This window comes from Vibrio anguillarum, from assembly GCF_001989995.2.
GTDB lineage: Bacteria > Pseudomonadota > Gammaproteobacteria > Enterobacterales > Vibrionaceae > Vibrio > Vibrio anguillarum.
Genome location: NZ_JAHGUP010000054.1, coordinates 1 through 115343, shown reverse-complemented (window position 1 = coordinate 115343; position 115343 = coordinate 1). Strand labels below are relative to the sequence as shown.

Here is a 115343-nt window from a genome sequence, read left to right as displayed (position 1 = left end):
ATCAACAGTTTACCATTGTACAAAGTGCACCATTCTTTCTTGAATTCTTAAACACACAGAGTAATAAAGGCGTCGGTGTCAAAGCGATTGCCGAGCACTTGGGGATCGAGGCTAAACACATTATTTGTATGGGAGATGCTGAAAATGATCATCACATGCTGCAATACGCAGGACTTGGAATTGCAATGGCCAATGCGATGGAACAAACTAAGCAGCTAGCCGACTATATTACACTCAGTAATGACAACGATGGTGTAGCAGTTGCTATAGAAAAATTTGTACTCGGTGAGTCTCACGAATAGGCATTAAAGACGCCTCAGTCGAGGCGTCTTTAATCGGGATGTTGACTAAACAACCAGGTTAAGCACGGCATTTTCGCATGAACCATGCAAAGATGAGCATGAGTATTGGCAAGCGGAGCGTCTCAACCATTAAAGAGAAAATACTGCTGTATGAAACGAGCGTGGCACCAAATAACACCACTTGATTGAGTGCTAATAACAAAATGATCAGCAGCCACATTCGTTGAAGAGTGATGTGTAGTGGTTCAGTGCTCTTTGTCATAACTAAAGCCGATGCCGTCAGCAAAATGGCTAACCAAGCGGTGAAACTAGGCAAGGGCCAGATCATAGCCAGCAGTGCAACCGTGATCGTTAAACCCCACCATACCCCACGCGAACCCAGCAGTGTCCTGACGTCGGTATAAGATTGTTCATCTAAACGAACAATATGCCACGCGACCAGAGCGCCCAACAATCCACCTATCACCATATCGCTGATGAAGGCTTCCCCAATATAGAATTTGGCCAACATTAATAGCCCCATCAACACGATAAAACCCACAAACATTCGGTTGAAATCGAGATGATCAAAAGCTCGCAATAGTGATATCCCTACACCAAACCAAACTGCAATCGGTAAACTTGGAAAACCGTACCCGTAACTTTGGCAAAGTTCCAACAATGGTATATAGGCATGAGGTCTTGGTAATGCAAATCCTTGCTGAGCCACCAATGACAATAATGAACTCACGGTAACCACAAAAAATATCTTATAAACAGACTCTTTACCCAGATAACAGGCAATCACTGGAAATAAAACTATCAGCAATAAAGGATCCGTCAATTTGGTGATCCATACTGCGATTTGATAAATCGACGAACTCAGCGTATACGGCCATTCCGCGACCGTATTCTGCAATTTCATCATCCAGCCTAATTCGATTTGGTGAAACCGAGGCGCAGCAGAAACCAGATTCTCTACATAAATCACGGGTTGGCTATCCGCTTCTTGATACATGGTTTTGATCCGATCCCATTGCTCAGGGTAACGATACTGACTTGCATCAATACGATACGGATCGATCAGCATTGCGCTAGCAACCTCGACACCATAATGAGGAGCAAACCAAATAGGCAACTCATGTCCATTACGGCTATTTTTTGACTCAAAAGCAATCACATCGGAATCACTGCGACAGCTGTAAACGACAGCCGTATCCGTATACCCCAACGTGCGCCCTACCGTTACAACAAGGCCCGTTTCTTCCCATGTTTCTCTTTGCGCGGCCAATTCTGGAGATTCACCGGGAGATATCGTCCCTCCTGGCAATGAAATCTGCTTGGTGATCACCTCGTTAACGAGCACGATCTTATGATCGGCTTTAACTAGGCATAGAGCACCACGAATATTATCTGGTAGCGTTACGGGTTGTTGAGCTACACCAACACTTGACCAGAACAACGACAGCAAACAGACACTCAACAATGAAAACTGTTTTAACACATTAAAAATCCATGATTATTATTATCGAATTACTTGCTATCGATTGACTTTCTTAACCAATGTATATGCGATGAAAAACCAGAACGTTGATAAAAAGATTGCGCTCCTTGGTTAAAATCCCACACTTCGACAAATACTTGGGTAATACCGTACTCTTTTAATGTCTGTTCCATTTTTTGAAACAGCTGCTGTGCGATATGCTGCTGACGATATTGTGGCTCAACGTAAAGCTCATCAATACTGCCCATTGGTACCGCTTTGCTCACGCTTGAAATTAACTCGCAAAAGTGACCCGATATAAATCCCACAATTTGACTGTCTATTTTGGCAACGTAAACCAAACATTCCGGATCATCTAAATAACGAGCAATACTTTTTTCTTGTTCAATCTCTTCTGCTGTTTTGAAATGCTCAGGGCAAGCAAGGTGATGCTCATGATGAAGGTCATACATCAACTGATTCAGTTGCGGTAAATCACGATCACAAGCAGGAGTTATGATAACTAACGACATATTTCGCGCTCTGAATGAATAAAGCTTTGGCCGTGATTCTATAAGATAGTGATTAAAAAATATATCTTCATGCGTAGCGTTTTGGGTCGATTGAGCGCTAATCTCGTCTTAGAACTAAGACAGATGAACTAAGAGAAACAAATAAAATGCGGATTGCAAATTGGCAATAAAAACGCCTCATTCATCTGAGGCGCCTCGATTAATCGTCAACTATAGGGTAGCCGCTAGTGATGGAGCGCTTTTTCTAACTCACTCAAGCTCATTGGGTCATCAATTGTTGAAGGGACAGCATACTCTTCGCCATCGGCAATTTTTCGAATGACTCGACGCAGAATTTTACCAGAGCGCGTTTTGGGTAAACGATCAACAATTAACGCATGCTTAAAGCACGCTACCGCACCAATTTCACTGCGCACTTTGTTAACAAGTTCTTGTTCCAAGTCGCGCTCATCCACCTTAACGCCATCTTTAAGCACCACCAACCCTAGCGGCAACTGCCCTTTAAGCTCGTCATACACTCCAACTACAGCACATTCGGCAACCGCAGGATGAGCACCGACGATTTCTTCCATCTCCCCCGTAGATAAACGATGGCCAGCAACGTTAATAACATCATCAATTCGCCCCATGATGAAGAGATAACCCTCTTCATCCAAATAACCACCATCACCAGAAACATAGTAACCGTCAAATTGAGCAAGGTAACCGGACTCAAATCGTTCGTGATCACGCCATACCGTCGCTAAACAACTTGGTGGTAAGGGGCGTTTCAACGCCACAAACCCTTGTTGATTGGCGGGCATCACTTGACCTAGCTCATTGAGAATCTCAACCTGATAGCCGGGAATCGGTTTCGTTGCTGACCCCGCTTTAATTGGCATCGATTCAAGCCCTATCGGATTTCCAGCAATCGCCCAACCGGTTTCGGTTTGCCACCAATGGTCAACTACTGGCTTTTGAGTGTGCTGTTCTACCCATTCAAGTGTCGGCGGGTCAAGACGCTCTCCGGCCATAAAAATAGTGGTTAAAGTGGATAAATCATAATGTTTGAGTAGATCGCCATTGGGATCTTCTTTTTTGATGGCGCGAAAGGCGGTAGGCGCAGAAAAAAGTACGTCCACCTTATACTCTTGGCACACTCGCCAAAATGCAGCCGGATCGGGTGTGCGCACCGGTTTACCTTCATACAAAATAGTGGTGCAACCGTGAATCAACGGCGCATAAACAATGTAAGAGTGACCGACCACCCACCCTACATCGGACGCAGCCCAAAAAACACCTTGTTGAGGCATATTGTAGATGGCTGACATGGAGTACTTCATCGCGACTGCATGACCACCGTTGTCGCGCACCACCCCTTTGGGTTTGCCTGTCGTACCTGATGTGTAAAGAATATAAAGCGGATCGGTCGCCAAAACCGGCACACAATCATGTGGCGGCGCTTCTTTAACGGCTCGATTCCACTCTAGATCTCGCTCATTATTTAAGTCAGCCACATGCTCCGAGCGTTGTAACACCACCACTTTTTCCGGCTTCCATTTGCTGTCTAAAATGGCACGGTCAACTAAGGGTTTGTAGGGTAAAATCTTATTGATTTCGATACCGCAAGATGCCGTCATGATCACTTTCGGTTCAGCATCTTCAATACGCACCGCTAATTCATTGGGTGCAAAACCGCCAAAAACGACAGAGTGAATCGCGCCAAGCCGTGCACAAGCGAGCATCGCCATCACTGCTTCCGGGATCATTGGCATATAAATGATCACCCGATCGCCTTTAGCAACACCTTGCATTGCCAGCATTCCCGCTACTTTCGCTACCTGATCTCGTAATTGTGTATAGCTATATTGACGCTTTCTTCCGGTCACTGGGGAATCATAAATCAGCGCGGTTTGCTCACCTCGCCCCTGTTCACAATGGAAATCTAGCGCCAACCAACAGGTATTGAGTACACCATCGGTAAACCAGCGTTCAATGCCATGCTCATCTTTTTGTAAGATAGTTTGGGGAAACTCAAACCACTCAATCTGCCGAGCTTGAGCCTGCCAAAATGATTCAGGTTCAGATTGAGCCCATTGATATTCCTTTAAATATGCCGACATAACATTTCCCTTAACATGATTTGAGGCTTAACGATGGACTCGCACCCAACCTTCCATTAACACCCGCGCGCTGCGGCTCATACTGGCTTTCTCTATTCCCCAATGACCCTCTCGTAAAACGGCTTTAGCGCCCACTTTCAGCGTACCGGATGGATGACCAAAAGTGACCGATTCTTTTGCTCCACCGCCCGCCAACATATTCACTAACGTTCCAGGGACACTGGCCGCTGAAGCGATGGCCACCGCGGCCGTTCCCATCATCGCATGATGCAGTTTTCCCATAGACAGTGCGCGCACCACAATATCGACATCGTTCGCCGATACCGCTTTACCACTGGATGACAAATAGGATTGCGCTTTTGCTACAAACGCTACTTTAGGCGTATGTTGGCGCAGTTGGGCTTGTTCAATATGCTCAATCAAACCCATTTTCACAGCGCCATAAGCGCGAATCGATTCAAACATCGCCAAGGCATGATCATCATTGTTGATCGCCTCTTGCAGTTCAGTACCTTGATAACCGATGTCGTGTGCATCGATAAAAATCGCCGGAATGCCCGCATTAATGAGCGTTGCATTCAAGGTTCCCATGCCGGGGATTTGCAGTTGGTCGAGCACATTTCCGGTTGGGAACATCACACCGCTATCATCGGCAGGATCGAGAAAATCAACCGCAATTTCGGCGGCGGGAAAAGTCACCCCATCAAGTTCGAAATCGCCATACTCTTGCACTTCACCCTGCTCAATTGGCACATGAATAAGAATGGTTTTGCCAATGTTGGCTTGCCAAACGCGAACCGTCACTACACCGTTATTAGGGATCCGTTCTGGGTCGATAAAACCGCTGTAAATCGCAAATGGCCCTACCGCCGCAGAAAGGTTACCGCAGTTGCCGCTCCAGTCTACAAACGCTTTGTCTATCGAAACTTGGCCGAATAAGTAATCCACATCGTGATCGGCTTGCTCACTTTTGGAGAGAATCACGGCTTTGCTGGTGCTAGAACTTGCGCCGCCCATGCCATCAATTTGTTTGCCATAAGGATCGGGGCTACCAATGACACGCAACAGCAGTTGATCTCGCGCCTCTCCCGCTTGCTGAGCCTCTTTGGGTAAATCTTCAAGCCGAAAAAACACGCCCTTACTGGTGCCGCCGCGCATATACATCGCCGGAATTTTTAATGAGTTACTCACCTGATACTCCTTTATCCTTAGCGTCATTGAGCCAGAAAATCTTGCGCAAAACGCTGCAATACGCCACCAGCCTGATACACACTGACTTCATCAGCCGTGTCTAAACGACAAGTCACCGTAACCTTCTGCTGTTCGCCCTTATTTGCGCCTTGCGTACGAGTGATCACCAAGCTTAAGTCGACGCCTGGCTTAATATCTCCCACCACATCATAAAGCTCAGTACCATCGAGTTGCAGTGTGTGGCGGTCTGTTCCCGTTTTAAATTGCAGTGGCAGAACACCCATCCCGACTAAATTCGTGCGATGGATCCGTTCAAACCCCTCGGCAACAATGGCTTCAACTCCCGCCAAACGTACACCTTTCGCCGCCCAATCACGTGACGAACCTTGCCCATAATCGGCCCCAGCAATAATGATCAATGGCTGCTTACGATCCATATAAGTCTCTATCACTTCCCACATGCGGGTAACCAAGCCTTCAGGTTCAATACGCGCTAACGAACCTTGCTTTACTTTACCCTCCTCTTGCACCATCTCATTGAACAGTTTGGGGTTAGCAAAAGTGGCGCGTTGCGCGGTCAGATGGTCACCACGATGCGTGGCATAGGAGTTAAAATCTTGCTCCGGAACGCCCATTTTGAGCAAATATTCCCCAGCGGCACTGGTCGCTAAAATTGCGTTCGATGGCGATAAATGATCCGTAGTGATGTTGTCACCTAAAATAGCCAAAGGTCGCATGGCTGACAACCGACGTTCACCCGCTAACGCACCTTCCCAATAAGGCGGACGACGGATATAAGTGCTCATGGGGCGCCAATCATAAAGTGGCTTTTGTTTGGCCATGTGCTCATCTAATTTAAACATCTGAATGTAGATTTGTTTGAACTGTTCGGGCTTAACATGGCGCGCCACCACATCATCGATCTCTTCATCGGTTGGCCATAAGTCATTGAGGTAAATCGGCTTGCCTTGCGAATCTATTCCCAACGCGTCTTTTTCAATATCAAAACGAATCGTACCCGCAAGTGCATACGCCACCACCAATGGCGGAGAGGCAAGAAAAGCCTGCTTCGCATAGGGATGGATGCGGCCATCAAAGTTTCGGTTACCTGATAGCACAGCCGTCGTATAGAGATCGCGTTCAATGATTTGCTGCTCAATCCTAGGATCAAGCGCGCCACTCATGCCATTACAGGTAATGCATGCATAAGCGACGATGCCAAAACCGAGCTGTTCTAGCTCAGGCAGCAGACCGGCTTCCTCTAAATAAAGTTTGGCTACTTTTGAGCCCGGTGCAAAAGAGGTTTTGACCCAAGGTTTGCGAACCAAACCCAATTGATTGGCCTTTTTCGCCAGCAACGCGGCGGCCACGACATTGCGCGGATTACTGGTATTGGTGCACGAAGTAATGGCGGCGATGATCACTGCGCCATCAGGTAATTCGCCTTCTTTGGTTTGCCACGCCCCCGCAATACCGCGCTCGGTCAGTTCGCTTGTCGGCAAACGGCGATGAGGATTCGAAGGCCCGGCTAAATTACGCTGTACACTTGAGAGATCAAACTCCAGCACCCGTTCGTATTGCGCTTCAATCAAATCATCGGCCCATAAGCCGGTTTGCTTAGCGTACTGTTCAACCAAGGCTACTTGCTGTGCGTCTCGACCCGTGAGTTTGAGATAGTTGATGGTTTGCTCATCAATATAGAACATGCCTGCGGTTGCACCATATTCAGGTGTCATATTGGAAAGCGTTGCGCGATCGCCAATCGTCAATGCGCGAGCGCCTTCTCCGAAAAACTCCAGATAACAAGACACCACGCGCTGATTTCGCAAGAACTCCGTAATGGCAAGCACAATGTCGGTCGCGGTGATCCCCGCTTGGCGTTGACCGGTTAGTTTAACGCCGACAATATCGGGCAGACGCATCATCGAAGGCCGACCTAACATCACTGTTTCGGCTTCTAACCCACCGACGCCAATCGCCAGCACGCCTAATGAATCGACATGAGGAGTATGGCTGTCAGTACCGACACAAGTATCTGGAAATGCTAAGCCGTTTTTCACTTGGATGACGGGCGACATTTTTTCTAAGTTAATCTGGTGCATGATGCCATTACCCGCCGGAATAACGCTGACATTTTCAAAGGCGGTTTTGCACCATTCGATGAAGTGAAAGCGATCTTCATTGCGGCGATCTTCAATCGCACGGTTTTTTTCAAACGCGTCAGCTTCGAAGCCAGCATGTTCAACCGCGAGTGAGTGATCGACAATCAGTTGCGTTTCCACCACAGGGTTTACTTTGGATGGATCACCGCCTTGCTGAGCGATCGCGTCTCTTAACCCCGCCAAGTCCACTAAAGCGGTTTGTCCTAAAATGTCGTGGCACACCACACGCGCCGGATACCACGGGAAGTCGAGATCGCGCTTACGCTCAATCAGCTGTTTCAGCGAATCAACCAATGTGTGCGGCTCACAGCGGCGGACTAAGTTTTCCGCCAGTATTCGTGAGGTATAAGGCAGCCGATCATACGCTCCGGCTTGGATATCATTGACCGCTTGTCGTGCATCAAAATACTCCAGCGCGGTCGCTGGTAATACTTTTTTGTATTGGCTGTTGATCGTTTGATGACTCATCAATTCCACCCATAAAACTGTCTATTCGAAACATTGTCTATTCAAAACATCGTCTAGCGAGCTAGGTTTTACCTGCCATCAAACCATACACCAAAGGAGCATGGCTTGATTTCATCCCATTAACGCTGCTCTATTGGTATCCACTCTTGATGTTCAGGACCGTCATAATCGGCACTTGGGCGAATAATTCGGTTATTAGCGCGCTGCTCAAACACATGAGCGGCCCAGCCGGTTAATCGACTCATCACAAAAATAGGGGTAAATAATGGCGTAGGAATACCCATAAAATGGTAGGCCGAAGCGTGGAAGAAATCCGCATTACAAAATAGGCCTTTCTCACGTTTCATCACCGCTTCAACACGTTCTGATACCGCGTACAAATGCGTATCACCCACCGCTTCAGATAACGCTTTTGACCAACGTTTGATCAATGCGTTACGCGGGTCACTTTCACGATAAATAGCATGACCAAAGCCCATAATTTTGTCTTTATTAGCCAACATTTGCAGAATATTGGCCTCAGCTTCGTCCGGTGTTTGCCAGCGTTCGATCATCGCCATCGCCGCTTCATTGGCTCCACCATGCAACGGGCCACGCAGTGTGCCAATCGCCCCGGTTACGCAAGAGTGAATATCTGACAGCGTAGAAGCACAAACGCGCGCGGAAAACGTTGATGCATTAAACTCATGCTCTGCGTACAGAATCAATGAGCAATGCATCACCTGCTTATGCAGCTCGCTCGGTGCTTTTCCTGTCAGCATTTTTAAGAAGTAGCCACCAATGCATGCTTCGCTTTGATCTTCAGTCTCAATCCGGATGCCTTGGTGGCTGAAACGATACCAATAACAGATAATAGCGGGGAAAAGTGCCAACATCCGTTCGGTCGCACTCAACTGCTCAGCAAAACTGTGCTCAGTTTCAAGGTTGCCTAAAACTGAACAGCCAGTGCGCATTACGTCCATTGGATGTGTACTGGCTGGCAGCAGCTCTAGCGCGGCTTTTAACGGCTGCGGTAAACCTCGTAATCCCATTAAGCGGGTTTTGTACTGGTCAAGTTCACTTTGATTAGGTAAATGGCCAATCAATAACAGATGAGCGACCTCTTCAAACTGTGCATGGTTGGCAAGATCGGTGATGTCATAACCTCGATAAGTTAGACCCGTCCCAGTTTTTCCGACAGTACATAAAGCGGTGACTCCCGCGCTTTGACCGCGCAGACCTGCGCCGCCCAGTGGTGCGTTTGACATGTTGAACTCCTTTTCCTTTGTTTTTATTATTCCTTTGATGAAAAAAGCTCGTCGAGCTTATCTTCGTAATCGTGGTAATTGAGATAGTCATACAGCTCGCTACGGGTTTGCATGCTATCGAGCAAAGCTTGTTGGTTGCCCTGCTCTAATAAATGGCGATAGACATTCTCAGCCGCTTTATTCATCGCACGAAACGCACTCAATGGGTAAAGCACCATATCCACTTTCACTTGAGCAAGTTCTGCACATGGGTAGAGCGGCGTCTGACCAAACTCAGTAATGTTGGCTAAAATCGGCACTGATTTACCACAAGCTGCGCTTAGCGCGGTGGAGAAACGATCGTACTGCTCAAGAGTGGTCATCGCTTCGGGGAAAATCATATCGGCTCCGGCCTGCACGCAAGCAATGGCACGTTCAATGGCGCTATCAATTCCTTCCACCGCTAACGCATCGGTACGCGCCATGATCACAAACTCTGGGTTCACTCGTGCATCTACCGCGGCTTTTACGCGGTCAACCATCTCTTGCTGGCTGACGATCGCTTTATTAGGGCGATGCCCGCAGCGTTTCTGCGCAACTTGATCTTCCATATGCACGGCAGCAGCGCCCGCTTTCTCCATCGCTTTGATAGTGCGAGCAATGCTAAATGCGCCGCCAAAACCGGTATCAATATCCACCAACAAAGGCAAATCACACGCATTGGTGATGCGCTCAACATCCACCAGCACATCATTTAATGTGGTGATACCTAAATCGGGCAAACCATACGAAGCGTTAGCGATGCCACCACCCGACAGATAAATGGCTTGGTGGCCTAAACGTTTGGCCATCATTGCGCAATAGGGATTGATCGTGCCGACAATCTGCAGTGGATCATTTTGTTGAACAGCGAGTCTAAATTTCGCCCCCTGACTTAAGCTCATGAGATTCTCCTAATCAGTCGCTTGGTTATCGCCCTTATTCAAGGCCGCTCTATGCGTGGTTCTTGGTTTGCTTCATTGCAGGCATGATTATTTTCTGCCCACCGCCCTGTGGCTTACTCTTTTACTATCTGCTGTTCAATCAAGATTCGACTGCCCGAAATATGGCGTCGCATCAACATCTCAGCCAGTTCTTCATCGCCGTTTTTGATCGCTTGTAGAATGTATTTGTGCTCATCCAACGCCTCCTTCGGGCGTGAATGTGAGCGTGGCGATTGATAACGATACATGCGCAGTAAGTGATAGAGCTCATCACACAATAAAGTCACTAATTTATGATTACGGCTGGCTTTGATGATGCGGTAATGAAAGTCAAAATCACCGTGTTGATGAAAATAGGAAGCCCCTTCGACTTGCTCAATATGATTCGAATGTGTCGACAATAATGCCTCTAGCCCTTGTAATTCAGAGGGCGAAATGTTGCGCGCCGCTAACCTTGCCGCCATACCCTCTAACGCTTCGCGTACTGCATAAAGCTCCACCAACTTACCGGGTGACAACTCAATAACTCGCGCGCCCACATGTGAAACACGTTCGATCAACCCCAAGCCTTCCACACGCATTATCGCTTCACGCAGTGGCCCACGGCTGACTTGAAAACGTTTGGCGAGTTCGGGTTCTGAAATCTTGCTGCCCGGTGCTATACGCCCCTCAACAATCGCCTCAATCAGATACTCCGTAAGGTTTTCCGATTTGGTGTTCTCTTTTTCTCGTTCAACAGCGTGTGATTTTGTATCAGTACTGTTTAGTGTTAGTGCACTATTCATCTTGTTATCGCTCACAGGTTGGATTCATGCTGAGACGCAAAGCACTCACACACTCATATGTGTTAACAATCATTAAAACTTATTGTTAAAATAGACCATAAAACCATCGATAATCAATAAAATTGTCGACACATTAGACTAATGTATAAGAAACTTAATGATTAAATTTGAACCAGAAGAAGATAAAACTCTGTGAGCTTGAAAAGAGAAAAGTGTCGATTTCGCAGATAGAATAAGCAGTGCAACCCATTACCGATGACCGGCCGTCACTTATGAATCTTTACAAGAGAATCACGCACTCTCCTTTTGGTTACGCTCTCGCCTGCTCGTTGCTCTTATCTGGATGCATTGCCTACAACAGTAAACCGAAAAATCCGCGCAGCTACCCACTACTGAGTGAGGCGATCTATTCTGAAGATGATCTTTCATTAGCAGACAACCCAAATATTATTCGCACGGCAATAGAGCAGAATCAATCGGTTACGATCAATGACCTCAACGCGCTAACAAGCCAGTTACCTATTGTTTTTCCTGAATTAAATTTACACCTTGCGCAAGAACACTCATTTGATGCTCGCTTATTTCAAAGCGCAGCACAGCAACTTGTTGCTCAATTTGCTTGTGAATTGTACAGCAGCCAGCAAATGCCCGATTCGGTTCAAATGTGTGCAAACGATGGCCGTGTAACACCGAACAACTTAGGTTATTTGCCTTTCCAGCAAGGCAAGTATTCGGGTGAGCGCTTAACGGTTCATCGACATTCTCAACCGCAAGGTTCTCAATCGCAAAGTGTAGCGGTTGATCTCTATCTTAAAAGCACATCGGAGCGACCACTGAGTTCAATATGGGGCTCGACGCATACTTTAGGGCGGTTCCATGGTTCGCACTTTTCATCGGACAGTGTGGTACTCACCGTCTACTTCGAAGGGCATGTGTTAGATGAGCGCCATCAATGGCAAGCCCAATATCCCGAACCTTTGATCTTTTTCTTACTGCTGCCCAGTATCACGACCTTACTTCAACAAGGTAATGACGCCTCAGCTGCGCAATTTGCAATGAATAACACCCGATTACTGCTAGTAGATAGTGAGACAAGACGCTAGCGAAGACTCGTTACACAACGCAGCAAAATAACGCCGTGAACTTTATGAACAAAAACGTTTTTATGCCCTATATTGTTTTTATCTACGCATTAGAGACAAACCTGTAACAGGTTATTAACTTAACGTATCTGCATTAGATCATTGATGCAGTCATGATAACAACGATAAGCACCCTATCTCCGCCTGTAGCATTCAGTCACAAACGCTCCAAGGTAAAGATGAAGATGCGCCCTACATAAGGAACGTGAATATGTTTAAGCAGTTCAAACCAACCCTCACTGCATCCATTCTGGCTGCAACCTTTTCTATTAGCAGCTTCGCCGCTGATATTGAGAAACTTCACATTTTAGTACCCGGTGGCGCGGGTGGTGGTTGGGACATGACGGCTCGTGGTACAGGTGATGTACTGATGAAAACCGACATTGTCGGCAATGTGTCTTACCAAAACTTATCCGGTGGTGGTGGTGGTAAAGCGATTGCACACCTAATTGAAACCGCAGACCGCCAAGAAGATACCTTGATGGTCAACTCTACACCGATTGTTGTTCGTTCTTTATCCGGTGTTTTTCCACAATCCTTCCGCGATTTAACACCGATTGCCGCCACCGTTTCTGATTATGGCGCTATCGTTGCTGCGGGCGATTCAAAATACAAAACGTGGGAAGATGCGGTTGCCGATTTCAAAGACAACCCGCGTAAAGTGAAAGTCGCTGGCGGTTCTGCTCGTGGCAGTATGGATCACTTAGTCGCCGCAGCCGCTTTCAAAGGGCAAGGGTTGGATCCAAAAGAAGTTCGCTACATCGCCTATGACGCGGGTGGCAAAGCCATGGCGGCACTACTTTCTGGTGAAACACAACTGCTTTCAACAGGCTTAGGTGAAGTGCTTGAAATGTCCAAGTCTGGCCAAGTGAAAATTTTGGCGATCACCGCCCCTAAACGTTTGGAATCTGCCCCGAATATTCCAACATTAACTGACTATGGCAACCCAACAGTCTTTGCTAACTGGCGCGGCTTCTTCGCAGCCCCTGGGATCAGCCAAGAGAAGATTGATCAGTGGAACGCAGCATTAGCGAAAATGTACACCACCGATGAATGGAAAATCGTCCGCGACCGTAATGGTTGGATCGATAACTATCAAGCGGATAAAGAGTTTTACGCCTTCTTAGAAGCCCAAGAGAAAGAGATGGGTGATCTGATGCGTGAGCTCGGTTTCCTGAAGTAAGGTCGCTAAGGGGACAGTTCCTTGCCTTGTCCCCGCTAGCAACACTTTTGCCGTGTGCAGTTATGCTCAATACTCCTTTGTTTATCAGGCAAATATGAATAGGAAAACCTCCATACACCTATCCCTTTGCCCTTAGTTAATCAATTCATTAACTCGCTGCTACACGGCTCTTTTCTCCCCTATTTTTACCATGGAGTTGGATATGTCGGATCTGCCAACCAAATTTTTCAGCAAAGAATATTTACTGTGCCGCGATCGCGTTGGCGCGTTGATCTTCCTTGTTCTTAGCCTTTGCTACGGCTATCAAACGACTCAAATACCGATGTTTCCCGGTGATGAATATGAACCGTTTAACGCCCAAACCTTGCCGACTCTGCTGACTTACGCTGGAATTGGCCTCTCTTTGTTGATGCTGGTGTTAGGGCAGCCCGATAAACAAAGCGGCGCGGTATTGCACTTCAACTGGAAATTGTTGATTGGTTTTTTAGTGTTGATGGCGCTGTACGGACTTGGTCTAACCTATTTAGGCTTCGTACTGGCCACCAGTTTATTTCTACTCGCTGGCTTTTATATTTTGGGTGAAAGACGCAAATCAGTGTTATTTGGTGCTTCTTTTCCCTTTGTCATCGCGTTTTATCTGCTGCTTACTCAAGGTTTGGACATCTACCTTGAGCCCGGCGTTATTTTCACACTCTGGTAGGAACTGATTATGTTAGATGGAATTTTACAAGGGCTTTCTACCGCCATGATGCCAATGAACATCTTCATGGTGATTGTGGGCTGTTTCGTTGGTACTTTTATCGGCATGTTGCCCGGGCTTGGCCCGATTTCGGCCATCGCGTTGATGATCCCGATCACCTATGGCCTTGAACCATCTTCAGGTTTGATTTTAATGGCCGGCGTTTATTACGGCGCTATTTTTGGCGGCTCCACTTCCTCCATTTTGATTAATGCTCCCGGATGCTCGGCAACCGTGGTCACCGCGTTTGATGGCTACCCCATGGCGCAAAAAGGCCAAGCTGGTAAAGCGTTAGCCATCGCCGCTTACGCCTCTTTTACCGGCGGAACCTTGTCAGCGATTATGCTCTTGGTCGCAGCGCCTGCACTGGCCAGCGTGTCACTGAGTTTTCAATCCTCTGACTATTTTGCGTTGATGCTACTCGGTCTATCGGCGGTCGCCGCCTTTGCTGGAAAAGGGCAAGTCCTTAAAGCATGGATGATGGTTGTTCTTGGCTTGATGCTCTCTACCGTTGGTATTGATAAAGGCGTAGGTGTGGAACGTTTTACCTTTGGCTTAACTGATTTAATGGACGGTTTTAGCTTCCTCTTGCTGGCGATGGCGACATTCGCTTTAGGCGAGACATTAATGGGTATTTTAAAACCAGAAAACGACACGCGTACAGATGAACAGAATAAAATCAGCAACTTGGGCAGTATGAAAATCACCAAGGCAGAATTTAAAGAAGCGGCTCCCGTTTCAATTCGTGCTTCCATTTTAGGTTTTTTCACTGGCGTGTTGCCCGGCGCTGGCGCAACCATCGCCGCATTTTTGAGTTATGGTATGGAGCGCAGCTTAGCGCCCAAAGATAAAAAAGAAGAGTTCGGTAAAGGGTCTTTGCGTGGGCTTGTTGCACCAGAGTCTGCCAATAACGCCGCCTCTAGCGGATCTTTTGTTCCGCTGTTGACACTCGGCATTCCCGGCTCTGGCACCACAGCGATCATGCTTGGAGCCCTGCTCTCTTACGGCATTCAACCTGGCCCTCGTTTATTTGTTGATCATCCTGATGTCTTTTGGTCTGTTATCATCTCAATGTATCTCGGTAATATTGTACTGATCATCCTTAACTTACCGCTTATTCCTTATATTTCAAGGCTATTGGCGGTACCAAGAACCGTATTGCTGCCGATGATTTTGTTCTTCTCAATCACCGGTGTTTATTTGGTTTCGTTTAACACAATGGATGTTTACGTGATGCTGCTTGTCGCGATGGGAGCGATTGCTCTACGGTTAGCCAACTTCCCACTGGCACCACTGCTGCTTGGCTTTATTTTGGGTGGATTAATGGAAGAGAACCTTCGCCGCGCGTTGATGATCAGCGATGGGGAGTTAAGCTTCTTGTGGGAACGTCCGATCACTTTCGTGTTTACCGTGCTTGCAGTCGTAATGTTGACTAGCCCACTTGTGGTGATGCTGGCGAACAAACTTCGCTCTTCACCGACCAAAGCAGTTGAATAACAAGAGATTGTATCAATAGATACTCATCCAACCATACAAAGACCTAGCGAAAATGCTGGGTCTTTGCTTTACTATGCACTTCAAATTTTTTCAATGTCAGCGATTGTCATGTCGTTCATCGTACCTATCTAGGAGTCTCCATGACGGATAGACACTCTTTAATCATCGTTGAAGATGATCTAAAACTCAGAGAAATGTTAACAGAATACTTTGAAAGTCAAGATATTAGCGTCATTGCCCTTGCTGAAGGTGCCAAAGCGAGCGCGGTCATTTTAGAGCAACAACCAGATATCGTGTTACTGGATTTAATGCTACCCGGTGAAGATGGGCTGACAATTTGTAGACAGATCCGTCCTATGTACAACGGTAAGATATTGATGCTGACCGCCAGTGATGACGATTTTGATCACGTTGCAGCACTGGAAATTGGTGCCGATGATTTTGTGACAAAGCCGATTAAACCACGCGTCTTGCTTGCAAGAATGCGTATGCTACTGCGCAGAGTCGACAACGAGCCAATTCAAACCGCGAAAAACGTGCTTGAATTTGGGGCCTTGTCTCTCAATCAATCTCGACATCTGTGTGAAATGAATGGTGAGGCCGTAGCGATGACCGACAGCGAATTCGACTTGCTGTGGCTACTGGCATCAACACCAGATCAAGTCCTATCACGGGATGTATTAACCAAAGCGTTACGCGGGATTGAATACGATGGGCTTGATAGAACCGTCGATAACAAGATTGTCATTTTGCGTAAAAAACTCGGTGATGATTCTTCCACACCGAAACGCATTATTACGGTCCGAGGGAAAGGATACCTTTTTGTACCAGACACGTGGTAATGACCACGTATTTTAGAAGAAACCTGTATGCGTCGTATCTACGTTGAATCTTTTGTTGGTTTATTGCTCTTTTTTTTAGCGACACTCATTACCATTGAACTGGTCGTTTACCAGCTTGGTACTGACTACGATTATGTACTTGAAGATTATCAAGCTGAAGCATTTCATGACTTGGTCACTCGTATTTATCAGCATGAAGGTGAAGACAGCACCTTAAATGTACTAAAAGAATATGCCGATAAAACACGACAACTGATAGAGACGCATACTGAAAAGACCTTACCCTCAGATGTGCGAGCGTTTTTCTTTACCACCCCCAATGCCTACACCTACTACGATAATGACCGTTTTTTATGGCTGCGCCTGACGTCCACCTCACCAATTTACAGCTTTAAACCCGATGAAGAATCACCACTGAGGCAAGCCATTTTCTTCGCAGATAATCTCTCACTTTTGCTGCTTGTCGTCGGCTTTGCGCTGTACTGTGTGTTGCTGATCTGGTTCATCAGTCGGCGAGTGCGTGAATTGGAAAAAGTGACCTTAGCCTTTGCCGCTGGTGATCTGACCGCTCGCGCCTCCATCAAAAGCGGCGATAAAGTCGGCTCTTTAAACAAAAGCTTTAACTACATGGCAAGCAAAATTTCCGCCTTGGTGCTCAGCAATAAAGCGCTGAGTAATGCCGTGGCTCATGAGTTACGCACCCCTATCTTTCGGATCCAATGGCAAGCAGAAATGTTGGCCGATGAATCTCTGACACCAAAACAAGCGGTGAAAGTCGCCAGTATCATCGAAGATACCGAAGAGATGGAAACGATGGTCGATGAACTTCTTTACTACGCGAAAGTTGAAAGGCCAGAAAACGAACTCAATATGCAGACAATTCAGCTCAATTACTGGCTCGAACCGATACTAGGTAAATGGCGTAGCAACAGCGTAGTCGAGATCCAGTTGCTGCCATTAGCACAAGTCGCCACTTTACAAGTCGATCCATACCTTCTCAAAAGAGCTCTGGATAATTTATTGGGTAATGCTCAGAAATACGCCAAAAGCAAAATAGCCGTTGAAACCTCCGTGATCAACGCAGGTCAAGCAGTGCAAATTGATATCCATGATGATGGAGAAGGGATTGACCCGCAGCACTGGCCATTCATTTTTGATGCTTTTTACAGCGCGGATCTCTCACGTGGAGAGCGACAATCAGGCTTCGGGTTAGGCTTGGCCATCGTCAAACAGATCGTTTTACGCCACAACGGCCAAGTATCGGTGGCTAAAAGTGTGTTCGGAGGCGCTTGCTTTACTCTTGTACTACCCGTGGTGGGCGTTTAATATCGGGCCACTTAAGAGAATCAGTGAACTGACGTCATTGATTCTCTTTTTTAACATGAGGGTGCGGGGCGAAGGCTATTTTACGTCTACACGTAATTCACTCATGCCCATTGTCATAGTTATTCATTATTAGGTTGTTCATTTTATGAAACCAGGTCGTACGGGTATAAAGCGTCTGTTTTATGCCACAGGTTATTCAATACAAGGGCTGAAAGCCGCGTGGCTAAACGAAGCCGCTATTCGACAAGAAACTGTCACTTCAATTTTGTTGATTACCATTACTTTCTTTTTGCCTGTCACTAAAATTGAGCAAATCATGATGATTGGTTGCTTAGTCTTAGTTGTGATTGTGGAGTTGATGAATTCCGCTGTGGAAGCCGTGGTTGACCGCGTCGGTAGCGAATGGCACGAACTCAGTGGCCGCGCCAAAGACATCGGTTCAGCTGCCGTACTGATCGCGTTGATATTTTCAGCATTCACATGGATGTTTATTCTGTGGCCTTATTACTTTTAGCGTATCATTTTGGTGCGCGTTAATGGCTCATTGTTTTATAACGGCCAACCAGTTGTAAAAAAGCCAGCAGAATCATAAAACAAACGACTGCTGGCTATGTCGATTTAGGAATGGTTTGGATAATCTGTATATCCCTTAGTACCTCCACCAAATAAGCAACTTGGATCAAATGCCGATAATGTACGGTTCATTTTCAAACGCTCGACTAAGTCTGGATTCGCAATAAAGGGACGCCCAAATGCGACTAAGTCGGCGTAGCCATTTTCCAAGATTTGGTTTGCTCGCTCAACGTCATATCGGCCTGCAACAATAATGGTATTGGTGAACAGCTCACGTAAATGTTGGCGAAAATCTTCAGGGATTTGTGGAGCATCATCCCAATCAGCTTCTGACAAATGCAGATACGCAATACCGAGTTTCTGTAATTGCTCCGCCGCTTGTAAAATCGTTGGGACGATATCTGGGCAGTTCATATCTTTAAATGTGATGTAAGGCGCCAAGCGAACTCCAACTTTGTCAGCACCAACCTTATCAATGATTGCACTCACAACTTCCATAAGAAAACGTAAGCGGTTTTCTCTACTGCCACCATATTGATCAGTGCGATGATTCGAATTGGTTCGCAAAAACTGATCGATCAAATAGCCATTACCACCATGAATTTCGACGCCATCAAAGCCAGCCGCAATCGCATTGTGTGCAGCATTAGCAAAATCGCGTACCACTTGGTTAATCTCTTGCAATGTCATTGCTCTTGGTTCAACGCATTCCATCATCTCACCGGCACTCCCAGGCTGTGCAATCCAGACTTTGGTATCGACTGGAGCAATAGCTGAAGGAGCCATCGGCTTTTGACCTTGTTGAAAAACAGGATGCGATACTCGCCCTACATGCCATAGCTGATTCATTATTTTTCCTCCGCGGTCATGCACGGCTTGAGTGACCTGCTGCCAACCCACAATTTGTTCTGGCGTGTATATGCCAGGAGTAAATGAGTATCCTTGGCTATCGTCTGATATTTGTGTTGCTTCAGTAATAATCAGACCAGCACTCGCTCGCTGAGCATAATATTGCGCCATGATGTCGTTGGGAACATTACCCGGTTGACTTGTCCGAGCACGCGTCATCGGGGCCATTACCAGCCGGTTATTCAAAGAAAGTGGACCGATTTGTATCGGGGAAAATAAGCTACTCATCATTCAATCGCTCTGTATTGGGTTGTTATCCATAGGCTATAACAAAAGAATCACTAAATAATCTAGCTATAATTAAAAAGAGTATTTAGGATTACTTAACAATAACTGCGATATAGAATCTTAATGAACAAATTATTGAACATGGAGGTCTTTGTTGCCATTGTTGAGCAACAAGGGTTGGCGGCCGCCGCAAAAGCCATCAATATGTCCGCCGCTTCAGTCACACTAAAACTGCAAGAGCTTGAACGCCACTATGGCGTGAAATTGCTGCAAAGAACCACACGTAAAATTGCATTGACGGAAGCCGGCGAACGTTTCTATCCATTATGTTTACAAACCTTAGCCAACATCACTGAAGTCGAGTCTTCGCTATTTGCCGAGAAAACACACTTGGAAGGCAATATAAAAATTTCAGCACCCAAAGATCTCGGGCGACAACATTTGCTGCCACTGCTCGACTCCCTCTTAGCAAGACATCCTAAAATTGTGCCTCAGATTACCTTTAGTGACAGTGTGTTAGGGATATATGAAACAAAACTTGATTTGGTATTGCGTTACGGCACACTCAAAGATAGTCAATTGGTTTCCAGAAAATTAGCAACAAGTCGCCGCGTTCTTTGTGCCTCACCCGCATATTTAGCGTGTCATGGTCAACCGACGCACCCAGAGGATCTCAAACAGCATGCTTGCTTGGGTATGCTACGCAAAAGTGAATCATTAACGCGTTGGTCTTTTCTTAAAGGAGATGCCGTTCAAGATATTCTGATCAAACCATCACGTTTGTCTAATGATGGCGAAGTGATTCGCCAGTGGGCACTCGAAGGCGCAGGTATTGCACTCAAATCACAACTCGATATTCAACCCGACCTCAATGCTGGGAAACTCGTTCTTCTCTTGGAAGATTATCGGCAAAGTTTTAGTTCACACGATTTGGCCACAGGATCGGACTTGCATCTGCTCTATCCTAATCGTGATCACCAACCGTCACGTATCAAAATATTGATCGAGGAGATTGTGCGCTATTTTGAAAAACGTACGCTTCCTACTGGGCAATAGCAAAAGAGCGCCGATAAAGGCGCTCTTTGTTTATTTTATTTCGACAATTTTCGGCGATTAAATGTCGAAAATTGTATTTTTGCTCTTAGGCGGCTATTTCTTATTCGCGTACTTCATTGAGTCCAACGCGACAGCGAAAATAATAATGCCGCCTTTAATGATGTACTGCCAGTAAGGGCTCACGCCAATGTAGGTCATACCATAGTTGATCACAGTGAAGATAAGCACACCCGTGACCACACCCGCAATGCTTCCGACACCGCCAGCAAATGACACGCCACCCACAACACAGGCTGCAATCGCATCCAACTCGTACAAGAAGCCAAGATTATTGGTCGCACTGCCGATACGGCCAGCTTCCAACATACCGCCAAACGCATAGAACACACCCGATAAAGCATACACTTTCAGTAGCGTCAATGGCACATTAACACCAGAAACTTTTGCGGCTTCTGGGTTACCACCGACCGCGAAAATGTTCTTACCAAAAACGGTCTTATTCCACAAAATCCATGTAAAGATAATCGCGATAATGGCGTAGAAGGTTATGTACGAAAACCTAAAATCTCCAAATCGAATAAAACCTTGAGTGAATGAAGAGAAACGCTCATCAAAACCTGCAATTGGAGATGCACCCACCGAATCGTAGTAGAGAGAGTTAATCCCGTAGACGATGATCATGGTGCCTAATGTGGCGATAAACGGCGTTACTTTTAAATAAGCAACAATCACACCGTTCACTAAGCCGATGATCGCGCCGATCGCGCACACACAAAGAATCACAGCCACAATCGGCACGTCACCAATGCTGGGGAATACTTTGTTGACGTTATCAATTGATTGTAAAAGTGTTGCCGAAATTACAGCGGCTAAACCCACTTGACGTCCAGCAGAAAGGTCGGTTCCTTGCGTTACAATCAGCCCCGCCACACCCAATGCAATAATAACGCGCACTGAAGATTGCGTTAATATATTACTAAAGTTGCGTAAACTTAAAAATGATGGCTCCTGAATAATAATAATTGCCAGAAGAATAAATAGAACCGCATAGATCGCACCTTCCTTTAGGTGCTTCATTGCAAATGTTTTAACTGAATCCATAATAATTTCCCTAGAGGTAACGAGAGGCCAGCTCTAATATTTCATTCTGTGAAGTGTCTTTAGTATTAACGATTCCCGCAGCTCGGCCATTACTCATCACCAATATTCTATCGGTAATGCCTAACAACTCTGGCATTTCGGAAGAGATAATAATAATCCCTTTATTCTTTTTCGCTAATTCCAATATCAATTGATAAATTTCAAACTTTGCTCCGACATCAATACCCCGAGTCGGCTCATCAAGCATTAATATTTCTGGCTGAGTTAACAACCAACGGCCAATAATGACTTTCTGCTGATTACCACCAGACAAAGAACCGATTGATGTTTCATGAGAAGGTGTTTTTACACTCATGGAGTCGATTACCCACTGTGTATCACTCCTCATTTTTTTATTACTCAGTAAACCTAATTTGGTTTTGTATTCATCCACATTGGCAACCAAAGAGTTAAAGGTAATATCTAAATTACTGTAAATGCCGGTTGAACGACGTTCTTCTGTCACCAACGCAAAACCACTATTGATCGCTTCATGTGCATCACGGTTTTTCATCTCTCGGCCATGTAAGATAATGTGGCCGTTACTACGCTCACGAACCCCAAAAATGGTTTCCACAATATCAGTGCGTCTTGAACCGACGAGCCCAGCCACACCTAAGATTTCACCTTCTCTGAGATCAAACGAAATATCCTGAATAGAGGGTTGGTTCAGTGCTGTTAAATTTTTGATTTCGAGGATAATTTCTTTTGGCACATTGGTCTTTGTGGGAAAGCGCTGTGTTAATTCACGGCCAACCATCATCGAAATGATTTTGTCCATATCGAGCCCTTTCAACGGCCTCGTATCAACCCATTGCCCATCACGCAAGATGGTTATCTCATCACAAATAGTAAATATTTCTTCCATTTTGTGAGAGATGTACACCACGCCACAGCCTTTTTCTTTCAACTTGTTAATGATAGTAAAAAGATGCGATACCTCTTTTTCAGTCAAAGAGGACGTGGGTTCATCCATGATCACAATGCGCGCGTTGTAAGAAAACGCTTTCGCTATTTCGACCATCTGCCTTTGTGATACCGATAATTTAGCCACTTTAATTTTCGGGTCTATATCAATATCGAGTTCATCAAAGATCTCTTTGGTATCGCGATACATTTTATCGTGATCGACAAAGAGTCCTTTCTTTGGGTAACGCCCTAGCCAAATATTATCCATTACAGAACATTGTAATACTTGGTTAAGCTCTTGGTGGACCATGGAAACACCCGCTTCCAAAGCTTGCTTAGACGATTGAAAATTCACATGTTCGCCTAAAAATATAATATCACCTTCGTTTTTTTCATAAATTCCAAAAAGGCATTTTAATAGCGTCGACTTACCTGCACCATTCTCTCCCATTAACGCATGAATAGAGTGTGGTCGAACTTTCAAATTAACTTTATCTAATGCCTTAACCCCGGGAAACTCTTTACTCACCCCTGTCATTTCTAACAGAAATTCATGCTCTTGATTTACCATGGCATCACTTATTTATTCTTTGATTAATACCATTCAATATTAAATAAAATTTAATCAGCAATTATTTATTATTGATTGTATAAACACCCTATAAGTTAGGGAGTAAAGGGGGAATGACTTCCCCCTTGAACTTTAGGTTACTCGAGTGTCGATTTATCCACACCAACATAAGGAACACGAACAATCTTATTGGCCATTTCCCACTGAGTGCCTTCGGTTGCAGCTTTACCGTTGGCTAAATTACGTGCAAGTTCAAATGTCGCTTTCGCTTGTGAATCTGCATCATTAAGCACAGTGCCTGCCATGTCGCCAGATTTAACTAATGCTAATGCTTCTGCTAACGCATCAACACCGAATACTGGTACTTTCGCACCCGCACCACGTAACGCTTCAATCGCACCCATCGCCATACCATCATTATTGGCAATCACGACTTCGATTTTGCTGCCGTTGGGGCCAGATAACCAAGCATCCATTTTATCTTTTGCCATGGCGGTATCCCACATACCAGTATCCATGTGTAGCTCTTCTGTTTTGATGCCATTTTCGTTAATGGTTTTCACAGAATAAGAAGTACGAGCTTCCGCATCTGGGTGACCTGGTTCGCCTTTCAGCATTACATATTGCAGTACACCGTCACCGTTTTTATCCCAAGCAGGATTGGCTTTCCAGTGTTGCGCAATGAGATCGCCTTGGATGATGCCCGACTCTTTTGAATCTGTACCCACATAATAGGCTTTGTCATATGAAGCGAGCGCTTTAGCACTCGGTTCTTTGTTGTAAAAAACGATAGGAACATCATCCATTTTCGCTTTTTGAATAATACTTGGTGCAGCTGCAGGGTCGACAAGGTTGATCGCCAGTGCTTTCACACCACGAGCCAACATGACATCCACTTGGTCATTTTGCATTGATTGGCTGTTTTGTGAGTCATTCATCAAAACCTTGGTGTTGCCGTCATTATTTGCCTGTTTTTCAATCGCTTGGCGAACAACTGACATAAAGTTATCATCGTACTTATAAACGGTCACACCGATCGTTGTGTCAGCCATGACTTGAGTGCCGAAACTCATACCAGCCGCAAGCATGGCTAAAGTAGTTAACTTTCTCATTGAACAAGTCCTATTTGTTAGTGTTGTTATTACGTTGTGTAGGGGGAGAAACGTTAACTCTGAGAAACAGCAGTGAAAACGTTTACCTTTCAAAGGATAGTAGTAAAGAAAACAATTAATGTGAACCAGTTAAAATTTCAGTTTTGAAATCGCATTTTCATGCAGTTTCTTGTGAATAGTTTGATAACTATTGCAAAACTAAGTAATCATACGTAACGCAATGTAACATCGAGACCTATTTCTCTTTTTAAAAGTGCGATCCACCACGAAAGAGATCATACCTCTCAAAACACCAAGTGTTAACGTTTACACTTTCGAGTTTCCAATATGCAATAGATTTAATTTTCATTTGACTGCTCACAAAGTGTAGATGAGGCTTGTTACATACGCCTGCAATTTATTCGCGTATTTTTACGCCATATCGGGTCTCGATTTACCAAACAGCACCACGACTTTTAATTAATGAATTCTTACATTGTCATTTTTATTATTGGCATATGCCAATAATAAGGTGTATTTTAAATACAAGAACCCGATAAACTTTAGGAGCCATGATGATTTATGCCATCCCTTGTGATCAAAACTCGCCTTTTAATCACTTTGCCAAAGCGCCTCAATTGATGATTGTGGACGATACTACCGCCACTAGCCAACGTATTGACGTTACTAAAACCGAGGGCAGTTGTGGCCACAAAAAACAGCTACTTGCACTGCTAAGAGAGAATAGCGTGGACGCTGTCATCGTCCGCAATATCGGACAAAATATGTTAGCAGCGATTTTAGAAAAGAAGATTGCGGTATATTACGCACCAAGAGGCAGCCAATTAACATCACTTCATCCAAACCATCTTCTGCCCGTCACCGACGTCTCTTTTGGCAAGCCTTCAGCCAATAAATCGAAGAAACGTTGTGCTAGTCAATGTGGATCGAAGAAAGTGGATAAACATAACAAACTGGCACCCAGAATGCTGTCACCAACTACCATAGAAGCGTTGAAGAAAGTGCTGAAAGTAAAAGCGATTGTCGAGGGAAAATAATGACTTATGTTATAACCTTTGCGTTTTTTATTGGCATTATTGTCTTGATGGCGATCGGTGTTTTGTTTCGCCGCCGCTCGCTGCAAGGCAGTTGTGGTGGGTTAGCAAATATCGATATTGAAAGAGAATGTAACTGCGTAGACGTTTGTGATGAGCATCAGAAGGTGTTGTATCAAATTCAAGAACCTGATCACGAGCGTTAGCGCTCAACCAACATCAACGCATGACCTTCCACCAAGCAAGTCGCGACTTTCGCTCTTGCTTGGTTAACGATATTACCAAAGGTTTGTCGCGATATGCCCATCTGCGTAGCTGCTTGTAATTGGCTAAGCCCCTCTTTATCAGCCAAACGCAACGCTTCAAGTTCTTCTGGCAGTAAATCTACTGTGTTCAATTCAGATAATTTGACACCGTTGGGTTTGAAGCATGCATACGCCGCTTGACCACAAACACGACGAATTTTTTTGGGTCTTGCCATTTTCTTCTCCTAATCATTTAAAAACAGTTTGGTGAACTTATGAACATTCAGCCTCCCCTACAACATTGCCACTGCGCGGTGTGTTGTGCCCCGTTCTTTTCTGAAACGCACACACTGCAATTTAACCAAACAGAAACGGGGAGAGTATGCGCACAGATTGTAGCAACAGAAAAGATGCAAGGCTATCAAGGGGTCATGCAGGGTGGACTTATCAGCACCTTACATGACGCTGCCATGACGCATTGTCTGTTTGCACAGTGCATTTATGCGATGACAGCAGAGCTAAACGTACGTTATCTGCACCCTATTCCACTGAATGTACCGTTGCAAGTCGAAGCGCATCTTATCAAACAAAAACGTCACATTTACTATCTGTGCAGCACCATTTTTTATGATGGGCTTCCCTATTCTACGGCCAGTGCAAAGTTTATGTGCAAAGCTGAGTAGCTTGAGTGCTACAGTCATTAGGGTGCTGGCTTAGCGTAAACTTCGGTTGAGTCACGCTTTCATCCTCCTTATACTCACTCATCATTTCTTTATTATCTTTCGTTATGAAAATTATCGCAGTAACTGCTTGTCCAACAGGCATCGCGCACACCTATATGGCCGCAGACGCACTCAAAAAAGAAGCGAATAAGCGTAATATCTCGATCAAAGTCGAAACCCAAGGCGCAATGGGTGTCGAGAACCCACTGACAGTGGCAGATATTGTCAACGCGGATCTGATCCTCATCGCTTCAGATATCGACATTGAACAGCGTGAACGTTTTGTTGGTTGCAAAACGGTTCAGGTGTCCATTGAAGAAGTGTTGACGAACGTGCAATCTGTTTTAGATCGTTATTTGTAACCGCCGATGATCACAACGCGCATCACCTTTGTTTTAAAAGCAGGCGGTCTGGTCAGCTGGCAATTAAATGAATTGAAAGATCTCAACCGCCATTTTCGCTCGGTGGTGGTGCTGTTTAACATCACGCGTGACAACAAGGCAATGTTCAACCATACACTGCAAGTGTTAAGCCTTGGTTCAAACCCGGGAGATGTATGCCAAATTGCCATTGAAGGGCTCGACGCCGAGTTGGCCTGCATGGTGATGACAGAGTATTTGCGCGAGCACACACTGCTTATTTCAACATCACACAAACAAAATGCCAAAGCGGAATTGGCGTTTGCCACCCACTCTGCTTTTCAACTGCCCTTTTCGCTACAGTGGCATTACGCCACATTAGGCCCTGAGCTTAGCAAATCAGAAGCACTCGACACGATTGCTAAGCAGATCATGCCCGCACATTGCCATGATATTTTGCATGCGCTGGAAAAAAGAGAAGCCATCTCCCCGACCATTATTGGCCGTGGAATAGCGCTACCCCATATCATTCACGCACGAGTTGCCCAGCCAACACTGGCGGTTCACTGGTTAGCAAACCCGCTATCATGGTCAGAAAAATCCGGCGATGTGTCGCTGATCATCACCTTATTACTGCCGACATCAGCGCCGCGAACCGTGATTAAACCGGTCACGCAGTTAACTCGTTGGTTGCTGGAAGAGGAACATCGTCAATGGCTACTTACGGCAAAAAGAGAAGAAACCCTTAAAGCCATTTTGCTGCACGTGATGGCTAAGCCGTGCGACCCAATACAAAATGAATAGCTTTATTGCGACAGAGTTCGATATTCAGATGGAGTCATACCCGCTTTGCTTTTAAATACGCGGAAAAAATAATTCACATCTTGAAATCCACAGCGCGTGGCCACTTCGGCTAAACGAAAGGTGTATTTCTTCAACATAAATTTTGCCCGTTCAATTCTTACCCAAGTGATGTAATCAGCAAGAGTCATGTGTCCTTGTTGGCGAAACATGCGCGATAAATGGTTGGCGGAAATGTTAAACCGCTGTGCGATGCTGTCACGGCAAATAGTGCGATGAAAATTTTCTTGGATATAGATGCAGATGCCTTGATATAAATCTTCACTGCGCTTTTTAGGAGAAGCGGTCGGTTGATCAAGCATTGTGGCGCTGTAACTCAACAGAGCCAACAACAAATGTTCGTCCATTGGGCTTTTCTGAGGCTCACGTGCTAATGCATTTAGCCCTTCGAGCATGTGATCAATCGCGTGCCCAGTACGCGTTGGAATACTGTGTTTCTGAACATCATAAAAACCACTCTCGCCTTTGTGTTTACTGACCAAACTAAACCCCATTTGACGACGGCCAAATAGCAAACTCAAGACCGAACAGCTCTCTTGCCAATCAGGTTTATTCCAGCAGTTCGGAGGTATATAAAGCGCATCACCAGATAAGATGTTGACCTTACTGATACCGTGTTCAATCTCTTCGATTTCGTTGCTATACACGCCGCTTAAAACCAATTCTAGACGAGGGAAATTGACTTGGTAACTGAACGCTGGCGGCGTTATTTTGTCCCCAGCAAACCATATTCGATTAAAACTTTCTCTCTCCGAGAGCAGCACTTCAATCACATTTTTAAATACTGGGATCACAAAATTCACCCTATACCCATCAATAAACGAGGCAACTATAATCCAATACCTCATGAATCACCAATCATTACGCATTCGATAACTCCGATCGAAAAAGCAAAATAATCAATTTATCTAATTGAATTAAAATAAAAAATTAATCATAAATTCAAATTATCACCCTAAAACCAAAATAAGAGCCTGATCACGTTTGCAGCCACAGGTTACAATAATCCAGTAAATGCCAGTTTCGTACACTACAACTGTTCACCCGAGGCGCTCACAATATCTCCAACAAAAAGCGCGGTGCGCAATAACAATATCCCCAAACAGTTTGAAGTTGCAGCCAACATGGCTCAGTTCTACGTGCGAAGGGGATAAAAACCATATAGGGGACGAAACATGATCACTCAACTCATTAATGAGAACTTGATCCGGCTTGATTTGAAAGCAACATCAAAAGATGGCGTTTTCTCAGAGCTGGTCGATGTACTGTTAGAACAAGGACGCATCAGCGATAAATCGCAGTTTTTAGCCGATATCTATGCTCGTGAAGAGCTTGGTAACACTGGATTTGAAGATGGTGTCGCGCTGCCTCATGCCAAAAGTTCCGCCGTTATCTCGCCTGCAGTTGTGATAGGCATCAGCAAAAGCGGTATCGAATATGGCGCGGAAGATGGCTTGCCTTCTAAATTATTTTTCATGATAGCCTCGCCTGATGGTGGTTCAAATCATCATATTGAAGTGCTGGCAGAGCTCTCTTCCAAGCTTATTGAAGAAGGGTTCATCCAACGTTTCTTAGACGCAAAAACAGAGCAAGCAGCGCTAGATTTGTTGCTACAAAAAACCGAAAAAACAACCGATGTTGAAGCCAATAAAGGCTTTTTGATTGGCGTAACGGGCTGCCCAGCCGGTGTCGCACACACTTATCTTGCCGCTGAAGCGCTGGAAAAAGGGGCCGCCGCGATGGGTTATCAAATTAAAGTCGAAACCAACGGTTCGATTGGGGTGAAAAACAGCCCAACGGATGAAGAGATAGCCAAAGCTGATGCGATCATCGTGGCTTGTGACAAGCAAGTTGACATGGTGCGCTTTGCGGGTAAAAAACTGATTGAAACGGGCGTTAAAGCGCCGATTCGTGATGCAAAAGGGTTGATTGAAAAAGCCCTCAGCGCACCAAAATATCAAGCCGATGCCAGTACCAAGACTTTAGGTGGAAAAGGCAAAGCGGCGCAAGCTCGCTCCGATTTATACCGCTATTTGATGAATGGTGTATCGCATATGATCCCATTCGTTGTTACTGGCGGTTTGTTGATTGCTTTAGCACTCGCTATTGGCGGCGAGCCAACCGAAGCTGGTATGGCCATTCCTGACGGCAGTATGTGGAACCAAGTGCTGAACGTCGGTGTGGTTGCTTTTACATTGATGATCCCCATTCTTGCAGGTTACATCGCGTATGCGATCGCCGATCGCCCCGCTCTGACTCCTGGCTTAATTGGTGGTTGGATCGCTAACAACGGGTCATTCTACGGCGCAGATGCCGGTACAGGTTTTATCGGTGCCATTATTGCTGGCCTTTTAGTCGGTTATTTCATCAAATGGTTAACAAGCATCCATTTTCACAAGTTTATTCAACCACTTGTGCCAATCATGATTGCACCCATCGCAGGCTCACTCTTTATCTCTGGGCTCTTTATTTTTGTTATCGGCGCGCCGATTGCAAGCTTGATGGATGGCTTAACCGCACTACTTACGAGCATGAGCTCAGGTAACGTGATACTGCTCGGTATTGTGCTCGGCGGCATGGCTGGCTTTGATATGGGTGGCCCATTTAACAAAGTGGCATTCCTCTTCTCTGTTGGTATGATTGCCAGCGGTCAAACTCAATTTATGGGTGCAATGGCGTGTGCCATTCCAGTCGCGCCACTTGGTATGGCTTTAGCGACCGTACTGGGCCGTAAACTGAACTTGTTTGAAGCCTCTGAAATTGAAGCAGGTAAAGCTTCCGGTGCAATGGGCTTGGTTGGTATTTCTGAAGGAGCCATTCCATTTGCCGCGCAAGATCCGATGTCAGTCATTCCAGCAAACATCTTGGGGTCGATGGTTGCAGCGGTTATGGCGTTCACTTTTGGTATTACAAACAGTGTTGCCCACGGCGGTCCTGTAGTAGCATTGCTCGGTGCCATGAATAAGCCTTTGCTAGCTTTGCTTTGCATGGCAACCGGTGCTGTAGTGACAGGTGTTGTTTGTATCACTCTGAAAAAAATGCGCCAAGCGAAATTACAACAAGCAACGGCTTAATGATCAAGCACTCTCCCCCGAGAGTGCTTGATGTTCATCAACGCTGAGCTTCTGATTTTATGTTGTACTCCCGCTTTAACTCGGGAGTTTTTTATTTCGCTTACTCTATGTACTGCTGCTTTGTTTTTATTTTGATTTTTTGTGAGATGTACTATGACCAATAACAAACAACCTTTCTTTTTAATGGACAATGTCATCCAAAACTATGCGTGGGGAAGCACGACTTCGATTCAGCACTTGTTTGATATTGCTAACCCAAACAACACTCCACAAGCAGAAATTTGGATGGGAGCACACCCAAATGGATGCTCACAAATTCATGTGAATGGAGAACCTGTTTCGTTGCTTGAGATGATCAACCAAGATAAAACAGCGTTTCTTTCTGCTACTACTGCAACAACCTTTGGTGAGTTACCTTATCTTTTCAAAGTACTTGCCGCAGCGAACGCCCTTTCGATTCAAGTTCACCCAAGTAAGCAAGAAGCGGAAATTGGTTTTGAGAAAGAAAACCAAGCGGAGATCCCACTCAATGCCGGACATCGCAACTATAAAGATCCTAACCACAAGCCGGAATTGGTTTACGCCCTTACCCCTTATCAAGCGATGAATGGGTTTCGCCCAATCACAGAGATTGTTGAACAATTTCAAACGCTGAATATCAATGCGATTTCAACCCTAGTCGATGATTTTGCACACAACCCAACATCACAAGGTTTAAAAACCTTTTTTAGTGCATTGCTATCATTAACTGGCGAGAAAAAAGAACATGCGGTGAATGCATTATTAGCGTATGCCCACCATCATTCAGATGATGATCTTTTTGAGCTCATTTTAGAGCTGGCACAACAGTACCCCGGTGATATCGGTCTATTTTCTCCATTAATGCTCAATGTACTCACTTTAGCTCCGGGTGAGGCCATGTTTTTAGACGCCAGAACGCCACACGCCTACTTGAAAGGTACCGGGCTTGAAATCATGGCCAATTCAGACAACGTATTGCGCGCTGGCCTAACACCCAAACACATGGATATTGAAGAGCTCGCATCATGCACGCTATTTGAAGAAAAACCCGCTTCAAGCCTGTTATTGAAACCAATCGAAGAAAATGGAGCATTACTGTTCCCTGTCCCAGTCCGCGATTTTAAGTTTGCGATTTACCTCAATGCCGCGCAAGTTAACGTGAAAATCAACAGTGCCGAAATTATCTTTGCCATTGATGCTGATGCGACCTTAACCCATGACAATGGTGAGTCTCTAACCGTGAAAAAAGGTCACTCAATCTTCATCCCCGCATACGCTGAACATTATCAACTGTCATCACTTGGACGTGTCGCACGCGCGTATAATTAACAGCCGACGTGATAAACAAAAAAGCCAGCATCTGTTCTGCTGGCTTTTTATTTGGGATTATTACGAAAATTTGCGCTAATCGATTTGTGGGCAGTTAGATATTCTGCGACTGCTTCCAAACCGCCAGTTCAACCCACATTTGTTCAAGTTGTTGCAACTCTTCTTCTGTGAGCAGTGCTAAGGTCGTTTGAGATTCAGATGTCGGACCGTCTTTGAGAGAGCGAATCTGCGCATAAAAATCCTTCTTTAATTGCGATATCACAGGGTCCACAACCGATTCCTATAAAAATACTAAAATTCTCAAAAATAATACCATTTTTCATAGACATGTCTTATGTCGTGTTAAGTTATGGAATAGTTATCACATTTCTAATGTCGGAGGTTAAGGCATCACAAAGCACACCTCCAATTCCATAATCAACATTACACTTTTCAAACATTAAAACCAGAACTACAAATTTTAGATAAAAAAAGAGCAATGCAAAATAAATGGCATTGCTTAACTTCCAACAAAATCCCTACAAGGATATCTACAAACTTAGCTCTGCTGGAACAACACTGACTTTCTCATCAAGTTCAATGGGGTTTAAAAAATTAGCGCTGTGTTCTTTACACAAAGGTATAACAAATAGCCTATCATCACTAAAACCAGTTTGTTTGACCAATACGCCATGATGATGCTTGTTTATGCAATTATGTTCTGCACAAAATTGGTATTCATTATTATTAAAGTGATTCCAGTAACTAAGCCAATTCTGTTTTGATTCTTCACTTAAATTTTCGTTAAATGTATTGGTTACAATCATTGTTCAATCCTGTCGATGAGCACAAAATGATAATATGACGAAATAGAAACCATAAGTATGAATAAGCTATCACTTTCTTGACGTTCAAATATCATTTAATGAATTCTATGAATTTAATTCTCACGCCGACTAATGCTTGACTATTAAAAAATAGAAATTTAAATAGAAAAACAAATATCCCTACAATGTTAAATAATATGTTGAGACAATGATAATATGTATTGGTTATTGATAATATATTGTGATTTAAACATTCTCTTTATTTCATCCTCATTAGTATGATTTATATCATAAGCAGCGATATGAACTTTATCACCTTTCTGGATAAAGTTCATATCACCCCAATAGGTATAATTTGGTGCACCAGTAAAGAGAATCAGTTCATTAGGAAAACCTTGTTTTTCTATTTCAGGTAAAATAGTGCTATACATACCTTCATCAACTTGGTTATTAATCACGTTAGTTAACCACACCATTAAATGACAATAGAATATTTTTAGTTCGGTGCAATCAACTTCTGGCGTTGCTAAATAGAAATCACCATCTCGTTCAATATAGGAGATAAGCTTTAAATTCTCACCATAATTTGAAGGACTTAATCTCAGCACATCCCACCAATAGTGATTAATCCCTTTAGAACATTCTCCCCAAGATTTTCGTTGGTCAATTTTATTGGAACCTGTCAATTCACGAATAGTAAAGTCATTGCCTATAGTAAGCTGTTTTGGCATTAAAGCGCTCACTTTCCCTTGCTCATAACTCACTTGGCAACGAATAACAAATTCTGGCTCAATATCAACTTTACTTCCACTTCTTGGGTAGTAGATTATCTTCCCTGAGGTTAACGTTTCCGGATGAGAACAATCAATCACAAAGATACCATTGGGCAATGCCGTTTCTTGTACTTGTTCTGCACCACTTAAATGACCTGAATAATTACCAATAATACCGATACACAACATGAAACTTTCCCTTTATCACTGACTTTATTGCTTATATTGACACTTGTTTGTTCACCAGTATCTGTGAACAAATATCGAGTTGAGCAAGCAGCCAAGTAGCAGCCAGCAAATCTGCACTACCTCCTGGACTGAGATTTTTATGCGTAAATTGCTGGTCGAGTAGCGTAATTTCACTGTCAAGGTTGGTGTGGGGATAATGGCTTTTTTCCAGTAGCTGCCTTGATTGACTTTGTACGTAGTCGAGACCCGACATTCCACCACGGTTAACCACATTGCTGTCACAGTTGTGGCTCATTAAAGAGAGCAAGGTTTTTGACAGCGCTTGCTCTTCCGAATGGCCTTGCAAAATGCACTCTTGGTAAATAGGCAGCCCGTAACAATAAATGGTAGGGTAACCTTTTGAAGCTTCTCCTCGAATGCCCGTAATTCCAAATTGTTTGTACAGTTTTTCTCCAGCAGTTACGGGGATTTTATTGGATAATTTTAAATCATCTACCACCAAACTTGCGCAACACTCTTTGATAACGGCTCTCACTCGTTGTGAGTCGTAACTGAGTCCTTTTTGATACAGCCAGCCGACTGCACCGCATATCAGGCCAAGGGTAAAAATCATGCCTTTATGCGTATTAACTTTATTGGTTGCGGAAAACATCGCTTTCTCTGCCTGAATACCAACAGTTCTTAAACCCGGCAGCAGTGATTTGGCTGGTAAATACGACATTCTGGCTCCTGCTTTAACGAATGCCTTCATAAACGGCCGAAGTGCATCGCAACTGCGCACAAATGTATGGATGTCCATATCATGGTGCGCACCGTTTGAGGAGCAATCTACCAGCCCCGCTTTTGGGGTTAAATGCACTTCTAACATCATGGCGTGGTAGGCCAAATTGCCTGCTAACACACAAATATTCAGCCTCAACGCTCCACGTTCGGCTGGTTGATATAGGCAGCAGTCATCCATCAACCATTCAATGCTTCTATTGGCAATCATGGGTTATCTCGCTCATTTTATGGATCAATTCAGACAGAGGATGAGTTCGGTTACGAGCGCAACTTTTCGCCTCGTTCTCACATAATAAACAGCGTCGCTTCGGCAAACGTAACATCTCTCTCGACATTGGAAGACCAGAGGTTGAAATCACATCGATATCAAATAGACGCCCATAGTGATGATTCTCCTCCAATTTCACCATCAAGCATTTTAACCGATAGGGATCTTCGCATTTTGCAGCGATCAAAAGCTCATAGCCGGTGACTTCCACAACAGTTTCCATCCGAACAACCGCAATGTTGTTTGCTAAACAGGTTTCTAAAATAGCATAGTATCCAGCATCAAACGCTTTTTCTGATATCGCATTTTTCTTAACAACCCCCACCATGTTGATCGTGAAACTGATCAGCGGCAGAGAGTGAGTGTTAACCCACTCTCTTTGTCGATAGGCTCTTTGTTCTTTACAATCAAGTAATTGCTGTAAATTAACTTGTGGCCCACTGTACACTCACAACTCCTTAACTTGCCGAATCACATCAAGCACTGAACCATCACGGTAACGAACATAGCCCACCACTTTTTCTTCAAAAGCAATGGACCTTGGTTTACCCGTCAATAATTCTGCCCTCTCTTGCAACTGCTCGATGCTCATTAGAATCAGGCCACTTTGTTGCAATTTTTCGGCAATTTCAGGTCGATTCGGGTTAACTGCCACACCATGATCAGTCACTAACACATCAATTTCGCTGCCAACGGTCACGACATTCAATACTGATTCTACAACCGTAGGAATTCGGCCTCTGACCAAGGGAGCAACAATAATCGTCAAATTGGCCGAAGCCGCAGTATCACTGTGACCACCCGATGCGCCGCGGATAACACCATCGGAACCGGTAATCACATTGACGTTGAAATCGGTATCGATCTCTAGTGCACTTAAGATCACTACATCCAATCGATCTACTACCGCTCCTTTGGAGGCAGGATTAGCATATTGGTTAGCGGAAATTTCAATGTGGTTTGGATTGCGAGCTAAAGAGTCAATCGCATGGCCATCGAATGACTGAACATCGAGTAGCGTTTTGATCAAGCCTTTTTCATGCAGATCCACCATAGTGGATGTAATACCACCCAGTGCAAAACTGGCTGTAATATTCTTTCTGACCATTTTTTCTTCAAGAAAACGAGTCACCGCTAAAGAAGCACCACCCGAGCCAGTTTGCATTGAGAAATCTTGCTTAAAGTACCCAGAATGCTCAATAACATCGGCCGCTTTCCGTGCAATCAAAAGCTCACGGGGGTTACTTGTCATACGTGTTGTTCCACCGCCGATTTTTGAAGCATCGCCGACACATTTCACCAGTACCACACTATCAACACTATCTTGCGCTATTGAAGCTGGTTGGTTTGGAAATTGAACCAGTTGCTCGGTTAAAATAACCACATGCTTAGCGTACATGGCATCGATTTGTGCGTAACCCAAAGAGCCACAACGTGAATGACCATGTACGGCATTGGCATTACCAAATTCGTCACTGGTAGAGACACCAAGAAACGCAACATCAATATTAAGTTCACCAGATTGTATAAGCTGAACACGACCACCATGCGAATGAATGTGGATCGGCTCATTCATGGATCCGTTGGAAATAAATTCCGCCAGCTCACCACGCAATCCGGAGGTATAAATCTTACTCACTACACCATTTTCTATGTGCGTAATAAGCGGTGAATGGATTTCGGCCAACGAGCTGGAGGCTAAGGTTAAATTCTTTAATCCTAGCTGCGCGAGGACATCCATCACCATGTTGATGATTTGATCACCACCACGAAAAGAGTGATGAAATGAGACAGTCATACCATCTTTCAACCCACTGTTGCGCACAGCGTCTTGAACGGTTTTGAACAGCTTACGTGACTTTTTTTTGTCACGGTCATATAAGTGGGGAGTAAGCTCATGTGGACCCGCATAAGGTCTTAAATTGGGAGCCGTTAAATCAAATTCACGAAGTTTTTTATTATTCATCCAACTGCTGCCTTACTGTTTAATACCGGATTTTGCCCGCTCTAGTGTCCATCGAGCACGTTCAATGATCGGCGCATCCACCATTTTTCCATTGAGAGAAACCACGCCAGAACCTTGTTGCTCAGCGTCTTGCGCCACCTCAATAACGGCGTAAGCGTGATCAACTTCTTTCTGTGATGGAGCAAAAACGTTGTGGATCATTTCGATTTGGCGAGGGTTAATCAGCGACTTGCCATCAAAACCTAATGTTTTGATCTGTTCCGCTTCGTGAAGAAAGCCTTCGTCATTGTTCGCATCGGAATAAACAGTATCGAAAGCCATGACGCCGGCGGCACGAGCAGCTTGCAGTATTGAACAGCGTGCAAACAAAAGTTCAGTGCCTTCAGATGTGCGTTGTGTACGCAAATCGCGTACATAATCTTCTGCGCCCAACGCAATACCAATCAAACGTTTTGAACCACAAGCAATCTCAACAGCGTTATTTACTCCCATCGCCGATTCAATCGCAGCAAGCATTTTGGTACTGCCTAACTTGCGACCAAATTCAATTTCAGCTTGTTCTATGGCAAGCTCCATATCCACCACATCTTGCAGCGTATCTGTTTTGGGTAAACGCACCGCGTTCACGCCAGCTTTGACGACGGCCCTTACATCAGCATGTCCAAAATCAGATTCCAAAGCATTAACACGTACAATCGTCTCAATATTTTGGTAGAGCGGGTGTTGCAGTGCGTTGTAAACCAACATGCGCGCCGTATCTTTCTCACGCAGGGAGACGGAATCTTCTAAATCAAACATGATTGCATCGGGTGTGTAGATGAATGCATTGCTTAACATTGCCGCATTGGAGCTTGGGACAAAAAGCATGCTTCTTCGTAGCTTACTCATTAAATTGCCCCCCAAATAATGTCGTTATTAGCGATATTCGCTGCGCGCATCACTGCGGCTTGTACGCGAGCGCGGATCACACAATCAAGGGCTCCTTTATCATTAATAGTGACGATGGCAGAACTGACACCCATCTCCTCCAACGTGTGAGTTACAACCTGACGGATAATTGGCTCAAATTGCTTTTCGACCGAGCTAGTAATGTCAATTTTCAGATGACCGCCACCGCTAGGTGTCACTTCAACGAGTAGGTCACTCGACTCAAGTGTTCCAGCGTAGGAGCGCTGACTAATATGCATACGAAGTCCTTAAGATACGTCTATTGGATGTTTGAATTTTTTGACAATAGATGTTTATCCGCTATTGCCTGTTGCTAGCATTGTCGTCAAAGGCTGGGCGATTAAAGGGGACGCTGCTCAAGTTTCGCTGTAGGGTAAAAACCATTAACGTTTTTAATGAATTTAATCGCGAGTAAAGAAAGAACAATAGCAATGATGTGAAAACGCCACCCTGAAAGAGTGGCGCGGTAGCGATAAGCATAAATACTAGGCGTTTTTAACGTAGACCCGTTCAGGTCTACCGACCCGGCCATGCTCATTTTCAACCGAGATGAAACCGCTGGCGGCGCAATATTCAAGGTAGCGTCGCGCAGTGGTTTTACTGATCCCCACTTCACTGCCTAAACTTTCCGCGGTGTATTTAAGGCCGCTATTGGCTCTAAATACTTGTTTAATCATATCCAATGTTAACTCACCAATCCCTTTAGGAAGGCGGCTGGATTCTTTATCCCGCGTCTGGATATTAAATAAATCATCGACATGGCGTTGGCTGATGTTGTCAAACGCTTTGATGGCACAGTGGTATTTCAAGTATCGATTGAGCGTTTCTTGCAGTCTATCGTAAGAAATAGGCTTTAAAAGGTAGTCAAAACAACCACAATGAAGCGCGTCTTTTACTGTTTCCATCTCACTTGATGCCGTCACCAAAATCACATCGGGTTGATTGCCACTCTTATCGGCGATGATCTCGCGCAACAAATCAATCCCACGGCCATCGGGCAAGTAGTTATCTAAAATGATCAGGCTAGGTTTATGGATCCGTATCATCGTTTTCGCCATAGCAATGGTCGATGCGATACCGATAGGATTGAACCTTATCGTCTGACGGAAGAAATGTGCATGAAGTTCAGCGATTCCAACTTCATCTTCTATAATTAATACATCAATCATATTCATTCTTAATTACCTTTATTCGGAATAAAAATTGAAAATATCGTTCCCTTAGGTTCCGCATCATCAACTAATATAACTCCACCAGCATTCATCACGTATCGATTGATAAGATATAAACCTATTCCATGGCCTTCACTATCTTTTTTACTGGTTACCCCACGTTCAAAAATAGTACTTGCTATATCCGATGATATACCACAACCATTGTCAGAGACTTCAACCACTAAATCATCACCAGCATCTGTAATTAACACGGTAACAATTTTATTACTTTCAGGGTTCTGAAGTGTGGCTTCAAATGCGTTATCAATCAAATTCCCAATAATAGCGGATAATTCATTTGGTTCTATTTTTTCATTTAAATGACGTAACTGGCAAGTGGGATCGAACTGCAATTCCAGCCCTAGCTCGCAAGAGCGAGAATATTTTCCTAGCAGGATTCCTGCAATTTGCCTTAGTTTTATTTTTGAACTTATAAAGTCAATTAATTGTTGCTTTTTTATGTTTTCACTGTTAATTAATTCTAATGCTGCTTTATTATCTCCTATTTCTATTAAACCACTAATTGTTGATAATTTGTTTGCATGCTCATGACGCATCACACGTAAATTATCAGTGTATTGTTTTATTTGTGTTAATTCTGCCGTAAGTGAATTAATATCATTCTTTTGACGAAAGCTAACAACCCACCCTATGAGTTCTGTACCATCAAATATAGCAACTCGGTTGGCAATGATCGTTTTCCCATTGATCGATACAATTCCATCTTTAATATTTTTTTCAAACGGTGTCTGAAAGAAAAATTGAGCATTAGTTACATACTCCAAAATGGAACGAGATTTCATATGTTTTGGATCACGCTCTGATCCCAGTAATTCTAACGCGCTACGGTTGATCGCTAAAATAGAACCTACTTTATCGATAGCAATCACTCCCTCATAAACGGACGATAAAATCGACTTTTGAAGATACAGTGCCAACGCAATTTCTGAAGGTTCCATGCCATTCATTTTCTTTTTTATGTGACTAGAGAAAAACCAAGCACCAATTAATGTCAAAAAGAATGTAAAGATGAGTTCATAAACCAGTGGTTGAAAATAAAAATTGACCCATTGCTCAAAGCGATTGAACAAATAGCCAACAGAAATAACACCAATTATTTCACCATCAAAATCGACGATTGGTGCTTTTCCACGAACACCATAACCTAAACTTCCCTCTTGAATGGAAACATAAGCCTCACCTCGTTCTAATACTCCTTCATTATCACCACCTTGCATTGGTTTGCCGATGCTCTTTTTAACGGGGTGAGATAAGCGTATGCCATCAGCATCGCCAATTACGATAAAACTAGCATCCGATATTTTATGCAATCGGCTAATAACGTGGTCAATCGCGGCAATATTTTTAATCCGAACTTCTTGAATTAACTCCGGATCACTTGCAATCTCTTTAGCTTGAATAAGCGCTCTTGTTCCAACTTGATGCTCAAGCGTATTAATAAGCCCTTTATGAAAGTTCATACTCACTAGAGAAAGTTGAACCATCATTAGGCAAAATATTAATATAAATACCCGATTTCTAAATGATAGACCATTTTTCATTCTTGCCACTATTTGCATAGAATTAATGCTCATACTCGAAACTTTCCTTTAATTAAACTTCTTATTTAGTCTATTCATCGGATATTTTGCTTGGCAAAATAATAAAAAGGAAGATACCGTGATCTTCCTTTTTAAATTACGGTTAGCCTCCGATCACATACTTGATCATTACTCCAGCCGCTACAGCCGAACCGATAACACCAGCCACGTTTGGTCCCATCGCGTGCATCAATAAAAAGTTTTGTGGATTAGCTTCTAGACCCAATTTATTACTGACTCGCGCTGCCATCGGTACCGCCGAAACCCCTGCAGAACCAATAAGCGGGTTCACTTTTTCGGTGCAGATACGATTCATGGCTTTTGCCATTAGCAGACCCGCCGCTGTACCCACACAGAACGCAACAATACCCAACGCTAAAATACCTAATGTTTGAGGTTGTAAGAACTTGTCTGCCATCAACTTCGAACCTACCGACAATCCAAGAAATATCGTAACGATGTTAATTAAGGCATTTTGAGCAGTATCACTGAGCCGTTCCACCACCCCACACTCACGCATTAAGTTGCCAAAGCAAAACATCCCAAGTAGTGGCGTGGCCGAAGGCAGCAACATCGCAATCAAAATAAGCAGCATTAACGGGAAGCAAACTTTTTCAACTTTACTAACGGTTCTAAGCTGCGTCATTTGAATTTTACGCTCTGCTTCCGTGGTCAGCGCACGCATAATCGGCGGTTGAATCATAGGAACCAACGCCATGTATGAGTAAGCGGCAACAGCAATAGCACCCAATAATTCTGGCGCTAGCATACTCGAAACATAAATCGCAGTAGGGCCATCAGCCCCCCCAATGATACCGATAGCCGCAGCCTGAGCCACACTAAAGTCCATCAGCCCCAATTGACTAAGACCTAACGCACCAAGAACGGTAGCGAAGATACCAAATTGAGCAGCGGCTCCTAGCAACAAGGTTTTGGGGTTCGCCAATAGTGGGCCAAAATCCGTCATAGCCCCCACGCCCATGAAAATGACCAACGGGCCCACACCAGATGCAATAACCACGCTATAGAAGGTATACAACATACCATCGCTGTAATTGAATTGTTCAGCCAATAAATGCAAATTCATTTTTTGTAGCGGAGTTGCCATCTCAAGCGCGTGCTTCACCGAATCAGGAGCCGCTTCCGTGATATTAAGCACAGAGGAAAAAGCGCTCATAACATCGCTTTTCCCAGCGTAGATCGCCGCTTCTATTGCATTAACGGCTAGGTTTGCATCTGGCAAGTTTGCTAAAATTCCGCCGAAACCAATCGGTACTAGCAGTAAAGGTTCGAACTTCTCCACTATGGCCAAGTACAGCAACAAAAGACCGATGATAATCATAACGGCTTGGCCTAGCTGTAAATGGAAAAATCCGAAATCATTGATTAGCGCTAAAATACTGTCCATCATCGTTCCTTACGCTAACGCCATCAAAGCATCACCAACCTGCACGGAATCCCCTTCAGAGACACTCAACTTTTCAATAATGCCATCCCGGGCTGCGCGGATTTCCGTTTCCATTTTCATGGCTTCTAAAATCAGCAGTACTTGGCCTTCTTCGACTACATCTCCTACCTTGGTGTGTATTTTCCAAATGTTGCCTGCCAGAGGAGCAGCCACTGTTTCAGCGTTACCTGAAGGAGCACTAGGGGATGCCGAAGCAGCCGCTGCTTTGGGGGAAACGTTGGACGCAGTTGCAAGAACCTGTGGATCACCGCCTTCGTTGATTTGAACAACGTAGCTTTGGTTATTAACACTCACGGTATAGATCGCTTGTTCTTCTTTGCAGGCCACAACGGGGGCTTTCACCTCAGCAATACAAGGCTTAGGCTCAAATGCAGCTGGATTCATTCTATTTTCTAAGAACTTCCAACCCACCTGGTCAAACAGTGCTATGGTAAGAACATCGTCAATCACCTCTTCAACTAAAGAGATATTTCTCTCTTTGGCCTGTGCTTGAACACTCAATGACAACGTATTGATTTCTGGTTCAATTAAATCAGCAGGTCGACAAGTGATTGCCGCTGCGCCTTTCAGCACTTTCGCTTGAAGTTCGGCATTCACTGGCGCTGGTGTCTGTCCGTATTCTCCTTTAAGAACACCAGCCGTTTCCTTGGTGATGGTTTTGTAACGCTCACCCATCATCACATTGATCACCGCTTGCGTGCCTACGATTTGTGACGTTGGGGTAACCAGTGGAATAAAACCGAGATCTTCTCTTACGCGAGGGATCTCTTTCAGCACTTCGTCTATTTTATCAAGTGCATTTTGCTGTTTGAGTTGGCTTTCCATATTGGTCAGCATGCCGCCAGGCACTTGAGCCACTAAAATACGTGAATCGGCTCCTTTTAGCTGCCCTTCGAAAGCATGATATTTTTTGCGAATTTCACGGAAATAAGCGGCGATACTCTCTAATTTGTAGATGTCTAACCCGGTATCACGTCCTGTCCCTTTTAAGGCCGCGACTATGGACTCAGTACAAGGATGGCCATAAGTACCACTCATCGAAGAAATGGCAGTATCAACGCGATCCACTCCAGCCTCAATGGCCTTCAGTAATGTCATATCAGCAAGGCCTGCCGTTGAATGACAGTGTAAATGAAGCTCTATATCAAGCTGTTTTTTCAGTGTAGAAACCAATTCGCTGGCTTCATACGGCGTCATAACACCCGCCATATCTTTGATTGCGATGGATTGCACACCGCACTCTACTAATTGCTCCGCCACATCAACCCAAGATTGCATGGTATGAACTGGGCTCGTGGTATAGCAAATGGTGCCTTGAGCATGAGCTCCATACTTATTGACGGACTGAATGGCCTGTTTCATGTTGCGTACATCGTTTAATGCATCAAACACACGAAATACGTCCATTCCGTTGACAACAGCACGCTCAACAAATTTATCAACAACATCATCAGCATAATGGCGATAGCCAAGGATGTTCTGTCCTCTAAATAGCATTTGTTGCTTGGTATTTGGCATCGCCTTTTTAAGCTCGCGCAACCGATGCCATGGGTCTTCCCCTAAAAAGCGGATGCATGAATCGAACGTGGCTCCGCCCCACGTTTCCAAGGACCAGTAACCAATTTGATCAAGTTCCGATGCGATGGGTAACATGTCATCAAGACGTAAGCGAGTAGCAAAAAGAGATTGATGCGCATCGCGCAAAACGACATCGGTGATGCCAAGTGGTTTATTGTTATTAGACATTAAAAATCCCCTATATTCGAATCATGATTAACTGAATTTTTTCTTATGGTGGTGAAGGGCTGCAGAAATGGCAGCGACAAGCGTATCTTCAGGTGCCGTGGTTTTATCTGACACTGTAGGCTTGTTGATTAACACTGGTAAAAAATAAGATGAGAGACTGGTCAACACTCTAATTGCGCCCACCAGCAACAATAGGAAACAAAACACAAACCCCATGCCTAATGCCATTAGGGTTATGCCTTCATAAATAATTGGATCTTGGCTCATGGTTATTCTAAAACCCACATTAAAATCGGTGAGATTAGTCTACTGAGCGAAGCTTATGGACTTCGTGAACTTCATCATTCAAATGACACCATTAAACAACTTAAATGGTGTTTATTTATTTAATTCATATTGATGTAAATACCGTTTAAATTCATCAAATTGATAACAAACAATTTACATCAAGCACACCTAAATAACCAAATAAGCAGGGAACAAGCCCATATTTAAACCCAATCAAACAGGAAAGTGACGAAATAGCAGATAATGGTAGCCAACTTTATAGTGACCGGATGTCAGCAAGGAATAATTAACATCATTAAGGTCATTTAAAACTCAAGTGCTGCGTGTAATTGTCCGCTAATTCAAATTTTGATCATCATTTCGCCGTTATGGTTTAAATATGGGATATGCCAAAATGAGAAAACACCATGCAAAGCAACCAATACCGTAACACCATAGACAATTTGACAAATCTACAACAAAGAATTGAACGTCAATCTCAACTCTTAAAGCAATTTCAGGCGCCCCTGATCACGCTTACATTAAATTTGCCGATTGAATTAGCTCAAAAAAGATACACCGAAGTGATATTCAATAGCGCACTTGATGCTATAAATGAAAAGATCAATGCACTCAGATCACAGGTACTGCATCGTCAGATAATCCATTCCAATTTTGGTTCAGAAGCCTATTATATTACTCAGATTGCATCGGCTAACGTTGTAAAAAAAGCGATGATCGATATTGAACAGATACACCCTTTAGGTACGTTATTTAATATCGATGTAATGTGTCTGCGAGGGAAAACCATTTCTAGAAAATCTTGTGGTATGGCACCACGGCAGTGCCTAATGTGTGGCCAGCCAGTACAGAAATGTTCATCGACTCACCAACATGCATTGGATGAGCTAGAAAAATGTATCGTTTCATTATGTAATCAGGCTTACAGCTATAGTTAAAAACTAGTCGTTAGTTAAATATGTAAACGCGATTTTCATTCGAGCCCATCGGCACAATGAGTGTAATAAATAAAAGCGCCCTTGCATTGCGGCGCTTTTGCATTGGTATGCATTCAACATTGTATTGCGATATTGCCTCTATCTTTCATCGCCATCGTTCTTCTCTTTACTTGGTAAACGGATGTATCAAGGCTAAATAACGGCTTCAAATAGTTAAGGGTCGTTTCTGGAACAAGTTGCGCAACCATATCCCATTGATTATCGAACAGTAGATTTCTCACTAATGACGCCGAAATTGGCGTATTGGCTTTTTCTGTCCGTGGAAGCTCAATCAAAGCGATCGGCGCACTGTCTAACGTCGGTGTAGTCAACCATTGCAGCATCTGCTGATTATAAAAACGTGTAACGGCGCAAATAGGTTCAGTTCCCACATACCTACGTGTGATCCCCAATGCGGGTGCAATATAATTGCGAAATAATTGCAGATCGACCGCAGTATGACAGTAGTTCGTCACCCCTTCATCTTTGAGAAAGTAACTAGGAAAAGTCGCGCGCGAAATAATATAGTCTGAACCTTCGTGGATAATGACATTTTTTAGATCTTTCACACCTGAACGTATCATTGCTAAGCGATCTTGATAAGAAAAAAAGGAACGATCCTCTTTAACCACAAAAAAATGGACCCAATCGCATTGTTGAGCGGCCTGTTCAATCAGGTAACGATGCCCTCTCGTAAAAGGATTGGCATTCATCACAATACTTCCGATGTGATTGCCAGGTTGCTTTAGCTTTGAGAGTTGGTGGCAATAATCGGTGAGCCGGGACTTGCTGTTTTCTAGCAGAATGACGCGCCCTTTTACAGCGGTAAGCAAATAAAAACCCGCACTGTGAAACATCGCGTAATTTTCAGGTTTGGTGTAAATAAAAAGATTGTAACGCCCCAAATCGTAAGCAAGCGTGACCAATTCACTTAATAATGTTGTTGATAACCCTTGTCCTTGGTGCTGAGTGTCTACCGCAACGGACTTGAGTGTATTCCCCGCCAAACCACCGCATCCAACAATGGATTGGTTATAGTAAGCGATGACAAAGAGTTCAACATCCGCATCAACCCCGAGTCCCATTTTTTGCAAGAATAGACTGACGGGCTCCATTCTTCTTGCATTGCTCTTTTTTATTCGTTCAAAACTGTATGACGTGAGCACAGGCCTTTCTCATTTAAAAATTCACCAACAAATTATCTTGTTTCTTTGACTGACTAACGTTGAGTTTCATCATATAGGGTATCAATGATTAATTATTTAAATGGCGTTAATGAATTAATTCAGCATTTTTGGATAATATTTAACCAATACCATTTGATTTTATATTAATGACAAAACCCTCCATCTATTGGATGGAGGGTTTTGTCGCTATTTACATCAATGCAACACTAAATTTCATCTAGTTTAAAGAACTCGAAAATTATGCTGGCTGTGATGTTTGTTTTGTCTTTCTGTACATACCAAATAGTGGTAGTGCAATTGACAATACAGTAATAGCAATTAATACCTGTGATACGGTTGAGCCTGCAAAAATAGATAAATCTTGATTGGAAATCCTAAACGCTTGGCGGAATGATTGCTCCATGGTGCCACCCACTATCACGGCAAGAATCATAGGCGCAGTGGGGATATTCACTCGCTTCATGATCACACCAGCCACACCCAAGATGATCAGAATGTAAAACTCAATCACTGAGCTACTGATCGCGTAACAACCGATAAATGCCAAACCTAATACAATTGGGTATAACACTTTAGGTGGAATGGCTAACACTCGTACTAACAAACCTGCCAGAGGAATATTCACTATAGCCAGAATGATGTTTGCTACAAACATACTTGCAATCAGACCCCAAGCCACATCAGCATGCTGTACAAATAGCAATGGTCCAGGCTGAATACCCAACATCAGTAACGCACCCATCATGACGGCCGTCGTACCAGAACCTGGAACACCGAGCGACAACATCGGGATCATTGCACCAATCGATGCAGCGTTGTTAGCCGACTCTGGTGCTGCAAGGCCTTCAATTGCACCATGGCCAAACTCTTCACTGTGTTTTGAAAGCTGCTTTTCGTTGTTGTAGCACATTAACGAGGCCATAGTCCCACCCGCACCGGGCAAGGAACCGATGATGAAACCAATGGGAGCACTGCGAAGAATAGCCCATTTGGAACGTTTCCAGTCATCCCCTTCAATCCAAATGCGTTTGAATTTGGTTTGTGCTTTTTTCGTGCCTTTACTTAACGAACTGAAGCTCTTAAAGACTTCACCCATTGCGTAAATACCGATAATCACCACCAGAAAATCAATACCCGTTTGAAGGTGTAAATTACCAAATGTAAATCGTTCTGCTCCACTTTGCGCATCAATACCGACCGTTGCAATAGCAAGACCGATTACCATGGATAAGAAACCTTTCAACATATTGCCTTTCGACATGGATGCGGTCATGGACAACGCAGCCACCATCAACAAAAAGTATTCCGCAGGACCAAATTTAAGCGCGAATCCTGCAACAGGTTCAGCAAGTAGTGTCATTAAAATTGCGGCTATCGTACCGCCGATCAAAGAAGCAATCGCTGAAATCGCTAACGCGGATTCTGCTCTGCCCTTCATCGCCATCGGGTAGCCATCGAAGGTTGCCGCCAAGGCGGCACCATCTCCGGGAGTATTGATCAAGATCGAGCTACGAGAACCACCAAACATCGCCCCAATGTAAACACCCGTCATAGTGATCAAGGCGGCCGTCGGCCCCATAGCAAACGTCATGGGAAGCAGAACAGCAACACCCGTTGCGGGGCCTAAGCCTGGAAGCATTCCCACAACAGTACCCAATATGCCACCTAACGTGACTAGTAATAGATGATAAGGTTGAAAAGCGATACCAAAACCATTCATTAAGTTAACAAAAATATCAGTCATAATTATTTGCCTTATTCCATAAACGGTAATGGTGGAAGACTAATGCTTAGTAACGTGCTGAACACAAAATACACGCAGACAGAGAACGCTAATGCAACCAAGATGCTTTGTTTCCATGCCTTGATTCCACTAGTGATCGTCAACATTGAAAACAAGAAGAAGAAGGTGCTGATTACATAGCCAAGTGGGTCGAAAATCAGAGCGTAACCAACAGAAACAATGCAGGTATATAAAATTCTTTTACGATCAAACTTCTTCACTTCATCTTCATTAATCAAAGCAATAAAAGCCATGACAGAGGCTCTCATGTTACTTTTAGCCAGAAGAATGCAACCTACCATCAGAGCAAGTACTGCAATGCCCATTGGGAAATAAATAGGATCAAGTGGGTTGCCGAAGGCAGCTCTTGGCATGGTATAAGTCATGCCTCCATATATAAGACCAAATCCGACGCTAAACAAACCTGTAAAAGCATCCCAGTTTGGACGAATCTTGTTATTTTCCATATGTAACCCTTTTGCGAGGAATGATTGAGAAACAATGCGATTGGAAAGAATTCGGGGACACGACAACACTCTGAGCCCCCAATATTTAAGATGAATTATTTTTTCTTAAATATTTCCGCTAGGATCTCTTTATATTGCTCATTAGTGGTTGCCAAAAATTGAGTGAATTCCTCACTATTCTGGTAAGCATCATCCCAGCCATGACGTTTGCGTGCTTCCGCCCACTCTGATGTTTCCGCCATTTGTTTTAACTTGGCATTCCAATAAGTGACCGCGTAATCAGGCATATCTTTCGGGCCAAATAACCCACGCCAGTTTTCGAAAGTCGCATCAATTCCTTGTTCTTTCACTGTTGGAATCTTAGCAACTTCGCCTTCACCAATTCGTTTATTAGCTGTGTGTGCCAGCGCTACTAGGTTACCGCTTTCAACCAATTGAGCGACATCACCAAGACCGGTCGAAATGAGGTCAACGTGTCCACCCAATACTTGAGCCACCGCGCCGCCGTCCTGAAAGGAAATGTAATCAATCTGGTTTAGGTTCGGTACGCTTGCTGCTTTCGCAATCATCAGAAATTGAATGTGATCCATACTGCCTGCAGCCGATGTTCCACCAATTTTAACGCTCTTTGGATCCTTTTTAAGCGCATCCATCACTTGATTGATTGAGGTGTATTTTGAATCTTTTGAAACGACGAATGCGCCATAGTCAGTGATCAAACGGGCTAATGGAGTCGTATCCTCATAGCTGTATTTGCTTGCACCAGTAAGGTGAGTAAGCAAAATAGGTGGAGAATAAACAGCAATTAATTTGTCACTGTCTTTTTGCGTTTGCATATAAGCTAAGTTAACGGCACCACCACCACCAGGGCGGTTAGTGATCGGTAAATTCGATTCGACTAAGTTGGTATCTTTTAGGGTCTTAGCAACGGTACGAATGGTTAAGTCCCAACCACCACCAGCACCTGCTGGGGCTATAAATGAGATTGTTTTAGGCGGATAATCTTTCGCCATTACCGTTCCTACAGGAATAGCGCAGATAGAGGCAATCGCTGTGCTGATCAGTATACTCTTGAGTTTCATATTCATTATTGTACCTATTATTTATAGTTATTCCCTTTAGCTCAACTATTAGCTAAATACTTAACTGTCATTCAGCCTCAAATTGATAATGGAATTATTCAATGAATACGAAAATGGTTATGTGATTCAAAACCCTATAAATTAGTTGTTTAATGCGGGATATGACGTTTATGATTTTAAACTGAGTACGCTTTATTAAAACCCACTCACGTATAAAATAAATACAATACATAACAAATGGTTAGATAAATATCTCATTTAAATAAAAATAACCAACTCATGTTTAACATCACAGAATCAAGAAAATTGTGACGTGCGACAAATAATAAAAATAGTGAGTGATAGGATATTTAATTCTTATTTTAAAAATAAGAAAGAGAGCCTCCACTCTCTTTCTGTATCGTATTAATCACCACAATTACAATTTAAAATTATTCACTAGGCTATCGAGTTGCTTAGAAACTTTTTTCAAATGTTCGCTACTGACAGTGAGCTCCTCAGCCACTGTTGTTGTTTCCATGGTGAGATGATTAATATCTTCAACGGTGCGGTTGATTTCACTGACCACACTTGATTGCTCTTCCGTTGCCGTCGCCACTTGAATGTTCTGATCACTAATATTCTCTATATAAACGCGGATCTGTTTTAGCGAGCTATTGGCATTTTCAGCTTGTTCAACCACCAACAAACTCTGCTCTCGGCCTTGGGACATTGCCCCAACCGCCCGTTTCGATTCTTCTTGTAAGTTATTAATGACTCTTTGAATTTCTTCGGTTGATGCAGCAGAACGGCTTGCTAAATTTCGCACCTCATCGGCAACGACCGCAAAGCCTCGACCTTGCTCTCCCGCTCGCGCCGCCTCAATCGCTGCGTTCAATGCAAGTAAGTTCGTTTGCTCGGAAATGCTACGAATAGTCTCAAGTATCGAGCTGATGTTAACCACTTGACCAGCCAAAGAGCCTACGACTTGTGCAGCTTGCTCTAATTCACTGATCAAATCTGCAATTTGCACTTGTGCTTTCTCTACTACAGTGGTGCCATTTTCCGCCTGATGAGTGGCCTGTTTCGCAACGTCGGCAGCTTGAGCTGCGTTGTTTGCAATTTCGCCTACCGTTGCACCTAGTTCATGAATGGCAGTGGCCACTTGGACTGTTCTATCACGTTGCGAAGTGCAGTTGTTTTTGGTTAATAGCGCCCGAGCTGAAACTTGGTTAGCCGTATTCGCTAATTCATAAGAACTCGAAGCCACTTGCTTGATCGCTACATGTACTTTCTCAATGAAGTCGTTAAAACTATCGCTAATTTTCGATAACTCATCTTGACCACCTAAATCAATGCGAGCATCTAGCGCCATGTTTTCAGCGGCCAAAGCAATCGATTTTTGTAGGCTGGCCACTCGCGTTTTTAGGCCGATAACAATAAAGAATGAAGTGACAAACGAAATTAGCACACCAATACCAATAATGATGAACATGTGATTTTGCCCTTGGGCATAACTCTTTTGGCTATTGACGTTCTGCTGTTTGGCCTGCTCTAGTAGCGAATCGAGGATCACATTGGCTTTTTTACGCAGTTCACCATAGGTAACCGCGTATTGATCTCGGTATATGTTGCGCGCCGTATCTAGATCGTCCTTTTCAAATGCTGCCAACATAGGATTAAGTTGAGTACTGACCATTTTTTCAAAGTCAGTCAACAGTTGCTGAACTTGTCTCCGCTGTTCTGGATCCACTTGTGACTGAACTGCGTGCTCGACAGACTGCCTCATTTCAGGGATATCTTCGTCACGTGTCTCTTTCACGCGTGTGAGGACACCCTTTTTATCTCTTAACGACGTCTCTTGAAGTAACATCATATCGATACCAACCCGCATACGGGGAATTCGAGAGGCAACTTCAGCCATTGAACGCATTGGCGCGGCCGTATTGAGATAGAGCTGTTCTGCCTGCCGTTGAATCGTCGACATGCTATTGAAGCTCGCCATTCCAACAATAATCAACGCAACGCAAGGTAATAACACCGCAAAAATTAATCGCGATTGTAAGGTAAACCGATTAGCAAACATCTTTTATATCCTTTTTAGTTGTAGCGCCATTATGTGATGGGGACAGATCTTAACCAATGAATGGTTTCTTATTTATTAAAAAGTTATCTTTTCTAGAACGTTTAAAATTAAATTAATGACTTTTATGACGTTAACTCAATAGCTAAGTATAGGCAATTTTAGGTTGAATGAGAGATGTGGAGTCAGCCGTATTTGTGGCACAGATGATCTTTTCAAAAAGACCACCACGATTTCAACGCTGAATGGAAATCCTTCACTTGTTGGATGGGCTGCTCGCTAGAAGTAAAAAGCCGAAGCAATCAATGCTCCGGCTTTTATTCTTTATTACTTTAGAATAAAGGTGGATATGTGAAACGATTACTCGTCTTCAGAATCGCTGCTCGGTTCAGAGTCAGCTTCTTCTGCGTCACTTTGTACTTCTAAAATTGCAACGCTCGCTTCACCTTCTAGCAATTCCTCACCTTCTGGTAACTCAACATCTTCAATTTCTTCAATACGTTGTAAACCTACGACGTTTTCATCTTCAGCGGTGCGAATCAAGGTCACACCTTGAGTATTACGCCCCACTTGGCTCACTTCCGCGACGCGAGTACGAACGAGCGTACCGGCATCGGTGATCATCATGAACTCATCACCTTCTTCAGTTTGCACTGCGCCGACAACTTGACCATTACGCTCAGACACCTTGATTGAAACAACGCCTTGAGTTGCACGACCTTTAGTTGGGTATTCCCCTAAGGTTGTACGTTTACCATAGCCGTTTTGTGTCACTGTTAAGATGTCGCCGTCATTTGAAGGAACAATCAGCGATACCACTTGGTCGCCTTCTGCTAGCTTCATACCACGAACACCGGACGCTGTGCGTCCCATGGCGCGAACACCTTTGAACTTAATTTCTGGCTGGCCATGTTCATCAAGAACAGGCTGACCATTTTCATCCAATACTGGCGTTTCTTCTGATTCTTTAAAGCGAACCACTTTACCAAATTTAGAAAACAGCATAATTTCACTGTTGCCATCGGTAATGTCCACACCAATCAAAGAGTCATCTTCACGCAAGTTAACCGCGATCAAACCGTTAGAACGCACGTTGGCAAAGCTTGAAAGTGATGTTTTCTTCACTGTACCGTCACCGGTCGCCATAAAGATAAACTTATCATCACTAAACTCAGTGACTGGCAAAATCGCAGTAATACGTTCCCCTTCTTCCAGAGGAAGAATGTTAACGATAGGTTTACCACGCGCTGTACGGCTCGCTAGCGGTAATTGATAGACTTTCAAACGGTATGTCTTACCACGAGTCGAGAAGCAAAGAATATGGTCATGAGTATTCGCCACAAGAAGACGCTCAATGTAGTCTTCTTCTTTCATCTTCGTCGCGCTCTTACCTTTACCACCACGGCGTTGTGCTTCGTAATCGCTGAGGATCTGGTATTTCACATAACCTGCATGAGAAAGTGTAACGACCACATCTTCACGAGCAATCAGCTCTTCCATGTCGATATCGTGAGTTGCCGCGGTAATTTCAGTGCGTCGTGCGTCACCAAAAGCATCACGAACAGTTTCAAGCTCTTCGCGGATCACTTCCATCAAACGTTCAGTGCTGGCAAGGATATGCATCAGTTCAGCGATTTCTTCCAGAAGAGCTTTGTACTCATCAAGAATTTTTTCGTGCTCTAAACCTGTCAATCTGTGCAGACGAAGCTCAAGAATTGCTTGGGCTTGTTGCTCAGTTAAGAAATATTTGCCATCACGGATACCGTATTCTGGTTCAAGCCATTCAGGACGAGCGGCATCGGTTCCAGCACGTTCAAGCATTGACGCTACGTTGCCAAGATCCCAACCACGAGCAATCAAGCCTTCTTTTGCTTCTGCTGGCGTTGCCGCGCGTCGAATCAATTCGATGATTTCATCAATGTTGGCTAACGCGAGAGCCAGTGCTTCTAGAATGTGGGCACGATCACGAGCTTTACGCAGTTCAAAAATAGTACGACGCGTCACCACTTCGCGGCGGTGATCAACAAAGCATTTCAACATTTCTTTCAAGTTGAATAGCTTAGGTTGACCATTATCCAGCGCAACCATGTTGATGCCGAATGTCGTTTGTAACTGTGTTTGAGCGTAAAGGTTGTTCAGAACCACTTCGCCAACCGCATCACGTTTACATTCGATAACAATACGCATGCCGTCTTTATCAGACTCATCACGCAGTGCACTGATGCCTTCGACTTTTTTCTCTTTAACCAACTCAGCAATTTTTTCAATCAAGCGTGCTTTATTCACTTGATAAGGGATTTCTCTGACGATAATGGTTTCTTTACCATTCTTCTCGACTTCGATATCCGCTTTAGAGCGCATGTAGACTTTACCGCGCCCTGTTTTATAAGCGTCGATAATGCCTTTGCGGCCACTGATTAATGCTGCTGTTGGGAAATCTGGGCCCGGAATGTAGTCCATCAACTCATCAATGGTGATGTCTTCATTATTTATATAGGCCAAGCAACCATCAACCACTTCCGTTAGGTTATGAGGTGGGATGTTGGTTGCCATACCGACTGCAATACCGGATGAGCCATTGACCAGTAGGTTAGGAATTTTGGTAGGAAGAACCGCAGGGATCTGTTCTGTACCATCATAGTTCGGTACATAATCGACCGTTTCTTTGTCGAGATCGGCAAGCAGTTCGTGGGCAATTTTTGACATGCGTACTTCGGTGTAACGCATTGCTGCCGCAGAGTCACCGTCGATCGAGCCAAAGTTACCTTGGCCATCGACCAACATGTAACGCAATGAGAACGGCTGCGCCATACGAACAATCGTATCGTATACAGCACTATCACCATGCGGGTGATATTTACCAATCACATCGCCCACAACACGGGCAGATTTTTTATATGGTTTATTCCAATCGTTACCAAGCACATTCATCGCGAATAGAACGCGACGGTGTACTGGTTTTAGGCCATCACGCACATCTGGAAGAGCACGACCCACGATAACGGACATCGCGTAGTCTAGGTATGAACCTCTTAGCTCATCTTCAATGTTTACGGGCGTGATCTCTCTAGCTAGATCGCTCATAGAGCCATTATCCCTCTATCTTTTGATCGTATATTCGATACGTACAAGGCCGAAAAATATAACACATAATTCACTACTTCGGCATCCCTTTCCCTTTCCTTTTATCAGGTTGTGACCTTTGTTGTGTATCAAGTGCCGAGAAATTGCACATTCATTCCATACCCGGCTGATTAATGGCCAAATTTTAGCCAAAAATTAATGAAATAAAGATAACCTGTAGCCTGTGATAATCAACTGGTTATAATACCCCACACAACTAAAGATGCCTATTTTGACAGCAAGAGCGAATCTAACATGACTAAAGCACAAAACGTTGATCTTAATGAAATTAAAAAGTTTGAAGAGATGGCGTCACGCTGGTGGGATCTGGATGGTGAATTTAAGCCACTGCATCAAATTAACCCGTTAAGATTGAACTATGTGTTGGTCAATGCCAACGGCCTATTTGGCAAGAAGGTGCTCGATGTTGGATGTGGTGGCGGAATTTTAGCCGAAAGCATGGCACGAGAAGGTGCGCAAGTGACTGGCTTAGACATGGGCAAAGAACCGCTTGAAGTCGCTCGTTTACATGCTTTAGAAACCGGAACAAAGCTCACTTATATTCAAAGTACGATTGAAGACCACGCCGCTGACAACCCACACACATATGATGTTGTCACCTGCATGGAAATGCTTGAGCATGTTCCAGACCCATTGTCCGTTGTTCAAGCCTGCTCTGCGTTGGTCAAACCCGGCGGTCATGTTTTCTTTTCTACACTCAATCGTAATTTTAAGTCTTACCTGTTTGCCATCGTGGGCGCAGAAAAGTTGCTACGCATTGTTCCAGAAGGCACACATGATCATGAAAAATTCATCCGCCCATCGGAACTGATTAAGATGATTGATAAAACAAACCTGCAAGAGCAAGGAATAACAGGCCTACTTTATAACCCGTTAACCGATACTTACCGTTTAGGGCGCAATGTTGATGTCAATTACATCGTTCATACTCAGCTTTTTTAAAGTCAGTGGTCATCTAATATGCCATTATCGATAGCGTATTGCTCACGTTAAAAATTAAGCCGAATAGCACATTTTTTCTCGGTTTCTAGGCTGTTTTTTGTGCTCTAGATTCCATTTTAACCACATCGAAAATCGCTCCCTTTTTTCCTCAAAGATCAAGAAGTTTTTTTTTGATTGTGGTTACATCTAAACCAAACTCAAAACGGTAATTTTCTACAATCAAATCGGCTCTTTGATCATCAGTAAGTGGGTACTAACTGTTTTTTTTATTTTTGCTAGTTATCCACAAGCTGTCCCAGATCTGTAACTTGAAATGAGCTTCAGATAGCACTATCTTGTAACTCGCAAAGCAAAGAACCCCTATATGTTGTGTTTGCACTACAATATATAGATAAATTCAGATCACAAAGCCGCGATGAAATTTACAACAATTCTACAAAAATACGGCCTTAATCAGTTTTGTTAGGGAAATGAAGCAGAATGAACCAAAAACTTACTGTCACCAAGCGTGATGGACGCAAAGAAACAATTGATCTTGAGAAAATCCACCGTGTAATCGCGTGGGCTGCGGAAGACCTGCACAATGTCTCTGTATCACAAGTAGAACTGAAAGCTCACATTCAGTTTTACGATGGTATTACCACCTCTGACATCCATGAGACTATCATCAAATCCGCTGCCGATTTGATTTCAGAAGAGACGCCAGATTACCAATATCTAGCTGCTCGTCTTTCGGTGTTCCATTTGCGTAAAAAAGCCTACGGACAATACGAGCCACCCACTTTGTACAACCATGTCTCTCGTTTGGTTGAAATGGGCAAATACGATAAGCACCTTATCGAAGATTATACTCGCGCAGAATTTGAAGAACTCGACACTTATATCGATCACGCACGTGACCTTAATTTTTCTTACGCCGCGGTAAAACAGCTTGAAGGTAAGTACTTCGTGCAAAACCGTGTGACTAAACAAATTTATGAGAGTGCCCAGTTCCTCTACATTTTGGTCGCCGCTTGCTTATTCGCGAAATATCCAAAAGAAAACCGTCTCGATTACATTAAGCGTTTTTACGACGCAACATCAATGTTCAAAATCTCGCTGCCAACGCCAATCATGTCGGGCGTGCGCACGCCTACCCGTCAATTTAGCTCATGTGTGTTGATTGAATGTGGTGACAGCTTAGATTCAATCAATGCCACAGCAAGCTCTATCGTACGTTATGTATCACAGCGTGCGGGTATTGGTATTAACGCGGGCCGCATTCGTGCATTAGGCTCGGAAATTCGCGGTGGTGAAGCATTCCACACGGGTTGTATTCCTTTTTATAAATATTTCCAAACCGCAGTGAAATGCTGTTCTCAAGGTGGTGTACGTGGTGGCGCAGCCACTGTCTTCTACCCTTTGTGGCACGGTGAAGTGCAGTCGCTACTGGTATTGAAAAATAACCGCGGCGTTGAAGAGAACCGTGTTCGTCATATGGACTATGGTGTTCAGCTCAATAAGTTGATGTATTCTCGCTTAGTCCAAGGCGGTAATATTACCCTATTCTCCCCTTCTGATGTGCCTGGATTGTATGACGCATTCTTCGAAAACCAAGACGAATTCGAACGTTTGTATGTTCAATATGAGAATGACACTTCGATTAAAAAAGAGACGGTGAAAGCGGTAGAACTGTTCTCCCTATTGATGCAAGAACGTGCCTCCACTGGCCGTATCTACATCCAGAACGTTGACCACTGCAATACGCACAGCCCGTTTGATGCGTCTGTAGCGCCTGTTCGCCAATCCAATCTCTGTTTGGAGATCGCACTGCCGACGAAACCGCTGTCTAATGTTGAAGATAATGAAGGTGAGATTGCGCTATGTACGCTTTCGGCATTCAACTTAGGTTCAATTCAATCTCTGGATGATTTCGAAGAGTTGTCTGATCTTGTGGTTCGTGCGCTAGATGCACTGTTGGATTATCAAGATTACCCACTGCCTGCCGCTTATAAGTCAACCATGAATCGCCGTACATTGGGTGTAGGCGTGATTAACTACGCTTACTATCTGGCGAAAAATGGCGTGAAATATTCGGACGGTAGTGCAAATGGTTTGACACACCGCACTTTTGAAGCGATGCAATATTACCTGTTGAAGGCTTCAGTCGCGTTAGCCAAAGAACAAGGCCGATGCCCTCTATTCCATGAAACAAATTATGCCAAAGGCTTGCTGCCTATCGACACCTATAAAAAAGATGTCGACCAAATTTGCGCAGAACCTTTGCATTATGATTGGGATGCGCTGCGCGCAGAGATCATGGAATTTGGCTTACGTAACTCAACGTTAACAGCGTTAATGCCTTCAGAAACCTCTTCGCAAATTTCCAATGCCACCAACGGTATTGAGCCTCCTCGCGGTTATGTTTCAGTAAAAGCCTCAAAAGATGGCATCTTGAAACAAGTCGTGCCGGATTTCATTAATTTGAAAGAGAACTATGAGTTATTGTGGAATATTGGTTCTAACAACGGCTATCTGCACCTAGTCGGCATCATGCAGAAATTTGTTGACCAAGCGATTTCCGCTAATACCAACTACGACCCCAGCGCGTATGAAAGTGGCAAAGTACCAATGAAACAGTTGCTGCAAGATCTGCTGACGGCATATAAATTTGGTGTGAAAACCTTGTACTATCACAACACTCGTGATGGCGCGAAGGATGATCAAAAAGACGCAGTACAGGCACAAGATGATGATTGTGCGGGCGGCGGTTGTAAGATCTAACTCTATTTTACTCAACGTATTCAATAATGCTCCCCACGCAAGGGAGCTTAAAAGGGATTGAGGCATTTATGGCTTACAGTACTTTTTCTCAAAAAAAGAATGATCAACTCAAAGAACCGATGTTTCTTGGCCAATCGGTTAACGTGGCTCGTTACGACCAGCAAAAGTTTGAAATTTTTGAAAAACTGATAGAAAAACAGCTCTCGTTCTTCTGGCGTCCAGAAGAAGTCGACGTATCGAGTGATCGCATTGATTACAACAAGCTTCCAGATCATGAAAAGCACATTTTCATCTCGAACTTAAAATATCAAACGCTACTGGATTCAATCCAAGGTCGCAGCCCTAACGTGGCACTGCTACCGCTGGTTTCGCTTCCTGAAGTGGAAACATGGATTGAAACCTGGTCATTTTCAGAAACAATCCACTCACGTTCATACACTCATATTATTCGTAATATTGTGAATGATCCTGGCATTGTGTTTGATGACATCGTCGAAAATGAACATATATTGAAACGCGCAAAAGACATTGCACACTATTACGATGATCTGATCCAACTGTCTAATGACTACCACCGTTTTGGTGAAGGAACACATCAGATTAATGGTGAGAGCGTCAAAATTAGCTTGGGTGACCTGAAACGCAAACTTTATCTTTGCTTGATGTCAGTCAATGCGTTGGAAGCGATTCGTTTCTATGTCAGCTTCGCCTGCTCATTTGCCTTTGCAGAGCGCGAATTGATGGAAGGTAACGCCAAAATCATCAAGTTGATTGCACGTGATGAAGCTTTGCACCTGACTGGTACACAGCATATGATCAACTTGCTGCGTAATGGACAAGACGATTTCGCTTTCTTACAAATCGCTGAAGAGTGCAAGCAAGAATGTTTTGATTTGTTCAAAGCGGCTGCTGAACAAGAAAAAGAGTGGGCTGAATATCTGTTTAAAGATGGTTCGATGATTGGTTTAAACAAAGACATTCTGTGCCAATACGTTGAATACATAACCAACGTTCGTATGCAAGCGGTTGGTTTAGATATCGCCTACCCCGGCGCAACATCAAATCCAATTCCTTGGATTAATGCGTGGTTGTCTTCAGACAACGTACAAGTTGCACCTCAAGAAGCAGAAATCAGCTCCTACCTTGTAGGCCAAATTGACAATGAAGTTCGTGCCAATGACTTCGAGGACTTTGAGCTGTAATGGCGACCATTAAAATCAACAAAGTTACAACCATAGAATCAAACTCTTCCAATACTTTATTGGAAAGTATGGAGAGTGCGGGGCTAGAGCCAGAGTACAACTGTCGCGATGGTCACTGTGGTGCCTGTCGCTGCACGCTCGTTAAAGGCGAAGTGGAATACGTTGGTTTTGCGATGGCTTACACAGAGCGCAACGAAATATTGCCCTGTATTTGTAAAGCCAAAAGCCACGTGGAACTTGCTGGTGTTAATTATCGACCCAAAGCAAGGCGAGCCTAATCTCGATCTGCCAATAGTGCACTGTTAACGCATCACACATTGGCGCGTTAAAAAGGTAAAGCCAGAGCTATGCTCTGGCTTTATACATTCCTAGAAGAATGCCATCAGCTGTACCCATTGATACGGATTTGTTAGCGATTTCTCTGCCATCCCCATCAAACAATGAAAGTCTATATCCTTGATAGCTAGGCGTATCTAAGTCTGATGGAGCGTTGAGCCATAAAGAAACAACATCACTCATTTCATTACTCAATGCCTCACCTAAGATCACTTTTTGACTTGCAACTTTATACCAAACTAAAATTTTCGATTGGTTAAACATGTCAGCCTCCTGCTGAATTTCATCGAGCGGACTGACAGTGTACAGAGAAAAGATGTGTAAAAAAGACCCAATTTTGAAACAATTTTATCTGATGCGTGAAATCATGAGCTTAGTCTTTAGACGAAATAATCATAAGCTAAGCACCTCACCGAACCTACGGAATAAGCCAAAAAATCATGCAGTTACCACCCGATACAATTTAAACATAAAGAGCCTCATTATCAATAACTTAGATTTAAAAACACGCTAACACATTGAGTTAATTAGCCAATAACGCTCGCAGGTAAAAACATCTCTTTGACGGAGATCAATGCCCCATACTGAGCAAAAATAGGCTTATTCGATAAATAGCGGCGTAACATATCAGCCGCGATGGTCCCCATTAACTCCCTCTGCTCATCGGCGCTGTAACGACGCTTGAATTTGAGGATCTGTCCCCACTCTCCCTGCGGAGCCGATAAAGCTAGGCTAAATTGATCATCATTTAATACACCAGTCACGAGCGATAACGAAGTAGAACACTTTTCCTTCGTTGCGCCAGCAAGCGCTAATGACGCCGCGAGTGGATCTTGATCGCCTAAGCCCGATTCAACGTTGCGGCTCAAAATCCAGCAGTGACCGCTCAACGCTTCCACTTGCTCGTTACTTAACAACCAACTGGCAAGCCAACCTTTGGTCGCTTGTTCTGCAATAGAGATCGATAATCCTTTGTCTTGCATTAAATGACCGATATGCGTGAGCATAGGTTCATCGACACTCACAACATGTTGTTCCAAATGCTGGTAGATGATCTGTAGTAGTTTTACTCGGCGTTCTAAATCACTTTTCGGACCAAACAATTTCACCTCAATAAAAGGCAGATAAGAACGATACCCCAGCATATACCCTTCCGGTAAGACTAATTTATCCAACTTATCTGAAATGGCCGATTCCGATGAACCCAGAGTGAATAAACGGCTGCACTCTAATCCCGTTTGTTGTGGGTATGTCGCTAGCAAGTCAGGTAAAATCTGTTCAGAGACCATCAACTTAAACTCTTTGGGTACTCCGGGGGTGAAATAACAAACACAATCATTAATCTGAACTTTAAAGCCGCAAGCCGTCCCTATTGGGTTATCAATGATGTCAGAGAACTCCGGTAACATCGCTTGTTTGAGGTTACTTTCTGGCATCACAACACCACGCTGCGCAAAAAATTCGTCCAGTTTTTGCTTCCACAGCACAGACAACACCAACTTTTGGTCCGCCGCTTGAGCCGCCGCCGCCGCACTTAAATCATCAGACGTTGGGCCGAGCCCACCATTCACGATCAATACATCATTATTGAAACTGAGCATCAGTAACTCTTCAACCAAGGCTTGCTGGCTATCGCCTACCGTTGATCGTTTTACTAACGAAAAACCCTGCTGGAAGAACTCACTGGATAACCAAGCAGCATTGGTATCGACAATATCGCCATGGAGCACTTCCTCACCCGTGCTTAACATTGCTATTTTCAACATATCATGGTGTCCTTTTATGTACGCTTACAGGTGTGCTATCAATCAATACGGCAGAGAATAAAGTGCAATATATAACGCTTTGAATGCTATTTTTCTCATAAGTTTCCTTATTTACATAATTTGCTGTTTTCATCACCGCCGCTTTAATAGATAATTGTGATTCTGATCATTAAAAACAAAACTTTGGAGCCCTCCGTGTCAAAGAAAAGCATCATACCATTGATGTTATCGTTTTCGGCTTGTGCTAGTGCCACTGCATACGATTTCAACCAACACATTGAGTTTTCCTATACGGTCGACTGCAATCAAATTTCTTGTTTTAATGACGATCCGAATATTTACCAATCGAACTCTCCATTTTTAGCAAGCTTAGCAGAGTCGCAACCGCTAAACCTTGAAGAGCCCGCGCTGCCTAAATATCTTACCGTGCAAGATACAAAAGACTGGGACTATCTCAAAGGCCAAACCTATACCATCTTAGGATTAAGCGTAGCAACCGTTGGTTTAATGACATTTTTGCCTGCATCCATTACCAAATGGGATGAAGAGGATCGCAGCATAAGCGGCATAGGCAGCAAATGGAAAGATAACGTATCATCCGGCCCCACTTGGGATAGAGATGAGCATTATCTCAACTACATTATGCACCCCTACTTTGGCGGCGTTTACTACACAGCCGCAAGACATGCTGGATTTAATGAGTTTGAATCTTTTCTTTACTCCGGTGTTATGTCGACTTTCTTTTGGGAATATGGCGTAGAATCGTTTGCCGAGATACCGTCATGGCAAGACTTGTTTATTACGCCCTTTTTCGGTGCGGTTGTCGGTGAGCTGATGTTTGAAGCGGAACAAGATATTGTTACCACAGGTGGTGAAGTGTTGGGTTCATCGACTCTGGGTGATGTCACACTTTTCTTCCTCAACCCTGTTGGACATATCCATGGCTGGGTATCAAATGCTTGGGGAGGCAATGCCGAAGTAGAATTTAATGGCACACCTTGGTTTGGTAACCAAGATGCCGCAAAGTTTGCTTTGGACTCAGGCGCTAGCTATGATTCGCAATTTTATGGCCTTAATCTCAAAGTCAGTTTCTAAAAAACAGGGCTAAACACAAGGCCAATGCCTAAAGCCAAGGCTATTTTTGTGGCCCAAGTATGAATACTGACAAGCAAGAGACTGCGTAAATGTAAAAAATTGACTCTCATCAAGTCTTATCTAAGATAGGCCTCTACACTGAAGTGAAAGGAATTCAAGATCAACGATTTATCTTTCGTTAGCTTGCTATGGGAGGCCTATTATGAACAGTACTTTTATCGTCAATTTCGTCGGCAGTGCAACACCAGCCACAATTAAGCATCTTGCCGCGATCACTCATGAAAATGGTGGAAAATGGTTAATAAGTAAAGTGAACTTTATTGAAAACCAAGTAGCTGCCGTCATTAAAATAGAGTTACCGACCTCAAATGCCGTTATCGTTCAACAAGCATTTAGAGAACAACCCGATCTTCTGGTGCAGATTGTTGATTCTGACGTACATCAACACGAAAAAGAAACGATTTACCAACTGCGGATTGATGCAAACGACCGTGCAGGCATCGTCAACGAAATCACCCACCTTCTTGATAATCAAGGTATCAATATTTTAGATATGGATTGCCAACGCGTTTTTATTGCGGGTGGCGGTGGTGTCAGCTCAAGTTTATTTACCGCCAACCTAGCCATCAAGCTCCCAGCTGCGATACAAATTGAAGACGTAGCCGATGAGCTTGAAGCGCTCAGTGAAGATACGCGCGTGATATTAGAAGTGTAATCTCGCTTACGCCCCCGAAAAAAGGAAGCTGATGCTTCCTTTTTTATCGACCTCACTATCTATTAAGTAAGATTAAAGTTGTGATTCAGTTAACAAAATCAACTAATTGCATTCGCGAAATGACGACCATATTCCAATATTAGAAAGCGGGTAACCATAATTAATCTAAGCCTGCAAATCCTAGATGCCGAACAACTTGAAGACGCCGTCAGATGGATAAACGGATGATTACTAATGAGTATTAACAAACCTTGTGACTCTGGCAATCAAACGTAACCAACATCACGGTAACCTCAAGTACAACCGGTAAACCAATATGCCCAGCAATAAGGTTGGGTTGTTTTAATGGTGGTAACGTCATGTTGAAGCTTGAAAATATTAAGGTCAGCTACAAGCTGACCGCTATTATCGCGGTTGCAATTGTTGGCTTATTGAGCTTACTGTTCATTGCAACTAGCGCGCTGAGAAGTAACTTAGTCGTAGAGCGTGAAGCGAGGTTGAACGCAGTTATCGATACTCTCCTCTCACAAATCTCACACCTTCAGAAAACACTCCCCGAAGACGAAGCTAAATCACAGGCGAAGATACTCATCAACAACACACGTTTTGACAGCAACAACTATCTTTTTGCTATCGATGAGTCTCGTTACACCATTGCCCATCCGATTCGCACTGATTTGGTTGGCAAACAGATGGGAAGCCCAGGAAAAGATACACAAGGCGAGTTTTGGTTCACTATGGTTGAACTTGGTAAAAATGGTCAACAAGGCACGTTGACATATCCTTGGCAGACTAACAGTGGAACACCCGCAGAGAAATTATCGGCAGTCCAAGGGTTTGCGCCGTGGCATTGGATTATCGGCTCAGGCATGCTCATCAATGACATTGAAGAGGCGATCAACAAACAGATCCTCAAGATGGGAGGAGCGACATTGGCAGTTGTGTTTGTGATGGCAACGCTTGGGGTGGTCATCAGCCGAGCCATCATTATGCCGTTAGAGTCAATTAAAGAAGTCATGAAAAAAGTGGCAAGCGGCGATTTAACAGCACAAGTCCCAGTAATGGGAGAAGATGAGATTGGCATTGTGGCATGTCGTATCAATGACAGCGTAAGCGCAGTGCGTTTAGCATTAATCGAGTCGGTCACCTCAGCAAACCTGCTTGCAGAGGCCGCCATTCGCATCGCTTCTTCTGCGGAAGAAACTAGCCAAGCGGTGACCAGCCAACGTGACCAATTAAGCCAGCTCGCAACCGCGATGAATGAAATGAGTGCGACTGTTGCCGATGTTGCAGGCCATGCAGAAGAGACCGCAAGAGACACATTGGATGCCAGCAAAGAAGCCGGCTTAGGCGATAAAGACGTGCATTCCAGTGTGGACAGCATTAAAGCGCTCTCAAAAGAGCTGGAAGTGGCCACTGAGCAAGTGCACAAACTCAAAGAAGGCGTGATGCAAATCAGTGAAGTTACCACAGTGATCAGCGGCATTTCTGAACAAACTAATTTACTTGCGCTAAATGCAGCGATTGAAGCCGCACGTGCTGGAGAACAAGGTAGAGGATTCGCAGTGGTCGCCGACGAGGTCAGAAATTTAGCTAGCCGTACTCATCATTCCACTGACCAAATCCAAACCACCATTAACCGCTTACAGCAACTGGCCGTTAGTACATCAAACGCGATGCAAAAAAGCCAAGATCTCGCTTATAACAGTGTGGAGCGGGCAGAAAATGCAGGCAGCGATCTTTCCTTGATCGTCAGTCATATTCAGCATGTGAGTGATAAAGCAATTCAAATCGCCACTGCGGCAGAAGAACAAAGTGCAGTGGCCGAAGAAATGAACCGTAACGTCAGTGGCATTAACGATTCGGCATTGGAGATGTCACAATCGGCAAACTATTTGGCAGAAGAGAGTGAAACCTTGGCCGCTCTTTCACGCCAATTAGACGAAAGAATGAAAAGCTTTAAACTCTAAGGTGTGATTTTACAAAAATAGGCCTCACCCACTGTATGGTGAGGCCTATTGTCATCAGTTTACCGACCATTGAGATAATGAACGTTTAAAGTCTTCATAGCCAAATTCATTCAGTTTCTGAAGCTCTCCTGTACTGCGTTGACAATACACGGAAGGCATTTTAAGGCCATTAAACCAATTCAATTTCACCATGGTATAGCCCGCGCTATCCATGATATGCAACCGCTGGCCAATCGATAATGGCTGTTCAAATGAAGCCACACAAAATTGATCACCCGCTAAGCAAGAACACGAGCCAATGACATACTCATGTTCACCGTTCGCACTCGCTTCTAAGATAGCCGCAGGCTCTTTGTAAATCAGTGTGTCTAAACGATGCGCTTCAGTTGCCGAATCAACAATCGCTGTTTTCATGCCATTTTCAACGATATCGACAACAGTCACCACTAAATCAGCCGTTTTCGTGATGATCGCCTCACCCGGTTCAAGATAAAGCTGAACCTGATGCTTTTCTGAAAAGGCCTTAAGCGCTAATGCTAATTTTTCTAGCGGATAACCAGGCCAAGTGAAGAACACACCACCGCCTAGGCTGACCCAATCTAACTTATCCAGATATTGGCCAAAACGCTCAGAGATCGAATCTAATAACGCAATGAACGCATCAGCATCTTTGTTCTCACAGTTCATATGGAACATCACGCCATTGATAGTATCGAACACTGAGTTATCAATATGGTCTGTTTGAACACCTAAACGAGAAAACTGACGTGCGGGATTGGCAAGATCTTGCCCAGCGTAACTCACGCCGGGGTTTAAACGTAAACCCAATGACGCCTTGCCTTCAACTAAATGACGGTAAGCGGCCAACTGGGATTGCGAATTAAAAATCATTTTATCGCAAATATCGGCCACTTCTTTAACATCAGCTTCACTGTAGCCAACGCTATAGGCGTGTGTTTCACCACCAAACGTTTCGTAACCTAATTTTACTTCAAATGGGCCACTGCTGGTTGTGCCATCCAAGTAAGGTTTGATGATGTCAAACACTCCCCAAGTAGAGAAGCATTTTAAAGCTAAGACGAGTTTGACGCCCGACATCTCTTTGAGCTGCTTCGCGATTTCTAGGTTCGCGATCAACTGTGATTCATCAATCATAAAATAGGGCGTTTGGAGTTCGCTTTTTTGCATCTATTTATCACTCTCAAATTGAAGAAAGCCGACACATCTGCATCGGCTTAACTATCGAAAACTCTTATTTTAGAATTTTAATCTCTGGTTGCCCGATATCGAGCTCTTGAACATGCCAATCCAAACCTAATTTCGGCATCGTTTCTAAAAACAGATCAGGGTCAAGCTGCTCTAGGTTAAACACGCCCGCTTGTGCCCAATGCCCTTGGAAATACTGCAATGCCGCAGTAATGGCAGGAACGCCCGTGGTGTAAGCGATGGCTTGGTGCTCTACATCATGGTATGCCACTTCATGGTCTGCATTGTTGTAGATAAAGACACTGCGCTGTTTACCGTCCTTCCAACCTTGCACCCAAGTACCAATACAAGTCAGGCCTTTGTAGCCTGGGGCCAAAGAGGTTGGGTCTGGCAGCATCGCTTTAAGCACTTGAAGTGGTTGAACCACAGTACCATCTTGCAGCGTCAATGGGTTTGGACTCAATAAACCAATATCACGCATGCAATTGAAATAGTTGAGATAACGATCGCCAAAACCCATCCAAAATTCAATACGTTTGGCCGGAATAAACTCTTTCATCGAACGCACTTCATCGTGCGACATGGAGTACACCTTGTGCTGGCCGCACTGAGGAAAATCAAATTCTAGCATTCGTGAATGGCAAGGAACACGCTGCCACTGCCCTTCTTCCCAATAGAAAGAGTCGCCTTGAATCTCTAACATATTGGTTTCTGGATCAAAGTTAGTCGCAAATTTCTTGCCGTGATCGCCTGCATTAATGTCCATCACATCAATACTGTCGATTTCGTCAAAGAGGTGCTTCACCGCATACGCGGCAAACACGCTAACCACGCCCGGATCAAAACCAGCACCGAGAATAGCGGTAATACCTGCTTGCTTAAATTTTTCACGAAATGCCCATTGAGGATCATACGCTTCAGGCACTTGTTGACCTTCAGAGCAAAGGTCAACAGCAACCGATGTATCTAGATAGGAAACCTTGGCTTGATAACAGGCTTCCATGATTGGCACGTTTACCCAAGGAGGGCCAGCGTTGATCACAAGATCAGGCTGGACTTCTTTAATTAATGCAACTAACGAGGCTACGTCATCCGCCTTGACGGTGCGTGCCTCAAGTTTTTTAGTTGGATCTTTAAGGTTATTTTTTCCTTTGATCGATTCAATGATCTTCTCGCACTTTTCAAGAGTACGAGAAGCAAGAACAATATCACCGAGTATGTCGTTGTTTTGGGCCGCCTTATGTGCGACAACCCAGCCAACGCCTCCCGCGCCAATTTGTAAAATAGACATGGTTGTTTGTATTCCTTTATGCCTTGGCTAGCTCAGAGGCTAGTACTTCAATCTTATTAAGTAATGCGTTGAAATCTGACAGTTGTAAGCATGGGTTTAAAATGGTAAATTTAAGCGCTGTTTTGCCATCCACAATCGTCTCGCCCAACACCGCAACACCACGTGTCAATGCTTCTAAACGCAACGCTTTGTTCAACTCGTCAAAATCTACCGCTTGTTTATCCACGGAACGGAATAACACGGTGGAGAGCGCAGGCTCTGCCAAGAGTTCAAAAGCATCGTGATGCTGAACTAAATCTGCCACTTGCAGTGTTTGTTCTAGCAGATGATCGTACATCTCACCCAAAGCCTTAGGGCCTACGTTTTGCATTGTCATAAACACTTTCAATGCATCAAAACGCTTGGTCGTAGAAATAGATTTATCCACCAAGTTTGGCAGTTCATCATGTTCACGGTTAAGGTAATCCGCATGATGCAGTAGATACTTGAAGTGACTTTTATCTTTGAGCAACACCGCGCCACAGCTGATCGTTTGGAAGAACAATTTATGGAAGTCGACGCTGACAGAATGCGCACGCTCAACACCTTGCAAACGTGCTTTATGGCTACTTAGAACCAATGCGCCGCCGTATGCTCCATCCACATGCATCCATAGATCATGTTGCTGTGCTACATCCGCGATCGTCGACAGATCATCAATCGCACCGTGATCCGTTGTGCCTGCTGTTCCAACAATAGCAAAAGGAATAAGACCTTCCGCTTTCGCTTGTGCAACAACCGCCTCCAGTTTGGTGACATCCATTGTGCCGTTTGGATTCGCATCAACCGCCAAAATGGCTTTCTCGCCCAATCCCATCCAAGAGGCCGATTTTTGCACGGTGAAATGCGATTTTTTCGAGCACACTATACGCAGCTTATCGGCATACTCAGGTAGGCCCAGCTTTTGAATAGAGTGGCCACTCAATTTATCGGCAATCCAGTCACGAGCTAACATTAAACCCATTTGGTTACTTTGCGTGCCACCACTGGTGAAAATACCATCCGACTGAGCGCCGAGTTCGTATTTTTCACACATCCAATCAATCACTTTCTGCTCAACATAGGTAGCAGAAGACGATTGATCCCATGAGTCCATAGACTGGTTTAATGCGCCAATCATCGCTTCAGCCACTACTGATGGCATCAAGGGTGGCGTGTGCAGATGAGCAATACAATCTGGGTGTTGAACGATAATGGAATTTTTGGCTACCAGATCTGCCATTTCAGAGATCACATCCTTCAATGGCGCATTTTTGTTATCCAAATCTACCGCGTAAATCGCTTCTTCAAGCTGCTTTGGATCCAAACCTGAATAAGGCGCTTTGGCTTGTTCAAAGACAGCTTTCATCGCAGAAGTGGCATGGTTCATCACAGCGGCAAATTCATTGCTACCCATTTCACCGGTTTGGATAAAATGCTTCTTCCACGCTTGGTTTTCTGGCTCTGGATCTTTCTCGCCGCCACCTGCAGCTAAAATCGCCGTTTCAAGAGTGCGCAGTGCAAAATCGATCTGCTCGAATGAGATGATAATCGGTGGTAAGAAACGAATAACGGATCCTTCACGGCCACCTTTTTCAACCATCAACCCACGCTCAAGTGCTGCGCGTTGGATAGCGAGTGTTAATTGGCCATCGGCCATTGGCTCGCCAAATTTGTTCATTTCACCGTTTGGTTTACGAATTTCAAGGCCGAGCATCAAACCTTTGCCACGAACTTCAGCAATACAATTCACTCTGCGTTGAATGGCTTCAAGACCTTGGCGTAGGTACTGACCCGCGACATTAGCGTGTTCAACGAGGTTATCACGTAAAATAATTTCTAACGCTTTCGCACCAGAAACCATGGCCAATTGGTTACCACGGAACGTGCCTGTGTGCTCACCCGGTTTCCAAGTATCGATCTCTTTCTTGAACACAAGAATAGACATCGGTAGACCACCACCAATGGCTTTAGATAAGCAAAGAATATCAGGACAAATACCAGACTCTTCAAATGCAAAGCGGTAACCCGATTTACCCACGCCACATTGAATTTCATCGAAAACTAATAAAATACCGTGTTCATCACAGATACGGCGTAGCTCACGCAGCCAGAATGCTGGAGCGGGAATGACGCCTCCTTCACCTTGAACAGGTTCAACAATAATGGCCGCCGGTTTCATGATGCCTGCTTCGTCATCGTTCAGCAGACGTTCGATGTAGCGAATGCTCGCTTTGGCACCTTCATCGCCCCCTAAACCAAACGGGCAGCGCAAGTTGTATGGGAATGGCATAAAATGCACATCCGACATTAACCCTGTGCGACGAGCTTTAGTATTCAGGTTGCCCATCATGCCCATCGTACCGTTGGTCATACCGTGGTAAGCACCGCGAAACGCAAACATGGTGTTACGACCCGTTGTCTGCTTCACCAGCTTGATAGCCGCTTCAACGGCATCCGCACCAGAAGGTCCACAAAATTGAATCGCGGAATTTTTTGCAAACTCTTCAGGCAAAAATGCTTTTACTTGCTTGATGAATTTGTCTTTAGCGTGCGTTGTCATATCCAATGTCTGATATGGCAGACCTGAATCTAACTGCTCTTTCAGTGCTTGATTGATCTCAGGATGGTTATACCCAAGCGCCAACGTTCCCGCACCCGCTAAGCAGTCGAGGAAAATTTGTCCGCGCGTATCTTCTACTAACGCACCATAAGCTTGCTTGATGGCAATCGGTAGACGGCGTGGGTATGAACGAACTTCAGATTCATGCTCAATTTGATCGAGTAGAATTTGGTCCGGTGTGAGATCATAAATACCTTCAACAACAGGTACCTGAGATGAAAAAATGTTTGCGATAGTGTTATCGACTTCAAAGGCTGTGCTCATTTCCCTTCCCCTTGAATGTGAAAATTTCCGCCTATTTCCTTGGTTTGGTTTGAATATAAGGAAATATGACATAGCAATAAGCTCCGTATTAGCCAAAAGGCAAAAACGGAAATTGGTTCATCGTCTTCGATGAAAGATTACTAAATCAGAGAATCAAGGTTCGGTGATAGAACTGTCTTCAAGCACAGGGCATAGAGGAAGTACAAAGCTGATTAACGTCAGTGTGTTAAGTGATGATGAGTTCAATGTTGGGTTTCCCATTCACATGCAGCTCCCGCTGCAAGAGTATCCCGTCTATCAACAAAAGGACTTGCTGATACCTACCCTACGTAATGTCACAATCAGCCTGAATGGTCATTACGCGTGTCCCCCAGAAGCTACTGTCCGAGATTGGTGCGAAAAATATCAAAAAATAATTACGCTGGCAATAATTTTCAATAAATCGATAAAAACTTAAATTTTCTATTGATTAAGAATATTGATAAATCAAATGGTTAGTTTATAAAATGAATCAGCCCTCGTATTACGGAGGGCTGATTATTCTTATGCGTTTTTTGGCAAAGATAAACGAAGCAATATATAGCCTACAATCGCGGCAGTGGTTGAGCCCATTAATATACCGAGCCGTGCAAACGTATCAAATTCAGCATTGGTCGGTCCAAAAGCCAATGACGAGATAAAAATCGACATTGTAAAGCCAATACCACATAGCACTGACACGGCAAAAATATGCTTGAAATTGATCCCTTCAGGCAATTTAGCGACACCGAGTTTCACCGCAGCCCAACTGAAGGTAAAAATACCCAATGGCTTACCAATAAATAGGCCAAGAGCCACGCCCAAAGGCAACATTGACGTGAGGCTAGATATGGAGATCCCTTCCAGTGAAATCCCGGCATTGGCAAATGCGAACAATGGCAGAATACCAAAAGCGACATACGGGTGTAGCGCATGCTCAAGATGCTTTAGCGGAGAATATTCGCCTTTATCACCTTTCAGCGGAATAGCAAAACCAATCACTACACCAGCCAAGGTTGCATGAACACCAGATTTAAGTACGGCAAACCATAAAATCGCACCGACAATTAAGTAAAGGCTGATTTTGGTAACATGCTTGTTGTTTAGTATAAAAAGCACACCAGTCATTAAGAAACCGACGGTTAACGCAATGGTAGAAAGATCACCGCTATAAAATAGCGCAATAATGACCACAACCCCTAAGTCATCAATAATCGCAAGCGCCAGCAAGAACACTTTTAAGCTGATCGGAACACGTTTACCCAATAGCGCCATAATACCTAGCGCAAACGCAATATCAGTGGCCGCTGGGATCGCCCAACCTTGAATCGCTTGTGCATCACCAGCCGTAAACAGCACGTAAATTAATGCTGGAGCAAGCATGCCGCCGACGGCTGCAATGGCTGGGAAAATAGCCGTTTCTTTGGATTTAAGAGCACCTTCCAACAATTCACGTTTGACTTCTAAACCAATCAACAAAAAGAATACGGCCATTAAGCCATCATTGATCCAATGCGACACTGACATTCCAAACATGTAGGAATGTAAAAAAGATTGGTAAACATCATTTAGCGGTGAGTTAGCAATCATCATTGCAATTGCAGCAGCAATAACCAGCAAAATACCACCTGCTGATTCCATCTTGAAAAAGTCGCGAATCACATCACTCATGATATCGTCCTTATAGTTATGCATGTTAATAAATCATTAACAAATGAATATGACAGAGTTTATACAGTAGCTGATAGAAGTAAAAATCGCTTGTTCAGATATTAAGAATCGGAATTTCCGAGTCAAGAATAACAATACAACGTATATTCCTTGGTTTTCACTATTTTCCCATTGCTGATTGGTTTTTATACATAACAATTTTACAACAAAATAAAAAAGGATCACAAAAACACAAAAGGCCAAGAACAACTTGACCTTTAGATTCCGAAAATATTTGAACTTAGTTGCTCGTTAGTTGCATGAAACCCGCCACCTTATGACTACCATCGGTGATAATGGGGCCTTCCCAATAAGGGATCAGAAAGGGTGACCACAGATCGCGATTCACCGCTTTCGTCACCAGATGAATATTATATTTAGGGATGTTTACCACCCATTGTAACGGGATGTCACGCTCATTCTCCGACGCGGCAGAAACGACAGGAACTAAATCAATTTCATCAGCAGATAGTGCGATCGTGGTGCCCGAATCTTTCACAATTGCCCCAAACAAATAGGGCTCTTGCTGAAAATAACGATAGCGATTAACCAATAAGGTTGTTTTGCTATCGAGTTTAACGAACAACTTATCCCATCCCTGTTTAGCGTTAGGCAGTAGATTATTACCCCACTCCTTGCTCAGCCATGCATTACCTGTGACTTGAATAGGTTGAGAGTTAACACCTAAGTTGAGCACACCTTTGACCTGCAAAAACGGTGCTTGGAGACTATATGAGGCTAAAGAAAGTGAATCATGCTTTTTTTGGTATCCCTGCTGACCAGGTAATACAAATGGCCCGGAAAGGTTATTTTTTAATGAGAGTGAAAACGTGTCCGTCGCTACATCTAATACTCCAGGAAATGGAGTCGTCCCCGGTGCGCGCCAGTTCCAATTATCAATCCACATTTTAAACGGCTTTAATTCTAAGCCGGCTTGACCAATTCCGCCCCGCGCAATCCGCTGTTCACGCCAGACTTCATTCTTTGAAGAGATCACCACATAAGCAAGATAAAGCTGAGGACTAAGCCATCCATTGGCATCTCGAGCTTCATTAGCGAGACGAAAATAACTCCACTGGATCCCATATTGCTGCCCATGTTCATCACTGACATTCGCAAAGTAATGCCACCACTCATGTTCAAAACCTTGATGAAAATTGAAATCTTGAGGAAGTCGTACCGGGCGATTAGGAAGCACGAACTCGAACGGGTGCTCCTTCGATATTGATGATGTATCCATTTGCTTAGAAGCTGTTTCAGAAACAGCATATTCTGAAATCGTTTGCTGTGCCTGCCAATACTGGTGCCACGAATAGAGGCCGAACAATACAGCAATCAACAAAGAGCACAAAAGTACGAGGTATCGTTTCATCATTTATAACGCGTCTCTAAATGAGCTAATCGGTGGCCTTCTGACCAAACGAATAACCGGGATTGCACCTGCGCACATCAAGGTCACCATCGCCCATGCTGCCGTTTTCAAATACTCCCCGGGGATCAACTGCAGTTGGATTGTCCAACCAAAGGATTGTTTAATCACGATGTCCACCACAAGACGAGCGAGTGCAAGCCCTAACGGCATTGCAATCACGAGCGCTATCGCCCCAAAAACACACAACTGCAAGCTGCCAATCACCACCAGCTCTTTACCAGAAACACCCAAACAACGCAGTAGCGAAACATGTCGCTGACGGGAAACCTCTCCGGCTAACGTAGCAAAGAAAATACCACACACGGCAATCAACAAAGTAATACGCCCGAGCGTATCGGCGATGGAAAAGGTTCGGTCAAATACTCGCATCGCTTGATTGTGGATGTGGTTGTTATCAAATACTCGTTCATCACCAAGCCTAAATACCGACTCTAAGCGATTTTTCAAGCCTTGATCATTCACACCATCGCGCAAAATGACCCCTAGCGCCACATTCCCTTTCCCTGCAAATGCAAATAGCCAATTTTGATGTGACAATAAAACTTGATGGTAAGGGTTACCATAATCGTAATAAACCCCCGCGACTTGCCACTTTTGGCCCAAAGGCTCAGAAAGGTCAATAAAATCACCAGGCTTAATGCCTAATTTAAGCGCCATGGATTCACTGATCATCAAACTCTTTGAATGGTGTAAATCATACCAATAGTTAGGAACAGCAAGTTTAACCGTCAACGAGTCTAACTCACCATCGGAGATACCCGTGCTGACCACTTGCAATGCACTTTTGTCAGTGGCGAAATCTTTTTCCCAACGCCACCAAACATCATTGACCTCAGGCTGCGCTTTCAACCAACTGCTCATTCTTGATGCAGAACTGTTGGTAGGATAGACATAAATATCGGCCGCTAAACGTTGGTTTAACCATTTTTCAGTAGTATCGCGAAAGCTACCGACCATGGTTTCAATACCAATATTCGCCGCCATAGCAATCATAAATGCCATAGTTGCGACACCGCGATAGCTCATACTTGCGGCTGCATCGGCAAAGAACCAACGCGCTTTTACCCAAGCGAGTGAGTAGGAAAAACTGTTGAACAGCGTCCAAATAAGATAAGGCGTAAACAGCGCAACACTGAGTAACATCAACGCAATAATTGCAAAACCAGAAAGTTGCGTTTGTGGAACTTGATACACGGCAATCGCCGCGACAGTCAATGCGCAAGCAACAAGGGCTTGCAGGCGAAATTCTGTGCCAGCAAATCGAAGCAAAGAGAGACGAGCCGAAAGACGAATAGGCTGCGATTTTAGCAACCGGACGAGGGGCCAAGCGCACGCCGCAAATGCACCAATCAACGCCATGGCTAAACTGTAACTACTCCACTGCCAATTCCAGCTAATCGATAAACCGACATTAGCATCATACAAGTCACCCAAACTGGCTGAAACCGCTGGGATAAGTTGATTGGCCAATAATAACCCCAATCCGTTACCGCATATCCAGCTAAGCAGGACCATGCCAAACAACTCAATCACCAATGCTTGGGTAAGCTGCCAGCCAGAAACGCCCGCTTGCCGTAATAACCCGACTAAAGGTTGGCGCTGGATTAAAGATAAAGACATGGCTTGGTAGAATATGAATAGCCCGACCAAAAATGCCAACATACCCATTGCATTGAGATTGAGATGAAAAGCACGCGTGAGTGATTCCAGCTCAGTGCGAGAACTACGGACTAGCGTCAAACCATTAGGTAAATTATCTTTTAGTCTTTTCAGTTTCTCTGGCGGCATATCACCACAAGCAATAACAGATAAGCCCGAACTTTTCTTGAGCATTCGCACCAAGGATAGATCCGCAATAACGCGTGTGCCGTTGATGAGATCTTGTTGATCGATCTGAATAGGACCTAACTTTGATTCATCATCAAGCACGATAAAATCACCCGTTTGCCAACCTTGGAGACGAGCGAGATCAACACTCACCAAAATAGGATACGGCGGATTCATCAATGATAATGTCGAAAATTCCGATAAAGGAAGGCCGCTATTGGTTGGCAACATCGCGACGGGATCAAGCCCAATCAGCGAAATATCCGTGCCATTTTTTGTCGTCAAACGATGGTTTTCAAAAGGAGCGCACTGAGAAAATCCATCACGGCGCAACTGAATATAGAAACCTTGGGGGATTTTATTGGCAATATGCTTGGAACGAATACGATAAGGTAATGGATTAGAAAACAGCTTTTCGCCATGTTCATAACTTTGACGAGCATGCTGGTTGATGGCCGTCACTCCCACCAACAATGAAACGCCAAGCGTTAAACCCAGCCATACTAGGATGATTTGTAAAGGATAACGCCGATAATGACCAAGTAGCGCCTTAACTACGGGCCATAACATGCAACAACCCTCCTTGTAAACGTACGCGACCATCCATATGCTGCGCGACTTTTTCACTGTGCGTCACCAATAATAACGTGCAATCCAACTGGCGAGTTAAGGTCGTCAATAAACGCATCACCGCCTCGGCATTACGCTCATCAAGACTACCGGTTGGTTCATCTGCTAATAAAATCTTAGGCTCCATGTACAAGGAGCGCGCGATCGCAGCACGCTGCTGCTGCCCACCAGAAACCTCTTCAGGGTATCGGCCTAGCAACGGCATTAAATCAAGCGAAGAAAGAATTTGACGCAGTAAACCTTGGTCTTCCGGCATTCCTTTCAACTGACGACAAAAGCGAATATTATCCGCGAGATTGAGGGTGGGAAGAAGATTAAACTGCTGAAATATATGACCAATGTTATTTCGGCGATAAGCGGTACGCTTATTTTCTGACGTGTCATGCATGGCAAAACTTGGAAACCAAATTTCGCCAGAATCGACAATATCTAATCCGGCAATAAGGTTGAGTAATGTACTCTTACCCGAACCACTTTCACCCATCAATGCGATTTGGTCGCCTCGGTTTAATGTTAACTCTGCCCCCTGTAGCACGGGATGAAATTCATCGCCATCTAGATAGCCTTTACACAGGTTGGTCAGCTGTAACATCAAATCGCTCGCAATCGACTAAAATTGGATTGTGAATCTACACTAATTCTCCTGCAGTAGAAAGCATTTTGGATACCGGATCACATTATGTGCATCAAATTGCACCACCTAACTGCGTTGTGTCTAATTTTCAATCAAATTTCGCATCCACTTCTTGCTTTTCATTCGATAAAGAGAACCGCCCCATTTAATCAACTCTTCAACGAGAAACAATAAATAGATGGCTTCAGGCTTAGCCCCAAGCACAATCGCACAAAATGCGGCTAACGGAATACCGATCAGCCACTGCGCGACTAAATCTTGATAAAGACAAAACTTTACGTCACCGCCAGCTCGCAACACGCCAACAATCACCGTCATTGGAATGGAACGTAAAATGATGCCAAGGCTCAGTATCACGATAAACTCTTCAGATAAAGCACGGGTTTCATCCGTCAAGGCGGTGAAAGAGTTCAGGATAGGGATCTGCACCACATACAAAGCGGCAGCGACAACCACGCCCACAAGAAGGCTGATGATAGTTAAGCCCAAGGCTTGATAATAAACGGCATCGTACTGCTTAGCGCCAAGTTGGTTACCGACTAAAACCGCAGCCGCATTCGACATCCCAATCAGTAAACTCAATGAAATTGATTCTACTGGCGTCATCACCGATAACGCAGCTAAGCCTTGCACACCACTCTGCCCCATGATGGCATGATAGACAAATAAACCGCCTGCCCATGCTAGGAAATTAAAGGTAGTTGGCAACGAAAGCTTCAAAAAACGAGAAATGGTAGGCCATTCAATGATGGCTCGGATATCGTCAATTCCAAACGCTAACAGATGTTTCTTGGCATAGAGGTAACCGTATAAACACGCGACTTCAATAAAACCACTGAGCACGGTAGCAATCGCCGCACCTTCGATTCCCATCGCGGGAAAACCCAATTTGCCGAAAATCAGCACCCAGTTTAAAAACACGTTTAAAACAATACCAATACCGCTAAAAAACGTGCTGAGCCCCGGTTTATGCATCGCTCGCAGCCCTACCGCCATACCACTGACGCAAGCTACAGCAAACATACTGAGTGAGGTAATAACCAAATATTGGCTACCTAGCGCATTAACGGTCTCGGAATCCGTGGTTAGTGCCATGATTTGACTTGGAAACAGTAAAAATAGTGCCACCGTCATTACAGCAAATAGGTTAGCGACTAACCACGTAAGTGCCGTACTTTCTCGCACGCCCTGTTTGTTTCCTGCGCCCCAATACTGAGCTGTTAACAGTGCGCCTCCGGTTGTCACGCCCACTAGCATGATGGTGGTGACAAAAGTTGCTCTAGCGGCAACGCCTACCGCAGCAATTTCCGCCTCACCTAATTGCCCTAGCATCAAAACATCCACTAGACCGCGGCTAGAAAACATAATACTTTGCAAGGTGATCGGCAGAGCGATAGCCATTAAGCGACGGAAAAAATCGCCTCTTGTATGTAACACGATTTGCGAAAAAACAGACAACCGATCACCTCAAATTCAACACATTGATAGCACAGGAAAAATGAAGTCGCTATTATACGTCTGTGAGCATAATCTAACCATCTTATTTGAAGGGACCGTCATGAAAAAAGTGTTAGTACTCGGCGCATCAGGCTATGTCGGCTCACAACTGCTACCTTTGCTATTAGCGCAAGGTTTTCAAGTAACGGCCGCAGCTAGGCACATTGACTACTTAACCTCACGTGCCATATCTCATCCCAACCTTACCTTGCGTTATTTAGACCTTACCGATAAAGAGGCGACACTTGCGCTTATCCCACAATTTGAACTGGTTTATTTTTTAGTGCACGGTATGGCGCAAGGACATGATTTCGTCGACTATGAATTGTCGTTAGCGGAAAACGTTAAACAAGCCCTTGAGGTTAGCCAGGTCAAACACCTGATCTACTTAAGTGCGATTCAGCCACAAACCGGAAACTCAGAGCACCTCAAAGCACGGAAAATGACAGGCGATCTACTTAGGAAAAGTCCTGTACCAGTGACCGAGTTAAGAGCCGGTGTCATTCTTGGACCGGGATCAGCCGCATTTGAAATCATGCGTGATTTTGTTTACAACTTACCGATGCTCATCACGCCCAAATGGGTTGATTCCAAAGCAAATCCGATAGCGCTGGAAAACCTCAATCATTATCTACTTGAATTAGCGAAGGAACAGCCCGTTGCCCACCAATTGTTTGAAGTCGGTGGGCCTGACACCCTCTCCTACCGCGAACAATTTGCCATTATTTGTCAGGCAACGCAGAAACCTTTTCGGTTATGGTCTACCCCACTATTAACTCCAAAAACGGCTTCTTACTGGCTAGGTCTTGTCACCTCCGTCCCCTCTAATATTGGCAGAGCACTACTTGCCGGTTTAGATCATGATTACATTGCCGACTCACAAGCCATTGAAGCACGCTATCCTCAAAGACTGATCTCATATCGTGACGTTGTCACCAAAATAATCGAGCATGAAGGTGAATTTACACGCTCGCAGGTGTGGGGATTTGATCCAAGTGCCCTACAGCGTTGGCAACCCGGTTTTGGCTACTATCCTAAACAGGCAGGAGCAACGATTCAGACCAGCGCTTCTGCTGAGGTTTTATGGGATGTTATCCGAACCATAGGCAGCCGCCAAGAAGGCTATTTTTTTGCCAATGCACTATGGCGTACACGCGAATGGCTCGATCTTTTATTCGGTGGTGGCAAACCTGTGCGCCGCTCTCCTTGTGGCCCGGAACTGAAAGTTGGCGATTTTATTGATTCGTGGAAAGTGATCCGCTGCCAACCTCAACAGTTTTTGTCTCTTCTTTTTGGGATGAAAGGCCCAGGGTTAGGGCGATTGGAATTTACCATTAAAGATCTAGGCGAAACGCGAGAACTCAATGTGACCGCATGGTGGCACCCCAAAGGATTCTTAGGGTTACTTTACTGGTTCGCGATGATGCCTGCCCACCTTTTTATTTTTAATGGCATGGTCAAAGCCATCGTCAAAAAGGCACAAAAAAAGAGCTAGCGAAATCGCTAGCTCTGCAACTTATTGGGTTTCAATTCCATACTAATCAATAGGAAAGCCTAATGGAATTTCAGCCAATTGCACGCCATGGTTGCTTGGGTATATCAAATACTCACCATGATATTTCACATTCGACTTATAATCGGTACGTTTATGCACCATAAAGCCAGCACTACTGGCCTTTTCGACGAAATCAGCATGATGGCCCCGCACAAACCAGTTCATCGGCTTCACGAGCAGTTCACCATCAAAGCATGATTCACACTGATTTGCGCACAAAGCCAATGAGTTTTGCCCATCGGTAAAAAGCTGTAATTTGCCTTCATTCACCAATGGATCACATGTTGTCACTTCCCAGTGAGCCGCTTCCATGAATTCCAAAAACGCGTCAATTTTCTTATCGGTAATGATGTTATCCGCGTCTTGCGCAAAAAACTTACCGTAAAATGCTGAGATGCGTTTGAAGATAAACAGTAATTCAGATTGGTTGCCTTTCGAACGTCCAGCTTTCTGCCAACGATTTAAATCATCCACTACACAGCGATGGAATCGTTGTGCTTTCAATGCCTTACTCACCCAATGCACCAAAAAGTGATTATTAGCTAAAGGCGCATTCACCAGCTTATTCGCTTGGTGTTCTGCTGTTAACTCTTGCAGCGCTGTATTCACTACACGTTGAATTTCGAGGTAATACTCTGACATTACGCCTTTCTTCCTAATGTCCAATAAAAAAGAGATGAAAGTACCGAGCACGCCGTCATGACCACAATCATCGGCCACTCAACATCACTAGGCATCATCGCGACAATCGCTGCAACCACTGAGCCTGTGCCAAAACGCAACGTTCCAGCCAGTGAAGAAGCGGTACCCGCCATTTTCGGATAACCACTTAACAATAATCCCATTGAATTACTGCCTATCGTTGACAATGTACCAATAAAAAGCACCACAAAAGGCACAATACCCCATAAACCAAGGTTGAGTAACCACGCGATAAATAGCCCGATACCTGCGCACAACTGAATCAATAAACCAAAGCGTAGCATGGCGTGGGAACCGACTCGTTTCACCATTCGACCATTCAAGCTGGTCATGATAATCATCGCGACGATATTGAGGCCAAACAGGTAACCAAATTGATCAGGATCGACTCCATAAATATCAATATAGACAAAAGAGCCTGCGGTCAAAAAGGCAAACATACCAGCGAACGAGAAAGCACCAGAAAAAACAAGCCCCATCGCGACTGGGTTACGGCTTAACTGCACATAGTTGCGAATGGTATTTCGAAAGCGCAGCGGTTGACGATTTTCTGCACTGAGTGTTTCTGGAATTTTCCAAACCACGAGAGCAATCACCACCGCGGCAAAAATAGCCAACACCCAAAATATCGAACGCCAACCAAACCAAATGGCCAAGTGTCCACCAATCATCGGCGCAGCTAACGGGGCAACGGTCATCACTAAGGTGACAAAAGACATGGCGCGGGCAAAATCTTCGCGATCAAACATATCACGCACCACCGCTTGAATAACCACAGCCGCCGCTGCTCCAGCAAAACCTTGCGCAGCGCGAACATACGTTAACGCTTCAATACCTTGCGTAGTCGCACTCACAGTGGCAGCAATACCAAACAGTAATACGCCGATCAGCAGCACTGGGCGACGGCCATAACTGTCGGCCAGCGGGCCATGCAATAGTTGGCCTATCGCAAAACCAGCGGTATAAGCAGTCAGCGTCATTTGTACCGCTCCAGCACTCACACCGAGATCTTTAGCAATCGCTGGCATGGCTGGCAGATACATATCAATCGCCAGCGGCGTTAATGCGCCAATCGCGCCTAATACTAAGAAGAGTAAAAAACTAATGTGCGGCGTATTATTCGCTGTAACAGGTTGAGATGAAGTCATAGTTCTCCAGATAAATAAGAAATGAAGTTGCAGTAAAGCTAGGCCGTTCAAGCCCCAATAGAAGCCACTTCTTGGTCAGTCAAATAACGGTATTCACCGGGCTCTAGTGCCTCATCTAGCACAATATGACCAATGCGCTCACGGTGAAGGCCAACCACTTTATTGCCTAAAGCAGCAAACATGCGTTTAACTTGATGGTATTTGCCTTCATGAATGGTCAGTAAACATTCATTCTCACCGACGACTTCCAATTGCGCAGGCAAGGTTGGCTCACGCTCATTACGCAGTTCAATACCCGTTAAGAATTGTTCGACATAATTCGCTTCAATAGGATCGGCAAGCCAGACACGGTAGGTTTTGTCGCATTTGTGTTTTGGCGAGGTAATGCGATGAGACCATTGGCCGTCATCGGTGATCAGAACCAAACCTGTGGTATCGACATCCAAACGTCCTGCAAAATGCAAGTCTTGAACATTCACTTCATCGAGCAAAATAAATGCCGTATGATTGAAGCCGTCTTCATGTGAGCAAACGTAGCCAGCGGGTTTGTGTAACATGATATAGCGCGGGCCATGCAAGATTAACTCACGACCTTGCCACTCCACCTCACACTCCTGCGTCACCTGCAATGAACCACTTTTTTGCATCTTACCATTTACTGTGACATCACCACTTTTGATGATCTTGGTGGCTTCTTTACGTGTCGCACCTAACGCATCACACAAAAATTTATCTAACCGCATGATTACCTCATCTAAATCAAGTCAGGTATTATACGCAGCTAAAATGAAATAGTTGATCTATTTCACTGTTTTTATCCAGCGTTCAACAAGAGACAACGCGAGTTATGTACACACTTCGTCCTTATCAATCGGACTCGGTCAAAGCCGTGATCCACTATTTTCGTCATCACACTACGCCCGCCGTAATTGTACTACCGACGGGGGCAGGAAAAAGTTTGGTTATTGCTGAGCTGGCAAGGCTTGCCAAAGGACGAGTCTTAGTACTAGCGCACGTGAAAGAACTGGTAGAGCAAAACCATGCCAAATATGAGGGCTACGGTTTGCAAGGCGCGGTATTTGCGGCAGGTTTAGGACGAAAAGAGACCGATCAACAGGTCGTCTTTGCTTCGGTACAATCCGTGGTGCGCAATTTAGATGCCTTTAAAAATCAATTTTCATTACTGGTGATTGATGAATGCCACCGCGTACCGGATGAGAAAAGTAGTAGTTATCAAAAGGTGATCACCCATTTAAGCGAGCTCAACCCGGGGATTAAAGTGTTGGGGTTAACCGCTACGCCTTATCGTTTAGGCATGGGCTGGATTTATCAATACCATACTCGCGGCCAAGTGCGCAGTGAGGAGCCTCGCTTCTTCCGTGACTGTATTTTTGAGCTACCGATCCGTTATCTGCTCGATGAAGCTTTTTTAACGCCAGCGCGAATGGTTGATGCCCCCGTGCTCAGTTACGATTTTTCGCAGCTAAAACCAGCCAATACCGGGCGCTACAAAGAAGCCGAACTCGACATGGTGATTGAGCAATCGAAACGTGCCACACCACAGATTGTTCAACAAATCATCCAACTAGCACAGCAAAAACAGGGAGTAATGATCTTTGCGGCCACCGTTCGCCACGCCCAAGAAATTGTGCAATTACTGCCCAATAACGAAACTGCCATCGTCATTGGTGACACGCCGACCACTGAACGCGACACCATCATCAAGCAGTTTAAACAGCGCCAAATCAAATTCTTAGTTAACGTGTCGGTATTAACCACAGGTTTTGATGCTCCGCATGTTGACCTGATTGCGATTTTACGCCCCACCGAGTCCATCAGTTTATATCAGCAAATTGTCGGACGTGGGCTACGCTTATCCGCAGGAAAAACCGAATGTTTGGTATTGGATTATGCGGGCAATAACTATGATCTTTATCAACCAGAAGTCGGTGAGCCAAAGCCCGATCCCAACAGTGAAATTATTACCATTCCCTGTCCGGCCTGCGGTTTTAATAACAACTTTTGGGGTAAACTCGATGCCGCTGGTTTTTTGCTTGAACACTATGGTCGACGTTGCCAAGGCTATTTTACAGACGAAGAAAGTGGCGAACGAGAACACTGTGGTTACCGTTTTAGAGCAAAATATTGCGGTGAGTGCGGGGCTGACAACGATATCGCCGCACGTATCTGCCATGAATGTGACGCAACACTGGTTGACCCTGATAAAAAGCTCAAAGAAGCACTCAACCTCAAAGATGCATTGGTTTTTGAATGTATCGAAATGGATTTGAATGTACATAAAGATGCAAGTGGAAAAGCGCAACTGCGCGTTACCTATCGTGGTGAGAACGATGCGCAAGTCCACGAATTTTGGCCACTAACCACCAAGAAACAGAAACAGGTGTTCCACGACCAATTTGTGCGACCACACCTAGCCGATAAGCATCGCCCTTTTGATCAATCTTCACCAAGCAAAGTGGTGGCTCATCAACACCGTTTTCGTCCACCACAATTTGTCATTGCGCGAAAAGTGGGACGATTTTGGAAAATGCGCGATAAGATTTTTGAAGATGAGCTACAAAACCGATGATTCACTTTCTATTCATGTAAGGTCATTTATACTCTGTTTATCTTATTACAGGGGGCGCAACATGTTGTTCAAAAAGGGTAAAGCTTTCGCACGCTTACTGCTGCTCTCATCATTATCCTTACCCACTTTAGCTGCAAGCAGTGATGTACACGATTGGGTTCAAGACACTTATAAGCCAGGAACCAAGGTAGAGATTGATGAGGATCAAGACGAGGTCTACGCGGCAGTTCAAAAAGGTTTAATTCATCCATTGTCTGAGCTTTATGCCACGATAGATAAAGAACTCAATGGCCGAGTTATCAAAGTAGAGTTAGATGAAGATGATGGTGAATGGGTCTACGAATTAAAACTGATGCATGACAACCGAGTTATCCGCGTAGAATATAATGCAAGCACATTAGAACTAATGGCTATTCGTGGCAGGAACCTACGCGACATCATCAAAAAATAGAGAATAACCATGAAAATATTGGTAGTCGAAGACGATCCTCGTCTTGGGGAACAAATTGTAGAAGCGCTTGAACAGACCGGCTGGGTGCCTGAATTATCACAAGATGGCATTGATGCACTCTATCGCGCCACATCAGAAGAGTGGGATGTGATTGTGCTCGACCTCGGTTTACCCAAGCTCGATGGGCTCACCGTATTGAAAGGCATTCGAGATGAAAACATTAATACGCCTATTGTGATCCTCAGTGCAAGAGACGGTTTGACTCAACGAGTCGAGGGCTTAAATGCAGGAGCAGATGATTACCTCACCAAACCATTTGAGATGGTGGAATTAACCGCTCGTATCCGCGCACAACTGCGCCGAGCATCAGGTAACGCTTCCCCTGTGATGCAAATCGGTGACTTAAGCCTTGATACTCGAACCTCTAAAGTGATGTGGCAAGGTCAAGCGGTGAGCTTGACGGCACTGGAATACAAAGTGGTTGCCTACTTCATGCACAATGCCGACAAAGTCATTTCACGGACTGAACTGGTGGAACACATCTACAAACAAGATTTCGATAGAGACTCCAACACCATCGAAGTGTTTATTGGCCGCATCCGTAAAAAAATCAATAACAACATTATCAAAACCGTGAGAGGACTGGGATACCAGCTTAATGCAAAATAAAACCTCGGCCTTAAAGCGCCTCAGTTTAAAAAGTCGTTTACTGCTCGCGGCAACGTTTTGGTTAGGTACCATGATTTTAGCGGCGGGAATTGGCATTCCCACACTGATCAAAGACTACCTAGTCAATGATGTGCAAAGTCAGCTACGCTTAGCGATGGATGAAATCACGGCGAACTTGGAAGCGACACCGCAAGGGAATCTAGTACTGTCGTCGCGCCTTTCAGACCCTCGTTTTAGTCAACCCTACAGCGGCCTTTATTGGACGGCCTCAAGCCATGATCAATCGCTTCGTTCTCGCTCATTGTGGGATAAACGCCTTATCAGCGAAAAACATGGCTTGAAAAACATCGTCAAAGGCGCAAGAGATGAAAAACTGATCGTCATTGAACAAATCATCTACTTACCAGATTTCCCTTCTCCTATCACCATTACCATCGGTCTTGATGAAGCGCCATTACAAGACACTTTAAACAGCGTAATTAGCCAATTGTGGATGATACTAGGTCTGCTCTTCAGTGGTGTATTGGTGCTGATTGGCTTGCAAGTCAGTTGGTCATTACGGCCGTTAGGGAAAATGCAAAAAGAGCTGGCCGCATTGCGCAAAGGTCAACAAGCCAGTCTCAGTGACGAGTACCCAAAAGAAGTCTTTCCGTTAGTCAATGATTTGAATGCACTGTTATTCCACTATCAAGAATTGCTTGAACGTGCACGTAATCATGCAGGCAATCTCTCTCACGCTTTAAAAACGCCGATTTCTGTACTGCGCAATGAGATCGATCATCTTGATTTCGCACAACAGCAGAAACTCAGAACACCGATTGAACAGTTACAAAAGCAGATTGACTACCATCTAGGCCGCGCGCGCATGGCTGGCTCAATGAATATTCTTGCGGTAAAAGCCAATCCAAGCGAACGGGTAGATGCTATTTCTATGGCATTTGACAAAATTTACGCACAGCGTGAAATCACGTTAGTTAATGAGTTGGATTCTGATCTAGAGGTTGCCGTTGACCCAACCGATCTCGACGAGATGCTCGGCAACCTACTGGAAAATAGCTACAAATGGGCAGCTTCTTTGGTTCGAGTTCACGCAAAAAATCGAGAAGAAGGCTGGGTAGAAATCCACATTGAAGACGATGGCCCAGGTATTGCTGAGCAAGATCTGGCTAAAGCGGTACAACGTGGCGTGCGCTTGGACGAAACAACCTCTGGATCTGGGCTTGGGTTGAATATTGTCAGTGAAATGGCGCACAGTTATCGCGGCACGCTAACCCTATCGACTAGCACCATGGGGGGGTTAAAAGCGGTGCTGACTTTTCGTTCGGTTTAATGGACGAAATCGAACTCGACATTAAGCAATAAAGACTGTCACGGTCCTTCGTAACACTGCAATAAATCGATGCTGCAAGGGATTTTCTATTGCCCCATCTTAGATAGAGTGCTAGTATCCGCGCTCGTTTTGTTAGTAATCATTGATTCACTATCAAAGCTATACCACATCAGCAAGGTCGCATTGCAGATGTGAAGTTTATTTTTACTAATTTGAGTGTAAAAACTATGAAATTCGAAGCAGTAGTACGTACTGAACTAGGTAAAGGTGCGAGCCGCCGCCTACGTCACGCGGGCCAATTCCCAGCAGTTGTTTACGGTGGTGAAGCAGCGCCAGTTGCTATCGCACTGGATCATTCTGACGTGATCAACCAAATGGACAAACCAGAATTCTACGAAGCAATTACTCTAGTAATTGATGGCGCAGAAGTAAAAGTTAAGCCACAAGACGTTCAACGTCACGTGTTCAAGCCAAAAGTTGAGCACATGGACTTCATCCGCATCTAATTTCCTACCAAGGAATTAGTTGGATAAAATCCAACCTTTTGCATAAAGATGATCGGCCTTACCATCCGAGAAATCTAAAAATTCGAAACCCCGATAGCTACCAACTATCGGGGTTTCACCGTTTTATAAGACCGTGTTATAACGGAAAGTCATCCAAACAAGAACATGGCTATTATGATCATCACGATTTCCCTCCCCTCATTAATTCATCGGCTTGGTGGAGAAAATGCGAAAAAAGCAAAAATGCTGGCGAGAGAATATCAGTGCGACCTGAAACGAATACGACGTTCCAGAAATTGGCAAATCAGTGGTGAGATAACGCAACTTGAATTATTGGCAAATCGGCTCAGAGAACTTGATTCACTGGTCATGCAATTTTTAATAACGAGACTCAAAGACAAACTGGCAGAATATCAGGAACAGCTTGAACCCAAATCAGCCAAGTTGGTAAGGCTTGTTAAACAAAACCCATCAATCACTCTCGCCGAACTTATGCACATCACGCACTGCACAATCGCAGAAGCACGCACCGCTCGTTTCAACGCAGACAGTTTTTGATTTAAGCAGAACGTAAAGACGAGAAGTAAGACGGGTATCTTTGGCGAATATAACGCTGTTCTTCAACCATGTGCTTAAAAGCAGGACCATTGGATAGTTGAACCACGACTTCATCTTGTTGAAAGCGCAGTACTTGACCTGCAATTTTGACTGTATTATTGCTGCGTAGCTGCACCGTACCAGACATCGATAGACCACAATATAAAGTAGTCACTCTCGGCATTGAAATACGAATGCCTTGCTCTGATATTTCACAGACATGGAATAGCTGATCATCAATTTTTACGGTAGGTCTTGCCCGCTTTGGATACTTTAAGCGGTAATATTGCCGTTTCTGTACAAAATCTGCATTGTCCATGGCGTCTATGCATCCTTTATCAAGGTTAATTACTTCTGCGTCATCATGATGCTACGCAAGTGTTGAGAGTCTACCATTTATTATCGGCTTCTGAAGTAAAAACATAATAGAAAGATAGGCAACCGCTATGAATCACCAATTCATCTCATTTGTGAACTCAAATACAATTGGTCAATAATGTAGGAAATTTATCACTGATCACGATAAACGTGAGATAAATCACTCTAAATCCTATATAGTGCACGGCTAAAATTAAGAACTGTAGGCTGTCTGCTTAAGGAACCCGTTAAATGTCATTTTCATCTCAAGGTTTTGCACCTGAACTTGTTAAAGCGCTTACTGAATGCGGCTATGAAAAACTTACCCCCATTCAGCGACAAGCCATTCCCGAGGCTCGTAAAGGGCATGATATTTTTGCAACGGCGCAAACTGGCACAGGCAAAACCGCAGCATTCGCACTGCCCGTTATTCAACATCTGTTAGATAGCGGCAAGCAACCTTCGCCTAAAACAGCGCGAGGCTTAATTTTGGCACCCACGCGAGAATTAGTGGCACAAATTGCCCAGAACATTAAAGACTACGTCAAGTACACCAAACTCAGTGTCGCTGCTGTTTACGGTGGAAATAAAATGTCTTCTCAAGTTCGTCAGCTTGAAATGGGTGTGGACATTTTGGTCGCGACCCCTGGCCGATTAGAAGAACATTTAAGTGAAGGTAATGTTTCACTCGCCAACCTTGAGTTTTTGGTTTTCGACGAAGCAGATCGAATTTTAGATATGGGATTCATCAATCCCGTGCGTAAAATCATGCTTGAAGTAGAAACCTCACCGCAAATCATGATGTTCTCGGCCACTACATCCACTCAGCTTAACCAACTGGCGGGCGATATTTTACGCAAACCCAAACGCATTAATGCTGATCGTGCCAATACCACGGCCGCAACAGTGGCACATGTGGTTTACCCTGTCGATCAAGAGCGTAAAACGGAACTGCTGTCTGAGCTGATTGGCCGCAAAAATTGGCAACAAGTCTTAGTGTTTGTGAACTATAAAGAGACGGCTAATGAAGTGGTTAAAGAGCTGAAATTGGATGGCATCAAGGCCGTGCTATGTCATGGCGATAAAGCACAAAGTGCACGTCGACGCGCTCTTGAAGAATTTAAAGAAGGCAAAGTGCGTGTCATGGTTGCGACCGATGTGGCTGCACGTGGTTTAGATATCGTCGACCTGCCGCACGTGGTTAACTATGACATGCCATTTCTCGCCGAAGATTATGTACACCGCATAGGTCGTACTGGTCGTGCTGGCAAACAGGGACATGCTGTCTCATTTGTCAGCCGCGAAGAAGAGTTGACTGTTGTTCAGGTTGAAAACCTTATCCAGCAACGCATCCGCCGTGTTGAGCAGCCAGGTTATGAACCTAAACAGCGTGATGCCTACATTGAAAAACTTCACACAAAAGCGGCGTACAAAGATCGCCAAGGCCGTCGTAACAACCCAAATGACGAAAAGCCGGATCAAGCCTCAGCAGAACGTCGTTTGAACATGATGAATCGACTAAAAAATCGTAAGAAGTAAGCCATAACAACGAAAGAGCTGCAGCAATGCGGCTTTTTTCATCTCTGTGCATCCTATCTATGCTTCATCATCCCAAACGGTCATCTTTATTGGTTTCAATCCGTAAGTAGCACTGTCGTCAATTGCACAGCAAAGTGAAATAGTGAAGATTGTAATTAATGTGTATGCTAGAGCTCTTGTCTCTCAACACGGATTGATTAATGAGCAGTACTTTACTTCTGGCATTTATACCAACATTCTTTTTTGTTTCGATTACTCCAGGTATGTGCATGACATTGGCACTGAGTCTTGGGATGAGTATTGGTTATCGCCGAACTTTATGGATGATGATGGGAGAGATCGTCGGTGTGGCGTTCGTTTCCATCGCAGCCGTTTTGGGGATGGCTTCGATTATGCTCAATTACCCTTGGCTCTTTACCGGATTCAAAACCATCGGTGCCATCTACCTTGGCTATATAGGCATTCAGATGTGGCGATCAAAAGGCAAGCTCGCCCTCAGTAGCGACTCACAGGTCACTCCCCATAACAAAGACTGGGATCTTGTCGTGCAAGGTTTTGTGACCGCGATTGCTAACCCTAAAGGCTGGGCGTTTATGGTCTCCCTACTTCCGCCTTTTATTAATAGTGAAGCACCACTTGCACCTCAACTATTACTGCTGGTGTCCATTATTATGGTCTCGGAATTTGTCTGCATGACACTTTACGCAACAGGTGGCAAAGGGTTAAAACGAGCTCTAGGGCATTCAAAAAATGTGCGTCTAATGAACCGTATTTCAGGCTCATTGATGATAGGCGTTGGATTCTGGTTATTGATGAGTTAGTCGTTAAAGTAGTAGGCTCTGACTTTTGGCCAGAGCCTTAACCGTTAATTTAAAACTTTAGCTAATCTAAAACATTAACATTCAATGCCTTGAGCAATACAATATCTCGATTGATACGCTGTTTTTCAGCATCAGAAGCTTGGCTACTTTGCAAAATACGCGCATTGATCGCCTCTTCAGCCGCGGCCTTATTGGTAAAAAGCAGTGCTTTAACATTGATCGAGGCGATATTGCTATAACGCCCATCATCACTACTTGGTACATCAATTTGGCCACTATTAATTAGAGCTTTCACGGTGGCACGTTCCGATTCATACCCTTGCAAACCTTCCAGCTTCCAACGTTGCATTGGTTTCCCTTCGTAGCGGCCTTGCTTTTCTTGGGTGAGATAGCGGATCGTTAGGTTTCTAATAGTTCCTTCCTCTTCGCCATATTCCGCTTCCGAGTCAAAAATAATCGGGAATGACCGCCCTTCAAGGCTACCCCCTTTCTGCGTCAAATGCCCCATTCGGTAACTATTCATACCCAACCGAATATCACTAGTATCATCAATCGGTTGTCCACCAGCAAAACGCAGATCTTTAATTCGCTTACCCGCAGGTTGAGTAAGATCAATGGTGTAAGTGACACCCGCAAAAAAATCATTGGTTGAGTATTTCGATGCGCGCCGCTTTGGATCAAAGCTATAAGTCACATCGCCTGGCAAGACGGAATTGAAATACCCAGCGGCCCATTCCATGTAGGTGCGCAGCTCTTTACCCGTCATTTGGTAAACCGTAATTTCACCACCAGCATATTGATAGTTAAACGCGATATCTTTTGCTTTGATTGGGCCAGTATCAAGTTGAGCTTGGTCATTATCAATTTGCAGTGCGATCACGTTTGCTTTTGGCGCGTAGAAAAAACTGGCTTCCTGAAACAGCGCACTGATGCCGGTATCTTGAATATGCACTTGAGGGATACCGCGTATTTCATCATCAGGAACCAAGTCGACTCCGTCAAGTATCGCAATTTCGCGATTAGCGTTTTCTCGTAAGCGTTGATGATAAGGTGCGTACAGCGTTTCCATTTTCGAATCAGAATCAACACCTTTCATAGGGTAAGTGAAGCTGTCTTTATGAACGAGCGTATATTTGCCATCCTTTTCTTCAAATTGTAAATCGATTCGAGATAAAACGCGTCCATATTTATCAGGCTCGGTAATGATGACACCGTTTACCGTCGCTTTATCAATTTTAGTGTGCATGTGGCCAGCAACAATGGCATCGATTTCTGGGTTAGCATTGGCAATATCAGATACGCCCGTATCTTTGATGTCGTTTTCGTTATCCAGCCCCATGTGCGCAACCAAAACGATCGCATCGACACCATTTTTTATCTGCCCAATCACTTTTTTTACTTCAAGTGTTGGGTTAGTGAAGCTCATGCCTTCAAGGCGATTAGTGCCTTCAGCAAACACTTGTGTCATCGGGGTATCCATTCCAATAATACCGATCTTGACGCCATTTTTTTCAATAATTGTTGCGGCGGGTAAGAATGGATTGCCATCGGGCCTCTGAATATTCCCGGCTAACGCTCGGCCTTTAAATTGAGTCAGGGAGCGATTTAATACCGATAAACCAAAATCAAACTCATGGTTACCCAGTACCCAAACATCGTAGTTCATCTCATTAAAACCGAGCATCATAGGGTCTACGGCTTCATGCTTAAACGTTTCAACAAAGTTTCCCTGAATCGTATCTCCCGCATCCACTAAAATAACGTTTTTATCTTGCTCTCGTATCTGTTTAACCTTGGTGGCGATTTGACTTAGGCTCCCCTGCATATTCAGTTTGTCAGCAGCATAATCCCATGGCATAAAATGCCCGTGAATATCGGAAGTACCAAGAATGGTAACTTGATGAATATCGCCATCAGCAGCGAAAGAAGAAGCGGCAATAGAAGCAAGTATTGCGCTAGTAACAATTTTTAGTTTCATAACATACTCATACGTATAAACAGGCTCTCATTAAAACAGAGTGGATATTATTGATTTTATAAATATGTTTATGTGATGGGGTCGCTCATTCGGTTGCAACACTGAAAAGCAATCACAAAATTTCGAGAGCGATCTCTCTTTAAATAGATTCTATGGCTTAAAAAGCTTTAATCGAGCCAAATCAGGTGGTTAATTTTTAATCATAAAATTGAGCAAATTTTAAGCAGATCTTTGATTGACGCTGTACTGGATCGCTTCTATTTTTTCTATTGGTTACCACAACAATGGAGGTTATAGAAATGAAACGCGCAAGTTCCACTTATCGATTACAACTGATAAAAGATGTTGTAACGCGGCACCAATGTACGGATCCAATGGCGAACTATATTCAACAGCTTCTAACAGAAAAACCCAACATGGAACAACCCGATGTGAATAAACGTTTTCACGGTAATCATTTTGATGAACATGCTGGTGGTTGGGTCAGTGATTTTTGGGGAATGAAGTAATTGATTAAAACAGATCGCGCTGCGGGTTCGTTTCTGGCTCGGAATCTGCTTTGTTTTGCGCTTGTTGTTTCTGTTTTTTCCGCTTATAGCGCTGTTGGCATAATTTTATGACATGCAGTTGCTGCGCAGCAGTCATTGAGAGCCAGTTAAAACGCTCTTCCCTTTTACGCATACAGCCTTGGCAATAACCTTTGTCATCAACTGAACATACACCGATACAAGGGCTCAGCACTTTAAAAAATTCGAGTTGCTCCATGGTTACTCAATTATTTTTCCAATTTAATGTCCGCCACATAAGAGTAACGTGTGTCACTTCCTGATTGTAAACTGTGACGCATATAAAACAATCACCTTATACTGACAAAAACAGTACTCAATTTTATATACTGTGCGCGTTTTCCAAATTCTGGGGTCTAATACGATGAAGTTTAGTTCAAAAAAATGGCTAGCCGCAATTTCTCTACCTGTATTGGTGAGTGCCTGTGCAAGTAATGGTGATGTAGAAAGCATTACCGCTCAAGATTTGCAGCATCACAATTGGCAACTGGTGCAAATTGATGGCAAGGACGTGGTCAATAATGACAAACAAAAAGCACCGCGATTAGAAATCGGCGAAAAGATGATGGCTAGCGGTAACGCAGGTTGCAATAACTTTTTTGGGCAAGCCGAGCTAAAAGACAACCAATTCCGCATCGAAAAAATGGGCATGACCATGATGATGTATATCGGTGATGTCATGGATACCGAGCAGGCGTTTTCTCAAACATTGTCAGATTGGAGCGAGATCAATCTGACTAAAGATAGCCTAACGCTTAAAAATGAGGTTCACACGCTCACCTTTACTTTACGTGATTGGGTAAATTAATTTCAGTCATTCTTCTCATGGCAGTCTTCTCCATCAGGCTGCCATTTCCGTAGACCACCTCACACATCATTCACCTATCTGCGACTTCTGCTTTTTCTCACCAATTCAGATCTTTTGTTTTTTTTCGTTCATAATGAATGAACATGGAAATATCTCCGGTCTATTCACTAAGTCACTGAATAAAGCGATCTTTAAGGATAATTATGAAAAAGCTCATCACCTTACTCTGCACGTGTGCCTTCGCACTTTCCGCGTCAGCGCAAACTTGGCAACAAACCACAGATGCAGCTAAAGGACAAACCGTTTACTTTCACGCGTGGGGAGGAAGCCAAGAGATTAATGAGTACATTCGCTGGGCAGGCAACGAGCTTCAAGATCGCTACGGTATCGAGTTAAAACAGGTGAAAGTGACCGATATTGCCGAGACAACAACACGGCTTATTGCAGAAAAGGCGGCCGCTAAAAATAATAATGGCAGTGTCGATCTAGTATGGATTAATGGTGAAAACTTTAAGTCCATGAAAAGTAATGGTTTACTGTATGGTCCATTTACGGAGCGTTTACCTAACTGGCAATATGTTGATTCCTCACTGCCGATCGATCAAGATTTTTCAGAGCCGACTCTTGGCCTTGAAGCGCCTTGGGGTGTAGGACAACTGGTGTTTATTTACGATCAGGAAAAGCTCAATAACCCACCCCGTTCATTTTCAGAAATGTTGAGCTACGCAAAGGCGTTTCCGAATCGTGTTAGTTACCCTCGTCCTCCTGAGTTTCATGGCACCAGTTTCCTTAAAGCCTTATTGATTGAACTAACAGAGAACGATGTTGCCCTGTCTAAGCCTGTGGATGAACAAAATTTTGCCATAGTGACAGCACCTCTTTGGCGCTATCTTGATGAATTTCATCCTGTGGCCTGGCGTCAAGGCAAGCAGTTTCCCAGCGGTTCCGCTCAAATGCTGCAATTGCTTGATGATGGTCAGCTTGATCTTTCCATCAACTTTAACCCCAATGCTGTTTTTTCCGCTCAAGCAAATGGAACGCTAGCGGCCTCTACCCGCTCCTACGCGTTTGAAACAGGGGCTCTTTCTAACATTCATTTTCTCGCCATTCCTTGGAATGCGAGCGCCAAAGAAGGCGCATTGGTTGCGATCAATTTCTTACTCAGTCCGGAAGCACAATCTCGTAAAGGAGATCTTTCCATTTGGGGAGATCCATCGGTATTACAAAATGAGTTCTTAAGTGGCAGCGCTAAGAAAACTCAGCTGTTTAAATCAATCGCCGAGCCACATCCAAGTTGGCAAACGGCGCTTGAAGCCGAATGGCAACAACGCTACGGCCACTAAAGAGACTGAGATAAAGCCCGATGTTTAGAGCAAGCTATTTGCTGATTATTGTCATCTGTATTGCCCCAGTTGTTCCCGGCCTACTTGGGGTCATACTCTCCTCATTGGGCTATATTCCTCCCGTTGGCTTGCACCACTTTTCTCTAGATGGCTACATCGCCATCTTACAATGGTCGGGAGTCGGGCAATCTCTACTACTTAGCATAGGTTCTGCGTTAATCAGTACCTATCTCGCCGCAGCGATCTGCTTTGTGATATTGCAATCATTATGGCACAGCCGTCACTGGTCAAAAGTAGAGAACGCTTTGTCACCGCTACTGGCTATGCCTCACGTCGCTTTTGCCATTGGTTTTGCTTTTTTATTCTCGCCAAGCGGCATGACGGATCGCCTTTTGTATCATCTGTTTGGAACCTCATTCATGGGAGATGGCGCTTCACTTTTAGTACGCAACCCTTACGCAGTCGGATTAACCTTAGCGTTAGCACTTAAAGAAGTTCCTTTTTTACTGCTGATGAGCATCCCCATTTTGCAGCAATTAAACATTGATAAACTGCAACAAGCAGCGGCTTCGCTGGGTTATTCTCAACCCCAACTATGGCTAAAAGTGATCTTCCCACAGTGGTTAAATAAACTGCGGTTTGCCCTCTTTGCCGTGATTGCCTACGGCGTATCCGTTGTCGATTTAGCGCTCATTTTAGGCCCCAATAATCCACCAACGTTTGCAGTATTGGTATGGCAGTGGTTTAGTGACCCTAACTTAGCCTTAATTCCTCGCGCCGCCGCTGGCGCCGTTCTGTTGTTTATACTTGCCAGCGCCATGTTATTGATCGTTCTCTTCATCGAAAAGTGTTCGACGCGACACTACAAACGCTGGCAATACTCAGGCCGCTATGCGCTTTCCTTGCCAGGAAAATCACTGTTTTTATTCATTATTACCTTATCTTTGCTGATGTTGCCTTTAATGGTGGTTTGGAGTTTTGCACAACGTTGGCGCTTTCCAGATTTATGGCCCAGCCAGTTCAGTACCCGTTTTTGGGACAACGAATGGTTGAATATCGCACCAACCATTTATCAAAGCGTACAATTAGCGCTATTCAGCACTGTGATTACGCTGGTGTTATCTCTACTCGCTCATGAGTATAAGCTCAAATATCAGCGCCATTTACCCAGTTATTTGATCGCCTTGCCGATGCTCATTCCTCAGCTTTCACTGTTATTTGGCATGCAGATCGCCACACTCTTTTTAGCCAGCGATCAGTATTGGCTTTGGGTTACATGGTCACATGTATTTTTCGCCTTTCCTTTTGTCTATCTTGCTTTGGATGGTCCATGGAAAAGCTACAATCAAAACCTGACTAAAGCAGCGTTAAGTTTAGGAAAAACGCCGTGGCAAGTATTTTGGCAAATTAAAACGCCGCAACTCTTGCCAGCCATCGTTTACGCGGCAGCGGTTGGAATGAGTGTGAGCTTAGCGCAATATTTGCCGACTTTGATGCTCGGCGCAGGAAGGATCGCTACTATTACTACCGAAGCCGTTGCGCTCTCGAGTGGCTTTGACCGCAGAGTCACCGCTATCTATGCCATTTGGCAAGCCCTACTTCCTTTAATTTTTTTCACCTTGGCGATTGTGATCAGCCGCCTACAAACTCATCGCCGTACCATGAACCCTATCGTTAAAAAAACTGCCCGTAAGGAAGCCATTACTCATGACGTTCTGCCTCGAAAACCTCGCCATCCATAAACAAAATGGTGAAGCTCTCTTATCGGATTTAAATATCACCATCTCCCCTGGTGAAATTGTCAGCTTAATGGGGCCGAGCGGCTGTGGAAAATCAACGCTACTTAATGTAATTGCGGGTCATTTGGGGAGGGATTTTAGCTTCCAAGGCAGAGTCATACTGGACGGTGTCGACATCACTTTGCGGCCTGCACATCAGCGGCAAGTCGGTATTTTATTTCAAGATGATCTGCTCTTCCCACATCTGACGGTTTGGCAAAATTTGGCTTTTGCCTTGCCCAACTCGGTAAAAGGCCATGAACGGCAGTCTCAAGCAGAAAAAGCATTACAGAAAATTTCTCTCGAACCTCTTGCCAATGCTTACCCAGAACAGATATCTGGGGGGCAGCGAGCACGTATTAGCTTGGCTCGCATGCTACTGGCTCAACCCAAACTGGCACTATTGGATGAACCATTTAGTAAGTTAGATAAAGCACTGCGGATCCAATTTAGGGATTGGGTCTTCAATCAACTGGTCGCCGAAGGCATTCCGACCTTGATGGTCACGCACGATAAAGACGATGTTCCGCCTAACAGCCGCATTTTAACCTGCTCATGGGAGAGCGCACATGCTTGATCGATTTAGTGTCAAAATCATTCGTTGGCCACTAGAGAAAACAGCTCAAGGGCTTCATCGCTTAGGCATTACAGCGAACCAAACGACACTCTGGGGTTTTGCTTTAGGTTGCTGTGCACTTCCTGCACTTGCTTTCTCGCAGTACACGCTGGCATTAATTTTCATCATACTAAACCGAATAGCAGATGGCCTTGATGGTGCGTTGGCAAGAATTCAAGGGGTCAGCGATGCGGGAGGATTTCTCGATATCAGTTTAGATTTTCTGTTTTACTCGCTCATCCCGTTTGGTTTTGTGCTGGCTTCACCTGAGCACAATGCGGTAGCTGGCGCCTTTTTGACCTTTTCTTTTATCGGTACGGGAAGCAGCTTTCTTGCCTTCGCCGTGATGGCCAGCAAGCGAAACATCCACAGCCCTATCTACAAGCATAAATCACTGTATTACATGTCAGGCTTGACTGAGGGTACGGAAACGATTGCTTGTTTCGTCCTGTTTTGTCTTTTTCCTCAACATTTTGCCTTAATAGCTTATCTATTCGGCGGCGCATGCTGGTTCACCACCATTACCCGCATTTATTCTGGATTTCAAACACTCTCTAACACTCACTCACGTCAAGAATACAACCATGATTAACGCTATCACTTTTGGCTTCGAACTACGGCTTCAAATCCAGATAATGCAATACATTGGGTAATCGTATAACTCTTCGAAATTCTCATCAATTGAACCAGTGGCATGCTAAACTGCACACTTACTAACGCAGTGGCATAACGATGCCTAAGGTTGCATTTATGACTTTGACCAGACCCGTTAAAATAGCGATCTTACTCTTTCTGATCCCGACTCTTATTTTTTCGTTAGCCATCCCGATATTAATCAATCCGTTGACACGCTATGTGCTGGAAAGCAAACTCGATACCGTCAATCTTTACTTGGCCAATAGAGCTCAGAGCTTAAATGATATGATTTTAGATCAAGTCGCTCAGATAAATTATGAATGCCAAGCAAGCGATATGTCATTAATTCGTGATTCCAAGTACTACAACCGATTTATTAGAATGATCGCGGTTGTCAACAAAGACGGGCGTAGCTGCTCGACTGTCGGTTTCCCATTACAACTTTCGGATGAGTTGAAAGCCTATGACCTCTCTTCAGGGTTTTACATGTCCACCACCCCCGCACTTTTTGATACAGAAAAAGAGCTACTTATTTATTATCAAAAAGAAGGTAATCGAATTTTTTGGATATTAGACAGTAGCTGGCAAGAAGAGATATTAAAAGGTGATTGTATAAATTGCTTTTTATTAAATTTTCATTATTTATCGCCTAGTTTAAATGGATTGAGAATGAGTCGAGGCAATAAAGAGATTGCTTACCAAGACCACATCACAACCATTAGTTACACCATAAAAGAGTTTGATATTCAAGAAACACTCTCTGCTGGTAAAGAATTCAACCAATATCTTTACTACCAATTAATATATTGGGGTTATCCCATTGCGCTAGCAATTGGTATCTTATTATCTATTTTTTATTTAAAGTTCAGAAATTATAAAAACTCAATTCAAGGATTAATTCTTAAAGGCATTAAAGATAAACAATTCATCCCTTACTACCAAGCCATTCTTGATAGCCGAGAAGAGAGAGTCGTTGGCTATGAGATCTTAGTTCGTTGGTGCAAAGGCAAGGAGATGGTTCCACCAAATGAGTTCGTTGGTCCGGCGGAAACATCCGGTTTAATCATCCAGATAACGAATCAAATCATAAGAAAAGTAATTGATGATTTAGAACAATTCGACGTGCAGCAATGGGTGAGTATCAATATCGTGCCAGCCCACATTGAAAGTGGTGGCTTAGCAGAAACACTAAAAGAACTCAATTGGCCGACCACCAAACAGATTCATTTTGAAATAACAGAAAGAACGCCATTTATTAATATTGAAAATGCAGGTAGGGCACTATCTCATCTTATGGCAAAAGGCTATAAGTTCAAAATTGATGATTTTGGGACAGGCTACGGTGGTTACTCATATATACAAAATCTTGGTATTTCTTGTATTAAAATAGACAAGATGTTTATTGATACGATTGGAACTGACGATTTAAAAATAAAGGTACTCAATTCCATTATTCTCTCAGCACAAGAAGCTAATATTGAAATTATTGCTGAAGGCGTTGAACGCGGAGACCAAGTTGATTATCTTGCTACTCGTGCTGTGTATCTTATCCAAGGATTCATCTATTCTAAACCCTCACCGATTGAACATATTTTGCAAAATTAATAATTCCTGAAGTCGAGAGCAATCACACCATAACCAACTTTATTATGGCGTGATCTTACCTAGTCTCCATTCTACTTAGGAGAAAATCAGTGCTTTCAGGCTGGCTTGCGGATCAATATCTTCAAACTCTGGTGGGTTTTCTAGGCGAGCTTGAAAAGTAAGTGATGGCGCTTCCACCTTCATCCCTTCGATTAAAAAGTCGCAGGTTACGGCTGGTGAATTAACGCATGCAAGCACTTCGCCGCCTTGTTCTAACAACTCTGGTAAACGGCGTAAGATACGTTGATAATCTTTAGTCAGCGCAAAGCTGCCTTTTTGAAACGAAGGAGGATCAATAATAATCAGATCATATGGCCCTGATTTTTTGATTTTTCCCCAAGACTTGAAAATATCATGTCCAAGAAACTTCACTGAATTGAGATTGTGGCCATTCAATTGATGGTTTTCACGGCCTTTAGCCAGTGATGCTTTGGCCATATCGACATTCACAACTTGGTCAGCACCACCAGCAATAGCTGCTACTGAAAAACCGCAAGTATAGGCAAATAGATTCAGTACATTTTTATGTTTAGCGTGAGATGAAACCCACTCACGGCCGTAGCGCATATCCAAAAACAGCCCGAAATTCTGGTTACGCCCAATGCTCAATTGGTACTTTAAGCCATTTTCGACCACCACAGGGAAAGGCTCTAATTCTCCCCATACTGTTTCTGAAGGCGCGCCATCGGCATATCGATGCTGAAGTAAAACACAACGACCTTGCTTTTCTAGCCATAACGGACGGGTTGTTAGGTGCGACAAACCCGCTTTTAACTCCGCGAGAAAATCTTCTTCGACATTTTTAAATAAGTTGACGACTAACTGCCCTTGCAACCAGTCACAGGTGAGCTGTTCTAGACCTGGCCACTGACGACCTCGGCCATGAAATAAGCGGCGAATTTCACCGGTATTACAAGAGAGCTGCTGCTCAATATGGGTAAAAAAGTGAGAAAGCGCTGAGCGTTGCATTGTTTGTTCTGTCATTTGTTTACTTTCGGCCAAACTAGATTCCAAGGTGTTAACCAAGATTCAATCCTTTGGCTAACAATGTCTGAGTTCCACTTCTGCCCCATCGCTACTTGATTGCGTGGGTCGCAGATAAATTGATAGCACTGATCCTGATAGCAAAAACGTAACGCAAAAGCGTGTAGATAGCCTCTATCAGAATCATCATGAGAATGATAAATCGGGTCACCGACAATCGCAGAGCCTAGTGATTTCAAAGCAACCCTAATTTGGTGGGTTTTCCCGGTAAAAGGTTTACATAAAAAGAGGCGTTCACCCGGCTCAGCAGAGCAGGAAAAAAACTGCGTTACGGCGGGGTTATTTTGTGTCGCTACTAACTTCCACGACGAGCGTCGAGAGCGTTCCATATCACCGCTTATCAAACCCTGTTTCTTTTTAGGCTTTTTACTGCCAATGGCAAGATAGAATTTCTCGACTTCCCTTGCTGCAAAGTTTTTAGACAACTCACTGGCCGCAGCTTGGTGGCGGGCAAGCAATAAAATTCCGGACGTCATTTTATCCAACCGATGAACTAAGTAGAGCTGGCCATCACCTGAAACCTTACCCACTTCTTGCAGCAGCATTGTATCCCCGTCATCTTTGTGCACAGAAACATTGGGATGCTTGTTGATGATGAGAAAATCGTTGTGAGTATAAAGAATATCAAACATGTGAATCACTAACTGCAGAATAGGCGGCTGAGTATAGCGTTAAACAACGCAGATACCAATAAATGCAAGGTTCAAGGCAGTAGGATGATAAAAAGGCTCTCGGATGAGAGCCTTAGGAATGCGTTAAATTAATGAATAAGCAAAGACCATTAAAATCGCCACGGGGCAAACAAAACGCACGTACCATGGCCAAATTTTCCAGAATAGGCTTTGTGCAATGTCTGGGTTACCTTGTTTGATCTCATCAAGCAATTTATTACGATGCCAAACCCAACCCACCACAATAGCCCAAACCACACCTAATAAAGGTTGCATATAGACGGTCGAGACGTTAGCCACTAGGTTAAATAACGCCCCAAAGTTAAGGGAAATGATGATGCTCAGCAGCGCAATGGCTCCACCGATCATCCATGTTGCTTGGCTACGAGTCATTTTTAGTTCATCTTGCGCGCAAGATACTGGTACTTCTAGCATAGAAATTGAAGAAGTTAGCGCTGCGATAACCATCAAAATAAAGAAACCAAAACCGAGCAACACCCCTGCACTGCCCATATTATCAAACATCGCAGGCAGCACGGTGAAGACTAAATCGCCCGAACTCATCAAGTTGCCTGCATCATCAAAAATTTCGACACCATGATTTTTAGCCACAAACATTGCAGGGAGAATCAAAAGGCCTGCTGCAAACGCCACTCCTGTATCAATCGCCGCGACCTGCGCCGCTGTTTTTGGCAAATTAACATCTTTCTTAAGATATGAGCCATAAACGATCATCGCTCCAACGCCTAAAGAGAGAGAGAAGAAAGCTTGCCCCATTGCGTCTACTAATAAACTGGGAGTGATGTGCGCAATATCAGGGATCAAATACATCTTCAATCCTTCCATTGCCCCAGCTTGGGTAAAGATATAAGCAATCATGGCGCCGAATAGAATAAAAAGCACTGGCATCAAACGGGTAGACCATTTTTCAATGCCGTCCGCGACACCTTTTCGCACAACATAAATAGTGAGCAAAGAAAATGCGAGAGCCAGTAAAACATTGCGTAAGCCGCTAAAATTCACTAACCAATCGGCCGCCGTCTGTAAACCCAACAAGCCTAATATAGGAGATGCCGCAAAACCCATAAGCCATCCGGCAAGAATGGAGTAAAAACTGAGGATCATCGATGAGGCAATCATCGCGATAATACCAAACAGTGCCGCCGCCGCACGATTTTTGGTCCAGATACTTCTTAAAGAAGCGATGGGGTTAGATTGTCCATGTCGCCCGATCGTCAATTCCGCAACCAGCATTGGAAACGCCAGCAAGAATACCATCGCCAAATAAATCACTAAAAATGCCGCGCCACCATTACTTGCCGCTTTGGTCGGAAAACCCCACACATTCCCTAGGCCAACTGCAGAACCTGCAGCCGCCATAATAAAACCAAGTCTCGATGAGAAATGACCTCTTGAACTACTTGCCATAAACTATTTACCAATGTTGTGTTTGTTAGGCAGTGCTAAAAGTGAGTGTAAACTTTTAATTACACAAGTTGTAATTTTTAGTCGCACTGTGATGGTGGCAAGTAAAACAGTTTGAGATTAAAATTGGAAGTCCGAACGATATAAATTATGGATTAGACCGTAGTTTTATAGTTCAATTGTTGCTTTTTTATCCTCAGATCATTTTTTTAAACTGCTATGACCACTTTAGTAACACGATTCATCTGTTACTATTTTCATATTATTCACGCGATAAACTTCCTTACTTTTCCCTTTCCCTTTACTATCGTGACTTATTCTATCGACAAGATTAATGGCATGGACAAGGTTTACCACGTTCTTACTTTAGCAGGCATCGCACTCTATTGGTTTTTGGTCGCCGCAGTCACGCTACGCGTTGTATTGAAACGCCGAGCGGTGAGTGTTTCTCTGGCTTGGCTGATGGTGATTTATATCATTCCGATTGTGGGAGTGATCTGCTATTTTCTTTTTGGTGAGCTAAATTTAGGGCGCAAGCGTGCAGAGCGTGCCAAGGAAATGTTTGCTCCATTTGGTGATTGGTTTAGACAGCTTAACGATTGCCAGGCTCATGCCCCTGAGGGAATGGGTGCTCAAATTTATAAAATTGATGAACTGTGTAACCACCGTATGGGGATTCCGGCCTTAAGTGGTAATACGTTATCACTGCAAACCTCCCCTAACGAAATTCTGCATTCCATCATTGCCGACATTGAACAAGCTCACACTAGCATCCAAATGGTCTTTTATATTTGGCACCCAGGTGGATTGGCGGATTCGGTTGCGTCGGCTCTGATCCAAGCGGCCAAACGAGGTGTGCACGTTAAGCTGCTGCTTGATTCCGCAGGGAGCCCCCGCTTCTTCAAAAGTCATTGGTATACCATGATGAAAGACGCAGGAGTTGAAGTCGTCCAAGCGTTAGAAGTGAGCCCGTGGCGGATGTTCTTACGCCGCTTAGACCTACGCCAACATCGTAAAATCATTGTTATCGACGATAAAATTGCCTACACAGGCTCGATGAATTTAGTTGATCCAGCCTATTTCAAGCAAAATTCCGGTGTAGGTCAATGGGTCGATATTATGGTTCGTATTACCGGGCCTGCGGTCAATGTGCTGTCCGCAGTACATTGCTGGGACTGGGAAGTGGAAACAGGAACACGTATGTTGCCAGCACAACCAGAATGCACTATCGGTCCAGATCAGCCCCATCATCCAGTACAGGTTGTCCCCTCAGGCCCCGGCATGCCGGAGAACTTAATCTCCCAAGTGTTAACGCTCGCGATGAATCAATCCAATCAATCTGTCAGGATCACAACACCTTACTTTGTTCCCAGTGCAGACCTTGTTGCTACTTTAAAAATGACCGCTCAACGCGGTATCAATGTTGAGATCATTATTCCACATAAAAATGACTCATTGATGGTTAAATGGGCCTCTCGCGCCTTTTATGGTGAGTTGCTCGAAGCCGGTGTGAAAATATACGAATTCTACGGTGGCTTGCTGCACACTAAATCCGTCGTGATCGATAACCAGTTCTGTCTTGTCGGTACGGTGAATATTGACATGCGCAGCTTATGGCTCAATTTTGAAGTCACGTTAGCAATTGAAGATCAATCCTTCACTCAAGAAATGAACTGGCTGCAACAGCGTTATATAGAACAATCTCACTTGGTTGAGCTAGCAATATGGGAGCAACGCCCGCTGTATCATAGGTTTTTTGAACGATTGTTCTATCTGTTTAATCCGCTGCTGTAAACTTTTTATCTGACTGGGGTTGCCAAGCTAGGCAACTCCATGTTTTAAATAGTGAACACTCTCCCAGACAAGGATTTCGGATGCCAGAAGGTAAAAAAACACAGTTGGTCAATGCGGGTCGTAGTAAAAAGTGGACCAATGGTGTTGTCAATCCTCCTATTCAACGAGCCTCTACGGTTGTGTTTGATAGTGTGGCTGAAAAAAATCACGCCACTGTCAATCGAGCTAATAAAACACTCTTTTATGGACGCCGTGGTACTCATACGCACTTTGCGTTCCAAGAAGCAATGGTGGAAATTGAAGGTGGCGTCGGTTGCGCGCTTTTCCCTTGCGGTGCGGCCGCCATTGCCAATAGTATTCTTTCCTTTGTGCAAACGGGTGACCATATTCTGATGGTCGACACTTGCTATGAACCTACTCGTGATTTTTGTGAAAAAATCATGAAAAAAATGGGTATAGAAACGACCTACTACTCACCGACCATAGGTGAAGGGATCCGCGCTTTGATCCAGCCCAATACCAAAGTGTTGTTCACTGAATCGCCCGGTTCGATCACGATGGAAGTGCAAGATATCCCAACCTTAGCGCGGGTTGCACATGAGCATGACATCATTGTCATGCTGGATAACACTTGGGCGGCGGGCGTGAACTTTTCACCTTTTGAACATGGTGTTGATATTTCGATCCAAGCGGCGACGAAATACATTGTTGGCCACTCAGACGTGATGTTAGGAACAGCGATTGCCAATGAAAAATGCTGGGATCAATTGCGAGAGCAAAGCTATTTGATGGGACAATGTGTCTCACCTGATGACGCTTATTTAGGACTACGAGGGCTAAGAACCTTAGATGTTCGCTTACGTCAACATGCTCAAAATAGCTTAGCCATTGCGCACTGGTTAGCAGAACAGCCTGAAGTGGATCACGTTCGCCATCCGGCGTTAGAGACTTGCCCTGGACATGAATTTTATCAGCGTGATTTCACTGGTGGTAACGGGCTGTTTTCATTTGTATTAAAGAGCAGTGATGCAAAAGCTACGACCGCTTTGCTCGATGGCATGCAACATTTTAGTATGGGCTTTTCATGGGGTGGATTTGAAAGCTTGATTTTAGCTAATGAACCCAAAAGCTTTGATAATTTAAGAACCGTCGCACACCCGCACTTTGCAGGTACACTGATTCGAGTACATATTGGTCTTGAAGATGTAGACGATCTGATCGCTGATCTAAAAGCGGGATTAGAACGCTACAGTGCACAGCTTGCTCTGCGTGCATAATATGAGCGGAAGACCAAAAGGCCGCTGAATCTTCAGCGGTCTTTTGCATATTAGGTTACCCTGAAAAATTAACGCTTGGGGCAATCAGCCAAATGATCGTTCACCATACCCACCGCCTGCATAAAAGCATAACAAATCGTTTCGCCAATAAACTTGAAGCCTTTTTTCTTTAGAAATTGGCTCATCGCCTTAGACGTGGGCGTCGATGTAGGGATATCACTCATCTGCTGCCAATGATTGAGCACTGGTTGACCATCCACAAACTGCCACAATGCTTTGGATAAGGAACCATACTCTTGCTGCAACAGTAAAGCCGCTCGTGCATTGGAATAGACAGAGGCAATTTTTCCTTTGTGCTTCACCACATCGAAATGTTCGATAATATAAGGTGCCCGCGTTTCGTCGTACTGAGCAAGTTTTTCAAGATCATAACCGTCAAAGGCTAAGCGATAACCTTCGCGCTTTTTCAAAATCGTAATCCAGCTCAGCCCAGCTTGCGCACCTTCTAACGTCAAAAATTCGAACAACTTGACATCATCGTAAACGGGAATGCCCCACTCATTATCGTGATAATCGCGCTCTAAAGGGTGATTCATCGCCCATGCACAAGTCATTTCTGTATGATGCTTCATTTTTTGTTTCCTTACCTTCATTTGCGGTGTCAGTTGAACAATGACACTGCAAATCTACGTGCCTAGCTTTGCTTTTTAAAGCTGATTAAACTCACGATTGACTTTAAATGCTTCAGAGGTGACATAAGCCTCCATTTTACGGATTTTCTGATCCACTCGAGTTAAATCTTGATCCAATGTCGCCAGCAAAGCTTCGGCGGTTTGTCCTTGCTCCCAAGGCTTATTCTTCAATGTATGTTCGCGTTGGGCTTTTAGCGTTTCAACATACTGAGTAGGCTGCTTTTCTAACATCAGCATCAAAGCCATATAAGCTAAAAGCACTAAAAAACCGCCACCGAGTAGTGCAGCCGAGATGACCAATATACGCACCAACCAAACTTCTAACCCAAGATAGTTAGCAAGCCCAGCGCATACGCCAGCTATTTTACCGTTGACCGGATCTTTATAGAGCTCGCGGCTAGCCATGATTTTGTCTCCAAGTCGATGATTCAGCATCTAAAATGCGTTCAAGGGTTTCAACCCGGCTTTGCAGTTTTTCCGCTTTTGCAGATAACGCTTTAATCCGCTCTAAATCCTCTTGCGACAATGAGTTGCTACTATGTCGCTTACCTCTGTAATGTAAAAAGAGCCAGATCGGTGCAACAAAAATCAAAAAGACAATCAGTGGACCTGCGATAAAAAATGATGACATGTATGCCACTCCTCGTTATTGGTTTTTGTCCATTTGCTGTTTCAGTTTTGCTAGCTCTTGTTCAATTTCATCTTGCGCTTGCAGTTCAGCAAATTCTTGGTCGAGTGACTTAGCGTTACCGGACATAGCGTAGAGATCGGCTTCAGCTTCAAGTTCATCGACTTTACGCGAGTACTGTTCAAACTTCGCCATCGCTTCATCAGTACGGCTAGTATGCAAATGACGTTGCACATCACGACGGTTGTGCGCGGTTTGGCTACGAAGTGCCAAAGCTTGTTGCTTGACCCGTGTTTCGGCAATTTTGGCCTCTAACTTACCGATTTCCCCAGTCAATTTATCGATAGTTTCTTCTACCAAGGTTTGTTCAGTGTGCAAGCCTTTCTGCATTTCTTGCAATTTCTTTTTTTCAATTAAAGCAGCGCGAGCGAGATCTTCACGCTGTTTAGCAAGCGCCAAGGTCGCTTTCTGTTGCCAATCTTCAATATGAGAGGCCATAGAATCCACTTTACGCGCGAGCTCTTTCTTATCCGCAATAGCTTTGGCCGAATTGGTGCGTACTTCCACCAAGGTGTCTTCCATCTCTTGGATGATTAAGCGGATCATCTTTTCAGGATCTTCCGCTTTATCTAACAGTGCACTGATATTCGAGTTTACGATATCGGCAAAACGAGAAAAAATACCCATGTTCAATCTCCTGATTAGTTGTTCATGACGATGTAGTTATTGGTGAGCCATTTTGAATCGCTCAAAACGTTAAGACGAGAAGAGATAACCAAGTTTCATGCCATATATAAATCTATTGATAATCAATAAATTAGATAATATCTCATAGAATGAGATTACTGTGCTATGATGATTTTCGCCAAGAGTTGGTGAATTTAACCACCCTTTCAATCACAGTGTGGAGAGTGAACATGCAACAAAACTTACTGGGTGAAGCGCCTCAATTTTTATCGGTACTGGATAAAGTCTCTAAGCTTGCACCGATTGATAGGCCGGTATTAATTATTGGCGAGCGAGGAACGGGCAAAGAGTTAATCGCTCAGCGCTTGCACTATCTTTCCAAACGTTGGGACCAACCACTGGTTTCGTTAAACTGTTCAACCTTGAGTGAAGGGTTAATTGACTCTGAGCTCTTTGGTCATGAATCAGGCTCGTTTACCGGAGCCAAAGGACGTCACCAAGGACGATTTGAACGGGCAGAAGGTGGAACTCTTTTTTTGGACGAGCTCGCCACCGCGCCGCTTGCTGTACAAGAGAAACTACTTCGAGTGATTGAATATGGACATTACGAACGTGTCGGCGGTAGCCAACGGCTTAATGCGAATGTCCGTATCGTCTGCGCAACCAACGCCAATCTTCCACAATTAGCTGAAATTGGAAAGTTTCGAGCTGACTTACTCGACCGACTGGCCTTTGATGTGATCCAGCTTCCACCGCTAAGAGAGCGAAAAGAAGATATTATGCCACTTGCTGAGTATTACGCTATTAAGATGTGCCGTGAACTGAACTTAGCGCTCTTTGTCGGGTTTAGTGCAGAAGCGGCAGATCAGCTTCAACACTATTTGTGGCCGGGAAATGTGCGTGAACTTAAAAATGTCGTGGAGCGTGCTGTCTATCAACACGGAACGGCCTCCCATCCGATTGAAAACTTGGTTTTTAACCCTTTTGCTAATGAGTGGCACAAACCAGATGACCTTACTGGCAATCTCTCCACAGATCGCCATACTTACACCACTGGCTTTGAATTTCCGATGGATTACAAAATGTGGCAGGAGGATCAGGACAGACAACTACTGAGTGCCGCGCTCAATGCCAGTAAGTTTAATCAAAGACAAGCTGCAGAATTACTCGGCTTGAGCTACCACCAATTGAGAGGTATGGTGAGAAAATATCAACTCGTCGGCAGCAATGATGATTAACCCTAGGTTTAGATCAACAAAAAATGGTAGATTATCAGGATTTTGAGGCATAATGATTAGCTTTGTTTGCCTTACTTCTCACAGTTATTTCTCTTTATGAAAACATTGATACGATTCGCACTAGGAATATGCAGCTTTAGCCTACTGATAGGCTGTAGCGAACAAATTGACCATAGTAAAATTCGCCAGAGCGGATTCGTATATTGTGGTCACGGCAATCCCACCACTTTTAACCCACAATTGGTTGAGAGCGGCATTACGTCTGAAGCTCTCAGCCCACAGATTTACGACACGCTGTTGCAATTGGATTCAGAAACCTTACAACCGATACCAAGTCTGGCCACGAGTTGGACAGTGAATCCACAGGGTACAGAGTATACATTCAAGCTAAACGATGGCGTTCAATTTCAATCAACCGCTTGGTTTACACCGACTCGCGCTCTTAATGCCGATGATGTGGTCTTCAGCTTTCGCCGAATCATTGACCCAACCAACCCATTTCATTACGTCAATAGTGGCGTCTACCCATGGTTTGCAGGTATTGATTTCAAAAACTTGCTGATCGATGTTCAAGCTCTGGATGAACTCACGGTTAAATTTACCCTCAGCCGTCCCGACAACTCCTTTTTATCCAATATCGCCACCAGTCACGCTGTCATACTCTCCTATGAGTATGCTAATCAATTAGTGATTGAAGATGAAAAAAGCATGATCGACAGCCATCCTGTTGGATCCGGACCATTTTATCTAGACGAATTTAAAGTGAATGACCTTATCCGCCTCCGTCGTCATGGCGCTTATTGGAATGGCGTGGCGAAGATGGAACAAGTCGTATTTGATGTCTCCAACCGAGGCACAGGGACACTCGCCAAACTACTACGCCATGAATGCGATGTGCTCAGCTCGCCTATTTCAAGCCAAATCCCTATTATCAAGCAGCAATCGGAAATAGAGCTTGATGCCAAGCCTGCGATGAACGTGTCTTATATTGCTGTGAATACCTCTCACCCTGCGCTCAGTGATGTTCGCGTGCGTAAAGCGCTTAATTTTGCGATCAACCGCCAAAATATTTTGGACTCGGTCTATTACGGTACAGGAAGTATTGCTTATAACATTCTTCCCCCCTCCTCTTGGGCCTATCAAAAGGACAGTATTCAAATTCGCTATGATCGTAACTACGCGATCGCATTACTTAAAGAGGCTGGCTATTACGCCAACTTGGAATTGACGATGTCTGTTCCTGCAGAGTCTCATGCCTATAATCCAAGCCCACGTAAAACCGCCGAGTTAATTAACGCTAACCTTGCCGACATTGGTATTACATTGCATATCATCACGGAAGACCGCCTCGATCGTTCAAATTTGACCCAGCACGCCAACGTTGATCTGATTTTAACGGGCTGGAATGGCGATACCGCAGACCCAGATAACTTTTTGCGTCCACTGCTCTCATGTAATTCAGATCGCTCAGGGCTCAATGCCTCGATGTGGTGCAATAGTGATTTCGATTTTCTACTCGATTTGGCCTTGGAAGTAGACAAGTCGCGCTATCGCCTTAACTTATACAAACAAGCGCAAAATATTTTAAACGAAGAGTTCCCGGTTATCCCATTGGCACACGGCATGCAATTTAAAGCGTACAGCAAAACATTAACGGGCTTTAAACTCAGCCCATTTAATGTACAACCATTCAATACGGTTGAGAGGGTCGAATAGTGTTTTTATATACGGTACGCAGACTCAACTTATTTATTATCACGTTACTCATTTTGACTATGGTCGGGTTTGCACTGCTGCGCTTAGATCCACAGTCGCCTCTAACTGCTCATGGATTTTGGTCAGGTTGGTCAACCTATTTAGGGCAACTACTGCAACTGAATTTTGGCGTCAATCACAGTGGTGTCCCGATTGTGGACGAACTGGCGATGGTCTTTCCAGCAACGCTGGAGTTATGCCTTATTGCTTTTACTCTCTCTTTGTTAATTGGTCTCCCTATTGGTACGCTCGCAGGAATGAAGCAAGGTAAATGGATTGATACCGTCATCTCCTTCACGTCAATGTCCGGCTATTCAGCACCGCTATTTTGGGTAGCTTTGTTAATGATCATGGTCTTTTCACTGCATTATGAGCTGTTTCCTGTTTCAGGACGTTATGATCTGCTCTACCAAGTGGAACACGTGACAGGTTTCGCTCTGATCGATGCTTTTTTCGCTGAAGGTAACTACCGTGCCCATGCTTTGCAAAGTGTTATTGAACATATGATTTTACCCTGCTTGGTACTGGCTCTAGCACCGACGACGCAAGTGGTGAGCCTGATGCGTTCTTCGGTGGCCGATGTAATGGCTCAGAACTATATACGCGCCGCTCGAATTAAGGGTTTAAGTGATTACGAAATTGTCACCGAGCATGTGCTGAGAAATGCAATTCCACCTATTATTCCTAAATTCGGGGTTCAGTTATCGAGTATGTTAACGTTGGCAATTATTACTGAATCCATCTTCAACTGGCCGGGAATCGGCCGTTGGCTGCTCGATGCATTATCTAACCAAGATTATGTCTCCATTCAAGCCGGCGTGATCGTAGTTGGTACGCTCGTTCTCACAGCAAACATTCTGTCTGATTTGATTGGCGCTATGGTTAACCCGCTGGTAAGAAAGGAATGGTATGCTAACAAATAACATTTATCAGGAAGAGCATATTCCGACTCAGTTTGAGCGGTTTTGGCGCAGCTATCGCAATAACAGTTTGGCGATGTTTGGCTTGTGGTGCTTAGGACTCATTGTGTTGATTACCCTCACCTCTCCTTGGATAGCCCCTCATGATCCGCAGTTGCAAACGAGCAACCTATTAATACCGCCTTCTTGGGATCCTGCAGGCACTGTCGAATTTTTCTTAGGTACCGATGATTTAGGCCGAGACATCTTGTCACGGTTGATTGATGGTACCCAATACACCTTCGCTGCCGCTATTTTAATCACCGCTATCGCGGCTGTGATCGGCTGTTTTATCGGTATCATGGCAGGCATGACCAAAGGATTATTGTCCAGTACATTGAACCACTTACTCGACACGGTCATGTCGATTCCATCATTGCTGCTTGCCATTATTTTTGTGGCACTGCTCGGTTTTGGCGAGTTCAATATTTTGCTTGCGATTGGTTTGGCACTCATCCCTCGCTTTGTTCGTTCGGTGTATATTGCCGTACACAACGAAGTAGAAAAAGACTATATCCTCGCCGCACGTTTAGATGGTGCCAATGACTTTTATCTGTTGTGGAACTCCATTTTACCCAATGTACTTGCTGTCATCGCCAACGAAATAACACTCGCGTTATCCATTGCCATCTTAGACATCACCGCTTTGGGCTTTCTTGGTTTGGGTGCTCAAGCACCAAGCACCGAATGGGGCACCATCTTAGGTGATTCAGTTGAGCTGATTTACCTCGCACCGTGGACAGTCACTCTCCCCGGTTTAGCGATTATGTTTACGGTGATCATCATCAACTTAGTCGGTGAAGGTGTACGACAAGCTCTGAATGCAGGGGTGGAATAATGCCATTATTAGATATTCGCCATCTCACCATCGAAATTGATACGCCACAAGGCATGGTAAAAGCAGTCGATCGCATGAGCTTAACCATGAACGAAGGCGAAATTCGCGGTTTGGTGGGAGAATCCGGATCAGGAAAAAGCTTGGTGGCTAAAGCCATCGTAGGAATATGCAAAGATAATTGGACCATCACCGCCGACCGCATGCGCTTAGGTAACATTGATCTACTTCAGCTGACGCCGCGCGAACGCCGGCGAGTGATTGCCCGCGACATCGCGATGATTTTTCAAGAACCGTCAACCTGCTTAGACCCTTCAGATGAAGTGGGAAAACAACTGATTGAATCTATTCCATCGCGCACATTTGAAGGCAAATGGTGGCAGCGTTTTACATGGCGTAAAAAACAAGCAATTGCCCTTTTACATAAAGTAGGAATCAAAGAGCACGCTCGCATCATGAGTAGCTACCCCTATGAGCTAACTGATGGTGAGTGTCAGAAAGTGATGATTGCGATGGCTATCGCAACCAAACCAAAAATTTTGATTGCTGATGAACCAACGAACGATTTGGACCCCATTACCCAATCACAGATATTGCGCCTGCTCAGCCGGATGAATCAGGTCAATAACACCACGATTCTATTGATTGGCCACGACTTAACCACCATTACCCAATGGGCTAACCGTATTACAGTGATGTACTGCGGTCAGTCTGTTGAGTCAGCCGATACCCAGAAAATATTGAGTGAACCCAAACACCCTTATACGGCCGCACTACTGAAAGCGATGCCTGATTTTAGTGATTGGATCCCGCATAAAGAAAAATTGCAATCCTTACCGGGTTCCATTCCACCCTTGCAACATTTACCGATTGGTTGCAGATTGGGGCCTCGCTGTCCCTATGCTCAGCGCCAATGCGTTGAAATACCGTATCCACAACGTATTAAAAATCATAAGTTTGCCTGTCATTTCCCACTCAATATGGAGCAACAGTCATGAGTGCATCATTATTAGAAGTGAACGGGTTAACTAAAGATTTCATTACTCGTTCAGGTCTATTTCGCAAGAAAATTCAGCATGCGGTCAAACCGGTCAGCTTTACGTTAGAAGCGGGGCAAACTATTGGTTTTATTGGCCAAAATGGTTCTGGTAAATCGACATTGGCACGAATGCTTGCGGGGATGGTTGAGCCCTCTTCTGGCGAGATACGCGTTAATGGAGAGTTATTGGAACACAAGGATTACTCCACGCGCTGTAAGCTGATTCGAATGATTTTTCAAGATCCGAACACATCGCTCAACCCAAGAATTCAAATTGGTCGTATTCTAGAAGGGCCGCTCAAAAGAAACACCAATATGCCACCTGAAGCTCGCATGAAGCGCGTGAAAGATACGCTATTGCGCGTTGGGTTATTGCCAGAGCACGCCTACTTCTACCCGCAAATGCTCGCCACCGGGCAAAAACAGCGGATTTGCTTGGCACGAGCACTGATTCTACAACCGTCGATCATTGTGGCTGATGAAGCATTAAACGGGCTAGACATGGCAATGCGATCACAGATGATTAACTTGTTTCTAGAACTGCAAGAAGAGATGGGTGTCTCGTTTGTGTATGTCTCTCAACACCTTGGTATTGTAAAACACATTACTGATAAAATTATGGTGATGCACGAAGGCGAAGTCGTCGAATCGGGTGACACACAAGAAGTATTGTCTAATCCAACTCATCCCATCACTCAAAGAATGATTGAGAGCCACTTCAACAAAGCGCCTAGCTTTAAATAGCCGCTCTGTATTTAATGTCGGAAGACAATATCGTCGATATTGTACTGTTCCTCCCCCTTTTAGGGGGAGGTTAGGAGGGGGTGTACAGGCCCTAGCCCTCCTCTTGAAGGGGAGGATTGACAGTGTTCACCCCACCCTAACCCT

104 protein-coding genes (1 of these 104 running past the window's edge) are annotated in these 115343 nt (G+C 44.3%); 48 read left to right on the top strand and 56 right to left on the bottom strand.

Translation table 11 applies throughout. The annotated features are described in order from the left end of the window. Positions 1–302: the 3' portion of a sugar-phosphatase gene (gene yidA / locus PL85_RS13680; protein ID WP_064625137.1), read on the top strand. 517 nt of this gene lie to the left of the window's left edge; 302 of the gene's 819 nt are visible here — the last part of the coding sequence; the start codon falls outside the window, past its left edge; its stop codon occupies positions 300–302. Between the two features lie 58 nt (positions 303–360). Here the strand turns inward: yidA and PL85_RS13675 are convergent, their stop codons facing one another. From PL85_RS13675 to PL85_RS13640, 8 genes are all read right to left on the bottom strand, one after another. Continuing rightward, entirely contained in the window at positions 361–1785 is a 1425-nt protein-coding gene (locus PL85_RS13675) for a bifunctional NUDIX hydrolase/phosphatase PAP2 family protein (protein WP_064625135.1), read from the bottom strand. Between the two features lie 29 nt (positions 1786–1814). Beyond that, the gene (locus tag PL85_RS13670) at positions 1815–2297 is read right to left on the bottom strand and encodes a GNAT family N-acetyltransferase (protein ID WP_017046144.1); all 483 of its coding nucleotides are present in this window, start codon (positions 2295–2297) and stop codon (positions 1815–1817) included. A 224-nt stretch (positions 2298–2521) separates the two neighbouring features. Continuing rightward, complete coding sequence (locus PL85_RS13665; protein ID WP_115339752.1) at positions 2522–4399, bottom strand: propionyl-CoA synthetase; 1878 nt, start codon at positions 4397–4399, stop codon at positions 2522–2524. Positions 4400–4426: 27 nt separating this feature from the next. Next, positions 4427–5617 (bottom strand): 2-methylaconitate cis-trans isomerase PrpF, encoded by a 1191-nt coding sequence (gene prpF / locus PL85_RS13660; RefSeq protein ID WP_115339751.1) that lies wholly within the window; start codon positions 5615–5617, stop codon positions 4427–4429. Continuing rightward, the gene (acnD, locus tag PL85_RS13655) at positions 5614–8220 is read right to left on the bottom strand and encodes a Fe/S-dependent 2-methylisocitrate dehydratase AcnD (protein WP_115339750.1); all 2607 of its coding nucleotides are present in this window, start codon (positions 8218–8220) and stop codon (positions 5614–5616) included. The genes prpF and acnD overlap by 4 nt, the downstream gene beginning before the upstream one ends. A 119-nt stretch (positions 8221–8339) precedes the next feature. Beyond that, a complete protein-coding gene (gene prpC, locus PL85_RS13650; RefSeq protein WP_115339749.1) occupies positions 8340–9467 on the bottom strand; it encodes a bifunctional 2-methylcitrate synthase/citrate synthase in 1128 nt (375 codons plus the stop codon). A 26-nt stretch (positions 9468–9493) separates the two neighbouring features. Further along, positions 9494–10390 carry a methylisocitrate lyase gene (gene prpB / locus PL85_RS13645; protein ID WP_017046149.1) on the bottom strand — a complete coding sequence of 299 codons (897 nt, stop codon included), beginning with the start codon at positions 10388–10390 and terminating at the stop codon, positions 9494–9496. Between the two features lie 113 nt (positions 10391–10503). Then, on the bottom strand, positions 10504–11214 hold the full coding sequence (locus tag PL85_RS13640) for a GntR family transcriptional regulator (RefSeq protein ID WP_026028009.1): 711 nt from the start codon (positions 11212–11214) through the stop codon (positions 10504–10506). Positions 11215–11486: 272 nt separating this feature from the next. Between PL85_RS13640 and PL85_RS13635 the strand changes: the two genes are divergently transcribed. From PL85_RS13635 to PL85_RS13605, 7 genes are all read left to right on the top strand, one after another. After that, on the top strand, positions 11487–12317 hold the full coding sequence (locus PL85_RS13635; protein WP_115339913.1) for a hypothetical protein: 831 nt from the start codon (positions 11487–11489) through the stop codon (positions 12315–12317). Between the two features lie 250 nt (positions 12318–12567). Continuing rightward, positions 12568–13539, top strand: a complete 972-nt coding sequence (locus PL85_RS13630; RefSeq protein ID WP_017047673.1) for a tripartite tricarboxylate transporter substrate binding protein — start codon at positions 12568–12570, stop codon at positions 13537–13539. 202 nt (positions 13540–13741) lie between these two features. Further along, the gene (locus tag PL85_RS13625) at positions 13742–14239 is read left to right on the top strand and encodes a tripartite tricarboxylate transporter TctB family protein (RefSeq protein WP_174223831.1); all 498 of its coding nucleotides are present in this window, start codon (positions 13742–13744) and stop codon (positions 14237–14239) included. A gap of 9 nt (positions 14240–14248) precedes the next feature. Beyond that, the gene (locus PL85_RS13620) at positions 14249–15775 is read left to right on the top strand and encodes a tripartite tricarboxylate transporter permease (RefSeq protein WP_064625119.1); all 1527 of its coding nucleotides are present in this window, start codon (positions 14249–14251) and stop codon (positions 15773–15775) included. A gap of 140 nt (positions 15776–15915) precedes the next feature. Next, positions 15916–16617 (top strand): response regulator, encoded by a 702-nt coding sequence (locus PL85_RS13615; RefSeq protein WP_115339747.1) that lies wholly within the window; start codon positions 15916–15918, stop codon positions 16615–16617. 27 nt (positions 16618–16644) lie between these two features. Next, the gene (locus tag PL85_RS13610; protein ID WP_115339746.1) at positions 16645–17943 is read left to right on the top strand and encodes an ATP-binding protein; all 1299 of its coding nucleotides are present in this window, start codon (positions 16645–16647) and stop codon (positions 17941–17943) included. Positions 17944–18088: 145 nt separating this feature from the next. After that, positions 18089–18457, top strand: coding sequence for a diacylglycerol kinase (locus tag PL85_RS13605; protein ID WP_017046154.1), 369 nt, complete (start codon positions 18089–18091; stop codon positions 18455–18457). 104 nt (positions 18458–18561) lie between these two features. Here PL85_RS13605 and PL85_RS13600 read toward each other — a convergent pair whose 3' ends face one another. Continuing rightward, positions 18562–19653 (bottom strand): alkene reductase, encoded by a 1092-nt coding sequence (locus PL85_RS13600; RefSeq protein ID WP_208895732.1) that lies wholly within the window; start codon positions 19651–19653, stop codon positions 18562–18564. 123 nt (positions 19654–19776) lie between these two features. On the opposite strand from PL85_RS13600, the gene PL85_RS13595 reads away from it, so the two are divergent. Then, positions 19777–20709, top strand: coding sequence for a LysR family transcriptional regulator (locus PL85_RS13595; RefSeq protein ID WP_115339744.1), 933 nt, complete (start codon positions 19777–19779; stop codon positions 20707–20709). A 93-nt stretch (positions 20710–20802) separates the two neighbouring features. Here the strand turns inward: PL85_RS13595 and mglC are convergent, their stop codons facing one another. The 3 genes from mglC to mglB all read right to left on the bottom strand — a co-directional run bounded on the left by mglC (position 20803) and on the right by mglB (position 24441). Next, positions 20803–21810: a galactose/methyl galactoside ABC transporter permease MglC gene (mglC, locus tag PL85_RS13590; RefSeq protein WP_013856962.1), complete on the bottom strand. Its 1008-nt coding sequence runs from the start codon at positions 21808–21810 to the stop codon at positions 20803–20805. A 10-nt stretch (positions 21811–21820) separates the two neighbouring features. Continuing rightward, positions 21821–23329, bottom strand: a complete 1509-nt coding sequence (mglA, locus tag PL85_RS13585; RefSeq protein WP_088728825.1) for a galactose/methyl galactoside ABC transporter ATP-binding protein MglA — start codon at positions 23327–23329, stop codon at positions 21821–21823. 137 nt (positions 23330–23466) lie between these two features. Further along, the gene (mglB, locus tag PL85_RS13580) at positions 23467–24441 is read right to left on the bottom strand and encodes a galactose/glucose ABC transporter substrate-binding protein MglB (protein ID WP_026027227.1); all 975 of its coding nucleotides are present in this window, start codon (positions 24439–24441) and stop codon (positions 23467–23469) included. A 551-nt stretch (positions 24442–24992) separates the two neighbouring features. Here mglB and PL85_RS13575 point away from each other — a divergent pair. Together PL85_RS13575 and nqrM are read left to right on the top strand one after the other, a co-directional pair. Beyond that, positions 24993–25478 carry a NifB/NifX family molybdenum-iron cluster-binding protein gene (locus tag PL85_RS13575; RefSeq protein WP_234826561.1) on the top strand — a complete coding sequence of 162 codons (486 nt, stop codon included), beginning with the start codon at positions 24993–24995 and terminating at the stop codon, positions 25476–25478. Further along, positions 25478–25681, top strand: a complete 204-nt coding sequence (gene nqrM / locus PL85_RS13570) for a (Na+)-NQR maturation NqrM (protein WP_013856966.1) — start codon at positions 25478–25480, stop codon at positions 25679–25681. The genes PL85_RS13575 and nqrM overlap by 1 nt, the downstream gene beginning before the upstream one ends. Here nqrM and PL85_RS13565 read toward each other — a convergent pair. After that, positions 25678–25956: a DUF134 domain-containing protein gene (locus PL85_RS13565; protein WP_026027228.1), complete on the bottom strand. Its 279-nt coding sequence runs from the start codon at positions 25954–25956 to the stop codon at positions 25678–25680. The genes nqrM and PL85_RS13565 overlap by 4 nt on opposite strands. Positions 25957–25995: 39 nt before the next feature. Here PL85_RS13565 and PL85_RS13560 point away from each other — a divergent pair, with 39 nt between their 5' ends. The 3 genes from PL85_RS13560 (at position 25996) to PL85_RS13550 (ending at position 27605) form a co-directional block, all read left to right on the top strand. After that, on the top strand, positions 25996–26403 hold the full coding sequence (locus tag PL85_RS13560; RefSeq protein WP_017042460.1) for a PaaI family thioesterase: 408 nt from the start codon (positions 25996–25998) through the stop codon (positions 26401–26403). 104 nt (positions 26404–26507) lie between these two features. Further along, on the top strand, positions 26508–26804 hold the full coding sequence (locus PL85_RS13555) for a PTS fructose transporter subunit IIB (protein ID WP_017042461.1): 297 nt from the start codon (positions 26508–26510) through the stop codon (positions 26802–26804). A 6-nt stretch (positions 26805–26810) separates the two neighbouring features. Continuing rightward, positions 26811–27605 carry a PTS sugar transporter subunit IIA gene (locus PL85_RS13550; RefSeq protein WP_115339743.1) on the top strand — a complete coding sequence of 265 codons (795 nt, stop codon included), beginning with the start codon at positions 26811–26813 and terminating at the stop codon, positions 27603–27605. A 2-nt stretch (positions 27606–27607) separates the two neighbouring features. On the opposite strand, the gene PL85_RS13545 is transcribed toward PL85_RS13550, so the two are convergent. Further along, positions 27608–28510 carry a helix-turn-helix transcriptional regulator gene (locus tag PL85_RS13545; protein WP_160117740.1) on the bottom strand — a complete coding sequence of 301 codons (903 nt, stop codon included), beginning with the start codon at positions 28508–28510 and terminating at the stop codon, positions 27608–27610. A gap of 327 nt (positions 28511–28837) precedes the next feature. Here PL85_RS13545 and PL85_RS13540 point away from each other — a divergent pair, with 327 nt between their 5' ends. Both PL85_RS13540 and manA read left to right on the top strand, forming a co-directional pair. Further along, on the top strand, positions 28838–30736 hold the full coding sequence (locus PL85_RS13540) for a PTS fructose transporter subunit IIABC (RefSeq protein WP_115339741.1): 1899 nt from the start codon (positions 28838–28840) through the stop codon (positions 30734–30736). 153 nt (positions 30737–30889) lie between these two features. Beyond that, complete coding sequence (manA, locus tag PL85_RS13535; protein ID WP_214649679.1) at positions 30890–32086, top strand: mannose-6-phosphate isomerase, class I; 1197 nt, start codon at positions 30890–30892, stop codon at positions 32084–32086. Between the two features lie 94 nt (positions 32087–32180). On the opposite strand, the gene PL85_RS13530 is transcribed toward manA, so the two are convergent. From PL85_RS13530 to PL85_RS13470, 13 genes are all read right to left on the bottom strand, one after another. Next, on the bottom strand, positions 32181–32357 hold the full coding sequence (locus tag PL85_RS13530; RefSeq protein ID WP_017042466.1) for a hypothetical protein: 177 nt from the start codon (positions 32355–32357) through the stop codon (positions 32181–32183). A gap of 259 nt (positions 32358–32616) precedes the next feature. Beyond that, positions 32617–32892: a hypothetical protein gene (locus PL85_RS13525; RefSeq protein ID WP_013856975.1), complete on the bottom strand. Its 276-nt coding sequence runs from the start codon at positions 32890–32892 to the stop codon at positions 32617–32619. A 188-nt stretch (positions 32893–33080) separates the two neighbouring features. Further along, complete coding sequence (locus tag PL85_RS13520; protein WP_115339739.1) at positions 33081–33854, bottom strand: DUF5718 family protein; 774 nt, start codon at positions 33852–33854, stop codon at positions 33081–33083. Positions 33855–33885: 31 nt separating this feature from the next. Beyond that, positions 33886–34845, bottom strand: coding sequence for a triphosphoribosyl-dephospho-CoA synthase CitG (gene citG, locus PL85_RS13515; protein WP_013856977.1), 960 nt, complete (start codon positions 34843–34845; stop codon positions 33886–33888). Next, on the bottom strand, positions 34832–35353 hold the full coding sequence (gene citX / locus PL85_RS13510; RefSeq protein WP_013856978.1) for a citrate lyase holo-[acyl-carrier protein] synthase: 522 nt from the start codon (positions 35351–35353) through the stop codon (positions 34832–34834). Before citX (PL85_RS13510) ends, citG begins: the two co-directional genes overlap by 14 nt. Further along, complete coding sequence (citF, locus tag PL85_RS13505; protein WP_013856979.1) at positions 35354–36871, bottom strand: citrate lyase subunit alpha; 1518 nt, start codon at positions 36869–36871, stop codon at positions 35354–35356. Positions 36872–36883: 12 nt separating this feature from the next. Further along, the gene (citE, locus tag PL85_RS13500; RefSeq protein ID WP_029189992.1) at positions 36884–37759 is read right to left on the bottom strand and encodes a citrate (pro-3S)-lyase subunit beta; all 876 of its coding nucleotides are present in this window, start codon (positions 37757–37759) and stop codon (positions 36884–36886) included. Beyond that, a complete protein-coding gene (citD, locus tag PL85_RS13495; protein ID WP_013856981.1) occupies positions 37759–38058 on the bottom strand; it encodes a citrate lyase acyl carrier protein in 300 nt (99 codons plus the stop codon). The genes citE and citD overlap by 1 nt, the downstream gene beginning before the upstream one ends. A 246-nt stretch (positions 38059–38304) precedes the next feature. Then, complete coding sequence (locus PL85_RS13490; protein WP_013856983.1) at positions 38305–38994, bottom strand: response regulator; 690 nt, start codon at positions 38992–38994, stop codon at positions 38305–38307. Positions 38995–38996: 2 nt separating this feature from the next. Then, on the bottom strand, positions 38997–40628 hold the full coding sequence (locus PL85_RS13485) for an ATP-binding protein (RefSeq protein ID WP_115339738.1): 1632 nt from the start codon (positions 40626–40628) through the stop codon (positions 38997–38999). Between the two features lie 109 nt (positions 40629–40737). Beyond that, positions 40738–42042, bottom strand: coding sequence for a sodium ion-translocating decarboxylase subunit beta (locus tag PL85_RS13480; protein ID WP_029189993.1), 1305 nt, complete (start codon positions 42040–42042; stop codon positions 40738–40740). A gap of 9 nt (positions 42043–42051) precedes the next feature. Further along, entirely contained in the window at positions 42052–43848 is a 1797-nt protein-coding gene (gene oadA, locus PL85_RS13475) for a sodium-extruding oxaloacetate decarboxylase subunit alpha (protein WP_013856986.1), read from the bottom strand. Between the two features lie 27 nt (positions 43849–43875). Beyond that, complete coding sequence (locus PL85_RS13470; protein WP_019281352.1) at positions 43876–44115, bottom strand: OadG family protein; 240 nt, start codon at positions 44113–44115, stop codon at positions 43876–43878. A gap of 428 nt (positions 44116–44543) precedes the next feature. Between PL85_RS13470 and citX (PL85_RS13465) the strand changes: the two genes are divergently transcribed. Then, the gene (gene citX / locus PL85_RS13465) at positions 44544–45074 is read left to right on the top strand and encodes a citrate lyase holo-[acyl-carrier protein] synthase (protein WP_013856989.1); all 531 of its coding nucleotides are present in this window, start codon (positions 44544–44546) and stop codon (positions 45072–45074) included. A gap of 113 nt (positions 45075–45187) precedes the next feature. On the opposite strand, the gene citC is transcribed toward citX (PL85_RS13465), so the two are convergent. The 6 genes from citC to gyrA all read right to left on the bottom strand — a co-directional run bounded on the left by citC (position 45188) and on the right by gyrA (position 54778). After that, the gene (gene citC, locus PL85_RS13460; protein ID WP_013856990.1) at positions 45188–46279 is read right to left on the bottom strand and encodes a [citrate (pro-3S)-lyase] ligase; all 1092 of its coding nucleotides are present in this window, start codon (positions 46277–46279) and stop codon (positions 45188–45190) included. 259 nt (positions 46280–46538) lie between these two features. Next, a complete protein-coding gene (locus PL85_RS13455) occupies positions 46539–48044 on the bottom strand; it encodes a tripartite tricarboxylate transporter permease (protein WP_013856991.1) in 1506 nt (501 codons plus the stop codon). A gap of 11 nt (positions 48045–48055) precedes the next feature. Continuing rightward, complete coding sequence (locus PL85_RS13450; protein WP_019281353.1) at positions 48056–48550, bottom strand: tripartite tricarboxylate transporter TctB family protein; 495 nt, start codon at positions 48548–48550, stop codon at positions 48056–48058. Positions 48551–48645: 95 nt separating this feature from the next. Next, entirely contained in the window at positions 48646–49638 is a 993-nt protein-coding gene (locus PL85_RS13445) for a Bug family tripartite tricarboxylate transporter substrate binding protein (RefSeq protein WP_013856993.1), read from the bottom strand. Positions 49639–50050: 412 nt separating this feature from the next. Then, positions 50051–51697, bottom strand: a complete 1647-nt coding sequence (locus PL85_RS13440; protein ID WP_115339737.1) for a methyl-accepting chemotaxis protein — start codon at positions 51695–51697, stop codon at positions 50051–50053. Between the two features lie 357 nt (positions 51698–52054). Next, positions 52055–54778, bottom strand: a complete 2724-nt coding sequence (gene gyrA / locus PL85_RS13435) for a DNA topoisomerase (ATP-hydrolyzing) subunit A (RefSeq protein ID WP_115339736.1) — start codon at positions 54776–54778, stop codon at positions 52055–52057. Positions 54779–55072: 294 nt separating this feature from the next. Here gyrA and ubiG point away from each other — a divergent pair, with 294 nt between their 5' ends. The 4 genes from ubiG (at position 55073) to yfaE (ending at position 60023) form a co-directional block, all read left to right on the top strand. Beyond that, on the top strand, positions 55073–55780 hold the full coding sequence (gene ubiG / locus PL85_RS13430; RefSeq protein WP_017044298.1) for a bifunctional 2-polyprenyl-6-hydroxyphenol methylase/3-demethylubiquinol 3-O-methyltransferase UbiG: 708 nt from the start codon (positions 55073–55075) through the stop codon (positions 55778–55780). Positions 55781–56260: 480 nt separating this feature from the next. After that, positions 56261–58543: a class 1a ribonucleoside-diphosphate reductase subunit alpha gene (gene nrdA, locus PL85_RS13425; RefSeq protein WP_017046168.1), complete on the top strand. Its 2283-nt coding sequence runs from the start codon at positions 56261–56263 to the stop codon at positions 58541–58543. A 68-nt stretch (positions 58544–58611) separates the two neighbouring features. Further along, positions 58612–59745, top strand: a complete 1134-nt coding sequence (nrdB, locus tag PL85_RS13420; protein WP_010318364.1) for a class Ia ribonucleoside-diphosphate reductase subunit beta — start codon at positions 58612–58614, stop codon at positions 59743–59745. Continuing rightward, positions 59745–60023: a class I ribonucleotide reductase maintenance protein YfaE gene (gene yfaE, locus PL85_RS13415; protein ID WP_013857000.1), complete on the top strand. Its 279-nt coding sequence runs from the start codon at positions 59745–59747 to the stop codon at positions 60021–60023. The genes nrdB and yfaE overlap by 1 nt, the downstream gene beginning before the upstream one ends. 67 nt (positions 60024–60090) lie before the next feature. Here the strand turns inward: yfaE and PL85_RS13410 are convergent, their stop codons facing one another. Beyond that, positions 60091–60345 carry a hypothetical protein gene (locus PL85_RS13410; protein WP_013857001.1) on the bottom strand — a complete coding sequence of 85 codons (255 nt, stop codon included), beginning with the start codon at positions 60343–60345 and terminating at the stop codon, positions 60091–60093. A gap of 263 nt (positions 60346–60608) precedes the next feature. Continuing rightward, entirely contained in the window at positions 60609–61847 is a 1239-nt protein-coding gene (locus tag PL85_RS13405) for a CinA family nicotinamide mononucleotide deamidase-related protein (RefSeq protein ID WP_013857002.1), read from the bottom strand. 156 nt (positions 61848–62003) lie between these two features. Here PL85_RS13405 and PL85_RS13400 point away from each other — a divergent pair, with 156 nt between their 5' ends. From PL85_RS13400 to PL85_RS13390, 3 genes are all read left to right on the top strand, one after another. Then, on the top strand, positions 62004–62942 hold the full coding sequence (locus PL85_RS13400; protein WP_234826560.1) for a DUF3943 domain-containing protein: 939 nt from the start codon (positions 62004–62006) through the stop codon (positions 62940–62942). Between the two features lie 202 nt (positions 62943–63144). Further along, positions 63145–63657 (top strand): glycine cleavage system transcriptional repressor, encoded by a 513-nt coding sequence (locus PL85_RS13395; protein ID WP_013857004.1) that lies wholly within the window; start codon positions 63145–63147, stop codon positions 63655–63657. Positions 63658–64016: 359 nt separating this feature from the next. Beyond that, on the top strand, positions 64017–65627 hold the full coding sequence (locus tag PL85_RS13390; protein ID WP_115339735.1) for a methyl-accepting chemotaxis protein: 1611 nt from the start codon (positions 64017–64019) through the stop codon (positions 65625–65627). A 54-nt stretch (positions 65628–65681) separates the two neighbouring features. On the opposite strand, the gene nspC is transcribed toward PL85_RS13390, so the two are convergent. The 8 genes from nspC to PL85_RS13350 all read right to left on the bottom strand — a co-directional run bounded on the left by nspC (position 65682) and on the right by PL85_RS13350 (position 78738). Then, positions 65682–66815, bottom strand: coding sequence for a carboxynorspermidine decarboxylase (gene nspC, locus PL85_RS13385; RefSeq protein WP_017046172.1), 1134 nt, complete (start codon positions 66813–66815; stop codon positions 65682–65684). A 64-nt stretch (positions 66816–66879) separates the two neighbouring features. Continuing rightward, a complete protein-coding gene (locus PL85_RS13380) occupies positions 66880–68124 on the bottom strand; it encodes a carboxynorspermidine synthase (protein ID WP_017044304.1) in 1245 nt (414 codons plus the stop codon). A 16-nt stretch (positions 68125–68140) separates the two neighbouring features. After that, a complete protein-coding gene (locus PL85_RS13375) occupies positions 68141–71029 on the bottom strand; it encodes a pyridoxal phosphate-dependent class III aminotransferase (RefSeq protein ID WP_115339734.1) in 2889 nt (962 codons plus the stop codon). Between the two features lie 543 nt (positions 71030–71572). Continuing rightward, positions 71573–72718: a Na+/H+ antiporter NhaA gene (gene nhaA / locus PL85_RS13370; protein ID WP_174223850.1), complete on the bottom strand. Its 1146-nt coding sequence runs from the start codon at positions 72716–72718 to the stop codon at positions 71573–71575. Positions 72719–72998: 280 nt separating this feature from the next. After that, the gene (locus PL85_RS13365; protein WP_115339732.1) at positions 72999–74132 is read right to left on the bottom strand and encodes a lipocalin-like domain-containing protein; all 1134 of its coding nucleotides are present in this window, start codon (positions 74130–74132) and stop codon (positions 72999–73001) included. Then, a complete protein-coding gene (locus PL85_RS13360) occupies positions 74133–76586 on the bottom strand; it encodes an FtsX-like permease family protein (RefSeq protein ID WP_115339731.1) in 2454 nt (817 codons plus the stop codon). Beyond that, positions 76567–77238: an ABC transporter ATP-binding protein gene (locus PL85_RS13355; RefSeq protein WP_013857013.1), complete on the bottom strand. Its 672-nt coding sequence runs from the start codon at positions 77236–77238 to the stop codon at positions 76567–76569. The genes PL85_RS13360 and PL85_RS13355 overlap by 20 nt, the downstream gene beginning before the upstream one ends. A 123-nt stretch (positions 77239–77361) precedes the next feature. Further along, positions 77362–78738 (bottom strand): MATE family efflux transporter, encoded by a 1377-nt coding sequence (locus PL85_RS13350; RefSeq protein ID WP_115339730.1) that lies wholly within the window; start codon positions 78736–78738, stop codon positions 77362–77364. Positions 78739–78778: 40 nt separating this feature from the next. Between PL85_RS13350 and PL85_RS13345 the strand changes: the two genes are divergently transcribed. After that, on the top strand, positions 78779–80272 hold the full coding sequence (locus tag PL85_RS13345; protein WP_064625088.1) for a DUF2867 domain-containing protein: 1494 nt from the start codon (positions 78779–78781) through the stop codon (positions 80270–80272). A gap of 42 nt (positions 80273–80314) precedes the next feature. Here PL85_RS13345 and PL85_RS13340 read toward each other — a convergent pair whose 3' ends face one another. From PL85_RS13340 to rsuA, 3 genes are read right to left on the bottom strand one after another with little or no spacing between them, the layout of a single operon-like run. Then, positions 80315–80974, bottom strand: coding sequence for a DUF2913 family protein (locus PL85_RS13340; RefSeq protein WP_017049847.1), 660 nt, complete (start codon positions 80972–80974; stop codon positions 80315–80317). Further along, a complete protein-coding gene (locus PL85_RS13335) occupies positions 80974–82182 on the bottom strand; it encodes a Bcr/CflA family multidrug efflux MFS transporter (protein ID WP_013857017.1) in 1209 nt (402 codons plus the stop codon). Before PL85_RS13335 ends, PL85_RS13340 begins: the two co-directional genes overlap by 1 nt. A gap of 47 nt (positions 82183–82229) precedes the next feature. Further along, positions 82230–82925, bottom strand: coding sequence for a 16S rRNA pseudouridine(516) synthase RsuA (gene rsuA / locus PL85_RS13330; RefSeq protein ID WP_064625086.1), 696 nt, complete (start codon positions 82923–82925; stop codon positions 82230–82232). A gap of 104 nt (positions 82926–83029) precedes the next feature. On the opposite strand from rsuA, the gene PL85_RS13325 reads away from it, so the two are divergent. The 6 genes from PL85_RS13325 (at position 83030) to PL85_RS13300 (ending at position 88286) form a co-directional block, all read left to right on the top strand. Beyond that, positions 83030–84772, top strand: a complete 1743-nt coding sequence (locus PL85_RS13325; RefSeq protein ID WP_064625084.1) for a DEAD/DEAH box helicase — start codon at positions 83030–83032, stop codon at positions 84770–84772. A 61-nt stretch (positions 84773–84833) separates the two neighbouring features. Beyond that, the gene (locus tag PL85_RS13320; RefSeq protein ID WP_010318383.1) at positions 84834–85223 is read left to right on the top strand and encodes a PepSY domain-containing protein; all 390 of its coding nucleotides are present in this window, start codon (positions 84834–84836) and stop codon (positions 85221–85223) included. A gap of 9 nt (positions 85224–85232) precedes the next feature. After that, entirely contained in the window at positions 85233–85892 is a 660-nt protein-coding gene (locus tag PL85_RS13315; protein ID WP_010318384.1) for a response regulator transcription factor, read from the top strand. Further along, the gene (locus tag PL85_RS13310) at positions 85882–87222 is read left to right on the top strand and encodes an ATP-binding protein (protein WP_064625082.1); all 1341 of its coding nucleotides are present in this window, start codon (positions 85882–85884) and stop codon (positions 87220–87222) included. The genes PL85_RS13315 and PL85_RS13310 overlap by 11 nt, the downstream gene beginning before the upstream one ends. A 227-nt stretch (positions 87223–87449) precedes the next feature. Continuing rightward, the gene (gene rplY, locus PL85_RS13305; RefSeq protein ID WP_010318386.1) at positions 87450–87728 is read left to right on the top strand and encodes a 50S ribosomal protein L25; all 279 of its coding nucleotides are present in this window, start codon (positions 87450–87452) and stop codon (positions 87726–87728) included. A gap of 165 nt (positions 87729–87893) precedes the next feature. Next, the gene (locus PL85_RS13300) at positions 87894–88286 is read left to right on the top strand and encodes a ribosome recycling factor family protein (protein WP_017047699.1); all 393 of its coding nucleotides are present in this window, start codon (positions 87894–87896) and stop codon (positions 88284–88286) included. Between the two features lies 1 nt (position 88287). On the opposite strand, the gene PL85_RS13295 is transcribed toward PL85_RS13300, so the two are convergent. Beyond that, positions 88288–88644, bottom strand: a complete 357-nt coding sequence (locus PL85_RS13295; RefSeq protein WP_017046184.1) for a PilZ domain-containing protein — start codon at positions 88642–88644, stop codon at positions 88288–88290. Between the two features lie 290 nt (positions 88645–88934). On the opposite strand from PL85_RS13295, the gene PL85_RS13290 reads away from it, so the two are divergent. Both PL85_RS13290 and PL85_RS13285 read left to right on the top strand, forming a co-directional pair. Beyond that, positions 88935–90221, top strand: a complete 1287-nt coding sequence (locus PL85_RS13290) for a DEAD/DEAH box helicase (protein ID WP_026027722.1) — start codon at positions 88935–88937, stop codon at positions 90219–90221. A 200-nt stretch (positions 90222–90421) separates the two neighbouring features. Beyond that, positions 90422–91042 (top strand): LysE family translocator, encoded by a 621-nt coding sequence (locus PL85_RS13285; protein ID WP_094125351.1) that lies wholly within the window; start codon positions 90422–90424, stop codon positions 91040–91042. Between the two features lie 61 nt (positions 91043–91103). Here the strand turns inward: PL85_RS13285 and PL85_RS13280 are convergent, their stop codons facing one another. Continuing rightward, positions 91104–93020: a bifunctional metallophosphatase/5'-nucleotidase gene (locus PL85_RS13280; RefSeq protein ID WP_115339729.1), complete on the bottom strand. Its 1917-nt coding sequence runs from the start codon at positions 93018–93020 to the stop codon at positions 91104–91106. Positions 93021–93319: 299 nt separating this feature from the next. Between PL85_RS13280 and PL85_RS13275 the strand changes: the two genes are divergently transcribed. After that, positions 93320–93529 carry a hypothetical protein gene (locus tag PL85_RS13275; protein WP_174223830.1) on the top strand — a complete coding sequence of 70 codons (210 nt, stop codon included), beginning with the start codon at positions 93320–93322 and terminating at the stop codon, positions 93527–93529. Between the two features lie 4 nt (positions 93530–93533). Here the strand turns inward: PL85_RS13275 and PL85_RS13270 are convergent, their stop codons facing one another. Next, entirely contained in the window at positions 93534–93785 is a 252-nt protein-coding gene (locus tag PL85_RS13270; RefSeq protein WP_013857474.1) for a DUF1289 domain-containing protein, read from the bottom strand. A gap of 165 nt (positions 93786–93950) precedes the next feature. On the opposite strand from PL85_RS13270, the gene PL85_RS13265 reads away from it, so the two are divergent. From PL85_RS13265 to PL85_RS13240, 6 genes are all read left to right on the top strand, one after another. Beyond that, the gene (locus tag PL85_RS13265) at positions 93951–94394 is read left to right on the top strand and encodes an META domain-containing protein (RefSeq protein ID WP_115339728.1); all 444 of its coding nucleotides are present in this window, start codon (positions 93951–93953) and stop codon (positions 94392–94394) included. A 203-nt stretch (positions 94395–94597) separates the two neighbouring features. Continuing rightward, the gene (locus PL85_RS13260) at positions 94598–95737 is read left to right on the top strand and encodes an ABC transporter substrate-binding protein (RefSeq protein ID WP_096036319.1); all 1140 of its coding nucleotides are present in this window, start codon (positions 94598–94600) and stop codon (positions 95735–95737) included. Positions 95738–95757: 20 nt separating this feature from the next. Beyond that, positions 95758–97479 carry an ABC transporter permease gene (locus PL85_RS13255; protein ID WP_064625073.1) on the top strand — a complete coding sequence of 574 codons (1722 nt, stop codon included), beginning with the start codon at positions 95758–95760 and terminating at the stop codon, positions 97477–97479. Continuing rightward, complete coding sequence (locus PL85_RS13250; protein ID WP_017046189.1) at positions 97445–98092, top strand: ATP-binding cassette domain-containing protein; 648 nt, start codon at positions 97445–97447, stop codon at positions 98090–98092. Before PL85_RS13255 ends, PL85_RS13250 begins: the two co-directional genes overlap by 35 nt. Beyond that, entirely contained in the window at positions 98085–98723 is a 639-nt protein-coding gene (locus tag PL85_RS13245; RefSeq protein WP_115339727.1) for a CDP-alcohol phosphatidyltransferase family protein, read from the top strand. The genes PL85_RS13250 and PL85_RS13245 overlap by 8 nt, the downstream gene beginning before the upstream one ends. 158 nt (positions 98724–98881) lie before the next feature. Beyond that, positions 98882–100372 carry an EAL domain-containing protein gene (locus PL85_RS13240; protein WP_115339726.1) on the top strand — a complete coding sequence of 497 codons (1491 nt, stop codon included), beginning with the start codon at positions 98882–98884 and terminating at the stop codon, positions 100370–100372. Positions 100373–100447: 75 nt separating this feature from the next. On the opposite strand, the gene PL85_RS13235 is transcribed toward PL85_RS13240, so the two are convergent. From PL85_RS13235 to PL85_RS13225, 3 genes are all read right to left on the bottom strand, one after another. After that, complete coding sequence (locus PL85_RS13235; RefSeq protein WP_029388307.1) at positions 100448–101380, bottom strand: class I SAM-dependent methyltransferase; 933 nt, start codon at positions 101378–101380, stop codon at positions 100448–100450. 11 nt (positions 101381–101391) lie between these two features. Next, entirely contained in the window at positions 101392–102087 is a 696-nt protein-coding gene (locus tag PL85_RS13230; protein ID WP_115339725.1) for a TIGR01621 family pseudouridine synthase, read from the bottom strand. Between the two features lie 123 nt (positions 102088–102210). After that, positions 102211–103554 (bottom strand): sodium-dependent transporter, encoded by a 1344-nt coding sequence (locus tag PL85_RS13225; RefSeq protein WP_115339724.1) that lies wholly within the window; start codon positions 103552–103554, stop codon positions 102211–102213. 336 nt (positions 103555–103890) lie between these two features. On the opposite strand from PL85_RS13225, the gene cls reads away from it, so the two are divergent. Both cls and PL85_RS13215 read left to right on the top strand, forming a co-directional pair. Continuing rightward, complete coding sequence (gene cls / locus PL85_RS13220) at positions 103891–105345, top strand: cardiolipin synthase (RefSeq protein WP_115339723.1); 1455 nt, start codon at positions 103891–103893, stop codon at positions 105343–105345. Between the two features lie 80 nt (positions 105346–105425). Further along, the gene (locus PL85_RS13215; protein WP_115339722.1) at positions 105426–106622 is read left to right on the top strand and encodes a cystathionine beta-lyase; all 1197 of its coding nucleotides are present in this window, start codon (positions 105426–105428) and stop codon (positions 106620–106622) included. A gap of 68 nt (positions 106623–106690) precedes the next feature. Here the strand turns inward: PL85_RS13215 and PL85_RS13210 are convergent, their stop codons facing one another. The 4 genes from PL85_RS13210 to pspA all read right to left on the bottom strand — a co-directional run bounded on the left by PL85_RS13210 (position 106691) and on the right by pspA (position 108629). Next, positions 106691–107254 (bottom strand): DNA-3-methyladenine glycosylase I, encoded by a 564-nt coding sequence (locus PL85_RS13210; RefSeq protein ID WP_174223829.1) that lies wholly within the window; start codon positions 107252–107254, stop codon positions 106691–106693. 75 nt (positions 107255–107329) lie between these two features. Then, complete coding sequence (gene pspC / locus PL85_RS13205) at positions 107330–107719, bottom strand: envelope stress response membrane protein PspC (protein WP_013857036.1); 390 nt, start codon at positions 107717–107719, stop codon at positions 107330–107332. Then, positions 107712–107945 (bottom strand): envelope stress response membrane protein PspB, encoded by a 234-nt coding sequence (pspB, locus tag PL85_RS13200; RefSeq protein WP_029388308.1) that lies wholly within the window; start codon positions 107943–107945, stop codon positions 107712–107714. Before pspB ends, pspC begins: the two co-directional genes overlap by 8 nt. 15 nt (positions 107946–107960) lie before the next feature. Beyond that, the gene (gene pspA / locus PL85_RS13195; protein ID WP_026027628.1) at positions 107961–108629 is read right to left on the bottom strand and encodes a phage shock protein PspA; all 669 of its coding nucleotides are present in this window, start codon (positions 108627–108629) and stop codon (positions 107961–107963) included. 230 nt (positions 108630–108859) lie between these two features. Here pspA and pspF point away from each other — a divergent pair, with 230 nt between their 5' ends. The 6 genes from pspF (at position 108860) to PL85_RS13165 (ending at position 115199) form a co-directional block, all read left to right on the top strand. Then, positions 108860–109867 (top strand): phage shock protein operon transcriptional activator, encoded by a 1008-nt coding sequence (pspF, locus tag PL85_RS13190; RefSeq protein ID WP_026028021.1) that lies wholly within the window; start codon positions 108860–108862, stop codon positions 109865–109867. Positions 109868–109963: 96 nt separating this feature from the next. After that, positions 109964–111583 (top strand): ABC transporter substrate-binding protein SapA, encoded by a 1620-nt coding sequence (gene sapA, locus PL85_RS13185; RefSeq protein ID WP_094149655.1) that lies wholly within the window; start codon positions 109964–109966, stop codon positions 111581–111583. After that, positions 111583–112545, top strand: a complete 963-nt coding sequence (locus tag PL85_RS13180; protein ID WP_013857041.1) for an ABC transporter permease — start codon at positions 111583–111585, stop codon at positions 112543–112545. Before sapA ends, PL85_RS13180 begins: the two co-directional genes overlap by 1 nt. Continuing rightward, complete coding sequence (locus PL85_RS13175) at positions 112532–113419, top strand: ABC transporter permease subunit (RefSeq protein WP_013857042.1); 888 nt, start codon at positions 112532–112534, stop codon at positions 113417–113419. The genes PL85_RS13180 and PL85_RS13175 overlap by 14 nt, the downstream gene beginning before the upstream one ends. Continuing rightward, entirely contained in the window at positions 113419–114414 is a 996-nt protein-coding gene (locus PL85_RS13170) for a peptide ABC transporter ATP-binding protein (protein ID WP_010320232.1), read from the top strand. The genes PL85_RS13175 and PL85_RS13170 overlap by 1 nt, the downstream gene beginning before the upstream one ends. Next, on the top strand, positions 114411–115199 hold the full coding sequence (locus tag PL85_RS13165) for a peptide ABC transporter ATP-binding protein (protein ID WP_115339720.1): 789 nt from the start codon (positions 114411–114413) through the stop codon (positions 115197–115199). The genes PL85_RS13170 and PL85_RS13165 overlap by 4 nt, the downstream gene beginning before the upstream one ends. The last annotated feature ends 144 nt before the right edge of the window (positions 115200–115343 follow it).

Bases quoted from the DNA above. Each gene is read 5' to 3' on its own strand.
- PL85_RS13670 (WP_017046144.1), bottom strand. From the start codon at position 2,297: ATGTCGTTAGTTATCATAACTCCTGCTTGTGATCGTGATTTACCGCAA.
- PL85_RS13665 (WP_115339752.1), bottom strand. From the start codon at position 4,399: ATGTCGGCATATTTAAAGGAATATCAATGGGCTCAATCTGAACCTGAA.
- prpF (WP_115339751.1), bottom strand. From the start codon at position 5,617: ATGACGCTAAGGATAAAGGAGTATCAGGTGAGTAACTCATTAAAAATT.
- acnD (WP_115339750.1), bottom strand. From the start codon at position 8,220: ATGAGTCATCAAACGATCAACAGCCAATACAAAAAAGTATTACCAGCG.
- prpC (WP_115339749.1), bottom strand. From the start codon at position 9,467: ATGTCAAACGCACCACTGGGCGGCGCAGGTCTGCGCGGTCAAAGCGCG.
- prpB (WP_017046149.1), bottom strand. From the start codon at position 10,390: ATGAGCTTAAGTCAGGGGGCGAAATTTAGACTCGCTGTTCAACAAAAT.
- PL85_RS13640 (WP_026028009.1), bottom strand. From the start codon at position 11,214: ATGAATAGTGCACTAACACTAAACAGTACTGATACAAAATCACACGCT.
- PL85_RS13635 (WP_115339913.1), top strand. From the start codon at position 11,487: ATGAATCTTTACAAGAGAATCACGCACTCTCCTTTTGGTTACGCTCTC.
- PL85_RS13630 (WP_017047673.1), top strand. From the start codon at position 12,568: ATGTTTAAGCAGTTCAAACCAACCCTCACTGCATCCATTCTGGCTGCA.
- PL85_RS13625 (WP_174223831.1), top strand. From the start codon at position 13,742: ATGTCGGATCTGCCAACCAAATTTTTCAGCAAAGAATATTTACTGTGC.
- PL85_RS13620 (WP_064625119.1), top strand. From the start codon at position 14,249: ATGTTAGATGGAATTTTACAAGGGCTTTCTACCGCCATGATGCCAATG.
- PL85_RS13615 (WP_115339747.1), top strand. From the start codon at position 15,916: ATGACGGATAGACACTCTTTAATCATCGTTGAAGATGATCTAAAACTC.
- PL85_RS13610 (WP_115339746.1), top strand. From the start codon at position 16,645: ATGCGTCGTATCTACGTTGAATCTTTTGTTGGTTTATTGCTCTTTTTT.
- PL85_RS13605 (WP_017046154.1), top strand. From the start codon at position 18,089: ATGAAACCAGGTCGTACGGGTATAAAGCGTCTGTTTTATGCCACAGGT.
- PL85_RS13600 (WP_208895732.1), bottom strand. From the start codon at position 19,653: ATGAGTAGCTTATTTTCCCCGATACAAATCGGTCCACTTTCTTTGAAT.
- PL85_RS13595 (WP_115339744.1), top strand. From the start codon at position 19,777: ATGAACAAATTATTGAACATGGAGGTCTTTGTTGCCATTGTTGAGCAA.
- mglC (WP_013856962.1), bottom strand. From the start codon at position 21,810: ATGGATTCAGTTAAAACATTTGCAATGAAGCACCTAAAGGAAGGTGCG.
- mglA (WP_088728825.1), bottom strand. From the start codon at position 23,329: ATGGTAAATCAAGAGCATGAATTTCTGTTAGAAATGACAGGGGTGAGT.
- mglB (WP_026027227.1), bottom strand. From the start codon at position 24,441: ATGAGAAAGTTAACTACTTTAGCCATGCTTGCGGCTGGTATGAGTTTC.
- PL85_RS13575 (WP_234826561.1), top strand. From the start codon at position 24,993: ATGATGATTTATGCCATCCCTTGTGATCAAAACTCGCCTTTTAATCAC.
- nqrM (WP_013856966.1), top strand. From the start codon at position 25,478: ATGACTTATGTTATAACCTTTGCGTTTTTTATTGGCATTATTGTCTTG.
- PL85_RS13565 (WP_026027228.1), bottom strand. From the start codon at position 25,956: ATGGCAAGACCCAAAAAAATTCGTCGTGTTTGTGGTCAAGCGGCGTAT.
- PL85_RS13560 (WP_017042460.1), top strand. From the start codon at position 25,996: ATGAACATTCAGCCTCCCCTACAACATTGCCACTGCGCGGTGTGTTGT.
- PL85_RS13555 (WP_017042461.1), top strand. From the start codon at position 26,508: ATGAAAATTATCGCAGTAACTGCTTGTCCAACAGGCATCGCGCACACC.
- PL85_RS13550 (WP_115339743.1), top strand. From the start codon at position 26,811: ATGATCACAACGCGCATCACCTTTGTTTTAAAAGCAGGCGGTCTGGTC.
- PL85_RS13545 (WP_160117740.1), bottom strand. From the start codon at position 28,510: ATGAGGTATTGGATTATAGTTGCCTCGTTTATTGATGGGTATAGGGTG.
- PL85_RS13540 (WP_115339741.1), top strand. From the start codon at position 28,838: ATGATCACTCAACTCATTAATGAGAACTTGATCCGGCTTGATTTGAAA.
- manA (WP_214649679.1), top strand. From the start codon at position 30,890: ATGACCAATAACAAACAACCTTTCTTTTTAATGGACAATGTCATCCAA.
- PL85_RS13525 (WP_013856975.1), bottom strand. From the start codon at position 32,892: ATGATTGTAACCAATACATTTAACGAAAATTTAAGTGAAGAATCAAAA.
- PL85_RS13520 (WP_115339739.1), bottom strand. From the start codon at position 33,854: ATGTTGTGTATCGGTATTATTGGTAATTATTCAGGTCATTTAAGTGGT.
- citG (WP_013856977.1), bottom strand. From the start codon at position 34,845: ATGATTGCCAATAGAAGCATTGAATGGTTGATGGATGACTGCTGCCTA.
- citF (WP_013856979.1), bottom strand. From the start codon at position 36,871: ATGAATAATAAAAAACTTCGTGAATTTGATTTAACGGCTCCCAATTTA.
- citE (WP_029189992.1), bottom strand. From the start codon at position 37,759: ATGAGTAAGCTACGAAGAAGCATGCTTTTTGTCCCAAGCTCCAATGCG.
- citD (WP_013856981.1), bottom strand. From the start codon at position 38,058: ATGCATATTAGTCAGCGCTCCTACGCTGGAACACTTGAGTCGAGTGAC.
- PL85_RS13490 (WP_013856983.1), bottom strand. From the start codon at position 38,994: ATGAATATGATTGATGTATTAATTATAGAAGATGAAGTTGGAATCGCT.
- PL85_RS13485 (WP_115339738.1), bottom strand. From the start codon at position 40,628: ATGAGCATTAATTCTATGCAAATAGTGGCAAGAATGAAAAATGGTCTA.
- PL85_RS13480 (WP_029189993.1), bottom strand. From the start codon at position 42,042: ATGGACAGTATTTTAGCGCTAATCAATGATTTCGGATTTTTCCATTTA.
- oadA (WP_013856986.1), bottom strand. From the start codon at position 43,848: ATGTCTAATAACAATAAACCACTTGGCATCACCGATGTCGTTTTGCGC.
- PL85_RS13470 (WP_019281352.1), bottom strand. From the start codon at position 44,115: ATGAGCCAAGATCCAATTATTTATGAAGGCATAACCCTAATGGCATTA.
- citX (WP_013856989.1), top strand. From the start codon at position 44,544: ATGCAAAGCAACCAATACCGTAACACCATAGACAATTTGACAAATCTA.
- PL85_RS13455 (WP_013856991.1), bottom strand. From the start codon at position 48,044: ATGACTGATATTTTTGTTAACTTAATGAATGGTTTTGGTATCGCTTTT.
- PL85_RS13450 (WP_019281353.1), bottom strand. From the start codon at position 48,550: ATGGAAAATAACAAGATTCGTCCAAACTGGGATGCTTTTACAGGTTTG.
- PL85_RS13445 (WP_013856993.1), bottom strand. From the start codon at position 49,638: ATGAATATGAAACTCAAGAGTATACTGATCAGCACAGCGATTGCCTCT.
- PL85_RS13440 (WP_115339737.1), bottom strand. From the start codon at position 51,697: ATGTTTGCTAATCGGTTTACCTTACAATCGCGATTAATTTTTGCGGTG.
- gyrA (WP_115339736.1), bottom strand. From the start codon at position 54,778: ATGAGCGATCTAGCTAGAGAGATCACGCCCGTAAACATTGAAGATGAG.
- ubiG (WP_017044298.1), top strand. From the start codon at position 55,073: ATGACTAAAGCACAAAACGTTGATCTTAATGAAATTAAAAAGTTTGAA.
- nrdA (WP_017046168.1), top strand. From the start codon at position 56,261: ATGAACCAAAAACTTACTGTCACCAAGCGTGATGGACGCAAAGAAACA.
- nrdB (WP_010318364.1), top strand. From the start codon at position 58,612: ATGGCTTACAGTACTTTTTCTCAAAAAAAGAATGATCAACTCAAAGAA.
- yfaE (WP_013857000.1), top strand. From the start codon at position 59,745: ATGGCGACCATTAAAATCAACAAAGTTACAACCATAGAATCAAACTCT.
- PL85_RS13410 (WP_013857001.1), bottom strand. From the start codon at position 60,345: ATGTTTAACCAATCGAAAATTTTAGTTTGGTATAAAGTTGCAAGTCAA.
- PL85_RS13405 (WP_013857002.1), bottom strand. From the start codon at position 61,847: ATGTTGAAAATAGCAATGTTAAGCACGGGTGAGGAAGTGCTCCATGGC.
- PL85_RS13395 (WP_013857004.1), top strand. From the start codon at position 63,145: ATGAACAGTACTTTTATCGTCAATTTCGTCGGCAGTGCAACACCAGCC.
- PL85_RS13390 (WP_115339735.1), top strand. From the start codon at position 64,017: ATGTTGAAGCTTGAAAATATTAAGGTCAGCTACAAGCTGACCGCTATT.
- nspC (WP_017046172.1), bottom strand. From the start codon at position 66,815: ATGCAAAAAAGCGAACTCCAAACGCCCTATTTTATGATTGATGAATCA.
- PL85_RS13380 (WP_017044304.1), bottom strand. From the start codon at position 68,124: ATGTCTATTTTACAAATTGGCGCGGGAGGCGTTGGCTGGGTTGTCGCA.
- PL85_RS13375 (WP_115339734.1), bottom strand. From the start codon at position 71,029: ATGAGCACAGCCTTTGAAGTCGATAACACTATCGCAAACATTTTTTCA.
- nhaA (WP_174223850.1), bottom strand. From the start codon at position 72,718: ATGAGTGATGTGATTCGCGACTTTTTCAAGATGGAATCAGCAGGTGGT.
- PL85_RS13365 (WP_115339732.1), bottom strand. From the start codon at position 74,132: ATGATGAAACGATACCTCGTACTTTTGTGCTCTTTGTTGATTGCTGTA.
- PL85_RS13360 (WP_115339731.1), bottom strand. From the start codon at position 76,586: ATGTTATGGCCCGTAGTTAAGGCGCTACTTGGTCATTATCGGCGTTAT.
- PL85_RS13355 (WP_013857013.1), bottom strand. From the start codon at position 77,238: ATGTTACAGCTGACCAACCTGTGTAAAGGCTATCTAGATGGCGATGAA.
- PL85_RS13345 (WP_064625088.1), top strand. From the start codon at position 78,779: ATGAAGTCGCTATTATACGTCTGTGAGCATAATCTAACCATCTTATTT.
- PL85_RS13340 (WP_017049847.1), bottom strand. From the start codon at position 80,974: ATGTCAGAGTATTACCTCGAAATTCAACGTGTAGTGAATACAGCGCTG.
- PL85_RS13335 (WP_013857017.1), bottom strand. From the start codon at position 82,182: ATGACTTCATCTCAACCTGTTACAGCGAATAATACGCCGCACATTAGT.
- rsuA (WP_064625086.1), bottom strand. From the start codon at position 82,925: ATGCGGTTAGATAAATTTTTGTGTGATGCGTTAGGTGCGACACGTAAA.
- PL85_RS13325 (WP_064625084.1), top strand. From the start codon at position 83,030: ATGTACACACTTCGTCCTTATCAATCGGACTCGGTCAAAGCCGTGATC.
- PL85_RS13320 (WP_010318383.1), top strand. From the start codon at position 84,834: ATGTTGTTCAAAAAGGGTAAAGCTTTCGCACGCTTACTGCTGCTCTCA.
- PL85_RS13315 (WP_010318384.1), top strand. From the start codon at position 85,233: ATGAAAATATTGGTAGTCGAAGACGATCCTCGTCTTGGGGAACAAATT.
- PL85_RS13310 (WP_064625082.1), top strand. From the start codon at position 85,882: ATGCAAAATAAAACCTCGGCCTTAAAGCGCCTCAGTTTAAAAAGTCGT.
- rplY (WP_010318386.1), top strand. From the start codon at position 87,450: ATGAAATTCGAAGCAGTAGTACGTACTGAACTAGGTAAAGGTGCGAGC.
- PL85_RS13300 (WP_017047699.1), top strand. From the start codon at position 87,894: ATGGCTATTATGATCATCACGATTTCCCTCCCCTCATTAATTCATCGG.
- PL85_RS13295 (WP_017046184.1), bottom strand. From the start codon at position 88,644: ATGGACAATGCAGATTTTGTACAGAAACGGCAATATTACCGCTTAAAG.
- PL85_RS13290 (WP_026027722.1), top strand. From the start codon at position 88,935: ATGTCATTTTCATCTCAAGGTTTTGCACCTGAACTTGTTAAAGCGCTT.
- PL85_RS13285 (WP_094125351.1), top strand. From the start codon at position 90,422: ATGAGCAGTACTTTACTTCTGGCATTTATACCAACATTCTTTTTTGTT.
- PL85_RS13280 (WP_115339729.1), bottom strand. From the start codon at position 93,020: ATGAAACTAAAAATTGTTACTAGCGCAATACTTGCTTCTATTGCCGCT.
- PL85_RS13275 (WP_174223830.1), top strand. From the start codon at position 93,320: ATGAAACGCGCAAGTTCCACTTATCGATTACAACTGATAAAAGATGTT.
- PL85_RS13270 (WP_013857474.1), bottom strand. From the start codon at position 93,785: ATGGAGCAACTCGAATTTTTTAAAGTGCTGAGCCCTTGTATCGGTGTA.
- PL85_RS13265 (WP_115339728.1), top strand. From the start codon at position 93,951: ATGAAGTTTAGTTCAAAAAAATGGCTAGCCGCAATTTCTCTACCTGTA.
- PL85_RS13260 (WP_096036319.1), top strand. From the start codon at position 94,598: ATGAAAAAGCTCATCACCTTACTCTGCACGTGTGCCTTCGCACTTTCC.
- PL85_RS13255 (WP_064625073.1), top strand. From the start codon at position 95,758: ATGTTTAGAGCAAGCTATTTGCTGATTATTGTCATCTGTATTGCCCCA.
- PL85_RS13250 (WP_017046189.1), top strand. From the start codon at position 97,445: ATGACGTTCTGCCTCGAAAACCTCGCCATCCATAAACAAAATGGTGAA.
- PL85_RS13245 (WP_115339727.1), top strand. From the start codon at position 98,085: ATGCTTGATCGATTTAGTGTCAAAATCATTCGTTGGCCACTAGAGAAA.
- PL85_RS13240 (WP_115339726.1), top strand. From the start codon at position 98,882: ATGACTTTGACCAGACCCGTTAAAATAGCGATCTTACTCTTTCTGATC.
- PL85_RS13235 (WP_029388307.1), bottom strand. From the start codon at position 101,380: ATGCAACGCTCAGCGCTTTCTCACTTTTTTACCCATATTGAGCAGCAG.
- PL85_RS13230 (WP_115339725.1), bottom strand. From the start codon at position 102,087: ATGTTTGATATTCTTTATACTCACAACGATTTTCTCATCATCAACAAG.
- PL85_RS13225 (WP_115339724.1), bottom strand. From the start codon at position 103,554: ATGGCAAGTAGTTCAAGAGGTCATTTCTCATCGAGACTTGGTTTTATT.
- cls (WP_115339723.1), top strand. From the start codon at position 103,891: ATGGACAAGGTTTACCACGTTCTTACTTTAGCAGGCATCGCACTCTAT.
- PL85_RS13215 (WP_115339722.1), top strand. From the start codon at position 105,426: ATGCCAGAAGGTAAAAAAACACAGTTGGTCAATGCGGGTCGTAGTAAA.
- PL85_RS13210 (WP_174223829.1), bottom strand. From the start codon at position 107,254: ATGAAGCATCATACAGAAATGACTTGTGCATGGGCGATGAATCACCCT.
- pspC (WP_013857036.1), bottom strand. From the start codon at position 107,719: ATGGCTAGCCGCGAGCTCTATAAAGATCCGGTCAACGGTAAAATAGCT.
- pspB (WP_029388308.1), bottom strand. From the start codon at position 107,945: ATGTCATCATTTTTTATCGCAGGTCCACTGATTGTCTTTTTGATTTTT.
- pspA (WP_026027628.1), bottom strand. From the start codon at position 108,629: ATGGGTATTTTTTCTCGTTTTGCCGATATCGTAAACTCGAATATCAGT.
- pspF (WP_026028021.1), top strand. From the start codon at position 108,860: ATGCAACAAAACTTACTGGGTGAAGCGCCTCAATTTTTATCGGTACTG.
- sapA (WP_094149655.1), top strand. From the start codon at position 109,964: ATGAAAACATTGATACGATTCGCACTAGGAATATGCAGCTTTAGCCTA.
- PL85_RS13175 (WP_013857042.1), top strand. From the start codon at position 112,532: ATGCTAACAAATAACATTTATCAGGAAGAGCATATTCCGACTCAGTTT.
- PL85_RS13170 (WP_010320232.1), top strand. From the start codon at position 113,419: ATGCCATTATTAGATATTCGCCATCTCACCATCGAAATTGATACGCCA.
- PL85_RS13165 (WP_115339720.1), top strand. From the start codon at position 114,411: ATGAGTGCATCATTATTAGAAGTGAACGGGTTAACTAAAGATTTCATT.